This window comes from Acinetobacter sp., from assembly GCF_036666595.1.
GTDB lineage: Bacteria > Pseudomonadota > Gammaproteobacteria > Pseudomonadales > Moraxellaceae > Acinetobacter.
The window spans coordinates 517,379-632,721 of the sequence record NZ_JAVWVO010000001.1 but is presented as its reverse complement, the minus strand read 5'-3'; the positions used below and the strand labels follow the sequence as shown (position 1 = coordinate 632,721).

The following is a 115,343-nucleotide window of genomic DNA, read 5'->3' as shown; positions in this document are numbered from 1 at the left end:
ACGACATCTTCTGCACCTGAAAACGATATGGCAATTTCACCCGTTTGATTCAGTGCGAGTGCTAAAATTTCACTTGGCGATTTATTTGCATATTCAGCTGCGAGAGCATCAACAAGATCAATAGTTGGAATGGTTGTCATGAGTATCCTGGCAATAGGCTTGGAATCTAACAAGACCTATATTACGTTATTTGCTGCGTATTTTAATAGAGTTGAAATCAGCCACTTATCACTAAAAAATAAATGCTTATGAAAAAAATAGATTTAAAAAACAGCAAGGCATTAGACAAATATTAAGCTATGATAGTTCAAAATTTTTCCACGTAAATAAAAGGGAGTATTCATGGAAGTTGTTTGCCTTGATCTAGAAGGGGTGTTAGTTCCAGAGATTTGGATTAACTTTGCTAAAAAAACAGGCATTAAAGCGCTTGAAGCAACCACACGTGATATTCCTGATTATGATGTGCTCATGACACAACGTTTAAATATATTAAAAGAACATGGTTTAGGCTTAAATGATATTCAAGAAGTGATTGCTGAAATGGGACCATTTCCAGGCGCAAAAGAATTTGTTGAATGGTTACGTACACACTTTCAGCTGATTATTTTATCAGACACTTTCTATGAGTTTGCGCATCCTTTAATGCAACAACTGGGCTGGCCAACGATTTTTTGCCATAAGTTAGAAACTGATGAAAAGGGTATGATTACAGCCTATAAGCTGCGCCAACCTGACCAAAAACGTGAAGCAGTTAAAGGATTGCATGGACTAAATTACCGTGTGATTGCCGCAGGTGATTCTTATAATGACACCACTATGCTGGGTGAGGCGGATAAAGGCTTCTTATTTGATGCACCAGAAAATGTGATTAAAGAATTCCCGCAATTCCCTGCAATTCATGGTTATGAAGCTTTAAAAGAGGCCATTCGTAATGCTTCAGTTCGTGATATTCCTGCTTAAGGATAAATAACCAATATCCACCAAAACAAAAAAGGCGCATCTACATAGATACGCCTTTTTTATTGGATCTGATGCTATGGTTTAGAATTTATAACCAATATTTAAACCATAAGCGATCGCATCATTATTAGTGAATTTGCCAGCATTTGAGTGAGCACCTGTTACCGCATCAGCATCGCCTAACCAAAAGTACTTCACGCCAGCGCCAATAAAGTAGTTTTCTGCTGGAGAAAAACGAACACCTGTACCCACACTCCAAAAACCTTCTGTTGGGCCAAGTGTTGTCACAGGGTTACCTGCACCAGAATCCCAACCTACTGATAGATTGCCACCCCAGCGCTCGTTAAATTTGCGACCTACACCAACGGTTGCAGAAATTTGATCTTCTTTATAGTCAATCAGATTAAAGCCATTTGGCTTATTAATCGTTGGGTTTTGACCAACGACTTTTGACAGCTTCGCAAAGTTATATGGTTGTACTTTAAAGTTTGACCAATCGACCCAGCGTACATTTGCGAAAGCAACGGTATTGGCCATAATACCTGTTTGGAAATCGATATTGACAGATTGTGGCGTGGTTAACTTAGTTTCGCCAGAAGATGCATTTAAGGCTGTCATTAATTGATTGAGTTGTGCAGATTGGTCAGGTGCGCCAGGGATTGAAATATATCCAGCTGCACCAAAATTTTCTGAAGCATTCATTTTGTGCTCGATTTCCGAGCGATATGTTACCGATGCTTTAAGCGCAATTTCTGGAATTTGATATGCAACACCTGCTAACCAACCTATAGATTCATCTTCGCCAGTTCTAAAGTCATAACCATTGAATACACTATAAGTTGTACCACGAAGTAAAACTGTACCATCTACAGTTTGGTATACCGCACCTGCATAAAGATTCCAGTTTTCGTTCGGTTGATATCCAAAAAGTAAATTTAAATTTTGAGTGTCAACAATAACAGATGTCCCGCCTTGAAATGGAACTGGGCGGTTTTCAACAAAGTTACTATTCCCAGAATATTCTGCATCTGCACCGAAAGGTTGATCGTAAATAAGACCAACAGAGAAATGCTCCGTTGCTTGAATTTTTAGAGCAGCGTGAGGGAAGTAGTAGTCACTTGCCATGTCCCCAGTATTGTTATTGCTTGTATCTTTTCCTGTTACTTCAGGATCAAGGACCGAAATACCCGCTTCAAAATAATTGCCTGGTTGAAGGAAAGCAGCAATAGATTGGCCTGAGCGATCAAGGCCTGCAGCAAATACTGAAGTTGTTGGAATTAAGCTGAGCAAAATAGCTGAGCGAAGAGCTGTAAGCTTCATAGGGAACATTCCTTGTTGTAGCTTTATGTAAGTGATTGGCACGAAAAGTACCATAAATACAAAAAGAGTAAATGCTCGACTACGCTTGTAAAATGAACTGAAAAGTTAAAAAATAGACTTGTATAGAGTAAAAACACTAAAAAAAGATATTAATTTTATGATTTATATAGATTTATTTTTTCGCACTGAATGATTGATTGAATATTATGCAAAATGTTTAAGTGTTGCTTTGTTGGCCAAATGAATCACAAGTGTATAAAAAAGAGAGTAGATGTCATTGTTGAAAAAGAAAAAACCATCTGCGTAGATGGTTTTTTCAGTATTAGTAATTAGAAGCGATAACCGATTTTTAAGCCATAAGCCCATGCATCGTTGTCTTCGAATTCTGCAACTTGTGCTGCAGTCGCATTACCAGGGATAGAATAAGCACCAGAATGAGCAGTTGCATCCCCTAACCAGAAGTATTTTACACCACCAGCGATAAAGGTTGCAGGCGTTGGGCTATATTGAACACCTAAACCAAGGTTCCAATAACCTTCTGTTGGACCTAGGGTTGAAACAGGGTTACCTGCACCAGAGTCCCAACCTACAGATACATTACCAGCCCATTGATCATTTAATTTACGGCCAACACCTACAGTTGCAGAGATTTGATCCTCAGTATAGTCAACTAAATTAAAGCCCTTTGTATAAGCTCCTTGTGTTACAGCTGTTGAAGCTGCTTCAGCACCTTTACCAAAGGCATATGGGCGAATAGAGAAGTCTTTCCAATTTACCCAACGCACATTCGCAAATGCTACTGTGTTTGCCATGATACCCGTTTGGAAATCTAGGTTAACTGATTGAGGTGTGGTAATTTTTGTTTGGCCTAAACCATTATTCATATTAATAACAGTGCCAGGGTTTGCACCAAGTGCTGCAAGTGAACTTTCGTCAACAATAACTTTATGGTCTATTTCAGAACGATAAGTTACAGAAGCTTTTAATGCAATCTCAGGGATTTGGTAAGCAAAACCAGCTAACCAACCAGCAGCTGAATCTTCACTAATACTGGCATTATATCCACCAAAATTATTAGTTCCGCTATATGCTAAACCACGAAGCTGAACATTTCCTTTAATGGTTTGGTAAACACCGCCACCATAAATATTAAAGTTCTCAGTTGGTTGGTAACCAAGAATCAAACTTAAATTTTGAGTGTCTACTTCAACAGAAGTTGCTTCTTTTCCATCATGAAATAATCCTGATCCATTTGCAGCTAAGGCCGAATCAGTAGTTGAATATGTAGCATCAGCACCAAAAGGTTGATCGTACAGTAGACCAAAAGAAAAATTGTCAGTCAGTTGAAGTTTTAGTGCTGCGCTTGGAAAGTAGTAATCACCAGCCATGTCTGAAAGTGATGAACCATTCGCTTTAGCTTTACCAGCCACATCTGGATCTAATACTGACATACCTGCTTCAAAATAGTTACCTGGTTGCAAGAATGCAGAGATTGACTGACCTGAACGATCTAGAGCAGCGGCAAATGCCCCCGTCATTGGTACAGTTGCTAAAATCATTGCTGTCGTTAATGTCTTTAATTTCATTCTACGTCTTTCCTTGAGGTGCAAATGCAAATGTTTGTTGCTCATTTTGTGTTTATGTTTTTTGGCTTTTGGAGAAGTCGGTTAACCGAAATCATTTGTTACTCCGTGTCACAAAAATAGCACAATTAAAATAAGAGTAAATGCTCTAGATATAACTAATCAGTTCAAAAAGTAATCATAATAGAGTTTTTATACTAAAAAAACACGTTTTTATAACTTAAGTTAATGAAAAATATAAATATATAATTTGAAATATAAAATTTATTTTTTGGTTAAAAATTACTCAATTAAGTGTGGAAATAAATCCTTTTTGTGATGCTTATCACTGTTTTTCTTTGCTGTTTTATAATACAAAACCATATTTTGTAGATCATTTGTCGATTATTCTTTTTTAGAAGATCAAGTATTGTTTTTTACATGATTAATATCATCCGCAACCGAATTGATAATTGTTGCGGTTATATTGCGTTGTGTTATAAAAAATATATAAAAGCTGAATCAAGTGTTAAGAACAAAAAATGGTTAGTTTTAAACACGTGTAGATAGTCATTATGCCGTGCGATCTGTTCTTAATCTTGACTTAAATAAGCTGTAGTTTTGTTATACCGTTTAAGCATAATCTATTAAAAAAGTTAGAGTTTTAGTTCGCTATCTCTCTAGTCTGAACCACAAATGATTATAAGGATGGATAAGTATATGAATAATTTTTCTTTCAACCATCGACCAATAAAAAACCTTCTTCCTCTGAGCGTTTTGGTTTTTTTAGGGATCTCTCAGGCTTATGCAGATGATGGCGCTGATTTGGCCCAACAGCTATCCAATCCTGTCGCCAACTTGGTTAGTGTGCCATTCCAATTAAATTATGATGAAAACATTGGTGCGACTGAAAATATAGAACGTTATCAACTCAATATTCAGCCCGTCATTCCGATTGAGTTAAATGAAAATTGGAATCTGATTTCTCGTACGGTATTACCCGTAAATTACCAAATTTATAATGAAGGTGGCCGTGATGACGATTGGGGCGTGGGTGACATTGTACAAAGCCTATTCTTTTCTCCCTCAAAAACATCGGAGAGTGGGATTACATGGGGCGTAGGTCCTGCCTTGCTCTTTCCAACGGCTTCTGAAAAGGCCTTGGGTGCGGATCAATACGGTGCGGGCCCGACTTTTGTAATCTTGAAACAAAGTCATGGTTGGACATTTGGTGCATTGGCAAACCATATTTGGGGAGTAGAGCATGAAGATGGTGCTGAGGCGATCAGTAGTACCTTTGTGCAGCCTTTTATTAGTTACACTTATCCAAATAGTACGACGGTGGCATTGAATACTGAAACGACATATGACTGGAATGCAGAAGAAGCCACAGTTCCTGTCAATATAACTGTGACTAAAGTGATTCGCCTAAATGGTCAGGCGATTAGTGTGGGCGGTGGTGCACGATATTGGGTTGATGATACTGATAGCAGCCCGAAAGGTTGGGGTGCACGCTTGATCGCATCCTTTGTTTTCCCAAAATAATCAATTGAGTTTGTATTGAATAGAGCGACATGCAAAGGATTCAAACTAGATGTTTGGATCCGTTGGGTACTTTCGATTTAACAAAGTAGCAAAACCAGAAGTCACAGAATATGGCTTCTGATTTTATTTTTTAACTCAGTTGGGGGAACGCCAAACCAGCTTTTAAAGTTGCGACTGAAGATAGATAACTCTGCATAGCCCAACTGTAGAGCAATATCCGTCAAACTCACACTACCTGCATCAAGCATACGAAGAGCTTCTTTTTTTCGGACATTTTCAAGTATATCTCGATAGGTTGTTCCTTGTATTTTTAAAGCGCGCTGAAGCTTTTTCGGATGCATGCCCATACATAGCGCGATATTTTCAATGCTGCAGTCTCCTGTTGCCATCAGCATGCGGACTGAACTCTCTATCAGTGCGGTATTGTCTTCAGTTTTGGTGCTGCTTTGTGTTTCAAGCTGTTGTACGATCAGTTGATTGATGGCATCTTCATTAAAATTATAGGGTTTATAGCTTAAAAAGCTTGCAGGAAAATACAGCGCATCTTCATCGGTTTCGAACTCTACCTGACATGAAAAATGTGCTTGGAAAGTTTGAGCCCCTTTTTGTGGTGCTTTTTGCTTGAAGCAAATTTTTTCTGCATGCCACTGTGGACCAATCAAATCTTTTAAAATATTCGCGACAAGGCAAATGGCCAGTTGTGATTTTTGTGGGACATCGGTGTTGTATTTACTTAAACGCACAAAGTTCAGCTTACAGAGTAGAGCATTATGTTGCGAGACGTGGAAGACAACGCCTTCAGCATGTAAATAGACATATTTTTGCGCCATGCTTAAGGCTTCAAGTATGCTCGTTTGTCGGGACATATAGACGCCAATCAAACCGATTGTGCTAATATTTTGGAGTGCACCGAGTTTTAAACCGAAGCAGTCATCCTGACAAGCTAAGGCCGATTTTTCCAATAAATTTAAATAATGATCATAATGAATAAATGAATCTGGATCACGGAGTAAAGCAGGTAAAATCCCGATCTCTTTCAAGATTTCTATAGGGTTTACGCCATAACTACGGACTAAGTCTTCAAAACCGCCGAGGCTAGCTGCACGAATATAACTTCCCATTACAACATTCCGTGTTGTCCTAAAAGATCAATTTAGTGTCCTAAAAAGTCAAGCGTATTTCAAGTCATTTGTTAAAGTAGGATAAGAGATTATCTTAATCAACATAGAAAAGAAGTATTGAATCACCATTTTTAGCCGTGAAAGGAAAAGCATATGCAACTTACGGTTCAGTCTCATATCGAGCAAACAGTGATAGAACAGACATTACACGATTGTTTTCAATTACAGCGCAAAAGCTTTCATGACCAAGGCATTGAAACGATTGCACAACGCAAGCAACATTTACTGAATTTAAAAGCACTGATTAACGATCACCGTGAAGCAATTATTGAAGCCCTGAATCGTGATTATGGCAATCGTTCGCGTCATGAAACTTTATTGGCAGAAATTATTACTGTCACGGATGATATTAACGGCAGCATCAAACATTTGAAGCAGTGGACCAAAGTACAAAAACGACATGTCGATCATAGCCTGTATTTTGGTGCAAAAAACCGTGTGATTCCGCAGCCGCTGGGGGTGATTGGAATTATTGTGCCGTGGAATTTCCCCATCAATTTGATGTTTTCACAGTTGTCGGCCGTGTTTGCTGCGGGAAATACCGCTATGGTTAAAATGTCTGAAAATTCAAGACATTTGGCCGAATTGCTGATTGAGTTAAGTCCCAAATACTTTAAAGCGGAAAAATTACAGATTTTTGATGAGACTGGTGAAGTGGGCATCGCATTTTCAAAACTGCCGTTTGATCACTTGATGTTTACTGGCTCTGGTGCGACAGGGCGTAAAGTCATGGGCGCTGCAGCACAAAACTTGACGCCAGTGACTCTGGAGCTAGGCGGAAAATCTCCTGCGGTGATTGACCCTGAATACCCCATCGATAAAGCTGTAGAACGCATTATGTTTGTGAAACAGTTTAATGCGGGACAAATTTGTACCAATGTCGATTATTTATTTGTGCATGAGTCGAAGTTACAAGCGTTTATTCAGGCCGCGGCAGCATGGGTGCAAGAACATGTGCCTGATATTTATAGCAAAGATTATACTTCTGTGATTGATGAGCGCGCATTTCAGCGCTTAGTACATAGCTTGGCCGATGCTGAAGCCAAAGGGGCCAGTTTGATTAATTTAAATCAGCAAGAGCCTGATGCGGCGACACGAAAATTTCCACTGACTTTGGTGTTGAACAGTAATGATGAGATGGAAATTGATACGCGTGAAACCTTTGGCCCGATCTTGATGGTCAAAACCTACCAAAAGCCTGAAGAGGTGGTGGACTATATTGTTCAGCGTGATCGTCCATTGGCCTTTTATCCATTTAGCAATAATAAAAGCTTAGTCGAATTTTATATCAGCAGAGTTATGTCGGGCGGGGTTTCGGTCAATGATGCTTTATTTCATGTCGGGCAGCATGACTTGCCATTTGGTGGGGTCGGTGCCAGCGGGATGGGGCACTATCATGGTTATGAAGGCTTTTTGACTTTTTCCAAAATGCGTCCTGTGTTTTATCAGGCGGGTTTCTCAAGTTTGAAGTTTCTCGCGCCGCCTTATGGAAAATTTGCCAATTGGCTGCTGAATTTGTTGATTCGCATGAAGTCATAAGCTCTTAAATTTTAAAACCTCAACATCAAATTTCACTTCAAGATAGATATTTTGAGGTGAAGGGATTGGTGTATTTAAAAACAGAAAAATAAAACTATTAAAGGAGTTAATAGGATGAAGAATAAAGATTTTGATTTTGATCAAATCGTGATTGGCTCAGGCTTTGGTGGATCGGTCAGTGCTTTACGTTTGAGTGAAAAAGGCTATAAAGTCCTGATTTTGGAGAAAGGATTACGCCGTGAAGATAAGGATTTTCCAACCACCAATTTAGACACCAAAAACTATTTGTGGCGGCCTGAACTGGGATTCAGAGGTACGATGCAATTTACTTTCACCAGTAAAACCACCATTTTGCATGGGGTAGGCGTTGGTGGGGGCTCACAAATTTATGCCAATGTACATTTAATTCCACCTGATGCTGTTTTTGAGTCCGAGGCATGGACCAAGATTCGTAAAGACTGGAAAGAAACCTTAAAGCCATTTTATGGTCTCGCTCAACGTATGTTGGGTACAGCGAATAATACTTATACCAATATTGCAGACGACACGTTAAAAGAAGTTGCGAGTGAAATTGGATATGCAAACTCCTTTAAAACGGTGAATACGGGGGTCTTCTTTTCGCAAGTAGCTGGTCAAGAAGGACAATTAGCGAAAGATCCGTATTTCAATGGAGATGGACCAGATCGTAACTCCTGTATTTATTGTGGCAGTTGTATGTTGGGCTGTCGTAATAATGCCAAAAACACCCTCATGAAAAACTACTTGTATTTTGCTGAGCGTAATGGGGTAGAAATTCGTCCAAGTTCTGAAGTCCTCAAAATTACGCCATTGAGTGAGGATGGTCGTGAAGGCTATGAAATCATCGTCAAAGAAACTTTAGGCAAGGATGTTCGTCAGTATAGTTTACGCAGTCGTGGGGTAGTGTTATCTGCAGGGGTGATGGGTACGGTACCAATGTTGTTAAAAATGCGGGATCAGCATAAGACTTTACCTAATATTTCTTCATTGCTGGGACAGGAAGTTCGGACGAATTCGGAAACCCTAACCACAGTGAACAACACAGGAAAAAAACTGGATGATGGTGTGGCAATCAGCTCCTTTATTTCGGTCGATGCAGATACCAATATCGAGGTCACGCGTTTTCCTGAAGGTGCAGATGCTTCATGGATTTATATTCCATACGTGCCGATGGTGACCGGTCAGGGCTTTATGCGCTTTATGAAGTTTGTGTTCAATACTTTAATACATCCCTTAAAAACTTTTAAAGTACTACGCTATAAGGGTAAAGCCAAAGACTCGATCATTTTATTGGTGATGCAAAAATCTGAAGCGTTCATTCATTTTGAATGGCGTAGAAAGTGGTATCGATTATTCCAGAATAGTATCACTGCCGTGCAAAAAGAAGGGGACACGCCACTCACCGTTTCATTCCCTGCGGCTGAAGAAGCCACTAAAATGATTGCGCAAAAGTTAGGTGGAGAGCCAGGTTCTGCACTTACTGAAATTCTACTGGGAACGCCAACGACAGCACATATTATGAGTGGTGTCGCGATGGGCAATGACAAGTCGAATGGCGTTGTGGACTTCACTGGTCAAGTCTTTGGTTATCAAAATTTACGCGTATTAGATGGTTCGATTGTACCTGGAAATTTAGGTGTGAATCCCTCACTAACCATTACCGCACTGTCTGAATTTGCGATGAGTCAAATCCCAGTGTTCTCCGCAGAGCGGGCAGCAAAGATTCAGCGTATTGAATTTAGTCAGCCTTTAGAGGGACAGGTGTCTGACTTGAAGGGTGCTGGTGATTTAGCCAGTGCATTAAGTAATGCTTAAAAAAAGGAATATGGTTTGGGCGGGTGATGGTGCCTAATACGGCAAATTAGACAGTCGAAGTAATGAAATATTGAGATCAATATTTCATTGACGTTCACATATACCGCGTTAGAGGGTGTTGCTGCTGTGTTGGGCTATGATTCAGAAATTCCTAAGGTAAGAGGGCGATAAGTTCTCTTACCTTTTCGCCGATCAATGATTTAGGTTATTACGAAGCCTATCTATAAACCCAAAAGCCATGGTTTATTTTTTCTTGTTATAAAATATGACAAGTAAAATCAAAATAATAACTAAGATCAAAGTAATCATGACTGTTTCCATAGCTTGACCTCTAAATCTTGGATTTTATCTAATTTTAACACGCTCATTCGATCACTATATATTCTAAAAAGATCATTTTTTGTTCTTTAAATATGGAATTGCATATATATGGATATTCATATATAAATGTATTTAAAGATTCCATTGAGTTTGAGTAAATGACTGCTACACCAAACATTAAGATTTATCACAATCCAGACTGTGGTACATCACGTAATACATTGGCATTAATTCGTAATGCCAATATTGAACCTGAAATCATTGAATATCTTGTCAATCCTCCATCTAAAAGTGAGCTCATTCAGTTGATTGCGGATGCGGGTTTAACGGTGAGAGAAGCAATTCGTAAGAATGTTGATCCTTATCGTGATCTAGAACTGGATCGTGAAGATTGGACGGATGAGCAACTGCTTAACTTTATGCTTCAGTATCCAATTTTAATTAATCGTCCATTTGTGGCCACTGAGTTCGGAACACGATTATGTCGTCCGTCAGAATTGGTTTTAGAAATTCTGCCACTCCTACAAAAGGGTGCTTTTAGCAAAGAAGACGGTGAACAAGTGCTGGATGAAAACGGGCAGAGATTAAAATAAACATGTGCTGGGTATCTGTGAGTATTGTTATATCCAGAGGTATGAGTGAGTGAAAGTATGGATCAAATCAATTTTTTTAAATGTTTAGCTGATGAAACGCGATTCAACATTGTGATGTTGGTTGTGGTTAATCATGAGCAGTGTGTCTGTGATTTGACTGAAAAATTGCAACTCAGCCAACCTAAGATTTCGCGGCACTTAGCTTTACTGCGCTCTTCAGGTCTTCTACAAGATCGACGTCAAGGGCAATGGGTCTATTACAGTCTCAATCCCAATTTACCCACTTGGTGCGTAGACGTCTTAAATACCCTCAAAAATACTGACTTACAGCCCCAAATTGAACGCCCTTTTTCGCAAATAAAGAGTTATTGCGAGTAGCACAATATGAAATTAATTTTTTTATGCACAGGAAATAGCTGTCGCAGCATTTTGTCCGAAGTGCTGTTTAATCGTCGTGCGCCTGAAGGTTGGAAAGCCTACAGTGCAGGCAGTCAGCCATCGGGACAGGTGCATCCACTGACCATTGAAACCTTGGAAAATCTAAGCCTTTCAACCGATGGTTTGTGGAGTAAAACGATTGATGACTGTGAACAATATCAAGCTGACGTGGTGATTACGGTTTGTGATTCGGCAGCGCAAGAAGCGTGTCCACTGTATTTAGGTGGAGCGATCAAGGCACATTGGGGTTTGGCTGATCCATCACACTTAGACTTACCTAAAGAAGAAAAATTACAGGCCTTCCAAGTCACTGTGGATCATATCAACCGTCGTTTAGATGCATTGTTGGCACTGGATACAGCGCACATGTCTCGTCCTGAATTGATTGCTGCAATCAATCACATCTCAGATATTGAATGAGAATATCATGGCTCAACAAAGATTATCTTTTTTAGATCGTAACCTCACGTTATGGATTTTCATTGCGATGGGGTTGGGAATAGCGATAGGTGTGTTCTTTCCACAAGCCTCAGTGGCATTGGACAAAATGAGTGTGGATTCCGTCAATATTCCAATTGCGATTGGTTTGATTCTGATGATGTATCCACCTTTGGCAAAAGTGGACTATGCTGCGCTACCAGAAGTGTTTAAAGACAAAAAAACCTTAACTTTGTCTTTGGTGCAGAACTGGGTGATAGCACCAGTATTGATGTTTGCCTTAGCCATTATTTTTCTACACAGCTATCCAGAGTATATGACAGGCTTAATCTTGATTGGGTTAGCGCGCTGTATCGCCATGGTCTTGGTTTGGAATGGTTTAGCCTGTGGGGATAACCAATATGTTGCTGCATTGGTGGCCTTTAACAGTATCTTCCAGATCTTATTCTTCAGTACCTATGCTTGGTTGTTCTTGACCTTCTTACCACCGTATTTTGGTGTTGCAGGACAAGTGATCAATGTCGATTTCTGGACCATTACCCATGCGGTACTGGTGTATTTGGGAATTCCATTTTTCCTTGGCTTTATGACGCGATTCATACTGGTTCGTGTTAAAGGTCTGGATTGGTATCAACATGTCTTCTTACCGAAGATCAGTCCACTGAGTTTGTTGGCGTTATTGTTCACGATTGTGGCGATGTTTAGTCTCAAAGGGAACGATGTGGTGAGCTTGCCACTCGATGTCTTGCGTATTGCCATTCCACTGACCATTTACTTTATCGTGATGTTCTTCATCAGCTTCTTTATGAGTAGGTGGATGGGGAATGACTATCCTAAAACCGCAGCAATTTCTTTTACTGCTGCGGGGAATAACTTTGAATTGGCGCTGGCTGTCGCGATTGCAACCTTTGGTTTGGCTTCACCTGTCGCATTTACCACGGTGATTGGCCCATTGGTTGAAGTACCAGTGTTGATTGCTTTAGTCAGTGTGTCTTTGTGGCTTAGAAAAAAGTTTTTTAAAGCAGAGGTGTAATTTCTATGACTCTCCCAAATGTAGATATGAATCTTCTCGATCAGCTGACTTTAGAAAAAGTACAGGCCAAAGCGCTAGATCATCCACCCCGTATTTTGCTGCTGTATGGTTCTAACCGTGAGCGTTCATACAGCCGATTGGCGGTGATGGAAGCCGGGCGTATTTTGGAGCAGTTTGGTGCTGAAGTAAAAATCTTTCATCCTAAGGGCTTGCCCTTACCTGAAGATGCGGATATGGAACATCCAAAAGCCAAAGAACTACATGAGCTTTTGGCTTGGGCAGAAGGGATGGTATGGTGTTCGCCGGAACGTCATGGCTCAATGAGTTCAATTTTCAAATCGCAAATTGACTGGATTCCACTGGCAGGTGGTGCGATTCGTGCAACCCAAGGCAAGACTTTAGCCTTGATGCAGGTCAGTGGCGGTTCGCAGTCTTTTAACAGCTTAAACCAGATGCGTATTTTAGGCCGTTGGATGCGTATGATCACCATTCCAAACCAATCGTCTATTCCCAAAGCTTTTTTAGAGTTTGAAGAAGATGGCAGGATGAAACCTTCAGCCTTTTATGATCGAATTGTTGATGTCATGGAAGAACTATATAAGTTCACTTTGCTCACTCGCGGGCAAAGTCAGTACCTCACAGACCGTTATTCAGAGCGAAAAGAGTCGGCAGAAGAATTATCTAAGCGTGTCAATCAACGTAGCTTATAAACTTTAGGTGATCCAAGATGTTGAAAAGTAGCTTGTGCAATTGAAAAGCCTAATTACAGATTTGATCAATTTTTAAAAGTCGCTTAGTTTGTTGAATAGACTGGGCTTTTTTAATTATGAATATGGCTTCACTATAGCAAATGAGAGAATTGCTTTGGCACAACTACAAGCAGAAGTCGATGTGATTATCATTGGTGGTGGTCAGTCGGCACTTGCTACAGCTTATTTCTTAAAACGTAAAAAAATTCCATTTGTGATTTTAGATGATCAAACGCAGGCGGGTGGAGCATGGCTGCATGCTTGGCAGTCGCTACGCCTTTTTTCACCGCATACATGGAGTTCGTTGTCAGGTTGGATGATGCCAACGACTGAACACACCTACCCAACGCGAAATGAAGTGATCGAATATTTGTCGGCATACGAGAAACGCTATCAATTTCCGACCATTCGGCCAGTCCATGTCGATCATATTGAACAAGAAGATGACTATTTAGATGTGTATGATGGAGATCAATATTGGCGGACAAAGGCTGTGGTTAGTGCGACAGGTACATGGAGCCAGCTTCATATTCCCAATGATATTGGACGTGAAAAATTTAAAGGAATACAGCTTCATTCAGCGGACTATGTCAATGCAACACCTTTTAAAAACAAGACAATCATCGTTGTAGGTGGTGGAAACTCAGGCGCACAAATTCTTGCCGAAGTTTCAAAAGTGGCAAAAACGACTTGGGTCACGACGACAGCACCGGCATTTTTATCAGATGATGTGGATGGGCGAGTCTTGTTTCTTCGTGCAACGGAGCGTTTAAAAGCACAACAGGAAGGTCGGAGTTTGGAACAGCTCGCAGGTGGATTTGGAGATATTGTCATGATTGACAGTGTCAAAGAGGCAAGAACACGAGGAGTTTTGCACAGTCGAGAGCCTTTTGTCGCATTTGCTGAGCATTCAGTTGTTTGGGCTGATGGTTCAACGCAAGCGGTAGATGCTGTCATTTGGTGTACAGGATTTAACCCTGCACTTAATCATTTAAGAGGTCTTGGTGTGGTAGAGCCAGATCAAATGGTTGCTGTCCATAATGGGCGTTCAATGAAAGTAAATAATTTATGGTTGGTTGGCTATGGTGAGTGGACAGGCATGGCATCGGCGACTTTAATTGGAGTGTCCAGAACAGCAAGAGCTGCGGCTGATGAAATTGCTGCCTATTTGACTGGTGCTTAAACCTATAAGTTTAAAGGGATGCATAGACAGGTTTCATGCATGAACAATTCGATTTGATTCGATATGGATGAGAACGGACATAGGGTTCGCCGTGAAGCAAATGGAAAGCAATTATTGATGATTGATAGGAGATTTAAGGTGCTCTAAGTAGCTAATTAAAATAAGAATAGCTTTCTATTTAAATCAGAAAAGCAGCCGAAGCTGCTTTGCGTTTTTTTTATCATGGTTGAAGTTGCCTCTAAGGCATTCACCATCAGCACAACTTCCGCCAGACTTAAGCGTCTACTTTGGCGGTACGAGAGTTATGACTTAGTTCATCTGCATGTAGGAAATGCGTATGCTGCGGGGCACGTTTGGTTTTACTCCATTCTTCCAGCATGTCATATTTCATTTGTTCAGTAATCATGGCAATTTTTTGTGGTGCTTTTTCATCGTCATAGGCCAGTTCCAAACGATGGCCATTTGGATCAAAGAAATAAATTGAGTGGAAAATACCATGATTGGTAATGCCCAAGACCTCTATGCCATTGGCTTCTAGGTGTTCTTTAGCATCAATCAGTGCCTGACGGTCTTTGACTTTGAGTGCAATGTGCTGCACCCATTTTGGGGTGTTTTCATCGCGGCCCATTTCAGGCTGTGTTGGCAGTTCAAAGAAAGCCAGAACATTGCCGTTTCCTGCATCTAGGAAGAGGTGCATATAGGGATCAAAGGCTTTGGTTGAAGGGACATGGTCTTCAGCAAAGGCAAGAATGAAATCCATATTTAGATTTTTTTTGTACCATTCCACGGTTTCTTTGGCATCTTTACAACGGTAGGCCACATGGTGGATTTTTTCAATTTGAATGGTCATTTTTATATCCTTATAAAAAACTTAAGCAGCTTCAGGTTGCATTTCAGGTGCAGCGTGTTGAAAGGCCTCTAAAGTGTGGCAATGGCTGTAGATCGAACAAATTTTTGGATAGTCGGATAAATCAAGATTAAAACGTAGAGCGTTATAGACTTGTGGAATCAGGCAGCAGTCCGCTAGGGTAGGCTGATTGCCAAAACAGAATTTGCCATTTGACTGTTCCAGTTGTGCTTCAAGGGCTTTAAAGCCTGTTAAAACCCAGTGTTTATACCAAGCTGTTTTCTGCGCATCACTTACTTCCAATGTACCCGTCAGATACTGAAGTACCCGTAGGTTGTTGAGCGGATGGATGTCGCAGGCGATACTAAAACTAAATGCACGGATCAAAGCACGCTGCTGCAAGTTTTGAGGGAGCAGGGCCGTGTCTGGGAATTTTTCTTCTAAATATTCAAGAATGCTTAGCGATTGGGTCAGAACAAACTCTTGCTCTGCCCATGTGGGCACCAGCTCACTCGCATTGATCTGACGATAGCTTTCACTATGCTGTTCACCGCCATTATTGACTAAGTGCACAGGGACATGTTCAGCAGTCAGACCTTTTAAATTCAAGGCAATACGAACTCGGTAAGCCGCAGAACTACGAAAATAGGTATACAGTTTCATGGGCAACATCCTAGGCTGCAATTATTGGGTAAAACCAAAATCCACTGCTGGCAGAATTTTGCCGCTGACTTCACCAAAGCCAATCCGTAAATCATCTTTTTCACAATAGCCTTTCATAATGACGGTATCGCCGTCTTGAATGAAGTTACGCTGTTCGCCATTTGATAGCGTTAAAGGTTTGGTGGCATTCCATGTGATTTCGAGCAATGAACCGTAAGAATCTGGGGTTGGTCCTGAAATGGTCCCTGAACCCATTAAATCACCGACCTGCAAGTTACAGCCCGCAATCGTATGATGAGTTAGCTGCTGAGCCATGGACCAGTACATATATTTAAAGTTGGTTGTGCAGATTACATCGCTCTGGTCGTCATTCTCAGGCTGAATTTCAACCGAAAGATGAATGTCATAGCTGTTGCGGCTGTTGTCTTCACGCAGATAAGCCAAAGGTTTCGGTTCTTGTTCAGGTGAACTGGTTTTAAATGGCTCAAGTGCTTCCAGCGTCACAATCCAAGGTGAAATAGATGACGCAAAAGTTTTGGCATTAAACGGGCCAAGTGGCACGTATTCCCATTGTTGTAAGTCACGTGCAGACCAGTCATTAAACAGCACCATACCAAAAATATGATCCCACGCGTTTTCAATTGGAACAGGTTGACCTAGCTGACTTGACTTGCCTACGATAAAACCAGTTTCCAGTTCAAAGTCGAGTTTACGGCAAGCAGAAAATACGGGACGTTCTGAATCTGGCAGCTTGATTTGTCCTGATGGACGGACAATGTCAGTGCCGCTCACAATAACTGAGCTGGCACGACCATTATAACCAACAGGGAGTTCTGACCAGTTGGGCAGCAGCGCATTTTTCGGGTCACGGAACATGCAACCGACATTGGTGGCATGCTCTTTAGATGAATAGAAATCGGTATAGCCTGAGATGTGTACAGGCATATGCATTTTAACGTCTGATTGTTTAAAAAAGATCTGATCACGCAGGGTCTGATTATCACGAAGTTCAGGATTATCTGCGGACAACAAAGCTTGTAATTCTGCGCGGACCTTAGACCAATTGGCTTGACCTGATTCAATAAACATATTCAATGTCGGTTGATTAAAGAGCAGTTTGCCATCTGCCACTTTGCAATAACCATGTGCTTCCAGTACCGCCAGATCAATCACCCATTCTCCCAGCGCTACGCCGACACGAGGCTGCGAATTGTATTTTTCACTAAAAATGCCATAAGGCAGGTTTTCTAGCGGGAAATCTGAATGTGCAGCAATTTCAACAAATGACTTCAAGCGTTTGCTCATGGATATTGATCCTTTCCGTGGAAAATTTAAGTTCTAGATAGAATCATACTTATATTTTAAAATTACGCAATAAATAATTAATTTATGAATGGTGTAAATTGTTGAGCTATACTACTCTGAATGAGAGAGTCAGGTTTAGATGGCTCACATTTTTGATTTAAGTAGTACAATTCAGCGATGGAGTTATGACAACTAATGCAGCTATACAGGGTAAAGCGATGAGTGTTGAGGAAGAAAAAATACAGGGAGGGGTTCAGTCTCTGGAAGTTGGATTAACCGTATTGGATGCATTGACCGTACATAATGCACCGATGATGTTAAAAGAGCTGTCCGAAGTTTTATCCATGCATCCGGCCAAAGTACACCGTTATGTGGTGAGCTTGATTCGTAAAGGTTATGCTCAGCAATTAACGGATGGGCGTTATAGCTTAGGTGAGCGTGCACATGCTTTTGGGGTGAATGCACTCAAACGAACAGATATGTTGGAATTAAGCCAGCGTTATATTCAGGATATTCAGCAACATCTGAATTGCAGTATTCATGTGAGTAAATGGTTTGCCGATGGTGCGGTCGTGGTTCAGTCTCTAGAATCTAACCATGTCTTTAATATTATTACTCGAGTCGGTTCACGCATGCCTCTGCTGAAATCTGCGACAGGGCGCTTGCATGCCTGCTATCAGCCTGAGCACATCATCAAGCCATTATTGGAAAAAGAGTGGGAAAGTAGCGCTAAACCAGAGCAGTATCCTGCAAATTGGGAAGATTTTTTAGAGCTGAAAGCGAAAATCCTGAGTCAAGGTTATGCTTCAGTCGCAGGAGATATGATGGCTGGGATCAATGCGATTAGTATTCCAGTCTTTAATTTCACACAGCAACTGGATCATGTCATTACTTGTATTGGCACAGAAGATCAGTTACCCGAAGGACAAATGCAGCAAGCAATTGATTATGTACTTGGCGTACAGCGACAGATCGATGCTTTATTTCATCCAGCTGCTGCCATATAAAAGCGTCGATTACATTGAAAACATGAATTAAGTTTTAAATCCACCCTTTGGTGGATTTTTTTATTGGGTTGTGGAGGTTGGCAGTCGAAATATTTGATTTTTTACTGCGCTGTCTAAAGGCGAAGGGGGAATCACGAACTAGATAGCTAAGCTGAAACCCGTAGACTTAGGTTGCCTTGATTCAAGTTCTGAAAAATAACTATAAAAAAGGCTTCTGACCCTAGAGTGAGAAGCCTAAGTGAACATGATATATCTTAAGCAAGCACAGACTCAGTGGAACTTGCAGCTTTAAGCACAGTTGCCATCGACTCAGCCACATAATCAATATTGTTTAAATTCAGGCCAGCAGTACACATACGGCCACTGCGGACTAAATAAATACCATAATCGTGTTTCAGCAAATCGACCTGTTCTGCACTTAAGCCTGTATAACTAAACATGCCTTGTTGCTGGGTCAGATAGCTAAAGTCCATATCTGGTAGCGCTAGACTGAGTTTGTCTTCAAGTAAGCGACGCATCAGTAAAATACGCTGACGCATTTCTTCTAATTCAGACTGCCATAACTGAGACAAGGCTGTATCATTTAATACCTGACTTACTAATAATGCGCCGTTAGCTGCTGGGCTAGAATAAATGCGGCGGACTGTCGCTTTAAGCTGGCCCAATACATTTTGGGCAATGTTTGCGTCATCACAGACAAAGCTTAAGCTACCAACGCGTTCGCCATACAAGGAAAAGATCTTGGAAAAAGAATGGCTGACAATAAAGTTCATACCAGACCGATCTAGCGCATGTATCGCATAAGCATCTTGCTCCAAGCCTTGACCAAAACCTTGATAGGCCATGTCCAAGAAAGGAATCAAGTCATTTGCTTTTAGAACCTCAATTACTTGATCCCATTCATGGGGGGCTAAATCTGCACCTGTCGGGTTATGACAGCAAGGATGCAGTAGTACGATACTTTGAGCAGGCAGCTGCTTTAAGGTATCTAGCATCGCAGTTAGATTCACGGCATTGGTATTTGCATCATAATAAGGGTAGAAGTGGGTCTGAACACCGGCGCCATTAAAGATCGCAATATGGTTTTCCCAAGTCGGTTGACTGACCCAGATCTCGGACTGCGGAAAATATTTGTTTAAGAAGTCTGCACCTACTTTGAGTGCACCAGAACCACCCAACGTCTGAATAGTGACGACACGTCCTTGCTGACGAGCAGGGCTAGCCTGACCGAAAATGAGTTCTTGTGCAGCCTGATTAAAGCTCTTGAGCCCATCCATCGGCAAATAGACTCGGACTTTGTCATAGTCAGGGATTAAATGAGTATAGGCTTTTTGAACCGACTGTAGCTGCGGCACGATATTATCTTCATTATAATAAAGTCCGATACTGAGATTGACCTTATTCTGGCGCGTATCTTTGCTGAATTCCTCCATCAGAGAAAGAATCGGGTCACCTGCATAGGCATCAATATGTTGAAACATGAATACATCCTAATATGATAAATACGATATTACGCTTCTGGTAAGGAAGTGATTTTACTTTTTTCAAGCAACGCAACATGATCTTCTTGCTTCCGTTTAAAGAGATAAGCCGTCAGTAAAATCGCAATCCAGACTGGAATCATGAGAACAGCAATTTGCATATCTGGGCTACGACTCATAATGAGCAGAATACTCGCCATGAAGGCAATACATAAATAATTGGTAAATGGATAGGCCACACTTGGAAAGTGAGTTTTTACCTGCATGCGATTCATGGCTTTTTTAAACTTTAAATGTGTATAAGAAATCACGACCCAGTTAATCACAATAGCCGCTACGACCAGCATCATGAGTAAGTTAAATGCTTTTTCAGGAAATAAATAGTTAATCAGAACACATATTAAAGTAAAGAAAGCTGAAACCATAATGGCATTTACAGGAATACCACGCGGATTAATTTTGCTTAAAAATTTTGGGGCATTGCCTTGTTGTGCCAGACCAAGCAGCATTCGGCTGGTACAGTAATTGGTGCTGTTATAGACAGAAACAGCTGCAGTCAAAACCACAAAATTCAAAACAGCGGCCACGGTTTGGCTGCCCAACGAGTCGAAAATCAATACAAAAGGACTACCGCCTTCAGCCATCATATTCCATGGATAAAGTGACAAAATCACGACTAAGCTTAAGATATAAAACAATAAGACACGGTAAACAATTTGATTGACGGCTTTTGGGAGGGTTTTTTGAGGGTTATCTGTCTCTGCTGCTGCAATACCTACCAGTTCAATTCCACCGAAAGCAAACATAATCATGGCCATAGCCATCACTAAGCCTGTAATACCATTTGGGAAGAAGCCACCGAGCTGCCACAAATTTTGTAAGCTAGACTGGCTATGACCACTACCGCTAGCCAGCAAGTAACTACCAAAAGCAATCATGGCAATAATTGCCACGACCTTAATGATGGCTAGCCAAAACTCCATTTCACCAAATAATTTCACGTGCAGTAAATTAATGACATTAATGAAAATAAAGAAACCCAAAGCAGAAACCCACGTTGGAATATCAGGCCACCAGTAATGGATATAGAGGCCGACAGCACTGAGTTCAGCCATACACACTAAAATATTCAGTACCCAATAATTCCAGCCAGACATAAAGCCCGCAAATTTGCCCCAGTATTTATAAGCAAAATGACTAAAAGAACCGCTCACGGGTTCATGCACTATCATTTCACCGAGTTGGCGCATCATAAGAAAGGCAATAAGGCCTGCGATGGCATAGCCTAAAATAACAGAAGGTCCTGCGAGTTTGATGGTTTGTGAAATACCGAGGAAGAGCCCTGTGCCGATAGAACCACCGAGGGCGATGAGCTGAATATGACGATTACTTAAACCTTTTTTCAGGTTTCCTTGTTCAATGTGCTGCATTTTTATTCTTCATCCATGTGAGATAAAGCCCTGAACCATGATGATGTGTGTACTTATTTTTATATTGTCATCGGAGCAGACTTTAATTTTACGAGTATAATTTTTGCGCAAAAGTTAAATTTCCCTGTACATAAAACTATATGTACAGGGAAATTCTAGAAATCGTTTAAGCTTTAGATACATCTAAAACACCACGTTTAATTTGATCACGTTCAATCGACTCAAATAGCGCTTTAAAGTTGCCTTCACCAAAACCATCGTCATCTTTACGCTGAATAAATTCAAAGAAGACAGGACCTAGCATATTTTGAGAGAAAATTTGTAAGAGGAGACGTTTATTACCGTCTTTAGTATTGCCATCCAGCAAGATGCCACGTTTTTGTAACTCATCGGCAGGTTCACCGTGGTTAGGCAAACGGTCATCTAGCATTTCATAATAGGTATTTGGTGGAGGTGTCATGAACTTGGCACCTAACGCTTTTAATTTGTCCCAAGTGCTGATCAGGTCATCACAAATGAAGGCAATATGCTGAATGCCTTCACCGTTAAATTCATTCAGGAATTCGGCAATCTGGCCATTTCCTTTATCCGAATCTTCATTGAGCGGAATACGGATTTTACCATCTGGTGCCGTCAGTGCCTTGGACGTTAGGCCAGTATATTCACCTTTAATATCGAAGTAGCGAATTTCTTGGAAGTTAAAAATCTTTTCATAGAAATCAGACCAATACTGCATACGGCCTTTATAAACATTATGGGTCAAATGGTCGATTTCATATAAACCTGTGCCGACAGGATGGGATGGCACATCATCAAAGAAGATGAAGTCATTTTGGTAAATGTCACAATCGACGAGGAAAATAGGAGAGCCACCAATCCCTTTAATTGCTGGGATATTCAGCTCCATAGGGCCAACTTGGTTGTAAATTGGTTCAGCACCAATTTCTATCGCCTTTTTAAATGCCTTTGCCGCATTCTTGGTACGGAAACCCATTGCACAGGCAGAAGGGCCGTGTTCTTTATAGAAATAAGCTGCATACGATTCAGGCTGATAATTTAGAATGATATTAATTTTGCCCTGACGCCATAAATACGCATTTTTAGACTTATGCTTTGCCACTTTGCTGAATCCAATAGTTTCAAACACCGCATCTAGCTGACCATCTTCAGAAACAAATTCAATAAATTCGAATCCACACAGTTCTAATGGGTTGGCTAATTCATTCATACAACGTCCTCATTTCTTTTTTAAGCAATCCTATTGCTTATCTTTTTAACGATTCCTTTCAGAGCTAACGGACTGGTCGCTACAATTCTAGAGCGAGAGAGACAAATCCGTTTGTCTGAAATGGGGCACCTGTTCAGTAGCATTCTCAATGTTGAGTGAACAAGTGCAGAAGTTTTAATTCATCATACTTGATCTAAATTATTATTCAATACGTAATTTAATTACGCAATAAATAAAATCAGTAAACGATTGACCTATAAATTAAATTAATATTATTCATAAAAATATTTTTTAAAATAGGGGCGCTTTGTTATACCAAGATTTCAGGATGAAATCTGTGCTATAGAACTAAAATACAAAAGAAAAATTGGGTATGAAATTTGGCTCATTCAGTGCATCTATTTAGAACAGCTATTTGAAAATGAAACAGCCAAGCAACTGATTTGAGCACGAAAATTAATTGTAAAATATCGAGAACAGTTTGACTTACTAAAATCTGATTTGAAAACCCAGATGCAGGGTGTCGCAACGAGCGAGTTTCTTCACGCTGATGGATGAGTCAGCTTGGTAAATAAACCAATGGATTGACTCTAAATTGGTAAGTTGAAAATGGGAGCTTTAGCTCCCTTATTTTTTTGTCACTAAATTTATGCGGGAGAGCAAAAATTGAAATCTGCTCTTAAATTATTATTTATATAAATCTTATTTTTGACGATTTCATCAACAAACTTAATTTTGAATTGCCATTTTTGTTTAGTTATTACTAAAACTCATGAATTAAGTAGTTTTTCTCACTTTTTATTCATGTTCACATGTGACATTTTATTGCCAAAAGAGTTTAGTTGAAAACTTTAGCTCAGAAATTTAAAAGGAGGGGGAAGTAAGAATCAAGATTTAAAGCAATGATAGCTTAAACAGGATTCAACTTTAAGAAAAGGAAATATAGGACAAATTAGGAGTGTCCATGAAAATCAAACCATTGCCACCAATGAATAGCCTTATTGTATTCGAGGCAGCTGCTCGCCACCTTAGTTTTACAAAAGCCGCTGATGAGTTAACTGTCACACAAGGAGCGATTAGTCGACAAATACGACAGTTAGAAGAGTATTTAGGAAAAGAGCTATTTATACGCTCGAATCGCAATATTTCTTTAACCCCTACAGGATTGCAATATTATCAAACCATATATAGCTCTTTATTGAATGTTGCACAAGCTACAGCTGAAATCAAGAAATGGCAGGGTGAGCACCAAATTACAGTTGCTACCACAAATGCGATGGCAGCGCTTTGGTTATTACCTAAAGTTGCTTCTTTTCAGCAAAATAATGAAGGTGTTGATTTAAGAATATTGACTACAGAAAATATCTTAGACTTACATAAAATGGATTTTGATTTAGCCTTGTTCTATTGCCGAACACCACCTGAAAGGATGAATGTTACAACGTTATTTCCTGAAGAAGTTTTTCCTGTATGTAGTCCCAGTTACCTTACACAATTTAATGCCGATAGTATTCCTGAAGATATATTTGGTAAGGCTTTGTTATATCTGGATGATTCTCAAAAAGACTGGATTACATGGGCGGAATGGTTCGAAGCTGTTAACTATCCTGTTGTAAAGCCCAAAAACAGAGTGAATATCAATAATTACCCAATGTTATTGCAGGCTGCGATTAACGGGCAGGGGGTGGCTTTGGCCTGGGGGTCTTTGATTGATGATTATCTTCAATCAGGAACCTTAGTTCGTCCTGTCGAGACTGTATTACGAACGCAAGCAAATTTCTGTATGTTAGAGCCCTCGGATCGCGGGATGATTCCTTCGAGTGTGAAACACTTTCGAAATTGGTTATTGGACCAGCTACCAGGACAAGTTGGGCAAAAGGGCTTAAATTAATAGAATGTGGATATATTCCAAGAGGGGAGATGATGAACGTTCCACCCTCTTGGATAATACACATAGATTGTATTAAGCATTATATTGATAAAAGACGTGACTCAAAGGGGTATAAGGTCAGGACTTCAGGACCATTTTCGGTAATTAGAACTTGATTTTCGAGTTTAACCCCCGACCCACCTTGTTTATGACCTACGTAGCTTTCAACACACATAACCATGCCGGGTTCTAAAATACCGTCGTATCCATAACTGTCCCATGCTTCTTTAAAGTAGATTCCTGGTGCTTCATCACATAGTCCTACACCATGATAAAGAAAAGAGTAATGGTTATACTCGAGAGGGTCGTACTGTAAAGCCTTATGAGTCAACTCTTTAAAAGTTACACCTGCACGCAATAATTCGGTGTTTATTTGAATTTGGTCATATGCCATTTGATAAATACGTTTTTGTTCCGCCGTTGCTGCTTTATCGCCACATAGCCATGTCCGTGAAGTATCAACACAAATACCATAGGCTCCAATCATATCTGTATCAAAACCGACTAAATCACCATTTTGGATAATCCTTCCACTACATTCTTGATACCATGGATTACAGCGAGGACCAGAGGATAATAGGCGAGTTTCAATCCACTCTCCTCCACGAGCAATATTTTCAGCATGTAAATATGACCATAAGCGTTGTTCAGAAACACCAGGCTCAAGATGGCTATGCATGACGGCTATGGCTGAATCTGTGGCATGTACAGCGCAGCGCATGGCATTAATTTCATCTTCACCTTTAATGGCGCGTGCAAGCTCCATAATGACTTCACCATTTTCAATACTGAGGCCAAGGTGTTGTAATTCTCTAATCCCTTCATCATTACATTTATCGACAGCAATTTTTTTGTTGCCTTGACCTAGTTCTAAAACGACATCATAAATTTCATGCGCCCATTTTTTTACTTGTTCATCAATACGAGATCCTGCGCAGAAATAAAACCATGAGATACATGGGCGAATTTGGCTCACCACTTTAGAGTGGTCAGCCAAGAAATCACAGTGATCGAATTCCCACAACACGACTTTCCCTTCTGCGGAAACATAGGTATAGCGTCCTGCATTATGTAATAGCCACACCTGCATATTCGTCGTACCTGTTGCATAACGAATATTAATGGGGTCATACAGCAAAATACCAGCTAATCCTTGCTGTTTTAATAATGCACAAATTCGATCTAAACGGTATTGGTGCATACGATCTAAATTAGGAAGTGTAAGACCAGCTTGTTGCCATTCCGATGTTGCTAATTCACCAGGTCCAATTTGATGCATATTTAAATGTTCAGGATGACGATTGCCGATACGGTTTTGAAAGAGTTGTTTACTATTCATTTTATGTCCTTACACAGTCTTTATTCTTGTCCATGAATCATTAGTTTTAATACGTAATTTATAAACTGAATATTGATTTTTTTGGTGGGTGATCATGAGTTAAAATCATGTTTTTTTTTAATTGTTTTTTATGATTTTATAAAAAGGAGGGCAATTAAAAATTGCTCTCCTTATAGTACACATTCAGCAAAGCTGGGATTAAACCTCAGGCTTTATTTGGATTTCGGTTGAAGTTAGTGTAGTAGCAGAAAAATCTTCTTTTACGTCTTCCGTGGGTGGGCTTGTAAGACCTGTTGAAACTTCTTTATGCAATGCTTTAAGAAGCGCTCCGCACATAATAGTTAACAAAACTAGTATGGGGAAACCAAACAGAATAACGGCAGTTTGAATCGCTTTTAACCCTCCAACATAAAGTAGCCCCAAACTAATTGAAGTTACAAAAAGGCACCAAATAAGCCGAGTTCGAATAGGAGTCTCTTTTTCTGAGCGGGTATCAAGGAAACAGAGTACATGTGTGCCGCCATCCTGTGAGGTGACTAAGTATGTAATCAGTAGCAAGCATGTCGTAATACTCAGAATCATTCCAAACAAACCATCATCAATTGCATCGTATAAAGCAAAGATGGCGAGAGTATTGTCTTTTTGGGTGGCTTGTACAATTGGTCCACCTTTAAATTCAGAGGAGGCTTGTGGAGTATCTGATATTTTAGAAGTTGCTTCCTTTTGTAAGCTTGAACCTGTATTTACAGAGGCCTGGGCTACTTGAGCAGTTTGTTGCTCAAATGTTTGACGAGCATTTTGCTCAACTTTAAGTGCGGAACCACCAAAGACACTCATCCAAATAAATGTTACTAAAGTAGGAACAATTAAAACACCTGCAATAAGCTGACGAATAGTTCGGCCTTTAGAAATCTTGGCAATGAACATCCCTACAAAAGGTGCCCAAGTTGACCACCATAACCAATAGAATGCTGTCCACCAGTTTTGCCATTCAGAGTCTTTCTGGGCATCACTCCATAAACTCATACTGATAAAGTTGGACGAGTAGTTACTTAAACCTTCGATATAAGAGTTTGTAATATAACGAGCAGGGCCGACACACATTAAAATCACGATTAAAATAATCGATAAAATAATGTTTAATTCTGAGATACGGCGCATGCCTGTGCCAATACCACGGACAACAGAAATGGTTGCAAGGCTAGACAACAATACTAAAATAATAAATTGAGACGTGACATTAATGCCTAAACCAAACACCTTATTTAGGCCAGCATTAATCTGTAGGACACCAAGTGCAAGCGTTTGAGAGATACCAAAAGTGGTAACAACAATAACAATAATATCAACTAAATTTCCAATAGGTCCATAGATACGATTTCCAATGAGTGGATGCAAGATGGAGCGTAAAGAAAAAGGGAGTCCCTTACGATATGAGAAATAGCCAATTGCTAAAGCTGTAATACAATAAACTGACCACGCATGTAAGCCCCAATGGAAGAAGGTGATTTGCATTGCCATGCTGGCAGCTTCATCAGTTAACCCCTTCGTGAATGGATTGCTGGCATAGTGATTCATGGGTTCTGCAACGCCCCAGAAAACTAATCCTACACCCATTGCGCATGAGAATAGCATTGAGATCCATGCAAAGTAGCTATATTCAGGTTTGTCTGTGTCTTTACCTAGTTTAATGAGGCCATAACGACTGAACATGACATAGATAAGAAAGAAGCAAATACCAGTCACAGACAATAGAATAAACCACTTCATATTGTGCAGTAAAATATTTGATAAATAAGAAAAAATTTCAGCTGCTTTATCTGCGTACACAGCACAGAATAAAACAAATATGACTACTAATATTTTCGAAATCACAGATACGGCTGTGTTGGATTCAGAGATCCCTGTTGTACGCATAACTCCTCCTTGGATGCGTGGCAAACGGTTAACCACCTGTTAACTGTTTGTGTTGTCCATAAAAGAGTAGAGATATACCAGAGGCATGCTCAACTCATTTATTCTCATCTCCAAGTGAGTTTTTGTAATAAGTCTATTTTTTAATTGCGTAATTTGATGAGTAAAAATACATGATTAAAACTCATGTGTACCGACCAAAAAAGTCGTTTGTCTATCATCAGGATGTTTTACACAATCTCCATGAAGCAGCACATGGTGCTAACGAGTAGTTAATACCAACGCAGGGAGCACTGCGTTATTCAATGTAAATGGAGATTATCAGATGAATAGTCAAGTTAGCCAGAAACTTATTACAGTTCAGCAAGTCGACAATGTTTTAAACCCGATTACAGAATCAAATGGTATGCCAAATATTGCCTATACCAGCACTGAATATTTTAATTTCGAACGTGACAATATTCTTAGTAAAACTTGGGTTTGTGTAGGTTTTGCTTCAGATCTTCCTAAAAAGAGTTATGTAAAGCCTGTTAATTTTATGGGTATGCCACTTGTCATGATGCGCAACCGTGAAGGCCAAGTTCAAGTCTTTCATAATGTGTGTAGCCATCGCGGTATGATTTTGGTGCAAGAAGAAGGCACTATTGAAGGTGTGATTCGTTGTCAATACCATTCTTGGAGCTATGATTTAAACGGTAATTTAAAAGGCACTCCACATGTCGGTGGAATTAATCAGCATAAAGATGAACGTTTTAAATGTGAAAAGCATGGATTAAAAGCTCTTCGTTCAGCGATTTGGATGGATATGGTTTTTGTTAATATCTCTGGTGATGCCCCAAGTTTTGAAGAGCATATCGCACCGCTAGTAGAGCGTTGGAAACCTTTCTTGGGGGAAAACGGTTTAGAGCTTATTCGTAGTAGCAAAATAGGTTCAACTTTCGAGTTACCTGTAAAAAGCAACTGGAAGCTTACAGTTGAAAATTACTGCGAAGCTTATCACTTACCTTGGGTTCATCCTGCATTAAATACATACTCAAAATTAGAAGACCATTACAACATTATGTTTGAAGACCGATTTGCAGGTCAGGGTAGTTATAAATATAACTTGTCAGCTACAGCCGGTACGCATTTACCAAAATTCCCAAGCTGGCCAGAAGATCAATTACGTCATGCGGAATATGTAGCTGTGTTCCCGAACGTATTACTTGGTATTCAAGCAGATCATGCATTTGCAATGATGATTGACCCAATTGCGCCAGAGCAAACGATTGAAAAATTACGATTGTATTACGTTGGTGATGAATCACTGGACGCTAAATATGATGAATGCCGCAAAGCAACTTTAGAATCATGGAAAGTTGTATTTGCTGAAGATGTATTTGCAGTTGAAACCATGCAGAAAGGTCGTCATTCACCTGGTTTTGGTGGTGGTGTTTTCTCCCCTGAGATGGACTTACCAACACACTTCTTCCAAAAATGGTTAGCAACCCAAGCTAAAAAAGGATTGGAGGCGTAATATGCAACATTATCTCAATTATGTTGATGGTCAATGGCGAGATTCTTCTCGCCAGTTGGAAGTTATCAATCCGGCAACAGCACAAGTATTTGCTACGGTGGCTCAAGCGAGCATTGGTGATGCTGATGCTGCTATGGCAGCCGCACATCAATGTGCAAGCAGTGGGGCATTAACTGATGTTCGTCCAGCAAAACGTACAGCATGGCTATTAAAAGCGGCAGATGCGATACGTGAAATAGCTGCTGAGGGGGCATTAATCCTTTGTCGAGAAAACGGCAAAAACTTGGAAACTGCCCGAGAAGAATTTGATGAAGCGGCTCGTTATTTTGAGTACTACGCGGGAATGGCCGATAAAATTGAAGGAATCTCAGTGCCGTTAGGCAAGGATTATATTGATTTTACATCTTATATTCCAATGGGAGTTTCAGTTCAAATTGTGCCATGGAATTTTCCAGTTTCAATTTGTGCACGCTCTTTAGCACCAGCTTTAGCTGCTGGTAATGCAGTTGTCGTGAAGTCGCCTGAAATATCCCCACTAGGCATGATTTTATTATTTAAAGCCCTTGAAAAAGCAGGCCTTCCGCATGGTGCAATCAATTTGCTCTGTGGAAAAGGGTCAGAAGTTGGTAGCCATTTGGTGAAACACCAATACACCAATCAAATTGTATTTACGGGTTCTGTGCCAACGGGTCAGCGTATTTTAAGAGATGCAGCTGAGCGTGCGACACCATCAGTGATGGAATTGGGTGGAAAATCAGCAGCAATTGCCTTTGCTGATGTTGATCTTGATCAATTATTGCGTAGCGTAAAAGTTGGGATTTTCTATAACTCGGGTCAAGTATGTTCAGCAATGTCACGTTTACTTGTGCACCGTAGTCGTTTTGAAGAAGTAAAAACTGCAGTAATGGCCTTGGCTGAGAGTCTGACTGTGGGAGGGGGGGAAAACAATGCTGAACTTACTCCAGTTGTATCACATGAACAGCAACAACAAATCTTAGCGATGATTGAAAAAGCACGTGAAGAAGGTGCCAACATTCTTACTGGTGGGTACGCACCAGATTTATCAGGCTATTTTGTTTTACCGACAATAATTGAAGCCACTCCAGAGATGTCGATTGCACAACAAGAAGTTTTTGGTCCTGTAATGGTGATTATGCCATTTGAGACTGAAGATGAAGCTGTTGCTATTGCGAATGGTACAGACTTTGGTTTGGTCGCGGGTGTCTTTGGGGAAAATCTGAATCAAACGTTGCGAGTAGCGAATCGCTTAGTTGCTGGGCAAGTCTTTATCAATGAATGGTTTGCAGGTGGTATCGAAACCCCATTTGGTGGTGTCGGATTATCTGGGTTTGGTCGTGAAAAAGGGCAGGAAGCCATCTTCAGTTATGTTCAAACACGCAATATTGGAATTCGTTTGCAACATAACGTGTAAATAGTAGAAAAGGGAAGTAGACACGATGAGAAAGTGGTTATGTATTGTCTGTGGCTGGATTTACGATGAAGCGAAAGGCTGGCCTGACGACGGAATTGCTCCGGGTACCAAATGGGAAGACATTCCTGAAGATTGGATGTGTCCTGAATGTCAGGTTGGAAAAGCTGACTTTGAAATGCTTGATATCACAGATGATGTTCTTGAAGAAACTGCAATTGCTAGTCTGAATGTGATTGAACCAATCGTGATTATTGGAAGTGGTCATGCTGGGTATCAATTGGCTACAGCATTACGCAACCAATCAAAAGAAGTGTCTATTACCCTATTTACAGCAGATGATGGTGCAATTTATAGCAAACCTTCTTTGTCGAATGCTTTGGCATTAGGTAAGGATGGGGAAAGTTTGGTACGAGAGACAGCTTTAAGTTGGGAACAACGTTTAAATGTGCGTGTTTATGCTCATACACATGTTAAGCAGATTGATCGTGTGAATAAAAAGATTCATACCTCTATTGGCGAATATCCATATGGACGTTTAGTTTTAGCGACTGGTGCAAGTCCAATAACTATTCCAATTCAGGGGGATACCTCTGATGTCTATAGCGTAAATGATTTAGCCGATTACCGTCTTTTCCGCGAGAAGTTAGCAGCTAAACAACACGTTACTATTTTAGGTGATGGATTAATCGGCTGTGAATTTGCCAATGACCTCGCTGCGCATGGTCTTAAAGTGACTGTGGTCGGGTTGGGTCAATCAGCGATGGGGCGTCTAATTCCCGAAGAGTTAGGCTATGCATTACAACATGCCCTTAGTCAAATTGGGGTTGAATGGCGATTACAGAATAGTATTCAGTCAATTCAGAAGGTAAATGATAGTTATCAAGTTCAGTTACAAGATGGGCAGTTATTGGAGACGGACTTAATTCTAAGTGCAGTGGGTTTACGTCCAAATATCACATTAGCACAAGCAGCAGGCTTAAATACGTCTCGTGGAATATGTACAAGTCTAGATCACCGTACCAGTGATACATCTATTTTTGCCTTAGGTGACTGTGTAGAGGTGGAAGGTCAATGGATGCCTTACATAAGTCCGATTAATCAAGCACTTCCAGCTTTGACGGATAACCTATTAGGTAGAGCTCAAAAGACTCAATTACAAGAAAGTCCTGTAATTGTAAAGACACCAATTTTACCGCTTTCGCTACTACCTGCAATGGGTGAGGGAAAATGGCATGTTGAACAGCATGATGGTGAATGGAGTGCAGGTTTTTATGATGCCACAGGTAAGTTAACTGGCTTTGCCTTATTAGGACGTCAGTTGCAACAAACTCGTAGTCAATGGCTTGCAAAAATTAACTCGCATCAACCATCAACAGTTTAAGGAAGAACAAGATGATTGCTTTACCGAATGATGATAATACTTGTGGATGGTATGCCGCTTTACCGTCTGCAACACCAGCTAAAAAGTTAGTTGGTACACAAAAAGCCGATTATGCAATTATTGGTGCAGGTTTTGCTGGCTTAGCGGCGGCACGTCGTCTTGCGGAGTTAAAACCAAATGCGCGTATTATCTTAATTGATGCACAACGTGTTGCAGAAGGTGCATCTGGTCGTAACTCTGGTTTTGTGATTGATCTACCTCATAAATTTGCATTAGGGCATCCAGATCCAGCTCATAAGCAAAAGTTATTAAGTTTGAACCGAGCAGCAATTTCTCAATTACAAGGTTTGGTGGAAAAACACAATATTGAATGCCAATGGTCTGCTGCAGGTAAATATCAGGGCGCTATCGGTGAACGAGGTGAAACACATCTTAATCACTTTGAACACTTGATGAAAGATCTCGGCGAGCCGTTTCGCTGGGTGGAAAAAGAAGAGCTGAAAAAGGTTTTAGGAACAGATTATTACAGCCGAGCGATTTTTACTCCTGGTTCTTATTTAATGCAGCCAGCAGCTTTGGTTCGAGGTATGGGTGAGCATCTACCTGAAAATGTTGAATTATTAGAGCAGTCTCCAGTTCGTAGTTTGGACAAGGAGAGTGGTCAATGGGTACTCCAAGGGGATCATGGTTCAATAACCACCCCTAAAGTGCTATTGGCTACCAGCATTTTTACAAAAGAATTCGGCTACTTAAAGAATCGTTTGTTACCTGTTATGACGTTTGCAAGTTGGACTCGTCCTTTAACTGATGAGGAAATGAAGCGTTATCACGGCCAATTGGATTGGGGACTTACTCCTGCTGATCATGCAGGTACTACCTTACGTATGACTGCTGATCGTCGTATTTTGATTCGGAATACCTATAAACATGTACCAAAGTATGGTGCAAATGTGAGTGACGAAACCCGTCGTTGGATTCAAGAAGATCATCGTAAGGCATATTTAGCGCGCTATCCAGAGTTAGCAGATGTTCCATTCACCCATACTTGGGGTGGCGTTTATGCCATTTCTCGTAATTTCACCAATTTCTTTGGTCAATTAGAAGATGGTGTTTATGCCAGCGCTTGTGACAATGGGGTCGGTGCTGCATGGGGAACTATTTCAGGAACTTTACTTGCAGATTTGGTCGTGGGTACAGATTCCACAGCATTAAAAGATATCCAATATGTGACAGGTATGCCAAGTTTAAATCCACCAGAACCATTTTTAGGAATTGGTGTCAAAACGCGTATTGCATTTGAAAAGTGGCGCAGTCGTAGTGAATTGTAATCAGGATAAAGATATGAAAGAAGTGAAGTTAGTTGATAGCGCCAAACTCGATTTTAATTTACGTGGCGAAACTCCAGATGGGACAGCTTATGTTGCAAGAGCAGTCGGAGCAGATGTTTCTCCGAATATGGGGATCGGATTTGCACGTTGGGAAGGGGCAGAAGTCACTTGGAAATTGCTTTATGACGAAGTGATTTTTGTAATTGAAGGGTGTTTTGAATTAACAGCCAACGGTCAAAAATATGAAGTAAAGCCTGGGCAAATGTTATGGATACCTGAAGGAACAGAACTTATTTATGGTGGGCATGCATTATTTGGTTATGTGGTACACCCAGGAAATTGGAAAGAGTTACACGGCTTAGCATAATTACTGGAGTAATGGCTTCCGTTAAATAATACCCCCTCGCTGTTATGTAATCTTTTTATGTTATAGGCCTAAAACAGGCCTATAACAATCAAATTAAAAACATCAAATTTGGGAATTTCACCTGAAGGGAGAGGTGTGGCCTAAAAAATTAGAAAGCAGGAAGAGCTTTCTAAAAATCTTCATTTAAACAAGGACATGTAAATGAAAAAGACATTTTTAAAAATTGGATTCGGCTTGGTGAGTTGTGGGATGGTAATGCCTACTTTTGCTGGTGTAACTTTTGGTGATCCACAAAGTAAGGCGGGTGCATTGACGGTCTCAGGAGCAGTCCGTGCCAACTATCAAGATAAACATTATGGTGAATCTGCCTCAGATCAAAAAATAAAATTTGATGCTGCAATTCTACGCTTAGGTTATGAGTCCCCAGATTGGTTTGGACAAGCTGAATATCGGTGTTATCAGTACGATACCTTTTGTGATTTTTCAACATTGGTTTCAGGTTATCTAGGTTATCGCTTAAATCCAACAGATAATATTACTGTAGGTTTACAACCGATTCCATTTGGCCCAGGACGTTATTGGGATAGCAGCTTCTATGCTGGTATAAACAATACCATGGGGCTTCAGGATGCATTAGATTTAGGTGTGAACTATCACTTCGAAATGCCTACGGCCACTAAAGTCGATCTCGCTTATTTCGCTTCAGATGGCGGGAATTATCATGGTACAAGTAAAGATGCTGCACGCTATACAGCCAATGTGGTGTCATCTTCAGATCCACTTAAAACAGATTTAAATGAAAAAAACATGTGGATGGCTCGTGTAGATCAAGAACTAAAGTTTTTAACGACAGATGATCTAAAAGTATCCTTAGGTGGAAGTTACTGGTATTCAGAAATTGAAAATGAAAAGGCTTCGACCGATGGAACAAGAAATTCTTGGGCACTGTTCAACCGAGTTAATTATAAAAATTTAAATGTAGTCCTTACAGGCGGTAAACAATCAATTAGTAATAAAGATGCATTGAGTCCTCATAGTTCAACTTTTGGTTCTTTCGATGGGGAGTACGATATTGCTAATAAAGGTTATTTCTACACTGTAGACACAAGTTATGTCTTTAAGAATGTCCGAGATTCGCTCAACGTGACCCCGTATATGGTGTTCAGCGGGTTCAATAAAAAAGAACAAGGTTTTGATGACTCACAGCGAAATATTGTTGGTGTCGCATTAGATTATAAAAATGTCACGTTATATACCGAATACTTAATGAGTAAGAACGACCCATTTGTAGGCGGAACAGGTGCGTCATTGGCAGCTGGTGATGATGGCAAGTGGAACAAGCTTTTGAATGTCATGTTGGTTTATAGCTTTTAGAAAATCATCAACTGTTTTTCAGACCTAAGTAGCTACATGCTTTTTCAAATTTTTCAGGAAGTTAATAACTTCCTGAACTTGTTTTCAGGATATCCAATAATGACATCACCATATTTAACGACCTTTATTTTATTCTTTTCTTTATTAAATCCATTCTTGATGAGTATCTACATGATTGGGTTGATTAGACATACCGAAACTAAGGTATTTAATCGAGCACTCATACAAGGTGGCTTAATTGCATACGTTGTTTTTCTTCTTTTTGCTTGGGGTGGTGAAGCGATCTTTAGTCAGTATTTAAATGTACGGTTCGAATCATTTTTAATTTTTGGAGGGTTAATCTTTTTAGTCATTGGCTATAGATTTGTCTTTCAAGGGGCTGAAACGATCGGAGAAATGCGCGGTGCACCTGAGCATCTTGCTGGGACAGTCGCGATGCCTTTTATGATTGGACCGGGAACAATCAGTGCAGCAGTAGTCACAGGGATGAGCATGTCGATTGGCGAAGCTGCTCTTATTATTGCTTTCACATTATTTTTAACATGTAGTGTTTTGATCGTTATGAAACTGTCGCATGATCACTTAAAGTCTAGTCATGCAAAATATATTGATCGATATTTTGATATTGTAGGAAGGCTAGCAGCCTTACTAATAGGAACAATTGCTATTGATATGATAGTGAACGGAATTACCAAACTGATTGAGAAGGTTTAGTAATTTTAAAAGCCAAAGAGTTCTTTGGCTTTTTTACACAAAATTAGGTGGCTAGCTTTATTTGAGGTGCTTGTTTTTTACGAATTGAAAGCCAACAGATAATTGATCCTATAGTTACAATAGTTGCACCATACCAAAAGTTGGTAGATAAACTTGAATTTAAAACTGAAACTGAAAATGCTGATGAGAGCATTGGCGAAAAATAGGAAAGCATTACTAAAACTGGCATATTCCCTTTTATGATACCGACATTCCATGCTAAATACCCCATTGCAAAAAAGAAAGCATTTATTAAGATGAAGATATAACTAGTTATGCCACTGATATGCGGTAAATGAATACCTTGGGTCGCAAAAGTAAGTATCCACAAAGCGGCTGCAGTTAGTATAAAATACAACGATATAGCATTCGTACCATTACTATGCTTTTTGGTATAAATACAATACACAGCCCAAAGTAATGATGCTAAAAATATTAATAAATAACTGACGGGATTTTTATAAAAGTTATCAATGAAATTAATTCCAGGGTGATAGTTAATCATCACAATGCCTGAAAAGCTAACAAGCACTCCTGTTATGGTCAAAAAATTTACTTTTTCTTCTTTTAAAAATGCAAGCATTAAAATGATTAAGGTGGGCCATAAACTAAAAATGATGTTCATTTCAATCGATTTTTCAGATGACTTTGCTAACGTAATTGAGAATGCAAAGCACAATTCAAAAATAACAAATAGCAGACTGGATACGATTAAAAATTGTTTAGAAACCTTTTTGAAATCAGGTAGTCCGTAAGAAAAATACAGAATTACTGCGCTTAATGTATAGACGTAAGTGACCGTATAGATGGGGCCAAATACTTCAGTTGAGAGTCTTAATAAACCGACTAAGGTAGACCACAATAATAGCGCTAAAATACCTATGCTGGTTGCAATCTGGCGGTTCATTGGAGTTGACTGATTTAAATAAAGCTAATAATAATTTTTTACTTGGTAGTTGAGAAGCTAAATTCACATGATGATTTGTCATGGATTAATGAGTTTTTCTTATGGATATTTTTTAATTAAAGTTTGAGTCTATTTTTGGAAAAAGTGATGATCATTACACCTATTATGTTGAGTATACATCCAACCCACTGTATTAAATTTAGGTGTTCGTCTAAAAACAATATTGCTAAAAAAATTGTTAAAACAGGACCAACAGAAGAAATGATGGAAGATTGAGACGCTCCCAAGTGTTCAATGCTAAGTATAAGTAAAATAGTGGGTAAAACAGTAGCAAATATCCCAAGCCCTATTCCATACCAAACAATACGATTAGGAAGTTCAGTTAACAAGGTCAAAGGCTCAGGTGTTGCTAAAAAATAATGTATAAAAATACAACAGCAGGCAATAGATAAAGATAATCCTGTTAAATTTAATGAACCAAATTTCTTAATGAGTGGAGGGGTTAGAAGTAAATAACAAGCAAATGCAACAGCACTAGCGAATACTAAACTAGAACCTAACCAGGAGTTATTTTGGTCAGTTAAGTTTTTTTGCTCTTGTAGCATGACTAAAACTGTTCCGCCATAGCTTAAAATTAAAGCAAAAATAACTTTTAAGTTCAGTCTCTGCTTGAAAATGATACTTGAGGCAATAACTGTTAATGTGGGATACAAAAAGAGAATAATTCGTTCTAAGGATGCGCTAATGAACATGAGTCCAAAAAAATCAAGCCAACTTGAGATGTAGTATCCTAATGAACCTGTAAGAATAAGTAACAACCAATCTTTAAGTTTAACACTGTAATACTTGTGACGTCCAAACCAACATAGTATTAGAAAGAATGGCAAGGCACTTGCCATTCTTATCACCATTAATGTTGTCGCATCTAAAGTAGGGGAGAGAGCATAAGCTTGCTTAATAAAAATTGCTTTGGTGCTAAATAAGAAAGCAGAAAGAAATGCAAATACTGAACCGATCTGATATGTGGAAAAGTTAAGCTTCATTAAATCTTTTCATTTGAGACAATTTTTTTGAGATAAGCTGTATCAAATTCAGCTTTTTTATAAGCTTCGTAAGATGATTTACTAATGATGACTGCTGGCTCTCGTCCTCTACGAGTGATTTCTACAGGATAGCCAGCTGCTGCTTGATCCATTAGTGTAGATAATTGAGCTCTGGCATTTGAATAATTCCAGCTATTCATTCTGATTCCATTTAAGTCCATGTATGATCGAGAGAATAAAGACGTGCAGGATTTTGCTCAAAGGATTTATTTTCAATCTTACATGACTTTTTGTCATGGTTAATATCAGCAAACTCTATTTTATTTTTTCACAATAATCAGCCCATTTTTGCATCATTATTTTTCGTTTCTCTAAATGTTTGGTTCTGTTATAAGCACGGCCATGCATGTCTTTCACTTGATGAGCAAGTTGTTGCTCAATCAGTTCGATTGGAAATTCCAAAACCTCTTCTAAGATTGTTCGTGCGGAAGCTCGGAAACCATGTCCACATGCTTGCTCGCTGGTATAGCCTAAGCGACGCAAAGCTTGATTGATAGTATTTTCTGACATCGGTTTTAAGTTGGACGTCGTTGCTGGGAATACATATTCACTTTTATGTCGAGTAATTTGAGTTAGTTCAGAAAGTAAATGAACCACTTGAGTAGATAACGGAACAATATGTTGTACACCTGTTTTAGATTTTGTCTTAGGTGGTGTGTAGCTCCATAAACCTTGTTCAAGATCAATATCTTTCCACTGAGCATGTCTGAGCTCTCCTGGGCGAACGAAGACTAGAGGAGCAATACGCAAGGCGTAACGAGTGATTACAGAACCTTCATAGTGATCGATATCCCGTAAAAGCATAGCGAACTCTTTAGGTGATACCAACGCTGCCATATGAGTCACCTTGGGAGGAGAGATCGCTCCCTTCAAATCTTGAGTAACATCACGCTCACAAAGCCCAATAGAAACCGCATAACGAAGAACTTGACTACATTTAACTTTGACTTTTTTGGCTGTTTCTAATTTGCCTTCTTTTTCATAAGTTCGACAAATTTTAAGAACATCCATTGCCTTAATTTCATGTATTGGGATTTTACCAATATGCTGATTGATTACTTCTAATAAGCGTTGTTGCCCTTTAATCGTTGATTCAGCAAAGTCTTGCTTTGCCATCCATTCATTTGCAATATTTTGGAAAGTATTATTATTCGTATTTAGTATCTCATTCTCAATTCTAACTTTTTCAACATGTGGGTCGATATTTTGAGAGAGAAGGGTACGGGCTTCTTCACGTCTAATTCTTGCATCTGCTAAGGAGACTGTAGGGTATGAACCAAAGCTTAAGGAATTTCTCTTTTTAGTATAAGGTCGTGAGTAATCAAATCTCCAACTTTTATCCCCAGTCTTAGACATAATTAAAAATAAACCATAACCGTCGGCTAGCTTCTGAACTTTTGTAGAGTCTGCTTTGATAGTCTTAATTTTGGTATCTGTTAGAGGTATAACGATTTTCGGCATTTTTACGGTAAGAGTTTTTGCGGTAATGTATCTTACCGTAAAAATTACCGCAAAAAAATATGTATAAAGTTAGAATCTTATAGACTGGTTTGGATTTTTATTTTATTAATATAATGAATTTTAATAATTTTATATGTTGATCTGGAATGTTTGAGACCAAAATAAACTATAAAATGGTGCGCTCTGCGGGACTCGAACCCACGTCGGTCGCTTAGGAGGCAACTGCTCTATCCAGTTAAGCTAAGAGCGCAAAAGTGCGGTTAATGTAGAGGATTTTACTCAAAAAAAATAGTTATTGTCGAAACAATAACTATTTAAAAATGAAAATTTTATGCTTTTCTAAACAGAATTTTGTATAGAACGAACATTAATACGATCCAGACTGGGATCATAATCACAGCGCCGCTTAAACCTTGTGTCCACATGATGTAAAGCACTACAGCAATAAATCCAAGCACAAGGTAGTTACTGAAAGGTGACCAAAGTGCAGGAAATAATGGTTTTTTCGCTTCGCTTTTCATGGCCTTCATAAATTGAAGATGAGTTAAGCTGATCATGGCCCAGTTCAATACCAAAGCGCCAACAACGATGTAAATTAAGTTGCTGAGTGCATCTTCTGGCGCAAAATAGTTCAACAGTACACAACCGAAAATCAGTAAAGCAGAGAACAAGACTGCTGGAATTGGCACACCTTGCTTATTGGTTTTACTGAAGATTTTAGGTGCATTGCCTTGCTGTGCTAAACCAAACAGCATGCGGCTGTTAGCATACATACCGCTGTTATATACAGAAAGTGCTGCAGTCAAGATAATAAAATTCAGTAAATGCGCGGCCCAACCAATACCTAATTGACTGAAGATCATTACAAATGGGCTCTTATCTAAGCCACCAAGTTGTAATTCATTCCAAGGTACAAGCGATAACAAAATGGTTAATGAACCCACATAGAAAATGAGGATACGGAATACTACTTGGTTGATTGCTTTCGGAATTGATTTTTGTGGGTTATCAGCTTCTGCTGCAGCCATACCAATCAATTCAATACCGCCAAAAGCAAACATGAGGAAGGCAAGCATATAGAATAGACCTTCAACGCCATGCGGGAAGAAGCCGCCATGTGACCAAAGGTTGCTGAATGAAGCCGTGGAATCTGCGCCTGCCGTGGCCAAAAGATAAAGACCAAATACAATCATGGCGACGACGGCCGTGACTTTAATAATAGCTAGCCAGAACTCTGATTCACCGTAAAATTTCACATTACCTAAATTGACTAAGGTAATGATAACAAAGAAGGTGAGTACAGATGCCCACGCAGGAATGTGGGGCCACCAGTAGTTGATATACTTCGCAACCGCGGTAAGTTCGGTCATGGCCACTAGAACATATAGAATCCAGTAGTTCCAGCCAGCCAAAAAGCCTGCAAATTTGCCCCAGTATTTGTTTGCAAAATGACTAAAAGAACCTGCTACAGGTTCCTCAACGATCATTTCCCCAAGTTGACGCATGATTAGAAATGCAATTAAACCGCCAATTGCATAGCCCAAAATAATGGATGGGCCAGCAGATTCAATCACATGTGCGGAACCTAAAAATAAGCCAGTACCAATTGCGCCGCCCATGGCAATCAATTGAATATGACGGTTCTTTAAGCCACGCTGAAGTTGAGACGACTCTTTATTCAAGTTATTTCAGCCCGACAATGGATAAGTGTTTCCGATTGTAATAGATCGCGAAGAAATCGCATAGTAGCTCAAAATTCATGAAAAAAAGTTATTATTCATATGAAAAATAATGTGTAATTAATTGTAAATAAAAAACATACGAATCAATATATTAATTTTATTTAAATTATCAAATCATGAATTTTATTTGGAAACCGGACGTTCACAAATGATGTTTTTTTAGACTTAAGTCTGTATTTTACGTAGGCATAGGGAAAAAAGGTATGATGAGCCTAAGTTAAATCAGATCTTTTGACTTAACACAATGATAAATATGAAGGATTCAATAAAAATGAGTTTTGCACCGCAAATCAAAATTCCAGCAACGTATATGCGTGGAGGGACCAGTAAGGGCGTATTCTTTAAATTAGATGACCTCCCAGAAGCTGCGCAACAGGCTGGACGCGTTCGAGATCAGTTATTGCTCCGTGTAATTGGTAGCCCCGATCCTTATGCAAAGCAGATTGATGGCATGGGTGGTGCAACATCAAGTACCAGTAAAACGGTGATTTTAGCGAAGAGCCAACAGCCTGAACATGATGTTGACTATTTATTTGGGCAAGTGTCGATTGATCAGCCTTTTGTCGACTGGAGTGGAAACTGCGGTAACTTAACGGCTGCTGTCGGTTCATTTGCGATTTCAAATGGTTTGGTCGATGCTGCACGTATTCCAGAAAATGGCATCTGCACAGTCCGTATTTGGCAGGTGAATATTCAAAAAACCATTATTGCACATGTGCCTATTACGCAGGGACAAGTTCAAGAAACAGGTGATTTTGAACTTGATGGCGTGACATTCCCAGCTGCAGAAGTGCAAATTGAATTTTTAGATCCGGCCGATGATGGTGAAGATGGTGGTGCAATGTTCCCAACAGGGAATTTGGTTGACACTTTAGAGGTTCCGGAGATTGGTCGCTTCCAAGCAACGTTTATCAATGCGGGTATTCCGACGATTTTCTTAAATGCAGAAGACATTGGCTACACGGGGAGTGAATTACAAGACGCAATTAATGGTGATGCCAAAGCTTTAGCGCGTTTTGAAACCATTCGTGCCTATGGTGCAAAACAGATGGGGCTGATTCAAGACATTTCTGAAGCTGCCAGTCGTCAACACACGCCTAAAATTGCTTTTGTTTCTAAGCCAAAACAATATGTCTCGTCGAGTGGTAAAACCATTACAGAGCAAGACACCGATTTATTGGTTCGTGCACTTTCTATGGGTAAATTACACCATGCGATGATGGGGACAGCAGCTGTTGCCATTGGTACTGCAGCAGCGATCCCAGGAACCTTGGTCAATTTGGCCGCGGGAGGTGGAGCACGTGAAGCCGTTCGTTTTGGTCATCCTTCAGGAACCTTACGTGTAGGAGCGCAAGCAATACAAGAAAAGGGTCAGTGGGTAGTAAAAAAAGCTGTCATGAGCCGTAGTGCACGTGTGCTGATGGAAGGTTGGGTACGTATCCCCGCTGAAAGTTTGGATTAACGCTATGTAAAAGCCTCTCTCTGTAGAGGCTTTTTTATGTCAACTCTAGGTTTGTAATAAGAAGACTAAAGATCACCAAGAGCATGAGCAGTGAATTTTAGAGCTTGATTGCTTGTGTAATGGCTGCTTGAAATAGTAGAAAAGTCATTCTTATCACCTCGTCTGCAAAAATTAATAGAATACTGTGCCTTGTTTGTGCTTTCGGCATAGAGAAAGCGGGCAGAAAGCAGTATCATGCCAACAGATCATTTCAAATGATCGGCTCAGGCAAACTGAGTACCAGATTAATTTATCCTATTGTTATTCGAGGCGAATGTGTCAGCACTAACCGACGTATCAGCAAATGCACTCCAACAGGCTCAACAACGTATTCACGATGATTTATTGACGGCACTTGATGCTTTTTCAATTCCGGAACCGTTAAAGAGTGCTGTGCATCATGCGGTTATGTTAGGTGGCAAACGTGTGCGTCCTGCGCTGTGCTATGCCACGGCACATTTAAAGCCAAATAATAATGCAGCTGCCGTGCGCCGTGCCGCTGTGGCTGTGGAACTGATTCATTGTTACTCCTTGGCACATGATGATTTGCCGTGTATGGACAATGATCTTTTGCGCCGTGGTCAGCCGACCTGTCATGTGGCTTATGGTGAAGATACAGCTTTGCTTGCGGGTGATATCTTGCAGTCCATGGCATTTGAAATTTTAGGTAGCCGACTGTTTGATGCTGGCCCGGTGGTTGATCAGGGTATTGTACTGAAGCAGATGCAAATTTTAGCGACAGCGAGCTCTAAAATGGTGTGTGGCCAAGTCCTTGACCTACAAGCCGAAGGTAAACGGGTCGATCAGACTGCACTTGAAAATATCCATCGGAATAAAACGGGTGCATTAATCTCTGCTGCGGTGATGATGGCCGCGGTGACTGTATTTGACGGTTGCGACCAAGCGATTCCTAAGTTACGCGAATATGCGCAGGCAATTGGTTTGGCTTTTCAGGTGCAAGACGATATTTTAGATATCATTTCAAATACAGATGTACTGGGTAAAACCGCAGGGAAGGATGAGCAAGTTGAAAAATCGACTTATCCAGCCTTGATGGGACTTGAGGCTGCACAAGACTATGCCAAGACTTTGCATGATCAAGCCTTTGCTGCTTTGGCTTATTTCCCAACTGATGCGGCAGCAGAACTTAATCAGATTTCACAGTTTTTATTGGCTCGCCAAAGCTAAGTTTCAGTGTTTAGATTAAAAAAAGAGGACATAGCGTGTCCTCTTTTTTAATGCTTGTTCCTTAGAGGCTTGAGTTTTTTCACAACGCCAATAAAAAAGACAGCTCGAAAGCTGTCCTCATTCAATCAAACCAAGCATCAGTTAGATGTCTTTACGTCCCATAACACCACGAATGGTACTTAAAATATCGGCTGGCAACACCACTGTTTTAGCATTGTTCGATTTAGACATGTCTTGCATCGCTTTGACATATTGTTCACCCAACAAGTAAGCAACAGGAATTTCCTTGTCGCCCACAGCCGAAGTGACCATTTCAATGGCACGCTGAGAAGACTCTGCTAAGACCACTTGTGCTTCTGCATCACGACGAGACGCTTCTAAACGGCCGTCTGCCTCTAAAATCGCTGCTTGTTTTTCACCATCTGCTTTGGTCACGGTCGCACGACGTTGACGCTCAGCCGCCGCTTGAGCTTCCATTGCTGCTTGCATGGTTGAAGAGGGTTGAATGTCTTGAATTTCAACGGTTTTTAGGGTAATACCCCAGTCTGAAATATCATCCGAAATGGCTGCTTTAAGTTTGGCTTTAATGTGATCACGAGACGATAGCGCATCATCGAGATCCATTTCACCAACGATTGAACGCAGTGACGTTTGCACTAAGTTTTGAATGGCCCATGTATAGTTTTCAATCCCATACACTGCATTTACAGGAGTAGTGATGTTGATATAGGCCACTGCATTCATGAGCAAAACGGCATTATCGCGGGTAATCACTTCTTGAGAGGGAATGTCTAATACAATGTCTTTGGTCGTCACTTTATAAGCCACTTCATCGACATAAGGAATCACAAAGTTGAGACCTGGATTCAACGTGGTATGGTATTTACCCAGACGTTGCACGATCCATTTATAACCTTGTGGAACAATACGGACACCTTTAAAAATGGTGACAGCGGCAAAAGCCAAAATTGCTAAAACGACAATAAATCCACCAGACATATGCTTAACTCACTTTTATCTATTTTCGTTGGTTGAGAGGTGTGCTTTGACCATTAAATCATTGCCCAGTATTTCAACGACACGCACTCGGTCGCCGACTTGGACTTTATCTAAAGTACGACAGTTCCATTCATCTGAACCGAGTACTGGAATGGGAAAGCGAACGCGAATGTGTTCATTTTCAGGACTCGCTTGAATCACCATGCCAATTTGACCGATGGTTGCTTCGCGAGACAGTCCTGCTTTGGTTTTGTCAGTCGAAAGCGGTTTAATAAACTTAAACCAAAGTAAAGTGCATAAAATTGACAAAATAATCCACGTCACAAACTGCGTGGTAACACCCATCATTGGGAACATCCAGTACAGAATACCGACCATAATGGCCGCAATACCGAACCACAATGCGGCAAAAGCAGGCAGAATTAGCTCTGATAACATTAACAGAACGCCCAATACAAACCAGTGCCAAGGCTCAAAAGCAAATTCCATACATCTACTCATATATTCGTTATAGGGATATAGATGCAGAAGCATCTATATCAATTTAGCAGATGAATAAGTCTTTGAATATTAAAAATCAAATTTTTTAGAATTTGGCTTTAGGGGCTGGTTTAAAAGCAGCTGGGGTCTTTTTAAAATCGACAATGGCTTTTTCAATCGATTTAATTTTGAGCTGTGCGGCTTTTTCACCTTCTAAAATAGATTGATTGCTGGCTTTTAAGTCCAAAGTACCCAAGTGTCCGACTTTGGGTTGAATCACCACAGTCGCTTGGCTCAATTCTTCATTGATGCTTTGCTGCCCCATAATATTAATGGTCTGGTCGAGTAAGCCCCACATATTGAGGGGTTTGTTGCCGACAGGACGAGCTGAAATATCAATCGCGATCACAATATCCGCGCCCATGTCTTTAGCTGTTTTGACTGGAATTGGGCTGACCAGACCGCCATCGACATACTTGGTTCCACCAATCACTGCAGGGACAAAAACGTTCGGAATACTGCATGAAGCACGTACTGCTTGGCCCGCATTGCCTTTGATAAAGTCGGCTTTACGTCCAGTGTCAAGACGGGTCGCCACCGCAGCAAAGCGGATAGGGAACTGTTGAATCGGTTTGTTGCCGACGTGTTTGTTGACATAGTCTTGCAGCTTTTGACCTTGAACAAACCCTTGGGAGTTGAGGGTTAAGTCTCGAATGTCCGATTCTTTTAAGGTCAAGGCAATTTGCTGAAGCTGGAAAGGCGTTTTACCACTGGCATAGATACTGCCCACAAAACTTCCCGCACTGGTTCCCGTGACAATTTTAGGTTTAATACCATGCGACTCTAAAACTTTAAGCACCCCAATGTGTGCAAAACCTTTGGCACCGCCACCGCCGAGTGCAATCGCAACTACAGGTTCACGAGCTTGAATGGGAGTTGTGGTTGGTGTTTTCTTTGATGCAAGATCACATCCTGCCATAGTCAGTGTGAGTGCACCAATCAGAGATAAACGAGCAAAATTCATGGTCAAAAGTACTAAAACGTAAAACAAATAATGGTGCACATCTCAGCAGATTCGACCTTGATTTGCTAGCTATTTTTTAAGCGTTTTTGTAAAGGCTTGGCCAACCATTTTGGGTTTTTCGCTGAAAATTTGCCGATATACAGATCTAAAATATGCTCTAGGTCTTGCTCAAAATCCCCAGTAGGATGAAACACACCCAAGCAGTGGATGGTTTTTTGCGCATAGTCAAAGGAAAACATCACAATTGGAATCTGTGCACCATACGCAATGCGATAAAAGCCACTACGGATAGATTCGGCTTGCTTACGTGTGCCTTCAGGCGCCATCCCGACCCAAATTTTTTCTTTACTGTGAATAATATCGATAATGTCATGGGTTAAACCTTGGGCATGGGTACGATTGACAGGAATCACGCCAATCCACTCAAGTAAAGGTTTCAGTGGAGTATGAAATAAACTGTTTTTGCCAAAAATAGTGATTTGCAGACCTAAGCCCAATAGAGCCGTAAAACCATGCCATGCATCGATATTTGAGGTATGTGGCGAGATAATTGCTACGGCTTTGGGTAGGTTGGGAAATTCGCCAACAAAGCGCCAACCTTGCGCTAAAAAGAGCTGCTTAAAAATAGCGCGAGTGAATGCAGATGAGTTACGACTTGGAACTTGATCTGGTAGCTCTGGAAAATATTGGTTCATTGTTATTATACTCAATCGACCAAGATGTATATCATCTCATCATAAGCACTGATTGGCTTGAATTCATTGGCAAAAAAAGTGAACGGATACCGATCTCAGATGAACATTTTGACCAATCCATGTATATAGGAACAGCATGCTACAGATTCGCAATGTATATATTTTGCTGTTTTCATTGTATTGGGCGCAGGGCTTACCCGTCGGGTTTATGACCCATGCCTTGCCCGTCATTTTAAGAGTGCAGGGTGTTTCATTGGCACAGATTGGGGGCTTTGGACTGCTGATGTTGCCATGGTCGATCAAAGTGTTTTGGGCACCAGTGTTAGATCGTTTTGGGATCACCCGTTTCGGCCACTATCGGAGTTGGATTATTCCATTGCAGTTTCTTACGGTGCTGGTGCTGATCGGACTGTCTTTCCTCCCGATTGATGGATTAAATCAACCTATTTATTTATGGGCTTTCTTTGTGGGCCTCCTGAGTATGAATTTGCTCGGGGCAACGCAAGATATTGCAACCGATGGATTGGCGGTCAATATTTTACAAGGGGAGCAACAGCACTGGGGTAATACCTTTCAGGTGATTGGATCGCGTCTGGGTTTTATTGTCGGTGGTGGGGCAATCTTGTGGGCACTAGATTGGCTGAGCTGGCAGAGCACTTTTTTGATGCTGGCGGCAATGGTCTTTATAAACACGCTGCCGATTTTAATTTATCCAGAGCCAAAGCATCGAGCTGTTTCAGAAGCTCAGCCTACACCTTTCAACCTCCAACAGATCAAAAACTATTTGGCTTATTTTGTCCAGAGTCCTTTGCTTGCAGCATGGTTAGCAGTGCTATTGAGCTTTAAAATTGCTGATGGTTTAGCAGGACCACTTTTGAAGCCTTTGATGGTCGATTTGGGTCTGAGTTTTTCTCAGATAGGGCTTTATGTCACCATGTTGGGTGCATGTGCCGCCTTAATAGGTGCAGGACTTGCGGGCTATAGTTTGAAGTTGATTCGCCGTGCCACGGCTTTAGTACTGTACTCGGTGCTTAAAATATTCAGTCTGGCGGCTTATACATGGTTAGCCTTTCAATATGAAAACCAGCACAGTATTCAGCCGTGGCTGATTTATCTGATCAATGCCTTTGAAGATATGACTTCATCGATGCTGTTGGTGGTCATGCTCACCTTAGTGATGCAGTACAGTCGTAAACATCTAGCAGGCACGGACTTTACTTTTCAAGTGGCGCTGATGGCTACTGTCAGTGGCGGTTTGTATAGTGTGAGCGGTCTATTGGGAGATTGGCTCGGCTATTTTAATTATCTGTGTATGATTGTGGTCATTGCGATGTTGAGCCTGTGGTTTATCTTCAAATGGCGTGGCATTGCGATGCATTCTGACCTTTCATAATTCATTCATAAATAAATCACAAAAAGTGCTAAATAGTAATGTAAACAATTAAAAAATATAACTAAATAATTTTTTAATTGTTCTGTCATATATGTCTGAACGGTAATATTTGTAACAAATTTACCGTAGGATATTTTGATAATGAAAACACAAATTGCAGCCGCAATCGCTTTAAGTTTAGTGGCAGGGGTAACATTCGCAGCACCTACTTTTTATGGTGAAATTGATGTCACGGCTGATTATTTACCTGAAGACAATGCTTCGCCAAATAAAGATCGCGATGTGGTCGAGCTGAATTCTAACAATTCCTTTTTGGGATTAAAGGGCGAAGAGAAGCTGACAGATCGCTTAAATGCACTATACCAAGCTGAATTTACCTTCTATGTGGACAATGGTGGTAGCACGGATACTTTCGTTCCGCGTAATTTACTCGTTGGCTTACAAGACCAGAAATTGGGCACATTGAAAGTCGGTAAAATTGATACCCCTGTTAAACAACTGTCTTCAGTGGTAGATACCTTTAATAACTATGTGGCCAACAAAGCCGATGTGGCGGGGATTTTCACGGGTGAAAACCGAGTCGATAACGTGCTGGTCTATGAAACACCTGCTTGGGGAGTGGGCACAGGTAAACTGAAAGCTGCGGCACTGTTAGCAACAGGTGAAGCTGGTGGTATTGAAAAATCTAAAGGCGGTGCAAAAGTTGCAGGGCGTGGTCTGGGCGATGCTTGGTCAGCGTCAGTGGTCTATGACAGTAAAAAGTTTGTTGCAGGGATTGGTTATGATAAGGCCATTCCGTCAACCTTTGCAGGACGTGGCACTTTGAATGCTTCAGCGCCTGAAGTGACTGGTGGGGTGGCAGGTAGTGCCTTTGCAGCAGCAGATAGCTTACGTGCCATTGGTCGAGTAAATCTCAATAATGGTTTAGCGTTGAAAGCCTTATATCAAACTTCTGAAGTGGCAGATGTACAAGGCAATGATGCTGCCGCGGCTGCCATAGACGACGCACAAGGCTGGTTGGTTGGGGCAGAATATATCTTACCGACTGCCAAAGCTTGGACAGTGAAAGCGCAATACAGTCAAAACTCAACCAGCTTTAAAACATCTAAAGATGACTTTGATGCACAGCAGTTTATTGCAGGTGCTGATTATGCCTTTACCAAGCAAGTTAAAGCTTATGGTTACGCAGGGATTTTGACGCTTGAACAAGCATCATTTGAAACCAAACAACCTGTAGTAGGCACGGGGATTGAATACAAATTTTAATTTTTTAAGCTATAGAAAAAAGACGCTGCACAGACAGCGCCTTTTTTATTTAAGCGAGTTTTAAGTTTAGAAAACTACATTGGAGCATCCGCTCAGCAAGACATGATTTAAAATGTTCAATTTGCAGTCTATTTTTAAAGAAGTTTCACTTTCGCGCTTTAACGTATATTTGGCGCTGTGGTTAGCCGTGGTTTTAAACGTGATGTTCTACAAGCAAGTTCAGTTGCTTACGCCCTATCACGGTTTCAAAGCTTATGCCTTTATCGGTGCTACCATTTTGGTAGTGTTGGCTTTTTATCATTTGGTTTTTCAGCTGCTACAGTGGCGACCGATGGCTAAAGGGTTAGCTGCGCTATTGATCGTCATTGGTGGAATGAGTGCATATTTTGTTAACAGCTTAGGCGTTTCGATCACACCAGATCAGATCCAAAACATGATGCAAACCGATGGTAATGAAGTGCGCGACTTGTTGTCATGGCGACTTGTGCTGTGGATTGGGGCGATGGTGGTACTACCTTTAGTCGTTTTATTTAAGGTCAAAATCCGCCGTGATCCTTTTAAAACCGTGTTATTGCACAAGCTGTTCGGTAGTGCAGTCTCTATTTTATTGATTGCAGGCATGTTGTTTATTTTCTTTGTTGATTATGCCGCGATTTTCCGTGAGCATCGTGATCTCAAAGGGATGATTTCACCGCAAAATGCGATCAGTTCAACGCTGTCGTATTATAAAAAAAATCGACCACAGCAGCATTTACCGTTGGTGACTTATGGTGAAGATGCCCATTTGGTGGAGCAAGTCGGACAGCAAAACTTGCCGAAATTGATGGTTTTGGTGGTCGGTGAAACGGCACGTGCAGAAAGTTTTTCTTTAAATGGCTATGCGAAAAAGACCAACCCTGAGCTGGAAAAACTCAATGTCATCAACTTTAATCAAGTCAGTTCTTGCGGGACAGCCACAGCGGTTTCTGTGCCATGTATGTTTTCAGGCATGCCACGTGAAAACTACGATGCACAGTTAGCGCATCACCGTGAAGGTTTATTAGATCTTGCACAACGTGCTGGTTACAAAGTGACATGGATTGACAATAACTCTGGCTGTAAAGGCGTTTGTGATCGGGTTGAGCAGTATAAAATTCCAGAACCGATACAGAAAAAATGGTGTTCAGCCGATGGCGAATGTACCGATGAAATTTTGGTGGATAGCTTAAAAGCCTATATGGCTGGTATTGCGGCTGATGATAAAACGCCACGTTTAATTGTGTTACACCAAATGGGCAGCCATGGACCAGCTTACTATAAGCGTTCAACGCCTAAGTTTCAGCCTTTCCAACCGATGTGTGAAACCAATGCCATTCAAGCCTGCACACCTGAACAGCTGAAAAATAGTTATGACAACTCTATTGTTTATACCGACCATGTGTTGAGTCAACTGATTGGTGTATTAAAGCAAAACTCAAATTTTGAAACTGGTTTTTGGTATTTATCTGACCATGGTGAGTCGACTGGTGAACACGGGTTGTATTTACATGGTTCACCTTATGCCATTGCACCAAGCCAACAGACCCACGTACCGATGCTGATGTGGTTTTCAGAAACATGGCAAAAGCAGAATCCGCAACAAATCACTTGCTTAGGGCAACAAAAAAGCCAAGAATTAAGCCAAGATCATTTGTTCCCAAGCTTACTGAGTTTACTTGGGGTAAAAAGTACGGTGATTGATTCAAAAAATAATATCTTAGAACATTGTACTGCGACCAAAGCGAGTGCTTAGACCATGTCAAAAATATTGATTATTGAAGATGATTTTATGATTGCTGAGTCCACACAAACGTTGCTGCGTTATCAGCAGTTTGATGTGGTGTGGGTCAACAATGGTTTTGATGGTTTAAAGCAATTACAACAATACCCATTTGATGTGGTGCTGCTGGATTTGGGCCTACCGATGATGGATGGGATGCAGGTCCTAAAAAATATTCGCTCGCTTTATCCGACTTTGCCTGTGCTGATTATTTCGGCACGAGATCAGTTACAAAACCGAGTCGATGGTTTAAATCATGGCGCGGATGATTACTTAATCAAACCTTATGAGTTTGATGAGTTGCTGGCACGTATTCATGCGCTATTACGTCGCAGTGGCGCGTTAAAACAGCAAAAGCAAAGCCAGACTTTGAGTTATGCAGGTCTAGAGTTAGATGAAGATTTGCATTTAGCCAAGTACAAAGGGCAGACCATTGATTTATCGAACCGTGAATGGGCTATTTTAATTCCTTTGGTCAGTCATCCTAATAAAATTTTTTCCAAAACCAATTTGGAAGAAAAGCTCTATGACCTTGACTCTGAAATTAACAGCAATACCATTGAAGTTTATATTCACCATTTGCGTGCCAAGCTTGGGAAAGACTTTATCCGTACCATTCGAGGGCTAGGCTATCGTTTGGGGCAGGTTGAAGCATAAAATGGTGAAGTCGGCTCCGGTTTCCTTAAAGCGTCAACTGATTACCTATACCTCTTTATTTAGTATTGTGATGGGGTGTTTGTTGGTGATTGCAGCGTATCGCATTGCCCTTGAAGAGACCAATGAGATACTCGATGCACAAATGCGTAATTTGGCTGAGCGTGTTGCAGCGCATGATCCCGCTCCAATTAAGAGTGAGTTTGAAGCTGACAGACACTATCACGAAGAAGATTTATTTGTAGATGTCTGGTCGTATGGGCTGCCTGAACAACGGCAACATGAGTTTGATTTATTAATACAACCCGTTAAAAAAGCAGGATTTTATACTCATCACACGGCACAAGGCTTATGGAATACCTATGTGCTGCCAACAGAAAAGTATCAAATTCAAGTCAGCCAGCAGCGTAGTGTAAGACAAAAGCTGGCTTTAGAGCTGGCGGCTAATATGTTGATTCCATATTTACTGTTTATGCCTTTGGCTTTATGGGGGCTGAGTTGGATTATTGGGCGTAGTCTAAAACCCTTGGATGAGTTTAAAGCGGAACTTGCACAGCGTGAACCGCATGAACTAAGCGAGATTCGGCCCGATGGTTATCCACTGGAAATTCTTCCGACCATCAATGAAATGAACCGTTTATTTGAACGAATTTCGCTTTCGCAACAAGAACAAAAGCAATTCATTGCCGATGCTGCGCATGAGCTAAGAACCCCAATTACAGCACTGAATTTGCAAATGAAAATTTTGCTGCATGAATTTCCAGAACACCAAGCGTTAAAAAACCTAAGTTTAGGCTTAATTCGGACTCAACATTTGGTGTCACAACTGCTCAATTTGGCGAAGCAGGATGCTTCCGTACCAAGTTTAGAACCGACACAAAGATTAGGATTAAGTGATGTGGCAGTTGAATGTATGGAGCAACTGATGGAGCTGGCGCTGGCCAAAAACATAGATTTAGGCTTGGAACAGCATGAAGCACTTTGGATAGAAACTCAAAGTTCAGCCTTACATTCTATTGTCTATAATCTCTTGGATAATGCGATTAAATATACGCCTGAACAGGGCATGATTAATGTCTCTATTTATCAGCAAGATCAGCAAGCGATTGTTCAAATTGAAGACAGTGGCCCAGGCATTGCGCCAGAACTTTATGATCATATTTTAAAGCGCTTCTATCGCGTACATCATCATCTGGAAGTCGGCAGTGGACTGGGTTTATCCATTGTCGATAAAGCCGCAGAAAAAATTGGCGCCAAACTGCACTTTGGACAAAGTGCAGGATTGGGCGGCTTACAAGTTCAAGTGATCTTTAAGCTGTAGTTTGGGTTTGATTTGGGCTGGACTGTGTAAACTGCTTATAACACAGCGCATATGCCAGTACATTGACCAGCCAAATCACCCATGCCGTCCATAAATTGTGACTAAGGAAATGCGCACCCCGCATCATTTGCGCCCAACCCATGAAAAAGCCTAAAATCAGGGCAGCAAGCAAATAAAACCACGCGCGTTTTGGTTCATTTAGACGGTATACGAAATATCCCACAAAGAGCGCAAAACCTGCCGCGGCATGTCCTCCAGGGAAGCAATGTCCTGCGCTGGCGGATAAGTCCCAAAAGAAATCATGTGTTGTGGCCAGAGTCATGTCCCATGGGCAGGCATGCGCGGATTGTGATTTTAAAATTCCAATGAGGCTGGTACTGATGAGGACTAAGCCAATGAAATAACCATTTTGCCAACGCTGGGGTTTTAACGCAGCCCATTTATACGAAGCGAGCCATTTCAGTAAATAAATCACATACACCGCGATGATGATGTCTTTGACATAACGATGATTCAGTTCTGCTAAGGCCCAGTCGCGCTTTAGTGGAAAATGACCAGTTTGATCCATAAAGGGGTGAATCAGTTGTAAGTCGATGGTGCCCGCCACAGGGAAGAGCAGCCACAATACGGCAAAACCCAGCGTCAAAATAAAAAACTGAAGGATGAAAAAACGTTGCTGATCCGACACAAGTGAGGCCATGTTCTGAAAATAAGCGCTATTCCAACAGTGTCAGCTTAAACGAGGCTTAACATAAACGCTGTTTCATCTGCTTTAGCATGATCTGTGCTTTGGTTATCGCTTTAAAGCGAATACAAAGTGTCGTCTCAGTGTTACATTTGCTCTCAAACACATGAGGTTGAAACATGTCGATACGTGCTGTTCTATTTGATTTGGATAATACCTTGACGCATCGTGGGCGAAGTGTTGCGGCTTTTAGTCGAGGCCTTGCCGACACCTATCAAAGCCAACTTAACTGCGTCGATGTGGAGCAGATTGAGTCAATTGTGAATCGGATTGATAATGGTGGTTATCCCTTAAAAGAGTATTTAACCCATCCCAGCATCGGAGCTTCAGTGGCTTATGCGTTGCTACAGGAGTTAAACTGGCAGGTGCCTCCGCATTTAGACGCGTTAAGTAATTTCTGGTTTGAACAGTTTGGTTGCAATGCTGTGGCGATGCCTGAGGCTGAACAAACACTAACCCGTCTAAAGCAAGCAGGATATAAACTCGCCATTATTTCAAATGGTGGTCATGCCACACGGCTGTCTATACTAAATGGCTTGGGCTTTCAGCATTATTTTGATGTGATTAATAGTTCTGGATTGTTTGGTCAAGCCAAACCCCAAGCTGATATTTTTATAGATACCGCACAGCAACTGGCTGTTGACGTGGAGCAGTGCTTATTTATCGGTGACCATCCTATTAATGATGTACAAGGTGCGCAGCAGGCTGGAATGCAAGCCCTGTGGCTATCTGGGTTTCATGTTCCCTCAGTACAGATGGCTGCACCGAGTATCACGGCATTGTCTGAGATTTTTGATTATTTAGAACGCTAAAAGCCTCTTATAATGTTCAATACGAATAAAAAAAGCGGTCCATGTGAGCCGCATTAAAGTGGAAATGTGCTTAGAACATACTGTCATCTGAGTTGGCAGAGATTTTATGAATAGATAAATCTGCACCGCGAAATTCATCTTCTTGACTTAAACGGATGCCCATCGTGGCTTTTAAAGCGCCATAGACCACCAATCCACCAACAACAGCAATACCAATAGCTAAGAGCGTACCAATCAGCTGTGACATCATCGCAACACCGCCTAAACCACCAAGCCATTTTTGACCAAAGATCCCGACTGCAAGCCCACCAAAGGCACCACATACGCCGTGCAAAGGCCATACACCGAGTACATCATCGACTTTTAGCTTGTTTTGGGTGTAGGTGAAAAGTTTGACAAAAATCAGTCCAGCAATGGCGCCAATCACCAATGCCCCAATCGGATGTACGACATCCGAACCTGCGCAAATTGCAACGAGACCAGCTAAAGGCCCATTGTGTAAGAAGCCTGGGTCATTTTTTCCTGCGAAGTTGGCTGCCAAGGTTCCGCCAACCATGGCCATAAGTGAGTTAATCGCGACCAGTCCTGAAATTGCATCTAAACGCTGTGCACTCATCACGTTAAAGCCAAACCAACCCACGATTAAAATCCATGAACCTAAAGCCAAGAATGGAATAGATGAAGGAGGATGCGCACTGACACGACCATCTTTTTTGTAGCGACCATCACGTGCACCGAGTAGAACCACCGCAGCCAGAGCTATCCAGCCTCCCATCGCATGTACCACCACTGAACCTGCGAAGTCATGGAAACTTGCACCGAAAGTGTCTTGTAGCCACTGCTGTAAACCAAAGTTTCCATTCCATGCGATCCCTTCAAAAAAAGGATAAACCAAGGCCACCAATAACACGGTGGCAATCGCTTGTGAGCGCATTTTGGCACGCTCGGCAATACCGCCTGAAATAATGGCTGGAATTGCGGCCGCAAAAGTGAGCAGGAAGAAACAGCGCATCAGGTTATAACCATGATCCGCCGCTAAGGTATCCCCGATATGGAAAAAATGATGTCCATAGGAAATGTAGTAACCGACAAAGAAGTAGGCGATTGCGGAAAGTGAAAAGTCCGTTAAAATTTTACTTAAAGCGTTAACTTGGTTTTTATGACGAACTGTCCCTAGTTCTAAAAAAGCAAAGCCCGCGTGCATGGCAAGGACTAAAACCGCACCAAGAAGAAGAAAAAGTAAGTCAATATTTTGCATGTTTAGGTTCCATTTGAGTGCAAAATTTTGCAAAAAGAAACTCAGTATACTGATGCCTGTAATTTCGTGAAGATCTCAGCAAAAAGGAAATATTGATTAAGTTTTGCTTAAAAATAACAAGACTCGATATAAAGCAAAAGTGTGCACCATGATGGTGTTTGTGCATTGCAGTGGTGCATGGGTTAAAATATAAGTTAATATTAAGTTTATGAATATATTATGTTTATCTAAGTTTCTTTATTTTAAATATACAAGTGTATATTTTATCTCTTGAGCTAAACCCAAAAAGTAGAAACTCAAAAAATGATAAAAAAATTTGGTCAGCAGCTATTTTTAGCTGAGTCTCCGTTGCTTTGTTCTCTTTTGGAACGCTCATGCTATGAAATGTGCATGCTGATTGTGCATCAGTGAAAGTTTTTAAACACCATTGTATTTTCTCATTCTTATTTTAATTTAGCACAGATAAAAGGTGAATAATCACATAACTACATGTAATTAATTGTAATTATTGTCATATATGATCAGTCCTATTTCATCGTTTTATATCTAAAAACAAGACAAAATAGCAGAGCAGCATTGGCTTTTTACTTGAAAGTCATGATTACAGTGTTTGCACAAAAAACAAAGACAAGTAGGCAGAAATGGCATTTTAGGTTTTGCGGCCTGAGCGTGATTTCTTAGAGGATATCGGACGTTTTAAACCGATATTTTTTGATGGATTATGATGAATAAAAAACTAATAACAACATTGTTTGGTCTCCCATGTGTAGTGGCTTGGGCCAGTAGTGAAGTAACCTCGGATTGGGGTTATCAAGCACAAAAAGCACCGCAGTATTGGAGTCAGCTCAACACCAAATATCAAACTTGTGCGGGGCATAATCAATCGCCCATTAATATTGAGCGTGTGATTTCAGCAGACCTTGCGCCACTTGATTTTGATTATAAAACTGCTGCAACAAGTATCGCGAAGCTTCCTCATACTCTACAAGCCAATTTTCATCAAGGCAGTTATTTAAGTTTAGAGGGAGAACGATTTCAATTATTGCAAATGCATTTACACAGCCCTTCAGAAAATACGATCCACGGCAAAAGCTTTCCGATGGAGTTACATTTAGTCCATGCTTCTGAAAAAGGGGAGCTGGCTGTGGTTGCGGTGATGTATGAACAAGGGAAAAAGAATCAAGCGCTTGATGGCTTATGGCAGCAGCACAGGCAATCTCAAAAAGGACTTAATTTAAACGCAGATCAATTTCTGCCGACACATCGCGAGTACTACCGCTTTAATGGTTCGCTCACGACACCACCGTGTACTGAAGGTGTACGTTGGGTGGTCTTAAAAGATATTCAGCAGGCATCAGTGCAGCAAATTGCAAACTTCGCTGCACTGATGGGGTATCCGAATAACCGTCCTGTTCAAGCCACCAATGCACGTTTGGTTTTAGACTAGAGCGTAAATTAAAAAAGCAGATCATGTGATCTGCTTTTTTAATGTGGGATAACATGTCTGTGCTAGTGCAAGATCTTGTCTAAGAACTGTTGAGCACGTTCGCCACGTTTGGTGTTAAAGAAATCATCCTTGCTACAGTCTTCGACAATTTTACCTTGATCCATAAACAACACACGGTTGGCCACTTGGCGGGCAAAGCCCATTTCATGGGTGACACACATCATGGTCATGCCTTCATGTGCCAACTCGACCATCACATCAAGAACTTCATTAATCATTTCAGGGTCAAGCGCCGATGTCGGCTCATCAAACAACATGGCAATCGGATCCATGCTTAAGGCACGGGCAATTGCTACACGTTGTTGTTGTCCACCTGAAAGTTGTGCTGGAAATTTATGTGCATGTGCACTCAGCCCAACCCGTTCTAAATAGCCTAAGCCTTTCTTTTTAGCTTCAGCTTCAGAGCGTCCCAATACTTTAATTTGGGCAATGGTTAAATTTTCAGTAATGCTTAAGTGTGGAAACAACTCGAAATGCTGAAACACCATGCCTACGCGACTGCGTAATTTGGTCAAATCTGTTTTAGGGTCTTTGATGGGAATTCCATCGACTGTGATTTGACCTTGTTGGAAAGCTTCTAGTCCATTCACTGTTTTAATCAGGGTCGATTTACCTGAGCCTGATGGGCCACAGACCACCACCACTTCACCTTGGCAAATTTGTGTGGTGCAATCGGTTAATACTTGAAAATCGCCATACCATTTACTGACATTTTGGAGGTCAATCATTACTTTTTGGTCGCTCATACGCTTAACCTCCTTTGTAATCGTTTTACTGCATATGTGGCTAGCATACTGATGGTGAAATACACCAAGCCAGCAAATAAAATATATTGCGTTAATAGAGACATCAAATCGCCCCGCACGTAGTTGGTGCGGAAGAAGTCGAGTAGACCAATGGCGTACACCATGGTTGAGTCTTGGAACAAGATGATGGTTTGTTGTAACAGTAGCGGTGTCATTTTGCGAAATGCTTGCGGCAAAATGATTAAACGCATGGACTGACCATAGGTCATGCCTAGTGCATAAGCCGCGGCAGACTGTCCTTTAGGAATCGATTGAATCCCTGCACGTACAATTTCCGAGAAATAAGCTGCTTCAAATAACATGAAAGCCACAATACTTGAGACCAAAGCGGTATCAATGGTCAGGTAATTTCCCGTGACTGTGGTGTAGATGAACGGTACAGCAAAGTAGAACCACATCAATACCAAAAGTAGCGGAATCGAGCGGAATAAATTGACATAGCTTTGGGCAATTAAATTCAAGATGCGGATTGAAGACAAACGCATCAGTGCCAACAGCGTGCCAATGAAAATACCGCCAATGGTGGCGATGATGACCACTTTTAAAGTGATGCTTAAACCATGCCATAGGGCCGGTGCAGATAACTGCAAATCATGGGTAAATGCGGTGAGCCATTCCATTATTTAGCTCCTGCAATTAAACCTGGGACACGTAAACGTTTTTCAAGCAGCGTCATTAAGGTAATTAAGCACACGTTGATAACGATGAAAATAATTGTGACATAGGTATAGATTTCGATGGTGTTCTGCGTATATTCGCTGATGGTTTTCATCTGCGAAATAATCTCGGAGACCCCAACTAAAGAGGCCACAGAAGTATTTTTGACGCAGTTGGTCAGCTCTGAACTCAGTGGCGGCAAAATCGTACGGAAGGACTGTGGTAAAATGACGTAGCGGTATAGCTGTGCAGTACTAAAACCCATGGCATAACCTGCATTGACCTGTCCTGTAGGTAAAGCTTCAATACCTGTGCGGACTTGTTCGCAGACACGTGCTGCAGTAAACAGTCCAAGACCGATACTGGCAGAAATCAGTGCTGTTGTTCCTGCACTTAAATCATTAATCCACCATGACTTAATCGGGCCAGGTAAGAAATTCGGTACCACATAAAACCAAATAAACAATTGGATCAGTAATGGTACATTACGAAAAATGGTGACGTAGCCAGTGCCAATAGCACGTGCGGTTTTATTGGGAAGTGTGCGCATAATGCCGAGAATACTTCCGAGCACCATTGCAATGCTCCAAGCCACAATGGCAATAACAACCAGCCAGCCTAAACCAATTAAAATCCAACTGAGATAGGTACTATCTCCGACGCCTGTGGATTGCCAAAGGACGCCCCAGTTCCAGGTATAATTCATGACAATCCCCTAAAATAGGTCAGGCAAAGAAACTTTGCCTGAGTGAACATTAATCTTTCCTTTATCGTTTACTGATCACGGTCATGTGGGTTTGCAATTAAGGCTTTAAGTTGGTCTGACATAGCAAAGTTCAGGTTAATGTTTTTCGGTGGAATTGGTTGTTCAAACCATTTGTTATACATTTTGTTAATTTCACCTGAGCTATAAGTGGCTTTAATTGCATCATCAACCACTTGCTTAAAGCCTGTGTCGCCTTTACGTAACATACAGCCATAAACTTCTTGAATTGGTGCTGTACCGACAATATGCCACTTGTTTGGATCTTTGGCTTTCGATTTTTCTCCAGCGAGTAAAATGTCATCCATCATAAACGCAGCAGCACGACCGCTTTGGAGCATCAAGAATGATTCAGCATGGTCTTTTGCAGAAATCACTTCACCAATACCGAGCTCTTTTTCATGCTGACGGATATAGCGTTCAGAGGTTGTCCCTGCTGTAGTCACTAATTTTTTGCCTTTTAAGTCAGCAAAATCCTTCACGCCTGAATCCGTTGCAGTAAGTAAACGTGAACCCACTTCAAAGAAGCCCACAGAAAAATCAACTTGCTGCTGACGCTCTTTGTTGTTTGTGGTTGAACCACATTCAAGATCAACAGTACCATTTGAAACCAATGGAATGCGGTTTTGGCTGGTGACTAAGTTATAGCGAATTTTTAAATCAGGCATATTCAGCTTTTGCTTAACAGCTTCAACAACTTTGAGCTGTAAATCATGTGCATAACCGACAGGTTGATTTGGGTTGTCTGCGATATAGGAGAATGGAATAGAGGAATCTCGGTAACCTAAAACAATGGTTCCTGATTTTTTAATCTTATCTAAAGTGCCTGACTGTGAAGCATCTGCGCCAGTGCTAGCTGCATCCGTTGCAGGTGCTTTGTTGTCGCTACATGCGCTGAGGCTCAGTGCAAGTGCACTTGCACAAAATAGGGCAGAAAGATTACGTTGCATGGTCATGTACAAACTCCTTTTGTTTGCAGCATCAATTGCATTGTTTTTATCAAAAACGTCAGAATTGGGTTAAAGCTTTATTCTGTGCAAAAGATGTTCTTTTTATGGTATTTTTTTACAGCTTAGTCTGCATCTTAATCGAGATTGCTTTTGCTGCTCAAGAGGGATTTTTAATATTTTGTTAATAATGCTTTAAATAAGTGCATCGCTATATTCCTCTGATATTAAAAAGAAAATTATGCATAATGCGTGCCATTTCAAGTTTTCTAATTCATTTTATTAGGCTAATGTCTAATGCCACAGGGTTGGCTATGCGTTTCGTTATGGATGCATGACAGAATGGATTTTGTTCGTGTAGAACATGCTAAAACTGCAATAGCAAAGAAAAGTGCTTTATTTTGAAGATGATCCGTTTTATGACGCAGTATATAAAAGTCAGTTAGATTCGGTTTACTGTCCTACGTTTTCCGCAGAGGATTAAAAACTAAAAAATAATTGCGACTGTACGTTATGAACAAATGACGGGGCACAATCGCAAGGGGGAGGAGATGAGCAGGTGTGTATCAAGAAGTGCTTAGTGCACAAACATATCCATATATTCACGGATTTCAGAAATAGCCGTTTCAATATCCGTCGTCAGCCATGTTGGCTCAAACAGTCCAATATAGTGATCTAAACGGTCTTGAGGTACAACTAAACGCACAGGACATTCTTCTTCCAGTAAGCGCCACGGAATGATGGGTGTTTCATTGTCTAAAAAGGCTTGCACATTTCGAATATCAATAATCATGGCATTGACACATTCAGGAAAAGGCATCACTGAAAACTCTTCAGTACGACGGCGGAAAAACTCCAAATCGCCCCACTTTAGAATATAACTAGGCTTAGAAAATTCAATAATACCAATAAGATGTTGGTCTCGCGTGTAGTGCAAATGACATTGGTGCGTAACATCAGTGTCTAAATCAAGCGTTACACTTTGTTGACGATATGCCATAAAGTCCAAAAACAGCTAAAACAAGGTGCATAATTATAGCGCAAATTCAGTTGAAGAGCGCTGTTAGCCAGACTCTTTTTGTCTATGTATATAGGAAATACTTTTTCTATGACTTTTAACACTGAATTGACAGATGAGCGACTGTTTTTAAAGCCTTATAAAATAATAATTTATCTTAAAATAAAGCGCTTGTTTACTATCTCACTATGCTTTGAAACACAATGCTACACAAGCAGTTGTTAGTATAAAAATTCGACAACTTGATAATAGAAAATTGAGGGGGAGCTATGACACATGATTTCAATAAACCGCCCCATGTACAAACGCCAGAGGAGCGGCAAAAGAAAAAACGCGTGCCCGTGTATATGTTGGCATTGGTCGGAATTTTCTTAATCGCATTATTACTTTATATGTTTGCAGATACCAAGCCAAATCCGACTGAGGCGCCTCCAGGACATCCGAATCCGAGTGCAGAGCCTGCAACACCGAATAACAGCACTACTGCAACAGCAGGTGACGAAGCGGTAGCCACCGATAGCAATACGGCGACTGCAACTGACCGCTAAACGAGACTAAAGCCCTTGTCATGTACAAGGGTTTTTTCTTTAGCAGTCATCAAAAAGGTATTCCATTTCTCATTCATACCTCATGGCAGACAATCACTTCAAAACTAAAATCTGTATTTGAGCAAAGGTCGCTGTGATGTAGACATAACAAGAGGGAGAACAAGATGAATGATTATGTAGGGCATCAGGGTCGATTTGATGCGATGTATTATTGGGACCAGTTTCACCCGATCCTGTCCGCAATCGCCATCCTGATCATTGGTTGGATTATTGCATTATTGATTGCAGGTGCTGTGAAAAAGGTTTTAACCAAACTCGGAACCAACCAAAAACTTTCCAGTGCTACCGGTCATCGCTCAAATATTGAAAATATTATCTCTCGAGTTGTGTTTTGGCTCATCTTGATTATTGCGGTGATTGGTGCACTCAATGTTCTCAATCTCACCAGTGTAAGTGGGCCATTTAGTAATATGGTTCAACAGTTCTTATTGTTTATTCCACAACTGTTGGCTGCAGTTGCTGTGGGTTTTATTGGCTGGATTGTGGCAAATCTGGTCAAAGTGGGATTACAAAAAGGACTTGATCGGACTCAGCTAGATGAAAAACTCAGTCAGGATGTAGGAGTCAGTACGCTGAGTCAAAATATTAGTGAAATCGTCTATTGGCTGATTTTATTACTATTCTTACCCATTGTTTTGTCGATACTCGGTCTGACTGGGCTGCTCTTTCCGATCCAAAATATGGTCAATGAAGCCGTACTGTATCTGCCAAATATCTTTATTGCGGGTGTAATTGTTTTTGCAGGTTATATTCTAGCAAAAATTGTACGGGGCATTATTGAGGGTTTATTGAGAAGCCTAGATGTACAAAAACAGGTTGAAAAAATAGGACTGTTTAAAAACTCAGATTTGGCCAAAGTGCTCGGATCTTTTGTTTTTGCAATCGTTATTATCACAGCGCTGATTATTGCATTTGAAGCTTTAGGGATTGATGCAATTTCTCAACCTGCGACGGCCATGCTGTATGAAATCATGAATGCGATTCCGCACATCATTGCGGCGGCATTAATTTTAATTTTGGCCTATGTAGTGTCACGTTTTGTTGCAAGCCTTGTGGTTGAAGTCTTGTCGGGAACAGGTGTAGATGACATTCCAAACAAAGTTGGCTTGCAACGTTTCTTAGGAAACACCAAAGCATCTTGCGTCGTGGGTTATTTCATTGTGTTCTTTACCATGTTATTTGCGGTTTCTGAGGCTGCAAATCGACTCGGCTTTGAACAGATCAGTGGTTTGATTGCGATGTTTATCCAGTTTGGTGCAAACATCCTATTGGGTGCAGTCATTTTGGGTGTGGGCTTCTGGCTAGCGAACTTGGTTGCACAGGTGATTGAGCGTGGTGAATACAATAGTTCTCGTTGGGTGGCGAACATTGTACGTGTCTTGATCATTGGCTTAGTGTTGGCGATGGGCTTGCGTGCAATGGGTATTGCAGACTCCATTGTAAACTTGGCCTTTGGTTTAACGCTTGGGGCAGTTGCCATTGCTTTTGCACTGGCTTTTGGCCTCGGTGGACGTCAACCTGCGGAACGGGTTTTGACCGATTTGTTAGATAAAGCCAAAAAAGAAGGTACGCAACCGAATCCACTTTATCAGGCCAAAGCTGAAAGCACACAATCAGCACAAGGCAAAGAAGAGCATGCCTCACTAAAAGAGCAAATGGATACACCAACGGTTGCAGAGGAATATCAACATGCAGATGATATTCCAACTACAGCAGAGGTCGATCCTGCGCATAAACCTTTAAATAAACCTTTTGGTTCAACGGGTGAAGCTGAACAAGATATTGATGTTCACCCCAAAGATCCAGACTAAATTAATCGCACTAAACACCGACCGCTGATGGCGGTTGGTGTTTTTTTTATTGGAGTAAACCGATGTCAAAAAAAGCCCCAAATAAATATTTTGCCCCAATCATCATTGCAGGTATTACGGTTGGATTTTTTGTGAGTGCTTATAAATTTGTATTTGCAAAACCCAAGACCAGTGAGACAACGCAGACCAATGTTGAAAGAATACCGACTGCGGCAACTGAGGGATGTGATGCGGATGAATCTGATGAAAAATAATACAAAAGTCTATAGTGTTGAATGAACTTTAATTTGGTATGTTTGATGCATATGGAATATGGATATTTCATAAATTAGAAATACTTAAATGCCTATACTTTTGTGATAGCTGCATGAATATTTCACGATTTATTTTTATAAATTGCAGTTCAAAAAGGAAAAAACAGATGATGCAAATATTAAAAAAAACATTGATGATGAAACGTTCAGTGATCCAGCCGAGCCATGTCCATATTGCCATTGCGAAAATGGACTTAGCGCTTGCCCGTCAGCAGAAGCAAAAGCAGTGCGTACTGCTACGCACTGACTATTTGGAATAATTTATAGCTTTAAGCACATGGCTTAGACATATTCTGATGCGGCATGCGCAGATGACCATGCCCATTGGAAGTTAAAACCGCCCAAATGTCCTGTGACATCCAATATTTCACCAACAAAGTACAAGCCTTTTTGCTTTTTACTTTCCATCGTTTTTGATGAAACTTCCGTGGTGTCTACGCCACCTAAAGTGACTTCAGCAGTACGGTAACCTTCGGTTCCTGATGGTTTGACTTCAAATGCATGTAAACGCGTTGCAATGTGCTCCAGTTTTTCATCCGACAACTGACCAATCGCTGTTTCAGCCAGTTCAGACCAAATCAGGTTTTGCAGTTCAACCACCACACTTTTCGGGAAATGTTCACCCAGTAAAGTACGCAGCAGGGCTTTGGGTTGACTGTGCTTCTTAGCTTTTAAGTAGTCTTGCAAATCCACACTTGGCAAGAAGTCAATTTTGAAGCTTTGTCCTACATCCCAATAATTCGACAGTTGTAGCGAGCTTGGCCCACTGAGTCCACGATGGGTAAATAAAAGGGCTTCGGTGAAAGCGTTTAAGTCATTCGATAAAGTCGCATCGACCGCGTTGCCACTTAAGCGTGTGGTCACTTCTTTAAAGCTATCTGAAAAGGTAAAAGGCACCAAACCTGCGCGAGTTGGATATACATGGTGACCAAATTGCTTTGCAATTTCATAGCCAATCCCTGAGCCGCCTAAGGTCGGAATAGATAAACCACCCGATGCAATTACCACAGATTCGGCTTCAAAATACCCTAGTGTCGTGGCAATTTGAAAACCTTCCTCATCGAGTGCGGTGATGGCTTTTACTTCACAGTTGGTTTTAATGTCGACCAAACCTGTTTTTTCACACTCGCTCAATAGCATGGCTAAAATTTCTTTGGCACCTTTTAGGGTAAAGAGCTGACCGTGTTTACGCTCTTCATATTCAATACCGTACTCACAAACCATCCCAATAAAGTCCCAATTGGTATAGCGAGTCAGGGCTGAAATCACAAAGTGTGGATTATGTGAAATAAAGTTGCTTGGTTCGACATAGAGGTTGGTAAAGTTACATTTACCCCCACCCGACATGAGAATTTTTTTGCCGACTTTATTGGCTTTTTCTACCACCACCACTTTACGTCCGCGTTGAGCTGCCATATAGGCTGTCATTAAGCCAGATGCACCTGCACCTAAAACTAAGACATCATATTGATTTGCGGACATGACACACTCACGGGAGAATAAAGCAGGGCATTATAGACCATCTTTTTTGCTTTTTCAGGACTATCTAAAGCGCGGCTAAACGACCTTGCAACCCACCTGAATGAATCACCAAAATACGATGATCTGCTGGGAATGTACCTTGTTGAATTAAATCACTTAAGCCCAACAGCATTTTGCCTGTGTAAATTTGTTCCAGTGGAATGTCATATTGCTGTTCAAAAGCATGGATAAACTGCAATAACTCAGTATTAGTTTTGGCATAACCCCCACAGCAATATTGATCGGTAATTTGCCAATTGCGTTTTTCAGTCAGTTGCTGTAGCTCTTGACTCAAAAAGTCCCCTTTGAGCGCGGAGAAGCCCAAAATTTGCTGCTGTGAATGACTGGCTTCAATCAGACCCGCAATGGTGCCACCCGTCCCCACGGCACAACAAATCAGATCGAAATTTTGTCGATCCGCATCAGAGAGAATTTCTGTGCAGCCTTGAATGGCAAGGGGATTGGTTCCTCCTTCAGGAATCACATAATACTCAGGATAATCTTGTTGTAACTGTGCTAAGTAGGCTGGATTTTGCTTTTGACGATAGGCTTCACGGGACACAAACTGCAACTGCATGCCGAATTGCTGTGCTGTATTTAAGGTTGTATTTAAAGGTTTACTTGCCAGTTCTTCGCCCCGAATAATGCCCAGACTCTCAAAACCAAATAACTGCGCAGCATAGGCCGTTGCGGCAATATGATTGGAATAGGCACCGCCAAAAGTCAGCAGTTTTTTATAGCCTTGTTGCTGTGCCGCCAACAGATTGTATTTGAGTTTAAAAAATTTATTGCCTGAGATTTGCGGATGGACTAGGTCTAAACGTTTGATGCTGATGTCAAATCCTTCGACAGTAATTTGCTGATAAGGAATGGTTTGGGCAATCTGGTTAAACATAGGATTTTTATCAATTTGGCTCAAGGCATAGTGTAAGTGAAAAGTCGTGGTTTCTGCACAGAATTAACGCTGTGCAGAGTGGGTATCGACCGAACTAATTACGGACATGCCTGGGCGTAAATTTTCAATGCCTGTTTGATTCGGATCAATTGCAATCCGTACCGCAATCCGTTGTACCACTTTGGTAAAGTTGCCCGTAGCATTATCGGTTTTAAGCACACTGAACTCTGAGCCCGCCGCTGGGGAAATTTGCTCGACATGACCTGTAAATTTCTGATGATTGAGAGCATCCACGGTGAACCATGCTTTTTGTCCAATTTTCATGTTGGTAATTTGAGTTTCTTTAAAGTTTGCGGTGACCCAAGTTTGCTGTGGAATCAGATAGAGCAGCTGTGTGCCTGCTGCCACATATTGTCCCACACGTGGATTGACTTCACCCAGTTGCCCATCCATCGGGGCGATAATGCTGCTGTAGTTTTTGGTGGTTTTGGCCTGATCCAGCTGTGCAGTGGCATTGGTCACTTGTGCTTTGAGTCCTGTTTCAGCCACTTGTGCGGTTTTCAGTGCTTCTTTCGCCACCAAGACATTAGCCTGTGCTTGTTGCAGTAAGGCTAAATTATTTTGGGTATCGGCAAAGGCTTTGTCTTGTTCCGATTTAGACGCTGCGCCAGAGTTGCCCAACTGCTGATAGCGCTGCTGTTGTGCCAATGACAGTTGGTACGCTGCTCGCGCTTGTTCGACCTTGGCTTCTGCCGCCACAATATCGGCTTTACGCTGTGCAATACTTTGGCTTTGATTGGAGAGGTTATTTTGGGCTTGATCCACGCCAGCTTCAGCCTGTGTGACTTTTTGGTCATAAGTCGTGGCATCAATATGCATTAACACCTGTCCTTTTTTGACGTAATCAAAATCACTGACCAACACATCTTTGACATAGCCATTAATTTGCGAAGAAAGTACTGTGGTTTTACCTTTGATATAGCTGTTGTCAGTGGACTCAACTGCACTTTCAAATGGCCCAATTTTCCATGCCCATAAAATGATCCCGATACCGATGATCAGTACTAAAAACATCAAGATCAGTGTACGTTTCGCTGTTGGAATCAGTTTACTCGAAGGCGGCGTAATCGGTGTTGCTGCTGCCACGGGCTGCTCAGGCTGAGAGGCATTTTCAGACGTTGCAGTTGTTTCAGCGGGGGCTACAGGTTTTTGATCTTCAGACATAACAATTTCTCAATAAATAGGGAGCAATGGCATTAGACATGACCGATTTTCGCTTGTTGTCGCAGTTGATATTGATTCCGTGCAATCAGGAATGTCCCCCACAACAACAGCAGCATGGCAACGACGCCATTCAAGCTAATCACATCGTTATAGGCACGCACTTGAGCCTCTCGAGTCACCACTTGATTTAAATTTTTTAAGGCTTGTTGTTGCACTAACTGCTGATCGAGCGTGTAACTATGCGAACTTTGTTGATACGCTAAAAGACGCTGTGCAATCAATGGATTGGTTTCGGGTAGTTGTTGAATCATTTCAGCACGATAGTTTTGGGTTCGGACTTGTTGATAAGTGGAGTAAAATGATGAACCGACTAAGCCACCAAATGTTTGAGTCGCTGAAAATAAAACAATGAACGTGACAATATGGGTAGGGCCTTTTTGCATGGCGCTTAAGATACCCGTGATCAAGAGTGGGCCAATAAACACACCACTGGCAAAGCCCACCAAAAACTGACTGCCGTAAAAGTTGGAAGGGCGAATATCGCTGGTAAGATGAAAATCCAGCCCGCAAGCAATTAATACCAAAGCTTCTGCTAATAGTAGGTGCCAAATAATCCGTTCACGTGAAAAAGTAATCGTACTAAATATGGTTCCAGACACGATGCCTAAAAAGATCACCACATAGAGCGGCACAAATTGATCGGGGCCCATGCCCATAGTTTTGAGAAAACTCACGGCAGCATAACTTTGCTCCGACATTAAGAAGCGAATTGCAAAGGCACCGATGATAAAACGAAGCGTGGATGATGTCCCCAGCCAACGCGTCATAATCAGTGGATTGACCCGATAATGCTCGTAGACCAAACCAATCACAATTAGGCTGAACCCTGCAATTAAAAGGTACGCCAACCATTTCACTTCAAACCACCACAAGATAGGCCCTTGGGTCAGCACAATACACAAAAAGGCAAAACCGGGCGCAAGCAGGGCAAAGGTGAAGAAATCCTGTTTTTCAAAAACAGCAATTCTTAAACTGCGGGGCAACTTCAGAGACACCACCATTGCGAAACAGCAAAGCGCTAAACCAATTTCAAAGGTATACAGGACATTCCAGTTATTGACGTCAATAAGGTACGGAGAAATGATCCAAGCCAGTGGAATGCCGAGCTGTTGGAAGCCTAAAGCCAAATAGATACTGCGACCAAAATCCTCCCGCTTAAAGGCCTGCATAATGTAATACATGCCTAAGGAGCTGAGCGGTGCGGCAACCATGCCGCTAATAAAACGCACCAGTACGGCCATTTCAAAGGTATGCACAAAGACGTGTAAAACCAGAACCACAATAAAAATGAGTAGGCCAATTTCAGAAAATAGACGCAGACCATATTGTTGGCGGGCTTTAAACAGAATCAGATTCGCACTGACATTGGCCATCACATAAGCCGCAGGAATCCATGCCACCTCAGAGGGTGTTAGTCCATATTCACCCTGAATTAAGGGTAAATTTGCGGTAATGAAACCGTTACTGAGACTTGCAGATAGTGCGACAAACAAGCCAATAAAAAAATATATGAAGCGCTTAGGCGTGGAATGCGCGATCACGGCAGGAGAGCCGGGCAGGGTTGGTTTTTCTTCAGCTGTCCAGTTTGGCGCAGGTTCGAGTAAACGCGGTGGCTGTGTCATGGGTGGTGACCTTTATGCCCGAATACCATTGAGTAAGAGCTCAATCGCACGTTGTGCAAGTTGTTGTTGCTCTATATCGGTCAGTCCTTGAAATGAAGTCCTTAAAATGGCCGTAATCATGGCATAATCTTGGGTAGTCAAATCGGGGCGACATACGCCGTGTCGAATGGCTCGATCAATCAAAGGCTGTAAAATCGCATCGCGGCGTGCGTAGATATCGACCATGACGGGATCATTCCGCTCAATCACCCGCCAATATTCCATCAGTGCGGTTAAATACGGTAAGTTGTAGACATGGTTTTCAATTAAACGGATAAAACCATCGTCATACTGAGAAAATGCTTCTGCACGAACTGCAAGACGTTCCAAAGCTTGTTCCATGAGTGCAATCACCAAGGCACGACGGTCAGCAAAATTACGATAAAACGTCGCCCGTCCGACATTGGCTGCATCAATCACCTGCTGTAAGGGCGCATTTATCCCGTGTGTACGAAAAACCTGAACTGCGGCTTCGAGCAGTTCCTCACGGTTTTGTGCAGCACGCTGTTGACGACTGGTCATGATGATTATTTCATTTGATTTGGGAGTACTATTATTTAACGGACAAAAGTGTCCGTTGTAAATATTCAATCCTGTAAGATTTTGTAAATCAGTTTGTCTTTTTCTAATTTAATCTAATTTCGATAAGAAATATGCTACTCGGAAACGTCATCTACAACCTGCATGGTGTAAATAAGATAATGTTTATTCGTTATATTTGAATAAATCCAAGAAATGAACAGGTTTTGCAGATGACAATGGTTTTGCCTACTTTTGTCGAAACAAAAGTAGGGCGAGCCGCAGGCTGATGAAGAAATTGAATAAAACAAGATAAGACTCCGCCAAGATATTTTTTTCAATACATCGGATAAATGTTTAAGTCTAATTTTAGTGAGCTTAAATAACTCATGTTGTTGTTTTATCTATTAATAATTAATATTTTTTTAAATAAAAAAATACGTACAGAACCCTCATGTAGATGGATAAGAGTTGTAACAAAGTCGATAGGATTGGAAAAATAAAAGTGCTATGCTGAAAGCACAATAATGATAAATGAGGGGATATGATGAAAACCTTATCTACCCTAGTATTGGTTTTATTGCTCACTCAACTGACCGCGTGTGATGCAAAAAAGGATTTGAATCAGCCTAGAACTGAGGCCCGTACCATGATTATTGGTGGTGTTCCAGTGCATGATCGTGACTATAAACTTCCATCACAAGAAATGGCTTTGAATCAGAAAACGTCTACACAGGCTGATGCGTACTAATAGGTGAAAATAGGGAGGCATATTGTCAGTACATGGTAGTGCAAGGTGCGATGTGCAGTATAAAAGATGCATTGTGCTACGCCAGATTTGTGAAAATGTGAAGTAGACGTCTTACTTCCTGCAAACGTTTGTTGAATTAAAGCCTTACAAACGTATAAAAGGCCTTGTACTCGCCCAATATGCCCAAACTGTTGTGGCTCAAATTGGCTAGATCAGTTCGATTTGCCAATTTGAAGCTTGAATCTCTAAGTTATTTTGCCTGAGTTGCTGGCTAATTGCATCGGCTTGTTTTTGTAAGTCTGCAACCGTAATGGTTTTAACCCAGCGAATTTCACTCGAACTATAACGACCATTTTCACGTCGTGAGCTGTCGATGGCCTGTTGAATAATACGATGCTGTTGCGTGAGCAAATCACGTGCGTTTAAAACACTGAGCATGGATTGGCCCGTGTTGGTTTTAGCTTGAGCATTGGTCGCATGAATTTTTTCAATCAGATGATGTAACTCTGTATTTATACTAAAGGCCTCACCAATCAGCGCATTCGGATCTTCACTCAGTTCATCGCCTTCTTGGATTAGCACATTATTGTTGATGCGTTGTTGTAAAGAGGCGAGTTTGGTTTGTAAATCACTACGCAATAAAAGTGCTTCTGCTAGTTTCATAGATTTATTTTTAAAGTTTTAGATGAGTCTTATGCTGCCTCTGTGTAATCAAAGCTGCAAGTGAGTTTTGTAATTCGAATAAGTGACATTTTGCTCAAAATGATAAGAGCACAGAAGCATGCTCTTATCGCTATAGATTAAAAGCTTAGTGGAACACAGTTTCTAAAGCTTTCAAACCGACTTTCGGATCAAGCAGACCGTTGTAAATTTCAGGGATTTCACGTTCCACCCCAAAGAATTCATAAATGGCAAGCATCGCCCCACGAACTGAATATTCCACAGTAAAGACCACGTCATCTTCAATTTCCACAAACTGTCCAAGGAAAGCAAAGTTTTGTGAGCCTTGTGGGATTACCTGTGGACGATCCCCCGGCTTACGGCAGGCGAATAGGGCAGAGGCATATGGCATCATGGCAGTGGTTACATTGGTGGTTGCCAAAACATGATCTAAAATGTCGTCAAAACCGAGCTGTTTAATCAGTTCTGTTAGGATTTCTTGCCCTGTGGCTTCGGACATTGGTTTCTTGATGTAATCGCCCATATGGTCAATTTGGAAACCGTAGCCCCATAAGGTATAGAGGCCTTCAGGTAAGTCGGCAAAGTGCGGCTGTGCAGGAACCACGATGGATAAATGCCAACCCGACTCATACCAAGTCATCAGTGCGCCTGTGCCTGGTTCATTGCCTGTATAGTCAATAATGCGTTTAAGCAACACGTCATCGTTCATAGTCAGAGTGAAAGACTCCCACTTATGTTCATCGACATTGCCATAAAAAGTCATTGGACGGCCAAAGTCTGGGGCTTTTTGTGCCAAAGTTTCCCAAAGTGTCCAGCCATGGTCTTCTCGATGACGAACGAGGGCAGGCACGTCATGATTACCGCCATAACGCGAATCTGCGGTAATAGAGCCTAAAGTGAAAATAGCTAAATCATTGGCTTTTAGATTAATTTGCTCTGAGCCTTCAGGCAGTTGTACATATAGGCGCGAAGCATGGCGTTCTTGAGTTGCAGCATTGGTAATGAAGTCCGCATCTGTGACATAGTGTCCAAAACGCACATCGACGCCTTGTGCGACTAGCCAACGCTGTAAGGGCAGAATCATTGAATCATATTGGTTGTACTTAGTACGTTTCACACCCGCTAAGGTATGAATGCGTGGCAATTCTTGAATAAAACGCAAGAAATAGCGTCTTAACTCTGCTGCACTGTGCCATTTTTGAAAAGCGAAAGTCGTGCGCCACATGCGCCAGAAATTGGTTTCAAAAAAGGCTTCATCAAAAAACTCATCAATGCGGCGACTGCCAATTTTTTCTTCTTTTGAAGCCAATAGGCGCAGCATCTGTGCACGATGTAGCGTATTCAGGCCAAGCTTTGCCGCATCCGCAATGACATGTTCGGCATCAATTAAACGTGCATTGGCGTGGGTTTTTACTTTTTCATTAAACTCACGACATTCTTCACGCACTGAAATGTCTGGATTTTCCAAGGATGGAATACTGGAAAATAAGTCCCATAGGCACAAATAAGTTTCATCGGTCAGCATCCGCCCACCACGTGTTACCCAAGCTTGTGCGGCATGCGGTGTATGTCCGCCATCCATTGAGCCGCCTGAAATATCGAGTTCTTCTAAAATATGGATATTTTTGGCAGGGACTTTGGCATCGCGGATTGCAAATGCAGCGGCAGCCATACCTGCGATACCACCACCAATGATCCAAAGATGGGATTGTTGCGCGTCTAATGGGGTGCGCTTCTTATTTTGCATGGTTCACCTGTAATTATGATGTTAAAAATTATGAAGTTAAAAAATGTGGTTTTTAGAAATAAAACCTTATAAATAGTAAGTCTTTTTATATATGAAAAATGTATGAAAAGGGAAGCAATTCCCCCATTATATTTTGTAATCAAAAATAAGAACATGATGGCTATTTTTAATACACATTTGTCTTTTTATTAAAATTGAATATTATCTAAATAACTGATGTTGAAGTTTATTGTTGAGTAATTGCTCTATTGTTGTTTTCACTATGGCCTATGCCGAATTTACTTAAAAATAGGCTTTTTATTTATCATTAAAAAATATAATGGGTGTACAAGCTGTGGCTTGATCACGATATAAATGTGAAAAATAACTGATAAAGTGAATATCGTAAAAACTTTGTTTAGCGTAAAATCGCAGCTGATAAATTCTCTCAATTTAGAGGTCACTCTTGGAATCATTTTGGATTTTGGGCTCCATTGCCTTTGCATTAATGTTAGGCGCAATGAGCCCTGGACCGACGTCGATTTATGTAGCAAAAAATTCGATTGCGATTTCTCGAAAGCATGGCCTCTTTACCGCACTGGGGACAGGAACAGGCGCAGCTGTTTTTGGTCTGTTGGCTGTACTTGGTTTACAAGCCTTTTTGTTGGCAGTGCCGTCAGCGTATTTGGCCTTAAAAATTTGTGGTGGGATCTATTTGCTTTGGCTCGCATTTAAAATTATTAAACATGCCAAAGAGCCAATTGAGGCAGATCATTCCAGCTCGAAAGCAATGACTTTACGCCGTGCCTTTATGACTGGTTTAATTACTCAGCTTTCCAACCCTAAAATTGCGATTGTTCTAGCCAGTATTTTTACTGCACTTTTACCCAAAGAAATCCCAACTTATTACTATTATGTACTACCTATTCTGTGTTTCTTTATTGATGCGGGTTGGTGTTCGTTGGTTGCAGTGGCATTGTCTGCTGAAAAGCCGCGCCGTGTGTATTTGAAGTTTAAAGCAGTATTTGACCGCGCAGCAGGGGCGGTGATGACGGTGTTGGGTTTAAAACTGATTTTTGGAATGAAGTGATAAGGTTTACAACAACAAAACTGGATTTTGTATAGGTAACTAAAAGCTAAATGGTTATAATCCCTTTGATTTTTTTAATGATTTTTAAATTAAAGATTTGAGGGATAAATTTTGAATAAATCTATATTTTTGGCCGTTTTGAGTGGCTTAGCATTATCTGCATGTTCAACAACAGAAACGTCAAAAACAATTCAATCACCGCAAGTAACAGCGGCAGTGGCGACAGTCAAATACGCTGGCACTAAAACGCCTGTTTCTGTAGGAAAATTTGACAACCGCTCAAGCTACATGCGTGGCATTTTCTCAGACAATGTTGATCGTTTAGGTGGTCAGGCGAAAACCATTTTAGAAACGCATTTACAGCAATCGGGCTATTTCTCTGTCCTAAACCGCGACAACCTTGCTGAATTACAACAAGAAGCAGGTTTCACCAAATCATCTCAAGCCATTAAAGGTGCACGTTATGTATTAACGGGCGATGTGTCTGAATTTGGCCGTAAAGAAGTTGGTGATCACCAGCTATTTGGCATATTGGGGCGTGGTAAAACCCAAATTGCTTATGCCAAAGTGAACTTAAATATTGTCGATGTCAAAACAGCAGAAATTGTTCACTCGGTGCAAGGCGCAGGCGAGTATGCACTCAGTGAACGTGAAATTTTAGGTTTTGGTTCTACCGCTTCTTATGACTCAACTTTAAACGGCAAAGTTCTAGATTTGGCTGTACGCGAAGCGGTTAATAATTTGGTGTTGGATATTCAAACCAATAAGTGGTCTGCGCAGTAACTGGTTTGAATCAATGAAAAAAATCGTATTGGTTTTAGGTGCAATCTGCACCATGACTTTGGTGGGCTGTGTTTCAGCGCCAAAATCGTTATATAGCTGGGGCGAATACCCGCAGCAAACCTATTTGATGTTGAGTCTGCCAGAAAAGACTTCTCCACAAGAACAGATTGGTAAACTTGAAAAAGATATTGAAAAAGCCAAAGCCAAAAATGCAGCAGTGCCTCCGGGCTTGTATGCACATTTGGGTTTATTGAACTTAAATATCAATAATGGGCCACGTGCCGTTCAGTATTTTGAACTTGAACGCCAAACCTACCCAGAGTCGACAGTATTAATGGATCGTCTTTTGAAAAAAATGACAGCCCAGTCTGCGGCAGGGAGTGTGAAGTGAAACATTTCAAAAAACTATGCGTACTTGGCCTTGTTGTGACACTCTTCACGGGTTGTGCTACGACACCTAAAAGTATACGTGACTTATCTGCATATCATGCCAATATGCCAAAATCCATTTTGGTGTTGCCGCCTGTAAATGAATCACCCGATACACGCGCAACCTATGGGTATTGGTCTACCGTGACTTTACCTGTCGCAGAAGCGGGCTATTATGTGTTCCCTATTTCTGTGGTCGATACGCTATTTAAAGAAAATGGCGTAACCAACGGCTATGATGCGCAGCAAATTCCAATTCAGAAACTCAATGAAATTTTTGGAGCGGATGCTGCACTGTATGTCAAAGTCAAAGAATATGGTTCTAAATATCAGGTGATTCAATCGACATCGACCGTTGCGGTCGAGGCGAAATTGGTTGATTTAAAAACCGGGGCATTATTATGGGAAGGTCAGGAAAAAATCCAACAAGCCAATAATAATAGCAACGCGGGTCTAGTCGGGATGTTAGTGGGTGCCTTGATTGACCAAATTTCTAATCATTTATCTGACAAAGCCTATGTGCTGTCTAACAGTGTGAGTACGCAGTTGTATGCTCCGCAGTTGATGCAGCAAAAAGGGTTGCTATACGGACCTCGCTCTCCGCATTTTGTACAAAACTCGATGAGTCCACAGTAGTAAAAAAAATCCCCTCAAATGAGGGGATTTTTATGATTTAACAAACTTCTATTTGGATGAAGAGTCTTTTAACTCTCAGCCAAAAGAAGAGTTAATTTTCGTATAAATTAATCCTTAAAATGCACAGGAATCCATTGATAGCTTTTCCCATCTGAGGAATAGATATGTCCAATAGCAGGGAATGGCAAGTGTGGTGCTGCAATGGTTTGCCCGCCTTTTGCATATTCCGCAAATTGTTTTAAGCGTGTTTGCACTGCTTTTTTCGGGTCGATGTCATAATCAATAGCGGTTTCTGGCTTGTCGAATTGCACAGTATGTGAATGCACAATGTCACCAATAAAGACCACCGTTTCATCTTTGGTTTTCAGCTCATAGCTAAAATGTCCCGGCGTATGCCCCGCGGTATTAATCACTTTAAAGCCCTGAACTTGATCGCCCAATTGATACGTTTTGGAGCGTTGTTTGGCTTGATAGGGCGCAATGGCTTGTTTAATTTTTTCAACAGTTCCTAGGTAGCCGGCTTGTTTTTCTTTCGGGAGCTTTTCGACCTGTTTCGGGTTTAGCCAATAGTTCGCTTCATCGCTCGAAACATAAACCGTTGCATTTGGAAAGTTTGCCACGCCATTTTGGCTAATACCACACACATGGTCTGGGTGTAGGTGCGTCAGCAAGATGGTATCGACTTGCTTTGGTTGATAGCCAGATGCTTTTAAATTGCTTAACACTGAACCCAAATGTGCGCCAAAACAGCTCGCAGCGCCGCTATCCACTAAAACCAGCGAATGGCCTGTATTCACGAGGAAGGCATTGACTGAGGTTTGTACGCCCTTGGCTTGGTTAGCAGCATATTTCTTTAAAATTTCATGCACTTCTTTTTCTGGGGTATTTTGAAAGAGTTTAGGTGACATGAAGTTGGTGCCATCGAGCAGGGCAGTGATTTGTGTATCACCCGCTTGGTATTGGAAATAGCCTGAGACTTGTTTTTGTTGGGAGATTAGGGCGGGCGGGGAAAGGGCGAAAGCTGAAATACTGCTGATACTAGAGATAATTAAAGCGGAAGCAAGTAACTTATTCATTTATAAAGTTTCACAAAATTTGTTGAATTGTCTATTTTTTAGCATGTGGGTTGATTTTTTTCATCTAGTTTTTGGTGGTAGCAAAATAAGTAAATACATCCAATAGAACTGTATTATAACGTTTTTTTATATAGTATGTATTTGTAGAGTTCTATTTTTAAGCAATCCATATTGACTTTGTATAATGTGTGGAGTTCTAAAATGTTTTTTGTTGTCGTTGGACGAGAATATAAAATGTCAAAATTTTTATAACTATTCGTATAATTTTCGATAATAGCTAGTGTTTCTTGATCTTCGTTGTCAAAAGCGATTAAATCTAATTTTTTAATGATTTCTATATTTAAGTCCCTAAACATTTCAAATCTCGCCTTATCGAAATCGTTTGGTACATTTGGTGATGAATTTTCAATAGCCATCTTAAGTATGTCTTCTAATACAATACTGGGTTGCTGAGGTAAGCTTTTTACAAGATAGAAAGTCTCTTTTGCTTCATTAGAAATAACTTCACTGCCTTTTTGCTTTTTCCAATTTATAAATATTATTAGAGCAACTAAAGTAGCTATCGTATTTAATTGGTCAATTTGCATTTGAGACTTCTTGAATAAAATTTCAATAATTAATGTTAAGCATCTAATATTTATAGTATTAGATGCTATCTTATAAAATAAAAATTAGATGATCTTTACTTTTGACTGGACAAAAGTAACAAAACCCCTTTGTTCACTAGAGGGCACATCCATGTGCCCCTAGTGAACGGGCGACATCCATGTCACTGGTCATGTGACTAGATAATGGTTTTCTCATCTTTTTTATTAAAAGAGAGCGTGTAATTAATTAAATTATTCCCTAATGAAAGTTCCTTCTCCCTGAGGGAGAAGGCTAGGATGAGGGGGGAGAAACAGCAAATAATAAAAAAGCCCCTACAACGTAGAGGCTTTGTTTTTAAGGATTAAACCTTAAGACACTTTATCACCAGCTTTAGCGCCAGATTCAGGTGAAATCACCCAAACACCTTCGCCATTACCCGCTGCAAGTACCATACCGTTTGAAATACCAAACCGCATCTTACGAGGTGCAAGGTTAGTCACCATCACCACCAATTTGCCTTTTAAGTCTTCTGGTTGGTAGAACTCACGAATACCACTGAATACATTACGCGGTTCAGCTTCGCCGACATTTAAAGTCAATTGAAGTAACTTGTCCGAGCCTTCGACCGTTGCAGCTTCTAAAACTTCAGCAACACGAAGGTCAACTTTCATAAAGTCGTCAATACCAATAATTTCAGCCTCACCCACTTTTGGCTCAGGCTTAGTCGAAGCTTTCTTCTCTTTTTTCTTTTCAACTTTTGCAGGTTCAGCCGCAGTCGCTAAAGAATCTTTCGATGCATCAACCATCGCAGCAACTGCTTTAGGGTCTACACGTTGCATTAAAGGTTGGAACAATGCAATTTCATGATCAACCAATGCCGTTTGAGCAGAAGCAAAGTCAAAGCGGTATAGTTTTAAGAACTCTTGCACTTGAGCTGCTAAAGTTGGAAGTACAGGCGCAAGGTACACAGCCAATTGACGGAATAGGTTAATCCCCACCGAACAAACATCGTGTACTTGCTGTTCTTTGCCTTCAACTTTCGCTAAAGCCCACGGTTTTTTCTCATCAATATATTGGTTGGCTTTATCTGCAAGCGCCATGATTTCACGAATCGCAGCAGAGAACTCGCGTGCTTCATAGGCTTTCGCAATTGAGTCGCCCGCATCAATAAAGCTTTGTACCAATTCAGGCTCTGCACAAGTTGCTGATAATTTATTATCAAACTTGGTGTTGATGAATTTTGCACAACGGCTGGCAATGTTGACCACTTTACCAACCAAGTCTGAGTTTACTTTCTGAACGAAATCATCCAAGTTCAAATCAGAGTCTTCAACTTTATCTGACAGTTTAGACGCGAAGTAATAACGTAAGTACTCAGGGTTTAAGTGTTCTAAATAGGTTTCAGCTTTGATGAATGTCCCGCGAGACTTCGACATCTTCTGACCGTTCACCGTCAAGAAACCATTGACGAATAAACCTGATGGCGTACGGTAGTTTGCACCTTCAAGCATTGCAGGCCAGAACAGCGCGTGGAAGTAAACGATGTCTTTACCAATGAAGTGATAGACTTCTTTGTCAGAGTCTTTCTTCCAAAAGTCGTCAAAACTTAAATCAGGACGTTTAGCTTTGATATAGTTTTCAAAACTCGACATATAACCAATCGGCGCATCGACCCAAACGTAGAAATATTTATTCGGTGCATCTGGAATTTCAAAACCGAAATACGGCGCATCACGTGAAATATCCCAATCGGATAGACCCGCTTCAAACCATTCATCAAGCTTATTGGCAATTGAAACAGGTAATCGACCTTGGTCACGCGTCCATTTTTGTAAATATTCTGAGAAATTCGGCAGTTTAAAGAAGTAGTGATCCGAAGATTTCTCTACAGGCGTCGCACCACTCAAAGTTGATTTCGGGTTTAAAAGCTCAGTTGCATTGTATGTTGTACCGCAGACTTCGCACGCATCGCCATATTGATCTTCCGATTTACATTTCGGGCATGTGCCTTTAATGAAACGATCCGATAAGAACATGCCTTTTTCAGGGTCAAAAAGCTGGTTGACAGGACGGATGGCAATATTGCCTGCTTCACGGTTTTTCACATAAATTTCAGAAGCACGAGAGCGGTTTTCATCACTATGCGTTGAATCATAATGGTCGAAATGCACACCGAAACCATCAAAATCACGGATGTGTTCTTTTTGTACGTTGGCAATTTGATCTTCAGGTGAAATACCATTGGCTTCGGCACGTAGCATGATGGCTGTACCGTGAGCATCATCCGCACATACATAAGTCACATCGTGTCCCATTGCACGCATGGCACGAACCCAAATATCTGCTTGGATATAACCGAGTAAGTGTCCCATATGGATGGGACCATTGGCGTATGGTAGGGCGTTAGTGACTAAAATATTACGCACGGATATGACTCTCTCATTCGTATTTTATATAAGGTCAACGATTTTACCTTAGATAGCCGCGACTTGCACAAGTGAATCGGTGAAAAGTTTTCAAATGAGACTAAAGCCCATATGAATTGATCGCTAGATTGAGCATCCATCGCTAATTTGAGCAAAATACTGAAAAAATCATGGGAAATGCATGGTCTAAAACGGCATAAAGCATCTTGTTCATCTTTTAATGAAAGATTGAAGGGATTGTTCAGTACTCAAGTCATGGAGCTTAAAACTAATGCATATTTTCTCTATATTCATGCGCCATTAACAGCGATAATACGTACATTCAGCCCGTTTTTAAGAGTATGCCGTCCATGATCGATGATGATTTTGATTTCGACCAACCTGTGACCCGAATTCCGCAAAATCCACAAGCGACTAAACTACTGGGCAATCGACTTTTACAACAAGCTGAACAATATCTTGCTTCAATGGGCAGTCGACCACATGCACAATTGGTCGAGTCGCTACGTCAGCTCGAGTTGGAAGATCCGTACTTTGCAATCATGGCCGATCAGCTTGAGTATGAAAGTGATAACCCAATCGCCAATGATGTGCTCAACCTGTTGTTTTTCTGGCAAATGGCCAATGAAAAAGAAGCGGATATTACTGAGTTTCAATTGCCCGATTTAATTCAAACGGACTATTTCCAAACGACTTTGCTTGAAGCTTACGACGCGATGGATTTGGGGGCATTCCAAGCCCAGCGCCGCAGCGTGATTGAAGAAACTTTAAAACTGTATCAACAGCAGTGTTATGCCGGTTGTATTACGGTTCTTTATGGTCAAATTGAAGGGATTTTGACGGATGCGCTAATTGAGCATGGTTATTTACAGCAAAATCAAACTAAGTTTGTCGATGTCTATAAAATTGTACCGGGTTTGAAAGGTCATGAGGTCAAAAGCCTATGGCATAAAGTCAAAATTGCCAGTGAAATCAATCCGTATTTCCTGAGCCTTGAAGCATTGAAAATGGATGCGAGTTCAAGTATTACCGCCAACCGTCATAATATTGTACATGGCGCAGACGTGACCCATTTCACTCAAGCACGCAGTTTCATTTTGTTTATTTGGCTGTTTGCAGTCATCAGTTTTATCAGTACTTTAAAGCGTTAGTATTTTCCGTATAGTGCTACAGGATGGTGTTTAAATTGCTGCATCCTGTACAGCTATTGTTTCCAAATGATGCAAATGACGTCAGCACTTAAAAAGCAAGGTATAACTCTGAGTTAAGCAAAATTTTAAATACGAAAGAGGGCTGTGACATGACGAATGACAATAAACTCGATGATTTAAAAACCAAAGCGACTGAGTTAGGTGAAGACTTGAAGTTGAAAGCTCAAGCAGCAAAACTCGAAGGCGAGAAAGTGCTGGAAGATGTCAAACATCAGGCTACTGAAGCCAAGCTTGATGCTGAAAAGCAGTTGACCGACTTAAAGCAAAACGCAGCAGAAAGTAAATCCGAAGGTGATGCAGCTTTTGAGCAAAAGTTGGAGTCCGCACAAGCCAAAGCCGAGCACGCGAAACAAGTCGCGCAGGAGAAATTGGATCATTTTAAAGTTGAAGCAGGGCATAAACTGGATGAGGCTAAACTTAAAGCCACTGAGTTAAAGCATGAGGCCGAAATTAAACTGGAAGAATTTAAGGTGCAAGCCACTGAAAAATTTGACGAGTTGAAAAAGAAAGCTACAGAAACGCTGCAAAAGTTTAAAAAAGACGACCAAGCTTAATCTGTCTGAAATGGAGTATGTCGATCTTTCCGATGTTCGCTATACTATGGCGTAGACTGTGTACTGAGTGCAGGGTCTGCGTCTAAGTTAAACCACAGGATGCTCTGAATTTGATTGTTCACGGTGCGAATGGTGTACCGATAGTTTGCAATTTCATATACATATACCGTCTCAAGTGGGCTATTCGGCGCACTGCTGATTGGGGTAGAGGACATAGAAATAGGTGATAAATCAATTTTTTTCTGCATGTCTTGAACTTGGTCACCAATAGTCACCGTTTGACCCGCAGGGGTTTTAAATGAATTGGTTGATGTGTCTGCAAAACTAAAGCTAGATATGGTGCAAGCCAAAACAACCACGGCCCAAAGTTTCATTTTTTTCTCCCGAAATCGCGTCAAGATAGAACAACAGAATATAGATATTTTGCTATGCAATAACATCACCTTAATTAGGGAGATTGGATTGTACTTACAATTCTTTACGTTCAAATTTGATCCAATTCACCGATTTTATTTTTTCAGTTAGCTTAAGCGGCTGAGCTTCGTCCTTTGATATTCAGTGTATAAAACCAACTAAAAAGCTAGGAATACTAAATTTCATGGCATAATCCATAAATACTGAACTTAACCTAAGTTCGTTTTGTGGTTAAACTATAGCATTCAGCTGAATACTCGAATTTGGAGTACATATATGTCGTGGCTTTCTTCTCTTAAATCAGTTTTTTCTCCTGCGCAGGAGGTAAAGGAAGAAGAAATCCAAACAGTACTGCAAAACTATATCTTGCCCAATTCAAACCATGCGTTGAAAGACCGCATTACTCAAGTGAGTGTGCAGGGCAATATTCTGCAAATTACCATCAATACTTTTCCTGCCGAAGCCAACGATTTACAACAGATTCATGATGATTTGGCGGTTGCGCTGGAAGCATGCGGTATCAAAGAATTAAACATGCATGTGATTCAACAAAAAACGGGACATAAAGAAAAGTCAGGTGGCTGTGGACATCAGCATGCTGAAGGTGAAAGCTGTTCAAGCCAAGCAAAAGAGGCTGCACCGAAAAGCAACTTACCCCCAGTGATTGATGCTTCAGACTCAGCAGCCCAAGTTGCTGCACAACCCGTTGAAACTGATCCAAACAATCCACCCATCCAAAAAGCAGCGCCACAACAACGTGATGTGCCGAAGCATCCGCGTATTCAAAATGTGATTTTGGTGTCCTCGGGCAAGGGGGGCGTGGGCAAATCCACCACCACGGTAAACCTTGCACTTGCTTTGCAAAAAATCGGCTTAAAAGTTGGGGTCCTAGATGCGGACATCTACGGTCCAAGTATTCCGACTATGTTAGGCAATGCGGGCAAAACGCCGATGATTGAAGCGGAAAATTTTGTACCCTTAGATGCCTATGGTTTGGCAGTGTTATCGATTGGGCATTTAACAGGTGATCATAATACTCCTGTGGCTTGGCGTGGGCCGAAAGCGACAGGGGCATTGATGCAGCTGTTCAATCAAACCTTATGGCCTGACTTAGATGTTTTGATGATTGATATGCCACCGGGTACAGGCGATATTCAGTTGACGCTTGCGCAGCGTATTCCTGTGACAGGTGCGGTGATTGTAACCACCCCGCAAAATGTGGCACTTATGGATGCGACCAAAGGCATTGAGTTATTTAACCGCGTACAGATTCCAGTCATGGGCGTTGTGGAAAATATGTCGACCCATATTTGCTCAAATTGTGGATTTGAAGAGCAAATTTTTGGTACGGGCGGCGGTGATAAACTGTCGGAGCAATATGCTATTCCACTTTTAGGACGTCTGCCTTTAAATGTACAAATCCGTGAAAATGCGGATGCGGGTAAGCCTTCTGTTTTAGTGGAAGACAGTGCAGCAGACAGCTATATGCAAATTGCTGAAAAAATTGCAGCAGCCCTGCCACAGGCTGAAAAAGACCAGACCCGTATTTTCTAAATCAGCCATAAATAAAAAAAAGCCCAACATGTTGAGTTGGGCTTTTTTTTGTTTTTTTAGGACAGTGAATAGGACTGATTTTGTTTTTTGGCTTGCATAATATTAATGCTGATGGCAATCACCACCATCACAATCCCGATAATATCAGTCACAGTTTCAGGGATAATCATACATAACGCACCTGCACCTAAGAAAATCCGCCAGAACCAGTTCAAACCAACTTTAAAGTAGGCTTCAACAGCTGCACCCAGTGCCAAAATCCCAACCACTGAGGTAAAGACAATACTCACAATAGTCGTCCATGCAGGAAAAGCAAACTCACGCGCATTGACTGCGACATTGGCTGTATCAATCATCAGCATGGCAGGGTTATAGACAAACAAGAACGGGACAATGAAACCAGCCAAAGAAAGTTTCAAGGCTTGGAAGCCTGTGCGCATTGGGTCGCCCCCTGCGATTCCCGCACCTGCAAAGGCGGCTAAGGCGACAGGGGGAGTAATATTGGCAAACAGACCAAAGTAGAACACAAACATATGTGCCACCAGTGTGGGAATATCAAAGTTTGCCAAAGCGGGTGCAGCCATAGTCGCGGTAATGATATAGGCTGGAATCGAAGGAAGTCCCATACCTAAAATCATCGATGCAATCATGGTAAAGAACAGCGTTAAAAATAGGCTGCCTGCACCGATGCTCATAATTGAGGAGGTCATGACAGAGCCAAAGCTGGTCAGGCTTACCACACCAATAATAATCCCCACCACAGCACAGGCTGCCATGACCGAAAGTGATTGTTTTGCACCATCGGCGAGCACTTCTAATATTTCTTTGAAGCCCATACGGGTCGATTTGCGGAAACTCGCCACGACCACAGTTAAGACAATGGTATAGACCGCGGCATAACTGACAGGAATGGATTGAAAGAGGAAAAATACCAAAGCCACGATCGGAATAAGCAAATGTCCTCGTTCCTTGAGGACATCTTTAACCCGTGGCAAATCCGCCTTCGGTACGCCTTTTAAATTGTCTTTACCCGCACGGAAATGAACTTGCGCCATCACACCTAAATAGTAGAGTAAAGCCGGAAGCGTAGCTGCAAGGGCAATGGTGCCATAACTGACACCCGTGGTTTCAGCCATAATGAAGGCACTGGCTCCCATCACCGGGGGTAAAATTTGTCCACCTACAGAGGTACTGGCTTCAACAGCACCTGCAAAATTTTTGTGGTAGCCAATTTTTTTCATCAGGGGAATGGTAAATGAACCAGTACCTACGACATTGGCCACTGCTGTGCCATTAATGCTGCCCATAAATCCACTGGAAATGACGGCAACTTTTGCAGGACCACCTTGTTTATGTCCCGCAAGTGCCATCGCAAGATCATTAAACAGTTTTCCCATGCCTGATTTCGCCAGAAAAGCACCAAACAAAATAAACAGGAAAATAAAAGTGACTGAAGCACCGATTGCGGAAGAATAAAGTCCTTCGGTTTTTAAATACATTTGCCCGAAAATATCACTAATACTATATGGGCGCGTCAATAAACGATCGGGGACCCAGTCATAGTGGCTAAAAAACGGGTAAGACAGAAAGACTAAACCTAAAATAGGCAGCATCCACCCCATGACCCGCCGAGCGCCTTCAACCACCAGCACCACAGCTAAAATGGCAAAAACAATATCTAAGGTGTTTGGAATACCCCCACGCGTGGTCATAATGGCTTGATATTCTTTCCAAAGGTATAAAAAGGTTGCTAAAGCAGCTAAGGCAAGTAACCAATCCAGCCAAGGGATGCTTTGTCGTGAACTGGACTGACGCGCAGGATAAAGTAGAAAGATCAAAACCAAGCCAATAGCGACATGGGCGGAACGTTGAATCAGTTCGGGTAGTGGATTAAATGTAATAAATAAATGAAATAAGGAATAGAAAATAGCAACCGCCGCTATGAACCATGCCACAGATTTGTTGCTTGGGGAACGAGTCACTGACTCACGATCAAATTTTTCTAAAATGGCTTGTTGTTGCTGCTCATCTAATTGTTCAGGGGTAACTTTTTCTTCATTTTGAGTCATCGGCATTCTCCGATCTGCCATGCTTTCCACAAGGGCTGTTGTTGTGCTGTAATTTGCACCAAGGTGTAATCTGGATATTGTTGAAAAATGGGCCAGACGCTCTGGTGAATGATGATACTGCCTTGCATATTCTTGGAAATGATCCAGTTGATTTGATCAATGCGCCGATTAACTTTCATTCTGACCATACCGTCTTTTTGAAAGATGATGGGGTAGTCATTCGGTGTGCCTGCACCGAAAGAAATCAGGTCGGTGTAGCGCAATATAAAGTGTTGTTGCTCTCGTTGATAGTTTTCAATCCAACGGGTTTTTTCAACTGAATGTTTCCACTGTAAACTAAATTGTGCTGTTGAAATTCGGCACTGCATTTGAGCAACAGTCACTTCGCTATAGCGAATAGGCAAGAACAGCAGCCCGCATAAACCGAGTAGAAAAAGTGCAGTAAACACTGCACTTTTTTTTTAGCTTCATTTTTTCGCTGCGAGTTCGTCGTAATAACGTTTAGCCCCAGGGTGTAGCGGAGCAACCACGCCTTTTTGAGCCGTTTCCAGATTAATTTCTGTCGCCGCCTGATGTGAGTTGGCCAATTGTCCTAAACTATCAAAGAAGGTTTTGGTCAGTTTATAGACATCATCCTCAGAAAGATCGGAACGTACCACTAATGCATTCATAATGGCCGCAGTTGGAATATCTTCTGCATTGCCATAAGTGCCTTTCGGAATATTCAGAGATAGGAAATAGGTTTGGTTTTTGGCGATTTGTTTCACTTTCGCAGGATCGATCCCGACCAGTTGTAAATCGAAACCTTGTTGCAGTTCCATCAAGGATGAGTTGGGGATACCACTGGTTAAGAATGCAGCATCAATTTTTCCACCCTTTAAAGCATCGGCGGCTTCTGCATAGCCCAGATAATCGACCTTCACGTCATTGTAAGTAATACCAAAACCATTTAAGAGAGTGCGTGCATTGACTTCAACCCCTGAGTTTTGAGCACCGACGGCAATACGCTTACCTTTTAAGTCTTCAAGGTTTTTAATGCCTGATTTTTTTGATGCCACAATTTGCACATAGTTGGGATAGAGTGCCGCAATTTGTTGGACATTATCAATTTTCCCACTGGCAAAACTGCCTGTGCCATTTAGTGCTTCGGTTAAGCTATCACTCATGACAAAAGCCATTTCGACTTTTTTCTGTTTGAGTAGGTTAAGATTTTCTACCGATGCACCTGTGGTTTGAGTTTTTGAATTTACACCGTAGGTTTTATTATAAATTTCAGCCAAACTGGTGCCAATCACGTTGTATGGGCCAGATGCACCACCTGTCGCTATGTTGACAAATTTACTTTGGAGTTTGTTGGATGCTTGTGCACTGGTTTCGGTTTGAGCACCGTCTGAAGTCGTTGTTTTATTGTCACTCGAGCATGCTCCTAGACCCGCAAGTGCAATTGAAAGTAGCGTGAGTTGAGTCCATTTTTCATATACTTTTCCTCGTTTTATTATCTTCAAAGCCATTCACTTGGCTCTTTTATCCTTGACTTCGCGCTATCAGATTGATGAATAAAAATACGCATGATTTAAAAAGTAACTGATTAAAAATCATTTGAATAGTTTTTTTTCATTACTCGTCTTTATTTGATTTATAAAATCATTGATTCGAAAAAAGAATAAAGTGTATGGCGTCATCTTTCTCAAAGCTAGATTTGGTAAGGGTCTTATGCTTCATTTGTGTTAAGTATTGAATGAAAATTAAAAAAACTGTTATCACGGTTCACTAAATTTGATTGCTTTCAGCAAGGCAAGTCATTACGCTTATAGCTATATATATGTGGGTCTGTGAATATGGTCACTTGGTTTTTTATTGGTTTAGTGATAACCATTCTTTTAACTCCAGGACCGACCAATACCTTACTTGCCTCTTCAGGCATTCAAGTCGGTATTCGTAAATCTTTGCGTCTCATTCCAGCAGAAGCTTTTGGCTATCTTATTTCAATTACGGCATGGGGCTTCCTCATTGGAAAAGTGTCCGTGCACTTGCCTTTATTGCCGACTATTCTAAAACTGTTTAGCGCAAGCTATATCATTTATTTGGCCATCAAATTATGGCGTACAGCCGATGTCGAGGTGAGTTTTAATCAACCGACTATTCGAGCGCGTGAACTGTTTTTGGCAACATTATTGAACCCTAAAGCATTGTTGTTTGCTTCAGCCATTTTTCCGACTATTGCGTGGACAAAATTGGATTATTATCTGTCGCATATGTCACTGTTTTTGGTTTTGATTGTTCCGATTGCTTTCTTTTGGACTTTTATCGGGTCAATTTTAGCGAGCAATAAAATTCGTTGGCTGAACCAATCTAACCTGCAAAAAACAGCATCGCTGGTCTTGATGAGTTTTTCGATTCCGTTGAGCTATTCTGCGATTTTAAGTTTTTAATTTAACAATTAAAGACAGAAATTTTGCGAACTTAAACACGCTTATTTTCATTGAAAGCGATTTCAGTTAAAGTACAACGCAATTATTGAAATTAAGCTTTTTTGGAAAGAATAAATGGCTATTAAGTCCGATCGTTGGATTCGCGAAATGAGCGAAAAACACGGCATGATCGAACCGTATGCAGAAAACCAAGTTCGTTTAGATGAAAATGGTCAAAAACTCATTTCTTATGGCGTGTCGAGCTACGGTTATGACGTTCGTTGCGCACGTGAGTTTAAAGTTTTTACCAATGTTCACTCGGCAATTGTAGATCCAAAAAACTTTGATGATAAAAGTTTTATCGACATAGAAGCTGATGTTTGTATTATTCCGCCGAACTCATTTGCTTTAGCACGTACCGTTGAGTATTTCCGTATTCCACGTAATGTGTTGACTGTGTGTTTGGGTAAATCTACCTATGCACGTTGCGGTATTATCGTAAACGTCACACCACTTGAGCCTGAGTGGGAAGGTCATGTCACTTTAGAATTCTCGAACACAACCAATCTACCTGCGCGTATTTACGCAGGTGAGGGCGTTGCACAAATGTTGTTTTTCGAATCTGACGAAGTGTGTGAAACATCGTATAAAGACCGTGGTGGTAAGTACCAAGGTCAAACTGGTGTGACTTTACCGAAGACCTAAGTTTTTGATATTTAAGAAAGCGGATCATTGATCCGCTTTTTTTATGGCAATTCATTCATCGGAAAATAAATATTATCGGACAGTTGGTTTTGCATTTGTTCTGAGTTTCAGCATAATCAATTGTGAACTAAAGTGCTTTGGTTGACGCAAATAAAAATTATAGTGCGCAGAGTAGAATGCCAAGCAAAGGATGCAGTACATAAAGATGCGGAGCATCAAATAATAAGGATGGTCGAGATGACGAATCGTATATATCCCGCAGGATTGAAAAGATCTTGTTTAGCTAGTCTTGTCGGACTCATGCTTGCGCAGTCTACATTTGCCCTTGAGTCACTTTCCGATGAATATCTAGCGGATACTACGGGTGAAGGCATTGCGTTACTTCCTGAAAACTTCAAGATGGTGTTTCAAGGGGCCAATGATCTCTCCACTGCTTCTAGCTATAATCGTGGCGTGGCCAATCCACAACAATACGACACGGGCTTTATTCGTATTATTCCTGTGGGTGAGAACTACTCCAAATATACCAACGCCGATGATCTGACTACGAAACGAACCAAAGCGGACATCTTCATTTATGGTTTAGCACTTTCACTGTCTGATAATAATGCCAACAACCGTTTCAGTAATCAGGGCTTTACATGGGGAAGCGATGTTAACCCTTGGTTATTTCGCGCAGGGACAGCCACGGGAATCAAACAGTTTCACCAGTCGAATGCAAGTTCAGATGTTAGTTTTTTGGGGTTAGAAGCGCCTTTAGCGACCGTTCTAGCCAGTGACGCAGATAATAATATTAAATTAGGTCTATGGTGGGATGCTTTTTCGCGTAGCTGGAATTCCCAAAATAAAGTGGACCCCATTACAGGTGCACCAACAACAACTAACGCGGCTGCGGATCCTGATTTAAGTTTAAATCAAAGAATACGTCTACAAGCGGTTGCCAACGGATTGAGTTTAAATGGCTCACAGGTTCGTATGTTTCAAACCCAAGCATCGACTCTCGACCATCAAAATAAAACCTTTGGGATGGCAACCTTACTTCGGATCAATACCAATGATAATCCATCTGGATTGGTGTATGCCAACAATGACGCAAATAAAGCGCTATTGAACGCCAAAGTCCTTCGACTTAGCACAGCCGCGACTAATGATGGCACGGCAGTCACACCCGCATTAGATCGTTCATTGGCTCCAATCTTTGATGCCAGTGAGGGACTTTATTTATACAGCCCAAATATTAATTTGGTCTTGGGCAATATGTATCAGCCTTTTGTTGTAGGTTCGGAAGGACGCAATATTATTCTTGAAGTCACACGTATTCCGAACGTGCCTGAGATTTATAAGCAGATTTATACCTACTACCCAGATGTACAAGGTGGAAACAATGCTGACTATAAAGGATCAACCTGTAATGTGGCCTATTGTGGTTCGAATTTTGTTCAAACTGGGACAGGGACTAGCGCGATTCAATACCAAGGGAATAACGCAACACACAGCAGCATTTCGATTGGTAGTGTGACACGAGATCCGACCACCAATATGCTCAAAGCCAATACAGCCAATAATTCTACGGGAGTGGTATTTCGTGGGACTGGAACAGCAGTTCCTGTGAATCTGGGTTCGGTTGCTATAGATGGTGTGTTGATTCAACACTTAAAAATTAAGACCACAGGCCTATAGGACAGTGACATGATGAAAAAGTTATGTGTAACCCTGTTGATGTCGGGATCTATGTTGTCTCAAGCGGGTTTGGTGGATTTGGATAATACGGAACTGGTTGGTGTGACTGGACAGGGCGGCGCAGATTTGAGCTTAACGCTATCGATCAACCACCAATATGCCAATGATATGAGTCTAAATACGATTTCCAGAACCAATGGTGTAGATGCGAATGGGCGGGCTATTGTCACTGAAGCGTATTATCAAATGCGCGCAAATCAAGATTGCGCTTTATTAGAACTGTGTCGTATCGCCATTTCCCCAAATAATCATAAGGAAAATGGGCAACGAAAATGGCTGGTGTTTAAGCAGTTCCAAGGCACCATGCAAATTGATAAATTTTCGCTAGAAGGCACCACAATTCTGAATAAAGAAGGCAAGCCACAAACTGCAATGATGTTAAAGTTTTTCGATGATAAACCCCTCAAAATTCGTAACTTGGGCTTTGCTAGCCTTTCAGTGGAAAGTGGTGAAAATGGGTATTTCAATACCTCAACGTATAACAGTTACGGTACGAGTAAAACTGTACCAACTTTTGATAAAGGTCAGGAACAAGGCTTTATGGGCTTAAATGTCCATGGCAACTTACATCTAGATGGAAATCTAAAAATCTTTAGCTATAACTGCTCGGGCACTGCGGGTAGCCGCTGTTAGACATATAGTTTCAAAAGGATATTGAAATGCATAAAATAATAAAATTAAACCTTCTGACACTGTGTATTTGTGCAGCCAATCAAAGTTATGCATTACAAGCTTTGAATGATCAGATTTTAAGTGATGTAACGGGTCAAGATGGTATTTCAATTACCCATGAAGCTTCAAAAGTTGACATTAAACAACTGAATTGGGTCGATCCTGCGGAAGTCGGAAAAACACCGATAAAACTGGGTTTGCATAATATTGAAGTGAAAACGGCAACGGGTTATAACAACATTAAAACCAAACTCGATTTTGATGTGGGAACAACACAATTAGCCAATGGTACGCAAGGGGTTGGCATTCAGCTCTCTGCAAGTGTGTCACCTTTTACCGCAACGGCTGCCCAAATCATGCTGATGTGTTCACCGAATTGTGCAACGGGTGAAACAGATCAAAATTTAGGAAGTTTTAAGCTTTCGACTATTTCACCTTTTGAAGTGTACTTGGCAACGACGAATGGTCTGTTTAACCGCGACTCAAAGGTGCATTTAGATTTTAAATTGCAGAATGCGAGCATTAGCTATGGACAAAATAATCAAGATTTAACTTTAAAAGATTTCAACTTCAATTTATTTGCTGATGGATATCTTTATATCGATGAAACGGAAGGTGTAGTTCTCACCTCAAAGGGCAGTGTCGGCGATAATATTGTTGTTTTAGGTCGAGTGGAAGATAAGACAGATGTACATGACAGCCGTGTAGGCAATGCCACGAATCCGGGGTTAAACGTTGATTTACGTTATGGTTCAGCAAACTCGACTCATCGAAACTTAATTCGAATAGGGGCATCGGGTGCATTAACCAATGGCAAGATCGCATTAAATGCTGACCAGACTGGTGTTGCTAAGTTTAATACGGTCAACCGTGTTAACGGTAATGTTCAAGAAAATGAGGTGGTTGCATCTGCAGGTTATGGTTTTAAGAATGCGGGCGGCTTACATTTAAATGTATCGGCTGACTTTACCCGTGCAGGGAATAGTTTGCTGGGCGCTGCCACACCGACAACGTTTGAATTAGGACACACCGGTACAGGTAGTTATGCTATCGAGTTTTCAAATTTATCACCGCTGAACGTACGTACTTCTACTGACCCTAATTCAGCAATAAACAGTCAAAATGCCTATATTGATTTTGGCCAAATTTATATCAATAACATTCGTACAAACTCAATGGGTTTTGTGGTCAATGACCAAATTAAGACGATATTAGGTGCGCAAAACTATGAGTTGATTTATAACCCATCACCAACGGGCAATGCTTCAAATATGGCTTTTATTGCTGTACGTGGACTCGATTTTCAAGCCATTGCACGTAAAGCTCGCTTTATTTCAGATAATTCTATTGCGGTAAACAATACTAACGAAGGGACATGGGGCTTAGGTATTCCGATTTATAACCTGAATGCCAATGCAGCATTTTTTGCCAAGAAATATACCAATACCGCTGGAACGGTGAAGGATGGCTTGGGCTATGATATCGCGATATCAACCGATGGTTATGGGGAAGATAGTCAAGGTAACCCTAAAACAACGTCTATTATCGTTATTGATGGTGCGATGAGTAAGCATGGCGAAGAAGTTAATTACTATACAGGCTTGCGCAATATTGATTCATATTTTAAAGCCAATGGGGTGATTGGCTTTAATGAAAATGAAATCTATATCAAAGCCGATAGCTTATTGTTTGCTGCGAATGCGGAAATCGCAATCGGGCAGCTTCCGGGTGCACTATATAACTGCCCAGCAGGGGTGGATAGTTGTGCTAAAGAAGTCGTGCCGATTAATAATTTTGCCAAAAAAGATGATGTTCTCGCATCGATTGCTTTTATGTTGGATGGTAAAGGTGAGCTCTTTATTATTCCAGGACTTGAGGCTGTAGGTGGAACACCGCAAAGCAATTATCTCTCATTTAAATCTAATTTTGAATTTAATACATTGAGTAGCACAGACCTGAGTAATGAAAGTAAAAAAGGCAGTTTTATTAGTCTCAGTAATACCGATAGCAATGGAACAACAACAAAAACCTCAAGTTTTAACTTGAACAAAATGCAAGGTCACTTAGGTTTGAATGGAAAAATTCATATGCAAAAGGATTCAGTTGTCATCGACAATCAAGTGCAATTTAACCATAAGGCATTAGCAGGTGGACAAGGGACTGTCTTTAGAGCGGAGGTTGCATTGTCTCCAACAGGTACCATGCAGAAGGTTGCCGATATTGCCATTACGGGTGGAGCTATGCGTAGCACATTAGGAATTATGCCGCGCTAAAAAGAATGACAAGGAAAAATAAAATGAATAAGTCTTTAATTTCAATTCTAATCACAGCGACATTAGGCTTGAGCCAAAGTTATGCGATGACCGCTTTAAATGACGAGGAATTGGCAGAAGTCGAAGGTCAGTCTTTGATGAATCTAGAGTTCCAGCAGGGGACAAATACAACCGATGCACAAGGGAAAACATATAACCAATCAAACATTGGTTTTTATAAGTTGGCTCTAAGTGCCGAATTGGAGCTGAATGCCAATATTAAAAAGCTTCAATTAGGATGTGGTGGTGACAATAATTCAATTCGAGCGAACAGTTGTGATATCGATATCGATCATATTTCTTTAAGTGGACTGCCTGATGACCCGAACTATACATCAGATCAGCGTGCAGCAACTTCGGCATTAATCACAAATCCGTTTATTCAATTTGCCATTAAAAATCCAACTTCAGCTGCAACACGTGAGGTGTTAGGGTTTCGTGTCAGTGCTGAAAAAATTAAGGGTTTAATGACGCTTGGTACAGAGAATAATGGGAACCCGAATGGTATTAATACTTTTAGTGGTTATATGAAAACCAAAACGGCATCAGGTACAGCTGTGACAGAGGCTCGTAATATGACGTATGCGGATACAGGCTTAACTATTAATGGGGCAGTTTCAGGTCGTTTATTCGGAAGTAGTCCTGGTACAACTTGCGTAGGTGGTTTCTTAGATCCTTGTCACGATATTTCTTATTCATCTGATACTTATAATTTGAGTCTATCTTCAACTTCTGCTCCTTTTACGATTAATTCAACGATTGTGTCTGGGACGCGAATGAAAGATGTGACCTTAAAGGGAAGTGGCACGGTTGGACAAATTGATTTTAGTGGACAATTAACGGCTAAAGTACTTGGTTTCTTAAACTTAGATAAGCAAGTGTCGGGTAATATTACAGGCCTTAATACAGATATTACGGTGAATCAGAGTTTGGGCTTAATTCATGCACTTTATTTAAACAACCCCGCGTCGTTATCCTTACAATCCCAAGATATTTTATGGACGGGGGCTGCTGTTGGTGCCAATAAGGGCTGGTGGTTGGCGATGGAGGATGAAGTCGAGTTGGGCAGCTTAAGTCCAACAACCAAAGTAGCAATTACCAATCAAGTGCTAAAACAAACTATTGCTGGGATCAATGATGAATTAACTAATCATCCGCGAAATTGTGGCAATCTTTTAACAGGTTGCGTTGGTGGTTCTGCACTGGTTGTGGGTAATGTACCAATGAATACAACCATTTTAGATTTTCCTTTAACTAATTTAAGCTTACAAGGACAAAACTTTAGATCAAACTGCTACGGTGGTTTAAAGTTCTGTTAAACATATAACGTAATAAAAAAATCCCGCGATATACGCGGGATTTTTTTAATCTAAAATGAATTATTTTGCAATTTTCGCGAATAACTCTTCTTTAGAAATGTTTACAGATTCAGCATCACGACGGCCTTTATATTCAAAAGTACCTGCATCCAAGCCTTTCTCACCAATCACAATACGGTGAGGAATACCTGTAAGCTCTAGGTCAGAGAATTTTACGCCTGGGCGTTCGTTACGATCATCCAGTAAAACATCATAACCTGCTGCCGTGAGTTCAGCATATAAGGCTTCAGCTGCATCTAAAGTACGTGGAGACTTATGTGCATTCATAGGCACAATGGCAACTTCAAACGGTGCAATTGCCATAGGCCAAATAATACCTTTTTCGTCAAAGTTTTGCTCAATTGCAGAGGCAACTACACGTGTCACACCAATACCGTAACAACCCATGGTTACAGTAAATGGCTTACCATCTTCACCTAAAACTTTACAACCCAAAGCTTCTGAATACTTTTGACCAAGTTGGAAAATATGACCGACTTCGATACCGCGTTTAATTTGCAGCGTACCTTTACCATCCGGAGAAGGATCACCCTCAACCACATTACGTAAGTCATAAACTTCAGTGAACTGTGCATCACGTTCCCAGTTTAGACCAGTAACGTGTTTATCAACCTCATTTGCACCTGCAACAAAGTCAGATAGGATAGAGGCTGAACGGTCAACAATGACTGTTAAGCCTTTTTCAACTAAGCCTTGTGGTCCGCAGAAACCAGCGGTTAAACCAAGTGCAGCAAGTTGTTCTTCTGTTGCAAAAGTCAATGGTGATGCAATGTGTGGATGCTTCTCCGCTTTAATTTCATTCAGCTCATGATCGCCACGTAAGAACAATGCCACCACAGGTGTTGCTTGGCCTTCTTCGGTTGCAATACCTTGCACTAACAAGGCTTTTACAGAGTGAGCAGGATCAGATTTTAAGAAGTTTGATACATCTGCGATGGTTTTTTGATTTGGTGTATCGACAACTTCTAAAGCTTTGGTTGGAGCCGCACGTTCACCGACCAAAACGGCTTCAGCCATTTCAACGTTTGCAGCATAGTCAGATTCAGTCGAGAAGGCGATATCATCTTCACCACTTGATGCTAACACGTGGAATTCATGTGAGCCTGAACCACCAATTGAACCTGTATCGGCTTGTACTGGACGGAAATCTAAACCTAAACGGGTAAAGATTTTGCAGTACGCGTCGTACATGATGTCATAGGTTTCTTGCAGTGATTCTTGGTTTGCGTGGAAAGAATAAGCATCTTTCATGATAAATTCACGTGAACGCATTACACCGAAACGTGGACGAATTTCATCACGGAATTTGGTTTGTACTTGGTAGAAGTTTGCAGGCAATTGTTTATAGCTTTTGAGTTCATTGCGCGCAAGATCTGTAATTACTTCTTCGTGGGTAGGACCAAGCACGAAAGGGTTGCCATGGCGGTCTTTAAAACGAAGCAGTTCAGGGCCGTATTGGACATATCGACCAGATTCTTCCCATAAAGATGCTGGCTGAGTTACGGGCATCAGGACTTCTAGTGAACCCGCATTGTTCATTTCTTCATGAACGATCGCTGCAACTTTATTTAATACGCGAACGCCCATCGGCAGCCAAGTGTATAAACCTGAAGCCAATTTACGAATCATCCCAGCACGTAGCATTAGTTGATGTGAAATCACTTCTGCGTCATTTGGGGTTTCTCTTAACGTTGCAAATAAAAAGCGACTCGCGCGCATGGAAACTGTCCTAAAATTTTAAACTTTGAAAGTCAAAGATTATACGATGAAAAATGAGGAGGCATGTCGACACCACCTCAGAAAAATGTTGATTATTATGACATGATTTTACGTACTTGACGCAGCATAAAGTTCTTAAAGTCATCTAAATAGGTGAAGATCACAGGAACCACCACTAAGGTCAGCAGTGTCGATGTAATGACACCGCCGATCACTGCATGTGCCATCGGTGCGCTTTGTTCACCACCTTCACCTAGCCCTAAAGCCAGAGGTACCATGCCCATTACCATGGCACTAGTAGTCATCAAAATAGGGCGTAGACGTGTTTTACCTGCATCAATAATCGCTTGATAACGATCAACGCCGTGATCCATGGCTTTTTTAATGAAATCGATTAATAGAATTGCATTCTTGGTCACCAGACCCATCAACATGATAATGCCAATAATGGAAAACAAGTTCATGGTGGAGTTAAATAAGAAGAGTGCTAAAAATACCCCTATCAGCGATAAAGGAAGGGAAGCCATAATCGCCGCAGGGTGAATAAAACTATTAAACTGTGAACCTAGCACAATATAAATAAACACAATGGATAAGGTGATTGCGGTCATGGCATAGCCTGCAGATTCAGCCATATCTTTGTTTGAACCTTGTGTGTCAAAGCTATAACCTGCAGGAAGGTCAAAGTTGTCTTCAATTTTTTTAATATCTACCCCAATATCGCCTGCAGGACGACCTGCGGTGTTGGCTTCGACTAAGACTTCCCGTGCTAGATCGCGACGATTAATCTGCGATGCCCCCAGACTTTGCTCTAAATGCGCAACACTAGAAAGGGGAATCAATAAGGCTTGACCATTGGCATCCGTTTTTTGCGATGTGAGGTAAAGGTTTTGTACATCACTAGGTAAGCTACGCGCATTTTCAGTTAAGCGCAGGTTAACGTCATAGGTTTCGCCTTTGTCATCTTGCCATGTGGTGACATCATCCCCTGCAATCAGTGGGCGAATGACATTGGCAATTTGGTTGACCGATAGGCCCAAATCGCTGGCTAAGACCCGATTAATATGCACGCCTAAAGTCGGTTTAGGAGCTTTAAGTGAGCTTTCTAAGTCGACAATGCCTTTGACTTGCGCAATTTCTGCCATAAAGCGGTCTGAAATTTTTTGCAATTCGGCTAAGTCTGGACCTTTGATGGAAATCATCACGGGTTTTTGTCCGCCCGATACCGTTTCATCTGCGGAGGCAATTGAGGTCACGGTAATGCCACCCACTTGTTGTAGGCGTTGACGGAACTCATTGTTTAAGTCGGTTAAGCTTTTCTTGCGTTCTGTACGTGGTGTAACGGTTACGCGAATACTGACATGGTTTTTACCACGATCCGTAACACCATTAATCACGGCATAGGTTGCTCGAACGTCAGGGTGCTGCTGAATAATTTTATCGACTTGCAGCAGTTTGGCTTGTGAATATTCCAAAGATGCATCGACAGGTGTTTCAAACTTAATCCGGATCTCACCTTTATCTGGAACAGGGACAAACTCTGTTCCAATTAGTTTAGATAAGCCTAATGCACCGAATAGCGAAGCCACAGCAACCATGAGGGTGATGAGTCGGAAGCGTAGAGCAAGCTTGAGTAATTTCTCATAGCCATGGCTGAGATTATCTAGTTTGCCAGAAATCCAATTAAAGAAACGTTTGACTCGATTGGGTGGCTTATGTGGATTTTGCTGTTCAGCCCAATGTGCAGATAGCATTGGATCTAAAGTAAAGCTGACAAACATGGAGATCAGCACAGCAGTACTGACGGTTACGCCAAACTGATAGAAAAAGCGACCGATAATACCGCCCATAAATGCCACAGGTAAGAACACCGCAACAATGGTTAAGGTGGTGGATAAAACAGCGAGTCCAATTTCTTTGGTCCCATCAAAGGCTGCTGTGACAGGGTCTTTGCCCATGTCTGCATGTCGCACAATATTTTCACGGACCACAATCGCATCATCAATCAGTAGACCAATACTGAGTGATAGTGCCAGTAAGGTCATCATATTGATAGTAAAGCCAAAGATCCAAATAAACGTCAGAGTGCCAAGGAGGGCAATCGGCAAGGTCATGCCTGTAATGGCGGTGGAACGGAATGAGCCTAAAAACAGCAAGACAATCAAAACGGCAAGAGCTGCACCTTCAATAATGGTACGTGCAACATCGGTGATGCTATTACGAATGCCTTTGGATGAATCTACCACGACTTTTGCTATGGTGCCTTCAGGCAACTGTTTTTGGATATCTGCTAAGGACTCATAAGCACCGTCGACCACGTCAATTACATTTGAATCGGAACTGCGTAAAATATCAATCGCAACCGCAGTTTTACCATCTAAATAGGCACTTGACTCAAGTTCGGCTTGGCTGTCTGAAATGCTTGCAACTTGGCGTAAATAAATCGGTACACCATTTTTATTGGCAATCACCAAATCGCCGAAGGCTAAAGGATGAATCACTTTAGACTTAATTTCGACCACAAGTTCACTGTTACCATGTTTCAACGTTCCACCCGGAACCTCGACATTTTCAGCTTTTAGCATGTTGATGATCTGATCAATACCAATCCCAAAACTTTGTAATTTGTGGGGTTCAATCTGTATGCGAATTTGTCGCTTGGCATCACCCAATAAGTTGATTGTCCCGACACCAGAAACGGTTCTAAATTGTGGAACGATGCGCTGATCCAAATAAGAACTGAGCTCTTTTAGTGACATGTTTTGTGATTCAAATACAATTGACATCACGGCATTGGCAGAAGGATCGTAACGTTCAACAATCGGGTCTTGAATTTCGTCTCGAAACTCAGCGGTGACCGGTGCAATTTTATCGCGGACATCTTGCGCGGCTATAGCGGAAGAAACATCGAGATCAAACTCAGCAATAATGGTCGACAAGCCTTCGCTAGATTGAGAGATGACCTGTTTTAAACCTGAAATAGTATTGATTTGGTCTTCCATTTTCTTGGTGATTTCAGACTCAACCGTTTCAGGCGATGCTCCTGGATAGGTGGTATAAACCACCACGAAGGGGAAGTCGACATCAGGGAATTCCTCAACCCCCATTCTTTGCCAAGAAGCTAAGCCTAAAACCATCAGACAAAACATCATCATGATGGTAAAAACAGGATATTTCACACTAATACGGGTTAACCACATAGCAACAACCTTTTCTTATTTTTATGGATTGATTGTCACCATTTGATGCAAATCTTTTTCATTAAACTTTATATGACTGATGCGGTCGCCAGTTTGTAGCCCCTGTACCACAGCACTGTTGTTGCTATAGCGTTGTTCCAATACTTTTATGTGAACACGTTCAATTTTATTGTGGCGAATCACCCAAACATAAGGTGAGTTTTGTATATCCTGAATGGTATCAAGCGGGATAATTTGCCCTGAGATGGACTGTGAACCAAGTATGTCGCCCTCCACAAAGGTACCGATACTCAATGAATTAATACTTTCAATTGGCTGAGCAAAGAACTCAATTTGACGGCTTGTGGGATCTGCAATCGGGGAAATACGACTAAGCTTGGCTGTCAGTTTTTGAGGATTGCCTTGCAGTCGATATTCAATTTTTTCTCCCAAACTTAAAGCTGCTTGTAGATCACTTGGAATTTTGGCCTGTATTTCTAAATGACTCGGGTCAATGATTTCAAAAAGGGTTTGTCCTGCGGATACTGTTTGTCCAGGTTCTACCTGACGTTGAGTAATAACCCCTGAAATCGGGCTTAAAATAGTGCCATCGCGATCCGCTTTTTCGGCAATATCAACATTGGCTTGTTGCGCATGAACATTTTCTAATTGAGCTTGATAGTCCACAAGGCTTTGTTCATATTCCACTTTAGAAATAAAGCCCTGATCGAGTAAACGTTTTTTCCTTTGAAACATGCTTTTTGCAAGATTGGCTTGGGCTAGGGTTGATGCAAGATTGGCTTGAGCTTGGGCAAGACGCGCAGCATTATCTTGATTGTTCAATCGAACCAACACTTGCCCTTTTTGAACAGCTTGTCCAACTTGAACTGAAACTGCGGTTGCTGTCGCTGTCACTTGAGCCTGAATGGAACTTTGATTGACGGCTCGAATGGTGCCAGTAAAAGCTGTACGTTGGATAGAAGGCCCTTCTTGGAACTGAACCAAGTCTTCTGCTATCAGCTCGATTTTAGCTGTAGACGAAGTAGGGGAGGTGACTTCGTCTTGTTTTTGGCAGGCAGAGAGGAGTAAGCACAAACACAGCGGACTGAGTTTAAAAATAGGGAGTACTTGGCGGCTTAATTTAGTTTTTATACATGGTGCAGCCTGCATTGAGTCAAATCCTTTGGTCTAGCGGCGAAAGTCAGCACACTGTAAATAAGACGCAGATTATTCAAGTGTTTTTAAACGAGCAATAATTCTGTCGTATTCGGCCTTGGTATTACGATAGTGACTTTGTAACGATTGTATTTGCTCTTTTTTCATCACAATATTTTTGGAATTATAATCAATCATATCTTGGAGCGGTTTCGGATTGCTTTTGCCTTTACGCATGTTCTCTTTTTCTTGGCGTAAGAATCCAATGCGGTCATTCTGTAATTGTTTTAATTCATCTTGCTGAAACTTAATCTGTTTTAAGATATAAGAAAGGGCAGTATTGCGTTTTTGAGTGGCGACTTGGCTGTTGGTATAAGCGCGTTTTAATTTAAGATCTGACTCGCGTTGCTTGGCTGCTGCTGCCCGTTGTGGCGCATATTGCGCATCTTTTTCTGCGTTATATGGACGTGCTCGTTGAATCACTTGCATGTTGCTATCGAGTGCTTCATAACCATAACGAATATGGTTGGGGGTGACACTGCTACTGACGTTTGCTATGCCTTTACTGTCGTAATATCGATACCAGACCGCTTTAGGTGGATCGGCCAAAATCGAGATGGTCTGCAAACTTAGCACAGCCAGCAAAATGACTTTCGCAGTCATCCTTTTTTTCACGATCAAAGCAAGTTTGTGATTAAACTCCCTAAGCATCGATACCCCCAGTTTAAAGTTGACTAAATTACTTATTTACAAGCAATAAATAGTGCTATATTAGTCCTAAATTTAGGAATAAAAAATATAATCAGTCAAAAAAAAATCGACGGGTATAGGAAAGTGTGAAGCCGTTCTTAAAAAGAAGATGAAGTGTGGTTTTATGCGGAAACTGTTCGTTGAAAATATAAGTAAATATATGTTAAAAGTGTACGTAACTTGTAAAGCGTCTACGAATCTGTTTCTACAAACATTCTAAAAATGGGAAGGGTCATATTAAATGGACGATAAATTCCAGAATCTAAAAGTAATGGTCATTGATGATTCAAAAACCATTCGTCGCACAGCTGAAACATTATTGCAACGCGAAGGTTGTGAAGTGGTGACTGCAGTCGATGGTTTTGACGCATTGTCAAAAATTGCTCAAGCCAATCCTGATATCGTATTTGTCGACATTATGATGCCGCGTCTCGATGGCTATCAAACGTGTGCATTAATCAAAAATTCACAAAATTATCAAAATATTCCTGTCGTGATGCTCTCTAGCAAAGATGGTCTATTTGACCAAGCCAAAGGGCGTGTTGTCGGTTCAGATGAATATTTAACAAAGCCGTTTAGTAAAGATGAATTATTAAATGCGATTCGTAATCACGTTTCAGCATAAATAATATAAGTGTAATTGGGGAAAATTATGGCGCGTATTTTAATTGTGGATGACTCACCTACAGAGACATTCCGCTTTAAAGAAATTTTGGGGAAACACGGTTTTGAAGTGATTGAAGCGTCGAATGGTGCCGATGGTGTAACCATGGCTCAAGCTGAACTTCCTGATCTTGTGTTGATGGATGTGGTGATGCCAGGCGTTAATGGTTTCCAAGCAACTCGTCAAATTGCGCGTGGCGCAACAACTAAACACATTCCCGTAGTGATCGTTAGTACTAAAGATCAGGCTACAGACCGTGTATGGGGTAAGCGTCAAGGTGCATGTGATTATTTAACCAAGCCTGTTGATGAAAACCAACTGATTGATGTGATTAAGCAACACCTGAACGCAGGATAAGCTCTATGGCAGCAAATGGATTTATCGAATTACTTCGACTTGCTAAACGTGGTAATAAAAACTACGTTTCAAACGAAAATGAGGTAAACCGCTGGTCGGGCATTGCATTTGAGATGATGGGGCAATATTTTGTTGCGCCATTAGGTGAAGTTGCAGAGGTGATTTATCCTCCGAAATATACCTTAGTGCCAAATACTCAACCTTGGGTTGTGGGTTTGGCCAATATTCGAGGACGTTTACTTTCTGTTGCCGATTTAGCGCACTATGTATCAGGGCATCGAAGTGCGTATTCACCAACTCAAAAAGTACTCTGTATTAGTCACAATGACCACTATGTCGGTTTAGTTGTAGATCAGGTTCTGGGGATTCAGCACTTTAATAAGAAAAGTTTCTTTTCTAAACATGAAGATTTAGATCGGAATTTAAAAGAATATTGCCAAGGGTATTTTCACCAACACAACCAACAATGGCATGTTTTCTTATTCAGTCGCTTATTAGACAATCCAAAGTATATGAACGCATCTATAAAATTTATAAATTAATATCATTGTCGCGCGCGAAATTATAAGGGCGTAAATCGGGGAGAAGCTGCATGGGCTTTAAACTTAAAAAGAAAAATACGGATGGAAGCAGTAACCGCTCAGGTGGAAATGCTTTAGTAGCAAAACTTCAATCACAGACGGAACAGTTTTCACGTGTATTTGGTGATAGTGAAAAGTCCAAGCCATTAATTTTGGGTGCGGCATTTTGTATCGTACTGGCAATTTTCTTACTGTTGTACCTATTCTATAGCGTACCTCGAAATAACGAATTCACCCGTAGCTTGGGTGATTTACGTCTTTTATCACAAACGATTTCGCGTCAGGCAACTGAAGCAACAGCATCAGGTACACCTGATGCCATTAAAAAACTGACAGAATCACAAAAGTCTTTTGCTGAAAATTTAGAAACAGTAAAAGATATTCACGCAAGTACAGATGCACTGCGTGAAGTAGATGCACAGTGGAAAAAAGTTTCTGAAAATATTGATTTAATTGCGTCACAACAAAAAATCATTAACCAACTCTACGATACCAACATCGCGATTAGTGAAAGTATTCCAGGGATTCAGGCCGAATACAACTTAATGGTTGACCAAATGGCACGTCAAAATGTGCCAGCCAACCAAGTCGTGATTGCAAAAAACCAAGTATTCATCGCGGAACGTATTTTACGTTCAATTGGTTCGGTATTAACGGGTTCAGACAACTCGCGTGAATCTGCGGATGACTTTAGCTCAGATACAGAAACCTTCGCGTCATACTTAAACGCACAGTTAAATGGCAGTGCAGACTTAGGTGTAGAGCGTATTAATGACCCTGAAATGCGTGACTCTTTAACCAGTATTCAATCTGAATATGATGATGTACTGAAGTCAGCAGCAGCAACCGTTTTAAAGAACTCATCACAAATCGTTAAAGTACGCCAAGCGTCATCATCGATTTTTGAACAGTCGGATGCTTTGTTAAGCAATTTAAATAAATTGTCAGGTGGTACAGGTTTAGCGATTGCGATCCCTGCCTTAGGTCTAATTCTAGCCCTGATTGCTTTCTTATTCTGCGTATTTAAATTACTCGTACTTCGTGGCGAATCTGATAAAAAACGTGTATCTCGTCTACAAGATGAATATGACCGTAACCAGAACGCGATTTTACGTTTACTGGATGAGATTGCCGATCTTGCAGATGGTGACTTACGTTCATATGCAACGGTATCTGAAGACTTCACGGGTGCAATTGCCGACTCGATTAACTTCGCAATTGACCAATTACGTGACCTTGTATCGCGTATTACCGAAACCTCTCAAGAGGTTGCACAATATACGGCAAGTACGCAGGGGATTACCAACCAGTTAGCCGAAGCATCTGAACACCAAGCGCAAGAAATTGCGGGTGCATCTGCCGCGATTAACGAAATGGCAATGTCAATTGACCAAGTATCTTCAAACGCTGAAGAATCAGCGGTGGTAGCAGAACGTTCAGTAAAAATTGCTGCAAATGGCGCGAACGTTGTAAACCGTTCAATTGAAGGTATGGATATCATTCGTGAGCAGATTCAAGAAACCTCTAAACGTATTAAACGTTTGGGTGAATCTTCGCAAGAGATTGGTAACATTGTTGCCTTGATTAACGATATTGCCGACCAAACGAACATCTTGGCTTTAAACGCAGCGATCCAAGCATCGATGGCAGGTGAAGCAGGTCGTGGTTTCGCCGTGGTTGCGGATGAAGTACAGCGTCTTGCAGAGCGTTCAGCTTCAGCAACCAAACAGATTGAAACACTGGTAAAAACCATTCAGACCGACACCAACGAAGCTGTAATTTCGATGGAACAAACCACGTCTGAGGTTGTACGTGGTGCGAACTTGTCTAAGGATGCGGGTGTTGCGCTGGATGAGATTCAAAACGTATCGGGTAATTTGGCGAAATTGATTGCAAACATTTCGGATGCAGCAAAGCTACAATCCGCATCTGCAGGTCATATTGCAACTACGATGAACGTCGTACAAGAAATTACTTCACAAACCACCACTGCGACGTTCGATACAGCACGTTCAGTCTCTGAACTTGCGAACATGGCGGAAGCGTTACGTGAGTCTGTAACAGACTTTAAACTGCCTGATTAAGCACTTGCTTTGGGGAGGGTATGCTGCTCATCATCTGAGTGGCATACCAAAATCAGGATACACATCAACTCAATTAGCTTGAGCAAAAAGACTGGTTTGGGATGATGGTTATAATGAAGTTTATGCACCTTTTTTGGGTAGCTGACAACGCAAGAAGCCTTAGCTATGAAAGAAATATTAAAACATTTAGTTGAAACGACAACGCTTCCGGAAGATAGTTATCTAGATCAAGATGCAGAAATTCTTGAAATTTTTGTTGAAGAAATTGAAGAAATCTTCGTTGAGTTAGATCCATTATTTGAAAAGTGGTACGCTGAACCGACACATCAAGAAACTTTGTTGAGCATACGTCGTCACTTCCATACCTTAAAAGGCTCTGGTCGTATGGTGGGGGCAAAGTCAGCAGGTGAAACAGCGTGGGCGGTTGAAGACACCTTAAATCGTGTGATTTCAGGGGCTGTACCGCTTACGGCAACGGTTCAAAAATTTGCTAAAACAGTATTCAAACTGTTTCAATTTAAACTGTATCCGACTTTTAAAGCGCTGCAGAAAATTGATCTTGATCTTCGTCCATTGGTTTTAATTGGACAACAATTACAACAAAATCAAAGTTTAGAACCTGCTCTAGAAGAGTTGCTACAACTGTCTAATCATCTAAATAGTAATGATGTCGTGACGGGACTAGAGCTGAGCGATATCGAAGTGGCTGAATCTGAGCCACAAGTTGCAGACGTTTCTGAGCAGGATGATCAAGTGCATGATGTCCTTGAAGAAACTTTAGCGATCTTCATTGAAGAAGCGGAAGACCATTTAGCGACTATCGATCAGTTCTTAAATGCAGATGAAACCAAAGTACAAGATTACAATGGTTTAATCCGGGCTTTACATACATTGCGCGGTAGTTCGTCTATGGCGCAAATTGAGCATGTCTTTAATGCCAGCTCAAAAGTTGAAAATCTATTTAAAACTTTGGTTCAAGAAGAGATCGTTTCTACTTCGAAGGAAATCTCTTTACTCACCCAATATGCTGAATTTGTACGTGACTATTTACATGTGCTTGGGCGTGGTACGAACGAACAGCTTGACGTGATTTATGCTACGTTCACTACGGCTTGGGATAACTATGGTTTCAGTATAGAAGACGTAGACGATGAACTGAACCCACAAGGTATGGTCTCGAAGCTGATCGAGTTAAATATTGATCTGCTGCTTGATGCCGAGTTTGAGTTTGATCAGCGTGCTAAGGTTGAATATCCTGAATATATTCAGCACTTAGGTGAACAAGCAAAACAATTGCTGGAATTTACCAATAACCGTGCTGCTCAAGGAATTCATGACTTTACTTCTGAGCTATATGCGGGTTATCAAGCCTTACTGGAAAAGCCAGAATTACTCAATGTAGATTATGCATACGAGTTATTTGGTCAGGCACATCAAGAATTTATCCATTTATTTGACACTTTAGCTGCGGGTCAGCGCGTCATTCTGACTGAAGAAGTGCATAAAGTTCTGAATGAATTAATGGCCTTCGTACAGCAAGATGTTGAATCGACTTCGACGACGGTAATTGAACCTGTTGCTGAGGCTATTGTTTCTGGAAATACTTTACAACCAAGCCTTGATCTTGCGCAGATTTCGCAGCAAATTGCATCTGATCATCAGTACAAGCAATCGAATACGGCTAACACCGATTTTGATGATGATTTGCTCGATATCTTCTTGGAAGAAGCCGAAGAATTATTGATGGGGATGGATCAGGATCTCAATACTTGGTCTAAAAATGGCAATGATACCGCGGCACTCAATAATTTAATGCGTTATTTGCACACCTTAAAAGGTGGTGCCAATATGATTTCTGCACCTTTTATTGGTTCGATTGCACACGAATTAGAGTCTATTTATGAGCGTGTGATTCGTCAGCAAATTGCCACAACGCCACAGTTGATCAGCATCATACGTTTAGTACAGGATGACGTCGCAGACCGAATTCAGGTCATTCGCACCGAGAAGGTTGATTATCCAGCAACAGCGACCATCAAGGTACTGCATAACATTCAGAGCTTAGTTGAGGGTACGACTGTTATAACTACAGCATCTGAGCCTTTGGTTGAGGCGGTTGTTGCAGCAATTGAAGAGACTCAACCTCCAGTTCAAGAACCTTTATCTAATGTAGATAGAATAATTGAAGTTGAAATAACTGCTGTTGAGTCAGCAACTGCGATTGAAGAGCCGAGTGTAGTTGATAACACTGACTTTACTGTCGTTGAACAGCTGGATACTCCGTCACTTGTCCAAGAAGAAGCAGTCAGCGCTGTTGAAGAAGCAGCCAGTCTTTTATCAATTGTTGAAGAAACCTTCTTGGAAGAAGCCGAAGAAATTTTAGTGACTACGGATGGCTTACTGAAACAGTGGACTGAACAACGTAGTGACCGTAGTGTGTTACTACAATTGCAACGTGCCGCGCACAGCTTAAAAGGCGGCGCGCGTATGGCGGAGAATGAACCCGTTGGTGCGATTGCTTATGAGCTAGAAACTACATTTGAGCAATTTGCTGTACATAATTTCAGTTCAAACGTGTATGACCCATTATTGCAAACCGCATTTGAATGGTTAAAACAAGCCATCTTCAAACGTGATTTTAGTAATTATGATGGTCTGAAAAACAGCTTAGCATCTATTGATTATGTGGATGTGATTGCGCAATTACCGACGCGTGTAACTCAAATTGATTTACTCAATGCGGTACCAAGTTTTGAGTTTGTGCAGGGTGATGGTACTGAGCCGCCAGCAATGTTGGGTGAGTGGAAAGAAACGACTCACTTGGATGGTGGTAATGAGATGATCCGTATCTCAGCTGATTTGGTTGAGAAAATGATCGACCTGTCAGGTGAAAATGCGATTAACCGTTCGCGTATCGAGATGGACTTAGGTCAGCTCGGCAATACGTTGAACGAGATGGAGCTTGCAATTAAGCGTTTGGCGGATCAGTTACGTCGAATGGAAGGCGAGCTTGAAAGTCAAATTATTGCGAAGCACGGTTCTGAAAACTCGCGCTACGCAGACTTTGACCCCTTGGAAATGGACCAATATTCATCGCTCAACCAATTGTCTAAATCCTTAGCAGAGTCGGCTTCGGATTTGGTCGATTTTAAGAGCACTTTGGCTGAGAAAATTCGTGATGCGGAAGGCTTGTTATTACAACAATCCCGTATTCAAGCGGAGATTCAAGAAAGCTTAATGCGGACACGTTTGGTACCGTTCTCACGTATGCTGCCGCGTTTGCAACGTATTGTACGTCAGACCGCATCAACTTTGAACCGTCCAACGGAATTGGTCGTTCATAACACCGAAGGTGAATTAGATCGTACGATTCTTGAACGGTTGGTTACACCGTTTGAGCATATGCTACGTAACGCAATCGACCACGGTATTGAAGATACGGAACAACGTAGTGCTGCGAAAAAATCAGCGACAGGCCAAATTGAGCTGAACATTAGCCGTCAAGGTACAGATGTTATCGTCAGCTTTAAAGATGATGGTAAGGGTATTGATGAAAGTACGATTAAAGCGAAAGCGCTAAACTTAGGTTTAATTAAAGTCGATCAAGTGCTGGATAAACAGGAAATCTTACAGTTTATTTTCCATCCGGGTTTTAGTACGGCCAAAGAAGTGACGCAAATTTCTGGACGTGGTGTTGGTCTTGATGTGGTGCAAAGTGAAATTAAAGCACTAGGTGGACATGTCACGGTTGAGTCGGAAATTGGACTCGGCACGACCTTCATTATTCGCGTACCGACTACGGTAGCGGTGAGCGATGCGTTGATGGTGAAAGCCGGTGATCAACAATATGCGATTCCATTGGCGCAGATTGATCGTATTGTGCGTATTGCTCCAACAGCACTGGATCACTATTTCCACAGCAAAGATGACCAATTCAAAATTGATGGTGTGAGTTATAAACTGCGCTATTTATCTGAGTTTTTATCCAATCAGCCGATTCCGCGTTTGAGTAATATTGGACATTCATTGCCGGTGTTGTTGATTAAAGGCAATAGTGGACAAACCATTGCATTGTTGGTTGATCAGCTGATTGGTTCACGTGCGCAAATTGTAGTGAAGCCGGTTGGACAACAGTTTGCCAGCATTGGTGCAATTGCGGGTGCAACGATTTTGGGTGATGGCCATGTGTGTTTGATTTTAGATGGGCAGAACATTGCACGTCAGATTTTAAGTACCAAGCGTGTGACGCATGCCGCCGATCACCGTGATTTTGGTCGCCATCAGGATACGCGTCGTTTAGTGATGATTGTGGATGACTCGGTCACGGTTCGTAAGGTCACATCGCGCTTATTAGAGCGCCAAGGCTTTGATATTGTGACTGCAAAAGACGGTGTCGATGCGATGGAGCAGCTTGAGAGCGTTAAACCAGACTTGATGTTGCTGGATATTGAAATGCCACGTATGGATGGTTTCGAAGTAACGAACTTGGTTCGTCACCACGAAATTCACCAGAATTTGCCGATTATTATGATTACATCGCGTACGGGTGAAAAACACCGTGAACGTGCTTTCAGCTTGGGCGTGACCCACTACATGGGCAAACCATTCCAAGAGGCAGAATTACTTGTCAATATTCAGCAGTTATTGGCTGAAAAGCAGGGGTAAATAAATGAATGCAAATGTTTCAAAGAACATGAGTGAGCAAATCAGTCAGCAAGAATTGCAATACCTGATTACGGTATCAACAGGTTTCATTGATGCTTATATCATTGAATGCCATGGAAAAAATTCAATGCTCTTGCCGCAAAATATTGTTCTATCTGCACTCGATAGTGATACGCAGGTGAAAACAGTGGAATGGCATGATCTTCATCTGCCTGTTTATGCCATCAACCGTCCCGACCAAATGGAAGGAGTGGCACTGGTGATTGAGGGGGATGATGCTTCTCAGCGCTTTGCTTTGATGTGTAATGAAATGCCGAAGTCAATTCGTTTGCGTATTTCTGAAATTGTTGATGATGAAAGCCCTGTGAATGATCCCACCATTTTCCAGCTGGTGCGTATGGGCGATGAGACTTACCACGTACCGAATTTAAATAAAATTCAGGCGAGTTTAGGTCTTTCTACTTAAGTTTGAATCTAATAAAAAAGGAACTCAACTGAGTTCCTTTTTTATATGGGTTTGTACGTTTATGTCAAAAGGCCTTCTAAAATTTGTTCGTAAATTTCAGCAAGCGGTTCAAGATCAGCCACATTCACATGCTCATCAATTTGATGGATGCTGGCATTGAGAACACCAAGCTCAAGTACTTGAGCACCTGTAGGCGCAATAAAGCGACCATCAGATGTTCCGCCTGAGGTTGAAAGCTCAGTTTCTACACCAGTCACATTACGAATGGCATTTTTAGCCGCATTCACTAACTCACCCACTGGCGTCAGGAAAGGTAAGCCTGAGTGTGTCCATTTAATGTCGTAGTCTAAACCATGACGATCCAAAATTTCTAAAACACGTGCTTTTAATTCTTCAGCGGTCAATTCAGTTGAATAACGGAAGTTGAAAGTCACGGTCATGGTGCCTGGAACGACATTGGTTGCCCCTGTACCAGCTTGGATATTGGACACTTGGAAAGACGTCGCAGGGAAGTATTCGTTGCCTTGATCCCAAACCGTATCACAAAGTTCAGCAACGGCTTTAGACGCCATATGAATTGGGTTAATGGCCAAGTGTGGATAAGCCACGTGACCTTGTTTTCCTTTGACTGTCAGTACTGCATTGAGTGAACCACGACGACCATTTTTAACAATATCACCCAGTTGATGGGTACTTGAAGGTTCACCCACCAAACACCACTTCATTTTTTCATTACGAGCTTCGAGTGTTTCGATCACTTTGACTGTGCCATTGATCGATGGACCTTCTTCATCTGAGGTGATGAGGAACGCGATTGAGCCTTTATGATTCGGGTGTTTTACAACAAAGCGTTCAGAAGCAACCACCATTGCGGCCAAGGCGGTTTTCATGTCTGCACTGCCACGACCATAAAGCTTGCCATCACGAATTTCAGGGGCAAATGGGTCTGAGTTCCAAGCATCTAAATTACCTGTAGGAACGACATCGGTATGACCCGCAAAGCAGAATACAGGTGCTTCAGTGCCTTTTCGTGCCCATAGATTATCAACATCATCAAAGCGCATAGATTCAATGTTGAAACCAATTTTTTCTAAGCGTTCAGCCATAATGTTTTGACAGTTGTGATCCACTGGTGTAACCGATGGCTGACGTAACAGTTGGAGGCTTAGATCGAGAGTAGCAGAAGAGGTCATGCGCATTTCAAAGTCAATAAAACAGTCGGCACTATAATAGGCGATTAATCTCTGGAATGCGAAACTTAGCAATAAAAAAAACCTTATCAATTGATAAGGTTTTGACGCAAGTATTAATTACTTACGGATTTCATCTTGGGTTTTCTCAGCGGTATTAGATACAGCATTACCTGCTGAAGAAACATCTTCACCAATACCTTTGACGGTATTACAGCCAGCTAAAACAAAAAGCATAACTAATGAACTAGCAATAATTTTCTTCATCTCATTCTCCAAAATTTTGGTATTGTCATCAAATGATTTTGTTCTGATGTTTTTAAAGATTAAAAAATAAACACTTTAAACAATAGCATCGTTTTACAGGAGATGAGTAAGCGTATGTTGCGTTATGTATTTTTGTATAAAGTAACTTCTGCAAAATCAAGTTAAAATCAAATTTGGATTTCGGTACATATAAAACTGATTGTTTTGATTTTGTAAGTACAGTCCATTGGTCCACCAATGTGCATTTTGGCTACTGACTTCCGCATTTGGGCAAATCCATTCTTGACGTTGTAGGCGATAGTAATTCAAGTCGGTCGTTGGAATGACGTTACCCCAAGTACCTAGTCGACGGTCTGGATTGAGCCAATCGGGGAGGGAGTATTGGTTTAAAGCATCAACTGCTGTGAAACCATTTATTAGGGGGAGAAAGAGTTGCCCCTTTAAAACGGCAAAGCGCGTCTGAATGTCTGTGTCTAAAGCTTGCTGGAATTGGAACTGTTTATGGGTAAAGTGTTTTAGTTTTCGGTTTAAAGTGTCGGTACGATTCAAACCATACCATGTGGTTAAGCTCAGATCTGTTTCACCCAAATAATATTTCAACGCGACCTCCCAATGCTCGACTTGATTGGTTTCGGTATTTTTAATTAAAAAGTCTAGCTCACCTGTAGTCCGTGCCCCATCAATGATTTGAATACTATGACCCAACAATTCATAAGCATGATAGCGATGATCCAGTAACCAAAACCACATGAACATTTCAAAGCGTAGACCTAGACGGGTACTTTTCAACTGAGCCATAAAGTCTTCAAGTTCTTTAGGGCCTTGATCGAGCTGTTTAAGGCGAGGTAAATAGGTTTGAAAGTGCTGTTGCCAGATCTGTGAGGGATGAAAATGAAAAGTATGTTGTATATCGAGCTCTAACGGCAACGCAGATAAAATGTTTGGACTTGCTACAGCAAAAGCCAATTGGCGAACCAATGGATGTTTGAATTGGATCCAAGGTTCGAACAACTGATGCTGTGAAATGAGATGCATGCGAGTGCCTTAAAAAAGAAGCTAAATATGCAGAAGGACAACGGATAAAATTAAAAAACACTTTATACTACCGCAATTCGGTGCTCAGGAAAGTGGTATGAAAACGTTGTTTTGGCGTTGTTTAGTGGTGATCTTTGTCATCCTAGGCTTTATCGGTGCACTGTTGCCGGGTATGCCAACCACTGTTTTTCTGATCTTGGCCGCTTGGGCTGCATCTAAGGGCTGGCCACAAATGGATGCTTGGTTACTCAACCATCCTAAATATGGCGCAACGTTAAGAGCATGGCGTGCCAATGGTACTGTACCACGTAAGGCGAAATGGTTTGCCAGTATCATGATGTTGATCAGTGGGCTGATCATGCTACTGACCAATGCACCATTTTTAGTGAAATTATTTACCAATACCACCATGCTGCTTGTCGCCATATGGTTATGGTTACGTCCAGAACCAAATACAGTAATCGATAAAAAACAAATAGAGGACAACTGATGTCTTATGTAGTTGCGGATGCAGACGTCTTGATTGATCTGGCTGAACAGACTTTAACACTGCCTAAAAAGAATAAATTTTATCTGATCTCATCAGGAAAAAATGGCATTGGTGAAACTGAAAATAGTGGTAAAACCCCACGGGGTTGGCATCTGGTTGCTGAAAAACATGGCGCTGAGCAACCGCAAAATGCCGTTTTTATTGCTCGAAAGCCTACTGGGGAAGTATACGACACCGATTTAGCCAATCAGTTTCCTGAACGAGACTGGATTTTGTCTCGGATTTTATGGCTGAGTGGTTTAGAAGAGGGCTTTAATCGCGGGGAAGGCTGCGATACCTATCAACGTTATATCTATATTCATGGAACACCAGATAGCGAACCAATGGGGATGCCGATGTCGCATGGCTGTATTCGTATGCGTAATACGGATGTCATGGAGTTATTTGAACTGATTGATTGCAATGCACTGGTTTATATTTCCGAACATAAACTTGAACTCTAAAAATAGCTGTTAAAAAATGTGCAAGCTTATTTTATTGAGTATTCACCGCTGTAATTTAAAATATGAATATTTAATAGAAGAAGGGGATTAATCATAGAAAAAGTGTATTTTGAGGAAAGAAATTTAGCGAATAATCATTTTAATTTTCGCAAATATGTTAAATAACATACAGAAAATACTTGTTTTTATACCATTTGACCTATTTTTTAATCACTCGATTGCAAAAAAGTGAAAACAAGCTGAAAAGCGTTTGACAGCCTGTAAAGATTCTCTATAATGCACCTCACAAACGATAAAGACGTTAAGGGCGCTTAGCTCAGTTGGTAGAGCGTCTGCCTTACAAGCAGAATGTCGGCGGTTCGATCCCGTCAGCGCCCACCATA

At 41.2% G+C, this 115,343-nt stretch carries 103 protein-coding genes, 2 tRNA genes and 1 pseudogene (1 of these 106 cut by a window edge); 56 read left to right on the top strand and 50 right to left on the bottom strand.

Features of this window, described 5'->3' with window-relative positions:
* Window positions 1-140: the 5' end (the start) of a phosphoadenylyl-sulfate reductase gene (locus RR876_RS02980; RefSeq protein ID WP_078389855.1), read on the bottom strand. The gene continues 595 nt to the left of window position 1, outside the view; 140 of the gene's 735 nt are visible here — the first part of the coding sequence; it begins with the start codon at window positions 138-140; the stop codon falls past the left edge of the window.
* Between the two features lie 202 nt (window positions 141-342).
* Here RR876_RS02980 and thrH point away from each other — a divergent pair, with 202 nt between their 5' ends.
* Window positions 343-960 (top strand): bifunctional phosphoserine phosphatase/homoserine phosphotransferase ThrH, encoded by a 618-nt coding sequence (gene thrH, locus RR876_RS02975; RefSeq protein WP_332477581.1) that lies wholly within the window; start codon window positions 343-345, stop codon window positions 958-960.
* Between the two features lie 81 nt (window positions 961-1,041).
* Here thrH and RR876_RS02970 read toward each other — a convergent pair whose 3' ends face one another.
* Together RR876_RS02970 and RR876_RS02965 are read right to left on the bottom strand one after the other, a co-directional pair.
* The gene (locus RR876_RS02970) at window positions 1,042-2,280 is read right to left on the bottom strand and encodes an outer membrane protein transport protein (RefSeq protein ID WP_332477582.1); all 1,239 of its coding nucleotides are present in this window, start codon (window positions 2,278-2,280) and stop codon (window positions 1,042-1,044) included.
* Between the two features lie 329 nt (window positions 2,281-2,609).
* On the bottom strand, window positions 2,610-3,866 hold the full coding sequence (locus RR876_RS02965) for an outer membrane protein transport protein (RefSeq protein ID WP_332477583.1): 1,257 nt from the start codon (window positions 3,864-3,866) through the stop codon (window positions 2,610-2,612).
* A 696-nt stretch (window positions 3,867-4,562) separates the two neighbouring features.
* Here RR876_RS02965 and RR876_RS02960 point away from each other — a divergent pair.
* On the top strand, window positions 4,563-5,387 hold the full coding sequence (locus RR876_RS02960; protein ID WP_332477584.1) for a transporter: 825 nt from the start codon (window positions 4,563-4,565) through the stop codon (window positions 5,385-5,387).
* A gap of 101 nt (window positions 5,388-5,488) precedes the next feature.
* On the opposite strand, the gene RR876_RS02955 is transcribed toward RR876_RS02960, so the two are convergent.
* A complete protein-coding gene (locus tag RR876_RS02955) occupies window positions 5,489-6,508 on the bottom strand; it encodes an AraC family transcriptional regulator ligand-binding domain-containing protein (protein ID WP_332477585.1) in 1,020 nt (339 codons plus the stop codon).
* 153 nt (window positions 6,509-6,661) lie between these two features.
* Here RR876_RS02955 and RR876_RS02950 point away from each other — a divergent pair, with 153 nt between their 5' ends.
* The 8 genes from RR876_RS02950 to RR876_RS02915 all read left to right on the top strand — a co-directional run bounded on the left by RR876_RS02950 (window position 6,662) and on the right by RR876_RS02915 (window position 14,695).
* Window positions 6,662-8,107: a coniferyl aldehyde dehydrogenase gene (locus tag RR876_RS02950; RefSeq protein ID WP_332477586.1), complete on the top strand. Its 1,446-nt coding sequence runs from the start codon at window positions 6,662-6,664 to the stop codon at window positions 8,105-8,107.
* A gap of 114 nt (window positions 8,108-8,221) precedes the next feature.
* The gene (locus RR876_RS02945; protein ID WP_332477587.1) at window positions 8,222-9,940 is read left to right on the top strand and encodes a GMC family oxidoreductase; all 1,719 of its coding nucleotides are present in this window, start codon (window positions 8,222-8,224) and stop codon (window positions 9,938-9,940) included.
* 479 nt (window positions 9,941-10,419) lie between these two features.
* On the top strand, window positions 10,420-10,854 hold the full coding sequence (gene arsC / locus RR876_RS02940) for an arsenate reductase (glutaredoxin) (RefSeq protein WP_332477588.1): 435 nt from the start codon (window positions 10,420-10,422) through the stop codon (window positions 10,852-10,854).
* A gap of 57 nt (window positions 10,855-10,911) precedes the next feature.
* Entirely contained in the window at window positions 10,912-11,232 is a 321-nt protein-coding gene (locus RR876_RS02935) for a metalloregulator ArsR/SmtB family transcription factor (RefSeq protein ID WP_332477589.1), read from the top strand.
* Between the two features lie 6 nt (window positions 11,233-11,238).
* Window positions 11,239-11,712: an arsenate reductase ArsC gene (locus RR876_RS02930; RefSeq protein WP_332477590.1), complete on the top strand. Its 474-nt coding sequence runs from the start codon at window positions 11,239-11,241 to the stop codon at window positions 11,710-11,712.
* A 7-nt stretch (window positions 11,713-11,719) separates the two neighbouring features.
* Window positions 11,720-12,763 (top strand): ACR3 family arsenite efflux transporter, encoded by a 1,044-nt coding sequence (arsB, locus tag RR876_RS02925; RefSeq protein WP_332477591.1) that lies wholly within the window; start codon window positions 11,720-11,722, stop codon window positions 12,761-12,763.
* Window positions 12,764-12,768: 5 nt separating this feature from the next.
* Window positions 12,769-13,473, top strand: coding sequence for an arsenical resistance protein ArsH (gene arsH / locus RR876_RS02920; protein ID WP_332477592.1), 705 nt, complete (start codon window positions 12,769-12,771; stop codon window positions 13,471-13,473).
* Between the two features lie 154 nt (window positions 13,474-13,627).
* Window positions 13,628-14,695: an ArsO family NAD(P)H-dependent flavin-containing monooxygenase gene (locus RR876_RS02915; protein ID WP_332477593.1), complete on the top strand. Its 1,068-nt coding sequence runs from the start codon at window positions 13,628-13,630 to the stop codon at window positions 14,693-14,695.
* Between the two features lie 274 nt (window positions 14,696-14,969).
* Here RR876_RS02915 and RR876_RS02910 read toward each other — a convergent pair whose 3' ends face one another.
* The 3 genes from RR876_RS02910 to fahA are packed head-to-tail and all read right to left on the bottom strand — an operon-like array spanning window position 14,970 to window position 17,510.
* A complete protein-coding gene (locus RR876_RS02910) occupies window positions 14,970-15,545 on the bottom strand; it encodes a VOC family protein (RefSeq protein ID WP_005005954.1) in 576 nt (191 codons plus the stop codon).
* A 21-nt stretch (window positions 15,546-15,566) separates the two neighbouring features.
* Window positions 15,567-16,205 (bottom strand): maleylacetoacetate isomerase, encoded by a 639-nt coding sequence (gene maiA / locus RR876_RS02905; protein ID WP_332477594.1) that lies wholly within the window; start codon window positions 16,203-16,205, stop codon window positions 15,567-15,569.
* Window positions 16,206-16,226: 21 nt separating this feature from the next.
* Window positions 16,227-17,510 (bottom strand): fumarylacetoacetase, encoded by a 1,284-nt coding sequence (fahA, locus tag RR876_RS02900; RefSeq protein ID WP_332477595.1) that lies wholly within the window; start codon window positions 17,508-17,510, stop codon window positions 16,227-16,229.
* A gap of 185 nt (window positions 17,511-17,695) precedes the next feature.
* On the opposite strand from fahA, the gene RR876_RS02895 reads away from it, so the two are divergent.
* The gene (locus tag RR876_RS02895) at window positions 17,696-18,517 is read left to right on the top strand and encodes an IclR family transcriptional regulator (RefSeq protein ID WP_332477596.1); all 822 of its coding nucleotides are present in this window, start codon (window positions 17,696-17,698) and stop codon (window positions 18,515-18,517) included.
* Between the two features lie 254 nt (window positions 18,518-18,771).
* Here RR876_RS02895 and RR876_RS02890 read toward each other — a convergent pair whose 3' ends face one another.
* From RR876_RS02890 to hppD, 3 genes are all read right to left on the bottom strand, one after another.
* Window positions 18,772-19,998 carry an amino acid aminotransferase gene (locus tag RR876_RS02890; protein ID WP_332477597.1) on the bottom strand — a complete coding sequence of 409 codons (1,227 nt, stop codon included), beginning with the start codon at window positions 19,996-19,998 and terminating at the stop codon, window positions 18,772-18,774.
* A 29-nt stretch (window positions 19,999-20,027) separates the two neighbouring features.
* Entirely contained in the window at window positions 20,028-21,428 is a 1,401-nt protein-coding gene (locus tag RR876_RS02885; protein ID WP_004981288.1) for an amino acid permease, read from the bottom strand.
* A gap of 166 nt (window positions 21,429-21,594) precedes the next feature.
* Window positions 21,595-22,656: a 4-hydroxyphenylpyruvate dioxygenase gene (gene hppD / locus RR876_RS02880; protein ID WP_332477598.1), complete on the bottom strand. Its 1,062-nt coding sequence runs from the start codon at window positions 22,654-22,656 to the stop codon at window positions 21,595-21,597.
* A gap of 964 nt (window positions 22,657-23,620) precedes the next feature.
* Here hppD and RR876_RS02875 point away from each other — a divergent pair.
* Window positions 23,621-24,547, top strand: a complete 927-nt coding sequence (locus tag RR876_RS02875; protein WP_332477599.1) for a LysR substrate-binding domain-containing protein — start codon at window positions 23,621-23,623, stop codon at window positions 24,545-24,547.
* A gap of 79 nt (window positions 24,548-24,626) precedes the next feature.
* Here the strand turns inward: RR876_RS02875 and RR876_RS02870 are convergent, their stop codons facing one another.
* Together RR876_RS02870 and RR876_RS02865 are read right to left on the bottom strand one after the other, a co-directional pair.
* Entirely contained in the window at window positions 24,627-25,925 is a 1,299-nt protein-coding gene (locus RR876_RS02870; RefSeq protein ID WP_332477600.1) for a Xaa-Pro peptidase family protein, read from the bottom strand.
* A gap of 198 nt (window positions 25,926-26,123) precedes the next feature.
* A complete protein-coding gene (locus RR876_RS02865) occupies window positions 26,124-27,842 on the bottom strand; it encodes a BCCT family transporter (protein ID WP_332477601.1) in 1,719 nt (572 codons plus the stop codon).
* Between the two features lie 322 nt (window positions 27,843-28,164).
* On the opposite strand from RR876_RS02865, the gene RR876_RS02860 reads away from it, so the two are divergent.
* The 8 genes and pseudogenes from RR876_RS02860 (at window position 28,165) to RR876_RS02825 (ending at window position 35,951) form a co-directional block, all read left to right on the top strand.
* Window positions 28,165-29,355, top strand: coding sequence for an aromatic ring-hydroxylating dioxygenase subunit alpha (locus RR876_RS02860; protein WP_332477602.1), 1,191 nt, complete (start codon window positions 28,165-28,167; stop codon window positions 29,353-29,355).
* Between the two features lies 1 nt (window position 29,356).
* Complete coding sequence (locus tag RR876_RS02855) at window positions 29,357-30,787, top strand: aldehyde dehydrogenase family protein (RefSeq protein WP_332477603.1); 1,431 nt, start codon at window positions 29,357-29,359, stop codon at window positions 30,785-30,787.
* A gap of 25 nt (window positions 30,788-30,812) precedes the next feature.
* Window positions 30,813-30,974: pseudogene (locus RR876_RS02850) on the top strand (rubredoxin); the annotation flags it as partial.
* Complete coding sequence (locus RR876_RS02845; protein WP_332477655.1) at window positions 30,963-32,168, top strand: FAD-dependent oxidoreductase; 1,206 nt, start codon at window positions 30,963-30,965, stop codon at window positions 32,166-32,168. The pseudogene RR876_RS02850 and the gene RR876_RS02845, both read left to right, overlap by 12 nt.
* 11 nt (window positions 32,169-32,179) lie before the next feature.
* Window positions 32,180-33,496 (top strand): FAD-dependent oxidoreductase, encoded by a 1,317-nt coding sequence (locus tag RR876_RS02840; RefSeq protein WP_332477604.1) that lies wholly within the window; start codon window positions 32,180-32,182, stop codon window positions 33,494-33,496.
* 13 nt (window positions 33,497-33,509) lie between these two features.
* The gene (locus RR876_RS02835) at window positions 33,510-33,863 is read left to right on the top strand and encodes a cupin domain-containing protein (protein ID WP_104442337.1); all 354 of its coding nucleotides are present in this window, start codon (window positions 33,510-33,512) and stop codon (window positions 33,861-33,863) included.
* Window positions 33,864-34,064: 201 nt separating this feature from the next.
* Window positions 34,065-35,237, top strand: a complete 1,173-nt coding sequence (locus tag RR876_RS02830) for a hypothetical protein (RefSeq protein ID WP_332477605.1) — start codon at window positions 34,065-34,067, stop codon at window positions 35,235-35,237.
* Window positions 35,238-35,336: 99 nt separating this feature from the next.
* A complete protein-coding gene (locus tag RR876_RS02825; RefSeq protein WP_332477606.1) occupies window positions 35,337-35,951 on the top strand; it encodes a MarC family protein in 615 nt (204 codons plus the stop codon).
* Between the two features lie 43 nt (window positions 35,952-35,994).
* On the opposite strand, the gene yddG is transcribed toward RR876_RS02825, so the two are convergent.
* The 6 genes from yddG to RR876_RS02795 form a co-directional block, all read right to left on the bottom strand.
* A complete protein-coding gene (yddG, locus tag RR876_RS02820; RefSeq protein WP_332477607.1) occupies window positions 35,995-36,897 on the bottom strand; it encodes an aromatic amino acid DMT transporter YddG in 903 nt (300 codons plus the stop codon).
* A 116-nt stretch (window positions 36,898-37,013) separates the two neighbouring features.
* The gene (locus RR876_RS02815; protein ID WP_332477608.1) at window positions 37,014-37,940 is read right to left on the bottom strand and encodes a DMT family transporter; all 927 of its coding nucleotides are present in this window, start codon (window positions 37,938-37,940) and stop codon (window positions 37,014-37,016) included.
* Window positions 37,940-38,140 carry a type II toxin-antitoxin system Phd/YefM family antitoxin gene (locus RR876_RS02810; RefSeq protein ID WP_332477609.1) on the bottom strand — a complete coding sequence of 67 codons (201 nt, stop codon included), beginning with the start codon at window positions 38,138-38,140 and terminating at the stop codon, window positions 37,940-37,942. Before RR876_RS02810 ends, RR876_RS02815 begins: the two co-directional genes overlap by 1 nt.
* Window positions 38,141-38,255: 115 nt before the next feature.
* Entirely contained in the window at window positions 38,256-39,461 is a 1,206-nt protein-coding gene (locus RR876_RS02805; RefSeq protein WP_332477610.1) for an integrase arm-type DNA-binding domain-containing protein, read from the bottom strand.
* Window positions 39,462-39,635: 174 nt separating this feature from the next.
* Window positions 39,636-39,711: transfer RNA gene (locus RR876_RS02800), tRNA-Arg, on the bottom strand.
* A gap of 79 nt (window positions 39,712-39,790) precedes the next feature.
* Complete coding sequence (locus RR876_RS02795; protein ID WP_004981282.1) at window positions 39,791-41,143, bottom strand: amino acid permease; 1,353 nt, start codon at window positions 41,141-41,143, stop codon at window positions 39,791-39,793.
* Window positions 41,144-41,474: 331 nt separating this feature from the next.
* Between RR876_RS02795 and prpF the strand changes: the two genes are divergently transcribed.
* Both prpF and RR876_RS02785 read left to right on the top strand, forming a co-directional pair.
* Window positions 41,475-42,665, top strand: a complete 1,191-nt coding sequence (prpF, locus tag RR876_RS02790) for a 2-methylaconitate cis-trans isomerase PrpF (RefSeq protein ID WP_125280356.1) — start codon at window positions 41,475-41,477, stop codon at window positions 42,663-42,665.
* 315 nt (window positions 42,666-42,980) lie between these two features.
* Window positions 42,981-43,892 (top strand): farnesyl diphosphate synthase, encoded by a 912-nt coding sequence (locus tag RR876_RS02785; RefSeq protein ID WP_332477611.1) that lies wholly within the window; start codon window positions 42,981-42,983, stop codon window positions 43,890-43,892.
* Between the two features lie 141 nt (window positions 43,893-44,033).
* On the opposite strand, the gene RR876_RS02780 is transcribed toward RR876_RS02785, so the two are convergent.
* From RR876_RS02780 to RR876_RS02765, 4 genes are all read right to left on the bottom strand, one after another.
* Window positions 44,034-44,891 carry an SPFH domain-containing protein gene (locus RR876_RS02780; protein ID WP_004981272.1) on the bottom strand — a complete coding sequence of 286 codons (858 nt, stop codon included), beginning with the start codon at window positions 44,889-44,891 and terminating at the stop codon, window positions 44,034-44,036.
* Between the two features lie 15 nt (window positions 44,892-44,906).
* On the bottom strand, window positions 44,907-45,380 hold the full coding sequence (locus RR876_RS02775; protein ID WP_078388363.1) for an NfeD family protein: 474 nt from the start codon (window positions 45,378-45,380) through the stop codon (window positions 44,907-44,909).
* A gap of 97 nt (window positions 45,381-45,477) precedes the next feature.
* Complete coding sequence (locus RR876_RS02770) at window positions 45,478-46,395, bottom strand: patatin-like phospholipase family protein (RefSeq protein ID WP_332477612.1); 918 nt, start codon at window positions 46,393-46,395, stop codon at window positions 45,478-45,480.
* Between the two features lie 65 nt (window positions 46,396-46,460).
* Window positions 46,461-47,090 carry a 1-acyl-sn-glycerol-3-phosphate acyltransferase gene (locus RR876_RS02765; protein WP_332477613.1) on the bottom strand — a complete coding sequence of 210 codons (630 nt, stop codon included), beginning with the start codon at window positions 47,088-47,090 and terminating at the stop codon, window positions 46,461-46,463.
* Between the two features lie 136 nt (window positions 47,091-47,226).
* Between RR876_RS02765 and RR876_RS02760 the strand changes: the two genes are divergently transcribed.
* The 5 genes from RR876_RS02760 (at window position 47,227) to RR876_RS02740 (ending at window position 53,522) form a co-directional block, all read left to right on the top strand.
* A complete protein-coding gene (locus RR876_RS02760; RefSeq protein WP_332477614.1) occupies window positions 47,227-48,483 on the top strand; it encodes an MFS transporter in 1,257 nt (418 codons plus the stop codon).
* A gap of 141 nt (window positions 48,484-48,624) precedes the next feature.
* A complete protein-coding gene (locus tag RR876_RS02755; protein WP_332477615.1) occupies window positions 48,625-49,749 on the top strand; it encodes a porin in 1,125 nt (374 codons plus the stop codon).
* A gap of 112 nt (window positions 49,750-49,861) precedes the next feature.
* The gene (locus RR876_RS02750; protein WP_332477616.1) at window positions 49,862-51,520 is read left to right on the top strand and encodes a phosphoethanolamine--lipid A transferase; all 1,659 of its coding nucleotides are present in this window, start codon (window positions 49,862-49,864) and stop codon (window positions 51,518-51,520) included.
* Window positions 51,521-51,523: 3 nt separating this feature from the next.
* Window positions 51,524-52,204 (top strand): response regulator transcription factor, encoded by a 681-nt coding sequence (locus tag RR876_RS02745; RefSeq protein ID WP_004694591.1) that lies wholly within the window; start codon window positions 51,524-51,526, stop codon window positions 52,202-52,204.
* 1 nt (window position 52,205) lies between these two features.
* Entirely contained in the window at window positions 52,206-53,522 is a 1,317-nt protein-coding gene (locus RR876_RS02740) for an ATP-binding protein (RefSeq protein WP_332477617.1), read from the top strand.
* On the opposite strand, the gene RR876_RS02735 is transcribed toward RR876_RS02740, so the two are convergent.
* Entirely contained in the window at window positions 53,512-54,222 is a 711-nt protein-coding gene (locus tag RR876_RS02735) for a phosphatase PAP2 family protein (protein ID WP_332477618.1), read from the bottom strand. The genes RR876_RS02740 and RR876_RS02735 overlap by 11 nt on opposite strands.
* A 164-nt stretch (window positions 54,223-54,386) precedes the next feature.
* On the opposite strand from RR876_RS02735, the gene RR876_RS02730 reads away from it, so the two are divergent.
* Window positions 54,387-55,079 (top strand): HAD family hydrolase, encoded by a 693-nt coding sequence (locus RR876_RS02730; protein WP_332477619.1) that lies wholly within the window; start codon window positions 54,387-54,389, stop codon window positions 55,077-55,079.
* A gap of 70 nt (window positions 55,080-55,149) precedes the next feature.
* Here RR876_RS02730 and RR876_RS02725 read toward each other — a convergent pair whose 3' ends face one another.
* Window positions 55,150-56,337, bottom strand: a complete 1,188-nt coding sequence (locus RR876_RS02725; protein WP_130235131.1) for an ammonium transporter — start codon at window positions 56,335-56,337, stop codon at window positions 55,150-55,152.
* A 724-nt stretch (window positions 56,338-57,061) separates the two neighbouring features.
* On the opposite strand from RR876_RS02725, the gene RR876_RS02720 reads away from it, so the two are divergent.
* Window positions 57,062-57,784, top strand: a complete 723-nt coding sequence (locus RR876_RS02720; RefSeq protein ID WP_332481880.1) for a carbonic anhydrase family protein — start codon at window positions 57,062-57,064, stop codon at window positions 57,782-57,784.
* Between the two features lie 62 nt (window positions 57,785-57,846).
* On the opposite strand, the gene RR876_RS02715 is transcribed toward RR876_RS02720, so the two are convergent.
* From RR876_RS02715 to RR876_RS02695, 5 genes are all read right to left on the bottom strand, one after another.
* Window positions 57,847-58,572 carry an amino acid ABC transporter ATP-binding protein gene (locus RR876_RS02715; RefSeq protein ID WP_332481881.1) on the bottom strand — a complete coding sequence of 242 codons (726 nt, stop codon included), beginning with the start codon at window positions 58,570-58,572 and terminating at the stop codon, window positions 57,847-57,849.
* A gap of 14 nt (window positions 58,573-58,586) precedes the next feature.
* Entirely contained in the window at window positions 58,587-59,270 is a 684-nt protein-coding gene (locus RR876_RS02710) for an ABC transporter permease subunit (protein ID WP_176537323.1), read from the bottom strand.
* Window positions 59,270-60,013, bottom strand: coding sequence for an amino acid ABC transporter permease (locus tag RR876_RS02705; protein WP_004981232.1), 744 nt, complete (start codon window positions 60,011-60,013; stop codon window positions 59,270-59,272). The genes RR876_RS02710 and RR876_RS02705 overlap by 1 nt, the downstream gene beginning before the upstream one ends.
* A 68-nt stretch (window positions 60,014-60,081) precedes the next feature.
* Complete coding sequence (locus tag RR876_RS02700) at window positions 60,082-61,026, bottom strand: transporter substrate-binding domain-containing protein (RefSeq protein WP_183176219.1); 945 nt, start codon at window positions 61,024-61,026, stop codon at window positions 60,082-60,084.
* Window positions 61,027-61,594: 568 nt separating this feature from the next.
* Window positions 61,595-62,017: a hypothetical protein gene (locus tag RR876_RS02695; RefSeq protein ID WP_004694572.1), complete on the bottom strand. Its 423-nt coding sequence runs from the start codon at window positions 62,015-62,017 to the stop codon at window positions 61,595-61,597.
* A gap of 287 nt (window positions 62,018-62,304) precedes the next feature.
* On the opposite strand from RR876_RS02695, the gene RR876_RS02690 reads away from it, so the two are divergent.
* The 4 genes from RR876_RS02690 to RR876_RS02675 all read left to right on the top strand — a co-directional run bounded on the left by RR876_RS02690 (window position 62,305) and on the right by RR876_RS02675 (window position 65,028).
* On the top strand, window positions 62,305-62,583 hold the full coding sequence (locus tag RR876_RS02690) for a hypothetical protein (RefSeq protein ID WP_004981228.1): 279 nt from the start codon (window positions 62,305-62,307) through the stop codon (window positions 62,581-62,583).
* A gap of 164 nt (window positions 62,584-62,747) precedes the next feature.
* Window positions 62,748-64,454, top strand: a complete 1,707-nt coding sequence (locus tag RR876_RS02685) for a mechanosensitive ion channel (protein WP_332477620.1) — start codon at window positions 62,748-62,750, stop codon at window positions 64,452-64,454.
* 62 nt (window positions 64,455-64,516) lie between these two features.
* Window positions 64,517-64,708 carry a hypothetical protein gene (locus RR876_RS02680; RefSeq protein WP_332477621.1) on the top strand — a complete coding sequence of 64 codons (192 nt, stop codon included), beginning with the start codon at window positions 64,517-64,519 and terminating at the stop codon, window positions 64,706-64,708.
* Window positions 64,709-64,875: 167 nt separating this feature from the next.
* Window positions 64,876-65,028, top strand: coding sequence for a hypothetical protein (locus RR876_RS02675; RefSeq protein WP_201950611.1), 153 nt, complete (start codon window positions 64,876-64,878; stop codon window positions 65,026-65,028).
* A 22-nt stretch (window positions 65,029-65,050) separates the two neighbouring features.
* Here the strand turns inward: RR876_RS02675 and RR876_RS02670 are convergent, their stop codons facing one another.
* From RR876_RS02670 to RR876_RS02650, 5 genes are all read right to left on the bottom strand, one after another.
* Window positions 65,051-66,250 carry an NAD(P)/FAD-dependent oxidoreductase gene (locus RR876_RS02670; protein ID WP_332477622.1) on the bottom strand — a complete coding sequence of 400 codons (1,200 nt, stop codon included), beginning with the start codon at window positions 66,248-66,250 and terminating at the stop codon, window positions 65,051-65,053.
* Between the two features lie 64 nt (window positions 66,251-66,314).
* On the bottom strand, window positions 66,315-67,184 hold the full coding sequence (locus RR876_RS02665; RefSeq protein ID WP_332477623.1) for a pyridoxal-phosphate dependent enzyme: 870 nt from the start codon (window positions 67,182-67,184) through the stop codon (window positions 66,315-66,317).
* Window positions 67,185-67,247: 63 nt separating this feature from the next.
* Window positions 67,248-68,408, bottom strand: a complete 1,161-nt coding sequence (locus RR876_RS02660; RefSeq protein ID WP_332477624.1) for an HlyD family secretion protein — start codon at window positions 68,406-68,408, stop codon at window positions 67,248-67,250.
* 32 nt (window positions 68,409-68,440) lie between these two features.
* The gene (locus RR876_RS02655; RefSeq protein WP_332477625.1) at window positions 68,441-70,090 is read right to left on the bottom strand and encodes an MFS transporter; all 1,650 of its coding nucleotides are present in this window, start codon (window positions 70,088-70,090) and stop codon (window positions 68,441-68,443) included.
* A gap of 12 nt (window positions 70,091-70,102) precedes the next feature.
* Window positions 70,103-70,651, bottom strand: coding sequence for a TetR/AcrR family transcriptional regulator (locus tag RR876_RS02650; protein WP_004981214.1), 549 nt, complete (start codon window positions 70,649-70,651; stop codon window positions 70,103-70,105).
* Between the two features lie 544 nt (window positions 70,652-71,195).
* Here RR876_RS02650 and RR876_RS02645 point away from each other — a divergent pair.
* Window positions 71,196-71,399, top strand: a complete 204-nt coding sequence (locus tag RR876_RS02645; RefSeq protein ID WP_332477657.1) for an NF038215 family lipoprotein — start codon at window positions 71,196-71,198, stop codon at window positions 71,397-71,399.
* 207 nt (window positions 71,400-71,606) lie between these two features.
* Here the strand turns inward: RR876_RS02645 and RR876_RS02640 are convergent, their stop codons facing one another.
* Entirely contained in the window at window positions 71,607-72,062 is a 456-nt protein-coding gene (locus RR876_RS02640) for a DIP1984 family protein (protein WP_332477626.1), read from the bottom strand.
* 145 nt (window positions 72,063-72,207) lie between these two features.
* A complete protein-coding gene (locus RR876_RS02635) occupies window positions 72,208-73,827 on the bottom strand; it encodes an oleate hydratase (RefSeq protein WP_332637061.1) in 1,620 nt (539 codons plus the stop codon).
* A 445-nt stretch (window positions 73,828-74,272) separates the two neighbouring features.
* Here RR876_RS02635 and RR876_RS02630 point away from each other — a divergent pair, with 445 nt between their 5' ends.
* The 4 genes from RR876_RS02630 to RR876_RS02615 all read left to right on the top strand — a co-directional run bounded on the left by RR876_RS02630 (window position 74,273) and on the right by RR876_RS02615 (window position 76,744).
* On the top strand, window positions 74,273-74,896 hold the full coding sequence (locus RR876_RS02630; RefSeq protein WP_078388386.1) for a LysE family translocator: 624 nt from the start codon (window positions 74,273-74,275) through the stop codon (window positions 74,894-74,896).
* 111 nt (window positions 74,897-75,007) lie between these two features.
* Window positions 75,008-75,679, top strand: coding sequence for a CsgG/HfaB family protein (locus RR876_RS02625; protein ID WP_058869141.1), 672 nt, complete (start codon window positions 75,008-75,010; stop codon window positions 75,677-75,679).
* 13 nt (window positions 75,680-75,692) lie between these two features.
* On the top strand, window positions 75,693-76,070 hold the full coding sequence (locus tag RR876_RS02620; protein ID WP_078388388.1) for a DUF4810 domain-containing protein: 378 nt from the start codon (window positions 75,693-75,695) through the stop codon (window positions 76,068-76,070).
* A complete protein-coding gene (locus RR876_RS02615; RefSeq protein ID WP_332477628.1) occupies window positions 76,067-76,744 on the top strand; it encodes a GNA1162 family protein in 678 nt (225 codons plus the stop codon). The genes RR876_RS02620 and RR876_RS02615 overlap by 4 nt, the downstream gene beginning before the upstream one ends.
* A 107-nt stretch (window positions 76,745-76,851) precedes the next feature.
* Here RR876_RS02615 and RR876_RS02610 read toward each other — a convergent pair whose 3' ends face one another.
* The 3 genes from RR876_RS02610 to metG all read right to left on the bottom strand — a co-directional run bounded on the left by RR876_RS02610 (window position 76,852) and on the right by metG (window position 80,834).
* On the bottom strand, window positions 76,852-77,820 hold the full coding sequence (locus tag RR876_RS02610) for an MBL fold metallo-hydrolase (RefSeq protein WP_332477629.1): 969 nt from the start codon (window positions 77,818-77,820) through the stop codon (window positions 76,852-76,854).
* Between the two features lie 113 nt (window positions 77,821-77,933).
* Window positions 77,934-78,407 (bottom strand): hypothetical protein, encoded by a 474-nt coding sequence (locus RR876_RS02605; RefSeq protein WP_332477630.1) that lies wholly within the window; start codon window positions 78,405-78,407, stop codon window positions 77,934-77,936.
* Between the two features lie 369 nt (window positions 78,408-78,776).
* Window positions 78,777-80,834 carry a methionine--tRNA ligase gene (metG, locus tag RR876_RS02600; protein ID WP_332477631.1) on the bottom strand — a complete coding sequence of 686 codons (2,058 nt, stop codon included), beginning with the start codon at window positions 80,832-80,834 and terminating at the stop codon, window positions 78,777-78,779.
* 350 nt (window positions 80,835-81,184) lie between these two features.
* Between metG and RR876_RS02595 the strand changes: the two genes are divergently transcribed.
* Together RR876_RS02595 and RR876_RS02590 are read left to right on the top strand one after the other, a co-directional pair.
* Window positions 81,185-81,985, top strand: a complete 801-nt coding sequence (locus RR876_RS02595; protein WP_332477632.1) for a hypothetical protein — start codon at window positions 81,185-81,187, stop codon at window positions 81,983-81,985.
* A 149-nt stretch (window positions 81,986-82,134) separates the two neighbouring features.
* Entirely contained in the window at window positions 82,135-82,599 is a 465-nt protein-coding gene (locus RR876_RS02590; RefSeq protein WP_332477633.1) for a hypothetical protein, read from the top strand.
* 44 nt (window positions 82,600-82,643) lie between these two features.
* Here RR876_RS02590 and RR876_RS02585 read toward each other — a convergent pair whose 3' ends face one another.
* Window positions 82,644-82,973 carry a hypothetical protein gene (locus RR876_RS02585; RefSeq protein ID WP_332477634.1) on the bottom strand — a complete coding sequence of 110 codons (330 nt, stop codon included), beginning with the start codon at window positions 82,971-82,973 and terminating at the stop codon, window positions 82,644-82,646.
* Between the two features lie 316 nt (window positions 82,974-83,289).
* Between RR876_RS02585 and apbC the strand changes: the two genes are divergently transcribed.
* Window positions 83,290-84,567 (top strand): iron-sulfur cluster carrier protein ApbC, encoded by a 1,278-nt coding sequence (gene apbC, locus RR876_RS02580; protein WP_332477635.1) that lies wholly within the window; start codon window positions 83,290-83,292, stop codon window positions 84,565-84,567.
* A 56-nt stretch (window positions 84,568-84,623) separates the two neighbouring features.
* Here apbC and RR876_RS02575 read toward each other — a convergent pair whose 3' ends face one another.
* From RR876_RS02575 to RR876_RS02565, 3 genes are read right to left on the bottom strand one after another with little or no spacing between them, the layout of a single operon-like run.
* Window positions 84,624-86,636, bottom strand: a complete 2,013-nt coding sequence (locus RR876_RS02575; protein WP_332477636.1) for a TRAP transporter permease — start codon at window positions 86,634-86,636, stop codon at window positions 84,624-84,626.
* Window positions 86,633-87,085: a DUF1850 domain-containing protein gene (locus tag RR876_RS02570; protein ID WP_332477637.1), complete on the bottom strand. Its 453-nt coding sequence runs from the start codon at window positions 87,083-87,085 to the stop codon at window positions 86,633-86,635. Before RR876_RS02570 ends, RR876_RS02575 begins: the two co-directional genes overlap by 4 nt.
* 18 nt (window positions 87,086-87,103) lie before the next feature.
* Complete coding sequence (locus RR876_RS02565; protein ID WP_332477638.1) at window positions 87,104-88,147, bottom strand: TAXI family TRAP transporter solute-binding subunit; 1,044 nt, start codon at window positions 88,145-88,147, stop codon at window positions 87,104-87,106.
* A gap of 327 nt (window positions 88,148-88,474) precedes the next feature.
* Between RR876_RS02565 and RR876_RS02560 the strand changes: the two genes are divergently transcribed.
* The 6 genes from RR876_RS02560 (at window position 88,475) to RR876_RS02535 (ending at window position 95,795) form a co-directional block, all read left to right on the top strand.
* Complete coding sequence (locus RR876_RS02560) at window positions 88,475-89,068, top strand: LysE family translocator (RefSeq protein WP_087010438.1); 594 nt, start codon at window positions 88,475-88,477, stop codon at window positions 89,066-89,068.
* Between the two features lie 114 nt (window positions 89,069-89,182).
* Entirely contained in the window at window positions 89,183-89,752 is a 570-nt protein-coding gene (gene dcd / locus RR876_RS02555; protein WP_004694514.1) for a dCTP deaminase, read from the top strand.
* 237 nt (window positions 89,753-89,989) lie between these two features.
* Window positions 89,990-91,432 (top strand): hypothetical protein, encoded by a 1,443-nt coding sequence (locus RR876_RS02550; protein WP_332477639.1) that lies wholly within the window; start codon window positions 89,990-89,992, stop codon window positions 91,430-91,432.
* Window positions 91,433-91,441: 9 nt separating this feature from the next.
* Window positions 91,442-92,125 carry a hypothetical protein gene (locus RR876_RS02545; RefSeq protein WP_332477640.1) on the top strand — a complete coding sequence of 228 codons (684 nt, stop codon included), beginning with the start codon at window positions 91,442-91,444 and terminating at the stop codon, window positions 92,123-92,125.
* A gap of 26 nt (window positions 92,126-92,151) precedes the next feature.
* Window positions 92,152-94,437, top strand: a complete 2,286-nt coding sequence (locus tag RR876_RS02540) for a DUF6160 family protein (protein WP_332477641.1) — start codon at window positions 92,152-92,154, stop codon at window positions 94,435-94,437.
* A 23-nt stretch (window positions 94,438-94,460) separates the two neighbouring features.
* Complete coding sequence (locus RR876_RS02535; protein ID WP_332477642.1) at window positions 94,461-95,795, top strand: hypothetical protein; 1,335 nt, start codon at window positions 94,461-94,463, stop codon at window positions 95,793-95,795.
* Between the two features lie 60 nt (window positions 95,796-95,855).
* Here RR876_RS02535 and RR876_RS02530 read toward each other — a convergent pair whose 3' ends face one another.
* From RR876_RS02530 to RR876_RS02515, 4 genes are all read right to left on the bottom strand, one after another.
* Window positions 95,856-97,574 carry a proline--tRNA ligase gene (locus RR876_RS02530; RefSeq protein ID WP_332477643.1) on the bottom strand — a complete coding sequence of 573 codons (1,719 nt, stop codon included), beginning with the start codon at window positions 97,572-97,574 and terminating at the stop codon, window positions 95,856-95,858.
* 95 nt (window positions 97,575-97,669) lie between these two features.
* Window positions 97,670-100,774, bottom strand: coding sequence for an efflux RND transporter permease subunit (locus tag RR876_RS02525; RefSeq protein WP_332477644.1), 3,105 nt, complete (start codon window positions 100,772-100,774; stop codon window positions 97,670-97,672).
* A 21-nt stretch (window positions 100,775-100,795) separates the two neighbouring features.
* The gene (locus RR876_RS02520; protein ID WP_332477645.1) at window positions 100,796-101,923 is read right to left on the bottom strand and encodes an efflux RND transporter periplasmic adaptor subunit; all 1,128 of its coding nucleotides are present in this window, start codon (window positions 101,921-101,923) and stop codon (window positions 100,796-100,798) included.
* Between the two features lie 57 nt (window positions 101,924-101,980).
* Window positions 101,981-102,619, bottom strand: coding sequence for a hypothetical protein (locus RR876_RS02515; protein WP_332481879.1), 639 nt, complete (start codon window positions 102,617-102,619; stop codon window positions 101,981-101,983).
* Between the two features lie 280 nt (window positions 102,620-102,899).
* Here RR876_RS02515 and pilG point away from each other — a divergent pair, with 280 nt between their 5' ends.
* From pilG to RR876_RS02485, 6 genes are all read left to right on the top strand, one after another.
* Window positions 102,900-103,283 (top strand): twitching motility response regulator PilG, encoded by a 384-nt coding sequence (pilG, locus tag RR876_RS02510; protein ID WP_004694493.1) that lies wholly within the window; start codon window positions 102,900-102,902, stop codon window positions 103,281-103,283.
* A gap of 27 nt (window positions 103,284-103,310) precedes the next feature.
* Complete coding sequence (locus RR876_RS02505) at window positions 103,311-103,679, top strand: response regulator (RefSeq protein WP_004694491.1); 369 nt, start codon at window positions 103,311-103,313, stop codon at window positions 103,677-103,679.
* Window positions 103,680-103,684: 5 nt separating this feature from the next.
* Complete coding sequence (locus RR876_RS02500) at window positions 103,685-104,221, top strand: chemotaxis protein CheW (protein ID WP_004694490.1); 537 nt, start codon at window positions 103,685-103,687, stop codon at window positions 104,219-104,221.
* A 50-nt stretch (window positions 104,222-104,271) separates the two neighbouring features.
* On the top strand, window positions 104,272-106,344 hold the full coding sequence (locus RR876_RS02495) for a methyl-accepting chemotaxis protein (protein ID WP_332477647.1): 2,073 nt from the start codon (window positions 104,272-104,274) through the stop codon (window positions 106,342-106,344).
* Between the two features lie 165 nt (window positions 106,345-106,509).
* Window positions 106,510-111,009 carry an Hpt domain-containing protein gene (locus RR876_RS02490; protein ID WP_332477648.1) on the top strand — a complete coding sequence of 1,500 codons (4,500 nt, stop codon included), beginning with the start codon at window positions 106,510-106,512 and terminating at the stop codon, window positions 111,007-111,009.
* Window positions 111,010-111,013: 4 nt separating this feature from the next.
* Window positions 111,014-111,475, top strand: coding sequence for a hypothetical protein (locus RR876_RS02485; RefSeq protein WP_332477649.1), 462 nt, complete (start codon window positions 111,014-111,016; stop codon window positions 111,473-111,475).
* A 59-nt stretch (window positions 111,476-111,534) separates the two neighbouring features.
* Here the strand turns inward: RR876_RS02485 and dapE are convergent, their stop codons facing one another.
* The 3 genes from dapE to RR876_RS02470 all read right to left on the bottom strand — a co-directional run bounded on the left by dapE (window position 111,535) and on the right by RR876_RS02470 (window position 113,967).
* Window positions 111,535-112,668 (bottom strand): succinyl-diaminopimelate desuccinylase, encoded by a 1,134-nt coding sequence (gene dapE / locus RR876_RS02480; RefSeq protein ID WP_332477650.1) that lies wholly within the window; start codon window positions 112,666-112,668, stop codon window positions 111,535-111,537.
* 117 nt (window positions 112,669-112,785) lie between these two features.
* On the bottom strand, window positions 112,786-112,932 hold the full coding sequence (locus RR876_RS02475; RefSeq protein ID WP_126035781.1) for an entericidin A/B family lipoprotein: 147 nt from the start codon (window positions 112,930-112,932) through the stop codon (window positions 112,786-112,788).
* A 156-nt stretch (window positions 112,933-113,088) separates the two neighbouring features.
* Window positions 113,089-113,967 (bottom strand): DUF1853 family protein, encoded by an 879-nt coding sequence (locus RR876_RS02470; protein ID WP_332477651.1) that lies wholly within the window; start codon window positions 113,965-113,967, stop codon window positions 113,089-113,091.
* Between the two features lie 97 nt (window positions 113,968-114,064).
* On the opposite strand from RR876_RS02470, the gene RR876_RS02465 reads away from it, so the two are divergent.
* The 3 genes from RR876_RS02465 (at window position 114,065) to RR876_RS02455 (ending at window position 115,341) form a co-directional block, all read left to right on the top strand.
* Window positions 114,065-114,457 carry a YbaN family protein gene (locus tag RR876_RS02465; protein ID WP_148826485.1) on the top strand — a complete coding sequence of 131 codons (393 nt, stop codon included), beginning with the start codon at window positions 114,065-114,067 and terminating at the stop codon, window positions 114,455-114,457.
* Entirely contained in the window at window positions 114,457-114,960 is a 504-nt protein-coding gene (elsL, locus tag RR876_RS02460) for a cell wall-recycling L,D-carboxypeptidase ElsL (protein ID WP_332477652.1), read from the top strand. Before RR876_RS02465 ends, elsL begins: the two co-directional genes overlap by 1 nt.
* A 305-nt stretch (window positions 114,961-115,265) precedes the next feature.
* Window positions 115,266-115,341 (top strand) — tRNA-Val (locus RR876_RS02455).
* Window positions 115,342-115,343: the final 2 nt, after the last annotated feature.

Excerpts from the sequence above, each read along its gene's own strand:
- thrH (WP_332477581.1), top strand. The coding sequence starts at position 343 with ATGGAAGTTGTTTGCCTTGATCTAGAAGGGGTGTTAGTTCCAGAGATT.
- RR876_RS02970 (WP_332477582.1), bottom strand. The coding sequence starts at position 2,280 with ATGAAGCTTACAGCTCTTCGCTCAGCTATTTTGCTCAGCTTAATTCCA.
- RR876_RS02965 (WP_332477583.1), bottom strand. The coding sequence starts at position 3,866 with ATGAAATTAAAGACATTAACGACAGCAATGATTTTAGCAACTGTACCA.
- RR876_RS02960 (WP_332477584.1), top strand. The coding sequence starts at position 4,563 with ATGAATAATTTTTCTTTCAACCATCGACCAATAAAAAACCTTCTTCCT.
- RR876_RS02955 (WP_332477585.1), bottom strand. The coding sequence starts at position 6,508 with ATGGGAAGTTATATTCGTGCAGCTAGCCTCGGCGGTTTTGAAGACTTA.
- RR876_RS02950 (WP_332477586.1), top strand. The coding sequence starts at position 6,662 with ATGCAACTTACGGTTCAGTCTCATATCGAGCAAACAGTGATAGAACAG.
- RR876_RS02945 (WP_332477587.1), top strand. The coding sequence starts at position 8,222 with ATGAAGAATAAAGATTTTGATTTTGATCAAATCGTGATTGGCTCAGGC.
- arsC (WP_332477588.1), top strand. The coding sequence starts at position 10,420 with ATGACTGCTACACCAAACATTAAGATTTATCACAATCCAGACTGTGGT.
- RR876_RS02935 (WP_332477589.1), top strand. The coding sequence starts at position 10,912 with ATGGATCAAATCAATTTTTTTAAATGTTTAGCTGATGAAACGCGATTC.
- RR876_RS02930 (WP_332477590.1), top strand. The coding sequence starts at position 11,239 with ATGAAATTAATTTTTTTATGCACAGGAAATAGCTGTCGCAGCATTTTG.
- arsB (WP_332477591.1), top strand. The coding sequence starts at position 11,720 with ATGGCTCAACAAAGATTATCTTTTTTAGATCGTAACCTCACGTTATGG.
- arsH (WP_332477592.1), top strand. The coding sequence starts at position 12,769 with ATGACTCTCCCAAATGTAGATATGAATCTTCTCGATCAGCTGACTTTA.
- RR876_RS02910 (WP_005005954.1), bottom strand. The coding sequence starts at position 15,545 with ATGACCATTCAAATTGAAAAAATCCACCATGTGGCCTACCGTTGTAAA.
- maiA (WP_332477594.1), bottom strand. The coding sequence starts at position 16,205 with ATGAAACTGTATACCTATTTTCGTAGTTCTGCGGCTTACCGAGTTCGT.
- fahA (WP_332477595.1), bottom strand. The coding sequence starts at position 17,510 with ATGAGCAAACGCTTGAAGTCATTTGTTGAAATTGCTGCACATTCAGAT.
- RR876_RS02895 (WP_332477596.1), top strand. The coding sequence starts at position 17,696 with ATGACAACTAATGCAGCTATACAGGGTAAAGCGATGAGTGTTGAGGAA.
- RR876_RS02890 (WP_332477597.1), bottom strand. The coding sequence starts at position 19,998 with ATGTTTCAACATATTGATGCCTATGCAGGTGACCCGATTCTTTCTCTG.
- RR876_RS02885 (WP_004981288.1), bottom strand. The coding sequence starts at position 21,428 with ATGCAGCACATTGAACAAGGAAACCTGAAAAAAGGTTTAAGTAATCGT.
- hppD (WP_332477598.1), bottom strand. The coding sequence starts at position 22,656 with ATGAATGAATTAGCCAACCCATTAGAACTGTGTGGATTCGAATTTATT.
- RR876_RS02875 (WP_332477599.1), top strand. The coding sequence starts at position 23,621 with ATGAAAATCAAACCATTGCCACCAATGAATAGCCTTATTGTATTCGAG.
- RR876_RS02870 (WP_332477600.1), bottom strand. The coding sequence starts at position 25,925 with ATGAATAGTAAACAACTCTTTCAAAACCGTATCGGCAATCGTCATCCT.
- RR876_RS02865 (WP_332477601.1), bottom strand. The coding sequence starts at position 27,842 with ATGCGTACAACAGGGATCTCTGAATCCAACACAGCCGTATCTGTGATT.
- RR876_RS02860 (WP_332477602.1), top strand. The coding sequence starts at position 28,165 with ATGAATAGTCAAGTTAGCCAGAAACTTATTACAGTTCAGCAAGTCGAC.
- RR876_RS02855 (WP_332477603.1), top strand. The coding sequence starts at position 29,357 with ATGCAACATTATCTCAATTATGTTGATGGTCAATGGCGAGATTCTTCT.
- RR876_RS02845 (WP_332477655.1), top strand. The coding sequence starts at position 30,963 with ATGCTTGATATCACAGATGATGTTCTTGAAGAAACTGCAATTGCTAGT.
- RR876_RS02840 (WP_332477604.1), top strand. The coding sequence starts at position 32,180 with ATGATTGCTTTACCGAATGATGATAATACTTGTGGATGGTATGCCGCT.
- RR876_RS02835 (WP_104442337.1), top strand. The coding sequence starts at position 33,510 with ATGAAAGAAGTGAAGTTAGTTGATAGCGCCAAACTCGATTTTAATTTA.
- RR876_RS02830 (WP_332477605.1), top strand. The coding sequence starts at position 34,065 with ATGAAAAAGACATTTTTAAAAATTGGATTCGGCTTGGTGAGTTGTGGG.
- RR876_RS02825 (WP_332477606.1), top strand. The coding sequence starts at position 35,337 with ATGACATCACCATATTTAACGACCTTTATTTTATTCTTTTCTTTATTA.
- yddG (WP_332477607.1), bottom strand. The coding sequence starts at position 36,897 with ATGAACCGCCAGATTGCAACCAGCATAGGTATTTTAGCGCTATTATTG.
- RR876_RS02815 (WP_332477608.1), bottom strand. The coding sequence starts at position 37,940 with ATGAAGCTTAACTTTTCCACATATCAGATCGGTTCAGTATTTGCATTT.
- RR876_RS02810 (WP_332477609.1), bottom strand. The coding sequence starts at position 38,140 with ATGAATAGCTGGAATTATTCAAATGCCAGAGCTCAATTATCTACACTA.
- RR876_RS02805 (WP_332477610.1), bottom strand. The coding sequence starts at position 39,461 with ATGCCGAAAATCGTTATACCTCTAACAGATACCAAAATTAAGACTATC.
- prpF (WP_125280356.1), top strand. The coding sequence starts at position 41,475 with ATGAGTTTTGCACCGCAAATCAAAATTCCAGCAACGTATATGCGTGGA.
- RR876_RS02780 (WP_004981272.1), bottom strand. The coding sequence starts at position 44,891 with ATGTCTGGTGGATTTATTGTCGTTTTAGCAATTTTGGCTTTTGCCGCT.
- RR876_RS02775 (WP_078388363.1), bottom strand. The coding sequence starts at position 45,380 with ATGGAATTTGCTTTTGAGCCTTGGCACTGGTTTGTATTGGGCGTTCTG.
- RR876_RS02770 (WP_332477612.1), bottom strand. The coding sequence starts at position 46,395 with ATGAATTTTGCTCGTTTATCTCTGATTGGTGCACTCACACTGACTATG.
- RR876_RS02765 (WP_332477613.1), bottom strand. The coding sequence starts at position 47,090 with ATGAACCAATATTTTCCAGAGCTACCAGATCAAGTTCCAAGTCGTAAC.
- RR876_RS02760 (WP_332477614.1), top strand. The coding sequence starts at position 47,227 with ATGCTACAGATTCGCAATGTATATATTTTGCTGTTTTCATTGTATTGG.
- RR876_RS02755 (WP_332477615.1), top strand. The coding sequence starts at position 48,625 with ATGAAAACACAAATTGCAGCCGCAATCGCTTTAAGTTTAGTGGCAGGG.
- RR876_RS02750 (WP_332477616.1), top strand. The coding sequence starts at position 49,862 with ATGTTCAATTTGCAGTCTATTTTTAAAGAAGTTTCACTTTCGCGCTTT.
- RR876_RS02745 (WP_004694591.1), top strand. The coding sequence starts at position 51,524 with ATGTCAAAAATATTGATTATTGAAGATGATTTTATGATTGCTGAGTCC.
- RR876_RS02740 (WP_332477617.1), top strand. The coding sequence starts at position 52,206 with ATGGTGAAGTCGGCTCCGGTTTCCTTAAAGCGTCAACTGATTACCTAT.
- RR876_RS02735 (WP_332477618.1), bottom strand. The coding sequence starts at position 54,222 with ATGGCCTCACTTGTGTCGGATCAGCAACGTTTTTTCATCCTTCAGTTT.
- RR876_RS02730 (WP_332477619.1), top strand. The coding sequence starts at position 54,387 with ATGTCGATACGTGCTGTTCTATTTGATTTGGATAATACCTTGACGCAT.
- RR876_RS02725 (WP_130235131.1), bottom strand. The coding sequence starts at position 56,337 with ATGCAAAATATTGACTTACTTTTTCTTCTTCTTGGTGCGGTTTTAGTC.
- RR876_RS02720 (WP_332481880.1), top strand. The coding sequence starts at position 57,062 with ATGAATAAAAAACTAATAACAACATTGTTTGGTCTCCCATGTGTAGTG.
- RR876_RS02715 (WP_332481881.1), bottom strand. The coding sequence starts at position 58,572 with ATGATTGACCTCCAAAATGTCAGTAAATGGTATGGCGATTTTCAAGTA.
- RR876_RS02710 (WP_176537323.1), bottom strand. The coding sequence starts at position 59,270 with ATGGAATGGCTCACCGCATTTACCCATGATTTGCAGTTATCTGCACCG.
- RR876_RS02705 (WP_004981232.1), bottom strand. The coding sequence starts at position 60,013 with ATGAATTATACCTGGAACTGGGGCGTCCTTTGGCAATCCACAGGCGTC.
- RR876_RS02700 (WP_183176219.1), bottom strand. The coding sequence starts at position 61,026 with ATGACCATGCAACGTAATCTTTCTGCCCTATTTTGTGCAAGTGCACTT.
- RR876_RS02695 (WP_004694572.1), bottom strand. The coding sequence starts at position 62,017 with ATGGCATATCGTCAACAAAGTGTAACGCTTGATTTAGACACTGATGTT.
- RR876_RS02690 (WP_004981228.1), top strand. The coding sequence starts at position 62,305 with ATGACACATGATTTCAATAAACCGCCCCATGTACAAACGCCAGAGGAG.
- RR876_RS02685 (WP_332477620.1), top strand. The coding sequence starts at position 62,748 with ATGAATGATTATGTAGGGCATCAGGGTCGATTTGATGCGATGTATTAT.
- RR876_RS02680 (WP_332477621.1), top strand. The coding sequence starts at position 64,517 with ATGTCAAAAAAAGCCCCAAATAAATATTTTGCCCCAATCATCATTGCA.
- RR876_RS02675 (WP_201950611.1), top strand. The coding sequence starts at position 64,876 with ATGATGCAAATATTAAAAAAAACATTGATGATGAAACGTTCAGTGATC.
- RR876_RS02670 (WP_332477622.1), bottom strand. The coding sequence starts at position 66,250 with ATGTCCGCAAATCAATATGATGTCTTAGTTTTAGGTGCAGGTGCATCT.
- RR876_RS02665 (WP_332477623.1), bottom strand. The coding sequence starts at position 67,184 with ATGTTTAACCAGATTGCCCAAACCATTCCTTATCAGCAAATTACTGTC.
- RR876_RS02660 (WP_332477624.1), bottom strand. The coding sequence starts at position 68,408 with ATGTCTGAAGATCAAAAACCTGTAGCCCCCGCTGAAACAACTGCAACG.
- RR876_RS02655 (WP_332477625.1), bottom strand. The coding sequence starts at position 70,090 with ATGACACAGCCACCGCGTTTACTCGAACCTGCGCCAAACTGGACAGCT.
- RR876_RS02650 (WP_004981214.1), bottom strand. The coding sequence starts at position 70,651 with ATGACCAGTCGTCAACAGCGTGCTGCACAAAACCGTGAGGAACTGCTC.
- RR876_RS02645 (WP_332477657.1), top strand. The coding sequence starts at position 71,196 with ATGAAAACCTTATCTACCCTAGTATTGGTTTTATTGCTCACTCAACTG.
- RR876_RS02640 (WP_332477626.1), bottom strand. The coding sequence starts at position 72,062 with ATGAAACTAGCAGAAGCACTTTTATTGCGTAGTGATTTACAAACCAAA.
- RR876_RS02635 (WP_332637061.1), bottom strand. The coding sequence starts at position 73,827 with ATGCAAAATAAGAAGCGCACCCCATTAGACGCGCAACAATCCCATCTT.
- RR876_RS02620 (WP_078388388.1), top strand. The coding sequence starts at position 75,693 with ATGAAAAAAATCGTATTGGTTTTAGGTGCAATCTGCACCATGACTTTG.
- RR876_RS02610 (WP_332477629.1), bottom strand. The coding sequence starts at position 77,820 with ATGAATAAGTTACTTGCTTCCGCTTTAATTATCTCTAGTATCAGCAGT.
- RR876_RS02605 (WP_332477630.1), bottom strand. The coding sequence starts at position 78,407 with ATGCAAATTGACCAATTAAATACGATAGCTACTTTAGTTGCTCTAATA.
- RR876_RS02595 (WP_332477632.1), top strand. The coding sequence starts at position 81,185 with ATGATCGATGATGATTTTGATTTCGACCAACCTGTGACCCGAATTCCG.
- RR876_RS02590 (WP_332477633.1), top strand. The coding sequence starts at position 82,135 with ATGACGAATGACAATAAACTCGATGATTTAAAAACCAAAGCGACTGAG.
- RR876_RS02585 (WP_332477634.1), bottom strand. The coding sequence starts at position 82,973 with ATGAAACTTTGGGCCGTGGTTGTTTTGGCTTGCACCATATCTAGCTTT.
- apbC (WP_332477635.1), top strand. The coding sequence starts at position 83,290 with ATGTCGTGGCTTTCTTCTCTTAAATCAGTTTTTTCTCCTGCGCAGGAG.
- RR876_RS02575 (WP_332477636.1), bottom strand. The coding sequence starts at position 86,636 with ATGACTCAAAATGAAGAAAAAGTTACCCCTGAACAATTAGATGAGCAG.
- RR876_RS02565 (WP_332477638.1), bottom strand. The coding sequence starts at position 88,147 with ATGGCTTTGAAGATAATAAAACGAGGAAAAGTATATGAAAAATGGACT.
- RR876_RS02560 (WP_087010438.1), top strand. The coding sequence starts at position 88,475 with ATGGTCACTTGGTTTTTTATTGGTTTAGTGATAACCATTCTTTTAACT.
- dcd (WP_004694514.1), top strand. The coding sequence starts at position 89,183 with ATGGCTATTAAGTCCGATCGTTGGATTCGCGAAATGAGCGAAAAACAC.
- RR876_RS02550 (WP_332477639.1), top strand. The coding sequence starts at position 89,990 with ATGACGAATCGTATATATCCCGCAGGATTGAAAAGATCTTGTTTAGCT.
- RR876_RS02545 (WP_332477640.1), top strand. The coding sequence starts at position 91,442 with ATGATGAAAAAGTTATGTGTAACCCTGTTGATGTCGGGATCTATGTTG.
- RR876_RS02540 (WP_332477641.1), top strand. The coding sequence starts at position 92,152 with ATGCATAAAATAATAAAATTAAACCTTCTGACACTGTGTATTTGTGCA.
- RR876_RS02535 (WP_332477642.1), top strand. The coding sequence starts at position 94,461 with ATGAATAAGTCTTTAATTTCAATTCTAATCACAGCGACATTAGGCTTG.
- RR876_RS02530 (WP_332477643.1), bottom strand. The coding sequence starts at position 97,574 with ATGCGCGCGAGTCGCTTTTTATTTGCAACGTTAAGAGAAACCCCAAAT.
- RR876_RS02525 (WP_332477644.1), bottom strand. The coding sequence starts at position 100,774 with ATGTGGTTAACCCGTATTAGTGTGAAATATCCTGTTTTTACCATCATG.
- RR876_RS02520 (WP_332477645.1), bottom strand. The coding sequence starts at position 101,923 with ATGCAGGCTGCACCATGTATAAAAACTAAATTAAGCCGCCAAGTACTC.
- RR876_RS02515 (WP_332481879.1), bottom strand. The coding sequence starts at position 102,619 with ATGCTTAGGGAGTTTAATCACAAACTTGCTTTGATCGTGAAAAAAAGG.
- pilG (WP_004694493.1), top strand. The coding sequence starts at position 102,900 with ATGGACGATAAATTCCAGAATCTAAAAGTAATGGTCATTGATGATTCA.
- RR876_RS02505 (WP_004694491.1), top strand. The coding sequence starts at position 103,311 with ATGGCGCGTATTTTAATTGTGGATGACTCACCTACAGAGACATTCCGC.
- RR876_RS02500 (WP_004694490.1), top strand. The coding sequence starts at position 103,685 with ATGGCAGCAAATGGATTTATCGAATTACTTCGACTTGCTAAACGTGGT.
- RR876_RS02495 (WP_332477647.1), top strand. The coding sequence starts at position 104,272 with ATGGGCTTTAAACTTAAAAAGAAAAATACGGATGGAAGCAGTAACCGC.
- RR876_RS02490 (WP_332477648.1), top strand. The coding sequence starts at position 106,510 with ATGAAAGAAATATTAAAACATTTAGTTGAAACGACAACGCTTCCGGAA.
- RR876_RS02485 (WP_332477649.1), top strand. The coding sequence starts at position 111,014 with ATGAATGCAAATGTTTCAAAGAACATGAGTGAGCAAATCAGTCAGCAA.
- dapE (WP_332477650.1), bottom strand. The coding sequence starts at position 112,668 with ATGACCTCTTCTGCTACTCTCGATCTAAGCCTCCAACTGTTACGTCAG.
- RR876_RS02475 (WP_126035781.1), bottom strand. The coding sequence starts at position 112,932 with ATGAAGAAAATTATTGCTAGTTCATTAGTTATGCTTTTTGTTTTAGCT.
- RR876_RS02470 (WP_332477651.1), bottom strand. The coding sequence starts at position 113,967 with ATGCATCTCATTTCACAGCATCAGTTGTTCGAACCTTGGATCCAATTC.
- RR876_RS02465 (WP_148826485.1), top strand. The coding sequence starts at position 114,065 with ATGAAAACGTTGTTTTGGCGTTGTTTAGTGGTGATCTTTGTCATCCTA.
- elsL (WP_332477652.1), top strand. The coding sequence starts at position 114,457 with ATGTCTTATGTAGTTGCGGATGCAGACGTCTTGATTGATCTGGCTGAA.